General features: G+C 67.9%; 116 protein-coding genes, 3 tRNA genes and 4 pseudogenes (1 of these 123 running past the window's edge). 71 read left to right on the plus strand and 52 right to left on the minus strand.

Annotated elements, in window-relative coordinates; all coding sequences use genetic code 11:
• Nucleotides 1-151, minus strand: a pseudogene (locus GQS65_RS00005) (alcohol dehydrogenase catalytic domain-containing protein); the annotation flags it as partial.
• 187 nt (nucleotides 152-338) lie between these two features.
• Nucleotides 339-1,547, minus strand: a complete 1,209-nt coding sequence (locus tag GQS65_RS00010) for an ABC transporter permease (protein WP_158202625.1) — start codon at nucleotides 1,545-1,547, stop codon at nucleotides 339-341.
• A gap of 130 nt (nucleotides 1,548-1,677) precedes the next feature.
• On the opposite strand from GQS65_RS00010, the gene GQS65_RS00015 reads away from it, so the two are divergent.
• Together GQS65_RS00015 and GQS65_RS00020 are read left to right on the plus strand one after the other, a co-directional pair.
• Nucleotides 1,678-2,673 carry an ABC transporter permease gene (locus GQS65_RS00015; RefSeq protein ID WP_158202626.1) on the plus strand — a complete coding sequence of 332 codons (996 nt, stop codon included), beginning with the start codon at nucleotides 1,678-1,680 and terminating at the stop codon, nucleotides 2,671-2,673.
• Between the two features lie 117 nt (nucleotides 2,674-2,790).
• Complete coding sequence (locus GQS65_RS00020; RefSeq protein WP_158202627.1) at nucleotides 2,791-3,021, plus strand: hypothetical protein; 231 nt, start codon at nucleotides 2,791-2,793, stop codon at nucleotides 3,019-3,021.
• Between the two features lie 27 nt (nucleotides 3,022-3,048).
• On the opposite strand, the gene GQS65_RS00025 is transcribed toward GQS65_RS00020, so the two are convergent.
• Nucleotides 3,049-4,866, minus strand: a complete 1,818-nt coding sequence (locus tag GQS65_RS00025) for an AMP-dependent synthetase/ligase (protein ID WP_158202628.1) — start codon at nucleotides 4,864-4,866, stop codon at nucleotides 3,049-3,051.
• Nucleotides 4,867-4,982: 116 nt separating this feature from the next.
• Here GQS65_RS00025 and wecB point away from each other — a divergent pair, with 116 nt between their 5' ends.
• The 5 genes from wecB (at nucleotide 4,983) to GQS65_RS00050 (ending at nucleotide 11,217) form a co-directional block, all read left to right on the plus strand.
• Nucleotides 4,983-6,068 (plus strand): non-hydrolyzing UDP-N-acetylglucosamine 2-epimerase, encoded by a 1,086-nt coding sequence (wecB, locus tag GQS65_RS00030; protein WP_158202629.1) that lies wholly within the window; start codon nucleotides 4,983-4,985, stop codon nucleotides 6,066-6,068.
• Nucleotides 6,069-6,108: 40 nt separating this feature from the next.
• Nucleotides 6,109-7,209, plus strand: coding sequence for a glycosyltransferase family 4 protein (locus tag GQS65_RS00035; protein WP_158202630.1), 1,101 nt, complete (start codon nucleotides 6,109-6,111; stop codon nucleotides 7,207-7,209).
• Entirely contained in the window at nucleotides 7,206-8,777 is a 1,572-nt protein-coding gene (locus GQS65_RS00040) for a flippase (RefSeq protein ID WP_158202631.1), read from the plus strand. The genes GQS65_RS00035 and GQS65_RS00040 overlap by 4 nt, the downstream gene beginning before the upstream one ends.
• Nucleotides 8,778-8,875: 98 nt before the next feature.
• A complete protein-coding gene (locus tag GQS65_RS00045; RefSeq protein WP_158202632.1) occupies nucleotides 8,876-10,069 on the plus strand; it encodes a sulfatase-like hydrolase/transferase in 1,194 nt (397 codons plus the stop codon).
• Nucleotides 10,066-11,217 carry a glycosyltransferase family 4 protein gene (locus GQS65_RS00050; RefSeq protein ID WP_158202633.1) on the plus strand — a complete coding sequence of 384 codons (1,152 nt, stop codon included), beginning with the start codon at nucleotides 10,066-10,068 and terminating at the stop codon, nucleotides 11,215-11,217. Before GQS65_RS00045 ends, GQS65_RS00050 begins: the two co-directional genes overlap by 4 nt.
• 36 nt (nucleotides 11,218-11,253) lie before the next feature.
• Here GQS65_RS00050 and GQS65_RS00055 read toward each other — a convergent pair whose 3' ends face one another.
• Genes GQS65_RS00055 through GQS65_RS00065 form a run of 3 tightly spaced genes read right to left on the minus strand, consistent with a single transcriptional unit; the run spans nucleotide 11,254 to nucleotide 14,709 of the window.
• Nucleotides 11,254-11,985: a hypothetical protein gene (locus tag GQS65_RS00055; RefSeq protein ID WP_199268362.1), complete on the minus strand. Its 732-nt coding sequence runs from the start codon at nucleotides 11,983-11,985 to the stop codon at nucleotides 11,254-11,256.
• Between the two features lie 29 nt (nucleotides 11,986-12,014).
• Nucleotides 12,015-13,526, minus strand: a complete 1,512-nt coding sequence (locus GQS65_RS00060; RefSeq protein ID WP_158202635.1) for an alkaline phosphatase family protein — start codon at nucleotides 13,524-13,526, stop codon at nucleotides 12,015-12,017.
• 55 nt (nucleotides 13,527-13,581) lie between these two features.
• Complete coding sequence (locus tag GQS65_RS00065; RefSeq protein ID WP_158202636.1) at nucleotides 13,582-14,709, minus strand: glycosyltransferase; 1,128 nt, start codon at nucleotides 14,707-14,709, stop codon at nucleotides 13,582-13,584.
• 82 nt (nucleotides 14,710-14,791) lie between these two features.
• Between GQS65_RS00065 and GQS65_RS00070 the strand changes: the two genes are divergently transcribed.
• From GQS65_RS00070 to GQS65_RS00110, 9 genes are all read left to right on the plus strand, one after another.
• Nucleotides 14,792-15,139 carry a thioredoxin domain-containing protein gene (locus GQS65_RS00070; RefSeq protein WP_368279736.1) on the plus strand — a complete coding sequence of 116 codons (348 nt, stop codon included), beginning with the start codon at nucleotides 14,792-14,794 and terminating at the stop codon, nucleotides 15,137-15,139.
• Nucleotides 15,140-15,221: 82 nt separating this feature from the next.
• Nucleotides 15,222-18,485: a glucodextranase DOMON-like domain-containing protein gene (locus GQS65_RS00075; RefSeq protein ID WP_158202638.1), complete on the plus strand. Its 3,264-nt coding sequence runs from the start codon at nucleotides 15,222-15,224 to the stop codon at nucleotides 18,483-18,485.
• 69 nt (nucleotides 18,486-18,554) lie between these two features.
• Entirely contained in the window at nucleotides 18,555-21,203 is a 2,649-nt protein-coding gene (mutS, locus tag GQS65_RS00080; protein ID WP_158202639.1) for a DNA mismatch repair protein MutS, read from the plus strand.
• 46 nt (nucleotides 21,204-21,249) lie between these two features.
• Entirely contained in the window at nucleotides 21,250-21,552 is a 303-nt protein-coding gene (locus tag GQS65_RS00085; protein WP_158202640.1) for a putative quinol monooxygenase, read from the plus strand.
• A gap of 149 nt (nucleotides 21,553-21,701) precedes the next feature.
• The gene (locus GQS65_RS00090) at nucleotides 21,702-22,115 is read left to right on the plus strand and encodes an NUDIX domain-containing protein (RefSeq protein ID WP_158202641.1); all 414 of its coding nucleotides are present in this window, start codon (nucleotides 21,702-21,704) and stop codon (nucleotides 22,113-22,115) included.
• Nucleotides 22,112-24,328 (plus strand): DNA mismatch repair endonuclease MutL, encoded by a 2,217-nt coding sequence (mutL, locus tag GQS65_RS00095; protein WP_158202642.1) that lies wholly within the window; start codon nucleotides 22,112-22,114, stop codon nucleotides 24,326-24,328. The genes GQS65_RS00090 and mutL overlap by 4 nt, the downstream gene beginning before the upstream one ends.
• Before the next feature lie 153 nt (nucleotides 24,329-24,481).
• Nucleotides 24,482-25,429 (plus strand): PfkB family carbohydrate kinase, encoded by a 948-nt coding sequence (locus tag GQS65_RS00100; protein WP_158202643.1) that lies wholly within the window; start codon nucleotides 24,482-24,484, stop codon nucleotides 25,427-25,429.
• Between the two features lie 94 nt (nucleotides 25,430-25,523).
• A complete protein-coding gene (locus tag GQS65_RS00105; protein WP_158202644.1) occupies nucleotides 25,524-26,759 on the plus strand; it encodes a carboxypeptidase-like regulatory domain-containing protein in 1,236 nt (411 codons plus the stop codon).
• 135 nt (nucleotides 26,760-26,894) lie between these two features.
• Nucleotides 26,895-28,289, plus strand: coding sequence for an MFS transporter (locus tag GQS65_RS00110; protein WP_158202645.1), 1,395 nt, complete (start codon nucleotides 26,895-26,897; stop codon nucleotides 28,287-28,289).
• 16 nt (nucleotides 28,290-28,305) lie between these two features.
• On the opposite strand, the gene GQS65_RS21265 is transcribed toward GQS65_RS00110, so the two are convergent.
• Both GQS65_RS21265 and GQS65_RS00115 read right to left on the minus strand, forming a co-directional pair.
• A complete protein-coding gene (locus GQS65_RS21265) occupies nucleotides 28,306-28,464 on the minus strand; it encodes a DUF7563 family protein (RefSeq protein WP_199268363.1) in 159 nt (52 codons plus the stop codon).
• Nucleotides 28,465-28,596: 132 nt separating this feature from the next.
• On the minus strand, nucleotides 28,597-29,358 hold the full coding sequence (locus GQS65_RS00115; RefSeq protein ID WP_158202646.1) for an SDR family NAD(P)-dependent oxidoreductase: 762 nt from the start codon (nucleotides 29,356-29,358) through the stop codon (nucleotides 28,597-28,599).
• Nucleotides 29,359-29,485: 127 nt separating this feature from the next.
• Between GQS65_RS00115 and bcp the strand changes: the two genes are divergently transcribed.
• The gene (gene bcp, locus GQS65_RS00120; RefSeq protein WP_158202647.1) at nucleotides 29,486-29,932 is read left to right on the plus strand and encodes a thioredoxin-dependent thiol peroxidase; all 447 of its coding nucleotides are present in this window, start codon (nucleotides 29,486-29,488) and stop codon (nucleotides 29,930-29,932) included.
• Nucleotides 29,933-29,986: 54 nt separating this feature from the next.
• Here the strand turns inward: bcp and GQS65_RS00125 are convergent, their stop codons facing one another.
• Both GQS65_RS00125 and GQS65_RS00130 read right to left on the minus strand, forming a co-directional pair.
• Complete coding sequence (locus GQS65_RS00125) at nucleotides 29,987-30,388, minus strand: hypothetical protein (RefSeq protein WP_199268364.1); 402 nt, start codon at nucleotides 30,386-30,388, stop codon at nucleotides 29,987-29,989.
• Nucleotides 30,385-31,557: an MBL fold metallo-hydrolase gene (locus GQS65_RS00130; protein WP_158202648.1), complete on the minus strand. Its 1,173-nt coding sequence runs from the start codon at nucleotides 31,555-31,557 to the stop codon at nucleotides 30,385-30,387. Before GQS65_RS00130 ends, GQS65_RS00125 begins: the two co-directional genes overlap by 4 nt.
• A 100-nt stretch (nucleotides 31,558-31,657) precedes the next feature.
• Here GQS65_RS00130 and GQS65_RS00135 point away from each other — a divergent pair, with 100 nt between their 5' ends.
• From GQS65_RS00135 to GQS65_RS00145, 3 genes are all read left to right on the plus strand, one after another.
• Nucleotides 31,658-32,287, plus strand: a complete 630-nt coding sequence (locus tag GQS65_RS00135; protein WP_158202649.1) for a ferritin family protein — start codon at nucleotides 31,658-31,660, stop codon at nucleotides 32,285-32,287.
• A gap of 533 nt (nucleotides 32,288-32,820) precedes the next feature.
• The gene (locus tag GQS65_RS00140) at nucleotides 32,821-33,519 is read left to right on the plus strand and encodes a helix-turn-helix domain-containing protein (protein WP_158202650.1); all 699 of its coding nucleotides are present in this window, start codon (nucleotides 32,821-32,823) and stop codon (nucleotides 33,517-33,519) included.
• A gap of 98 nt (nucleotides 33,520-33,617) precedes the next feature.
• A complete protein-coding gene (locus tag GQS65_RS00145; RefSeq protein ID WP_158202651.1) occupies nucleotides 33,618-33,977 on the plus strand; it encodes a DUF7344 domain-containing protein in 360 nt (119 codons plus the stop codon).
• Nucleotides 33,978-34,758: 781 nt separating this feature from the next.
• Here GQS65_RS00145 and GQS65_RS00150 read toward each other — a convergent pair.
• The gene (locus GQS65_RS00150; RefSeq protein WP_158202652.1) at nucleotides 34,759-35,127 is read right to left on the minus strand and encodes a hypothetical protein; all 369 of its coding nucleotides are present in this window, start codon (nucleotides 35,125-35,127) and stop codon (nucleotides 34,759-34,761) included.
• A gap of 65 nt (nucleotides 35,128-35,192) precedes the next feature.
• Nucleotides 35,193-36,011: a DUF6663 family protein gene (locus GQS65_RS00155; protein WP_233264954.1), complete on the minus strand. Its 819-nt coding sequence runs from the start codon at nucleotides 36,009-36,011 to the stop codon at nucleotides 35,193-35,195.
• 418 nt (nucleotides 36,012-36,429) lie between these two features.
• On the opposite strand from GQS65_RS00155, the gene GQS65_RS00160 reads away from it, so the two are divergent.
• Nucleotides 36,430-37,362, plus strand: a complete 933-nt coding sequence (locus GQS65_RS00160; protein WP_158202653.1) for an ABC transporter substrate-binding protein — start codon at nucleotides 36,430-36,432, stop codon at nucleotides 37,360-37,362.
• Entirely contained in the window at nucleotides 37,362-37,790 is a 429-nt protein-coding gene (locus tag GQS65_RS00165; protein ID WP_158202654.1) for a desampylase, read from the plus strand. Before GQS65_RS00160 ends, GQS65_RS00165 begins: the two co-directional genes overlap by 1 nt.
• Before the next feature lie 74 nt (nucleotides 37,791-37,864).
• Here GQS65_RS00165 and ubaA read toward each other — a convergent pair whose 3' ends face one another.
• Both ubaA and GQS65_RS21270 read right to left on the minus strand, forming a co-directional pair.
• Nucleotides 37,865-38,689 (minus strand): SAMP-activating enzyme E1, encoded by an 825-nt coding sequence (gene ubaA / locus GQS65_RS00170; protein ID WP_158202655.1) that lies wholly within the window; start codon nucleotides 38,687-38,689, stop codon nucleotides 37,865-37,867.
• A 179-nt stretch (nucleotides 38,690-38,868) separates the two neighbouring features.
• A complete protein-coding gene (locus GQS65_RS21270) occupies nucleotides 38,869-39,234 on the minus strand; it encodes a hypothetical protein (RefSeq protein WP_199268365.1) in 366 nt (121 codons plus the stop codon).
• Nucleotides 39,235-39,336: 102 nt separating this feature from the next.
• On the opposite strand from GQS65_RS21270, the gene GQS65_RS00180 reads away from it, so the two are divergent.
• The 3 genes from GQS65_RS00180 to GQS65_RS00190 all read left to right on the plus strand — a co-directional run bounded on the left by GQS65_RS00180 (nucleotide 39,337) and on the right by GQS65_RS00190 (nucleotide 41,531).
• Complete coding sequence (locus tag GQS65_RS00180) at nucleotides 39,337-39,720, plus strand: EthD family reductase (RefSeq protein ID WP_158202656.1); 384 nt, start codon at nucleotides 39,337-39,339, stop codon at nucleotides 39,718-39,720.
• An 83-nt stretch (nucleotides 39,721-39,803) separates the two neighbouring features.
• Entirely contained in the window at nucleotides 39,804-41,084 is a 1,281-nt protein-coding gene (locus GQS65_RS00185; protein ID WP_158202657.1) for an MFS transporter, read from the plus strand.
• Nucleotides 41,085-41,162: 78 nt separating this feature from the next.
• Entirely contained in the window at nucleotides 41,163-41,531 is a 369-nt protein-coding gene (locus GQS65_RS00190) for a DUF7522 family protein (RefSeq protein WP_158202658.1), read from the plus strand.
• 235 nt (nucleotides 41,532-41,766) lie between these two features.
• On the opposite strand, the gene GQS65_RS00195 is transcribed toward GQS65_RS00190, so the two are convergent.
• The 4 genes from GQS65_RS00195 to GQS65_RS00210 form a co-directional block, all read right to left on the minus strand.
• On the minus strand, nucleotides 41,767-43,512 hold the full coding sequence (locus GQS65_RS00195) for a MutS-related protein (protein ID WP_158202659.1): 1,746 nt from the start codon (nucleotides 43,510-43,512) through the stop codon (nucleotides 41,767-41,769).
• Between the two features lie 70 nt (nucleotides 43,513-43,582).
• Entirely contained in the window at nucleotides 43,583-44,371 is a 789-nt protein-coding gene (queC, locus tag GQS65_RS00200; protein WP_158202660.1) for a 7-cyano-7-deazaguanine synthase QueC, read from the minus strand.
• Nucleotides 44,372-44,419: 48 nt separating this feature from the next.
• On the minus strand, nucleotides 44,420-45,301 hold the full coding sequence (locus GQS65_RS00205; RefSeq protein WP_394351416.1) for a 7-carboxy-7-deazaguanine synthase QueE: 882 nt from the start codon (nucleotides 45,299-45,301) through the stop codon (nucleotides 44,420-44,422).
• A gap of 2 nt (nucleotides 45,302-45,303) precedes the next feature.
• On the minus strand, nucleotides 45,304-45,756 hold the full coding sequence (locus GQS65_RS00210; protein WP_158202661.1) for a 6-pyruvoyl trahydropterin synthase family protein: 453 nt from the start codon (nucleotides 45,754-45,756) through the stop codon (nucleotides 45,304-45,306).
• 161 nt (nucleotides 45,757-45,917) lie between these two features.
• Between GQS65_RS00210 and GQS65_RS00215 the strand changes: the two are divergent.
• Nucleotides 45,918-46,124, plus strand: a pseudogene (locus tag GQS65_RS00215) (class I SAM-dependent methyltransferase); the annotation flags it as partial.
• A gap of 39 nt (nucleotides 46,125-46,163) precedes the next feature.
• Here the strand turns inward: GQS65_RS00215 and GQS65_RS00220 are convergent.
• Genes GQS65_RS00220 through GQS65_RS00240 form a run of 5 tightly spaced genes read right to left on the minus strand, consistent with a single transcriptional unit; the run spans nucleotide 46,164 to nucleotide 51,353 of the window.
• Nucleotides 46,164-46,922, minus strand: coding sequence for an ABC transporter ATP-binding protein (locus GQS65_RS00220; protein ID WP_158202663.1), 759 nt, complete (start codon nucleotides 46,920-46,922; stop codon nucleotides 46,164-46,166).
• A gap of 52 nt (nucleotides 46,923-46,974) precedes the next feature.
• Entirely contained in the window at nucleotides 46,975-47,835 is an 861-nt protein-coding gene (locus GQS65_RS00225; RefSeq protein WP_158202664.1) for an ABC transporter ATP-binding protein, read from the minus strand.
• Nucleotides 47,832-49,118 carry a branched-chain amino acid ABC transporter permease gene (locus tag GQS65_RS00230; protein ID WP_449271784.1) on the minus strand — a complete coding sequence of 429 codons (1,287 nt, stop codon included), beginning with the start codon at nucleotides 49,116-49,118 and terminating at the stop codon, nucleotides 47,832-47,834. Before GQS65_RS00230 ends, GQS65_RS00225 begins: the two co-directional genes overlap by 4 nt.
• Nucleotides 49,115-50,029, minus strand: coding sequence for a branched-chain amino acid ABC transporter permease (locus GQS65_RS00235; RefSeq protein ID WP_158202665.1), 915 nt, complete (start codon nucleotides 50,027-50,029; stop codon nucleotides 49,115-49,117). Before GQS65_RS00235 ends, GQS65_RS00230 begins: the two co-directional genes overlap by 4 nt.
• A gap of 4 nt (nucleotides 50,030-50,033) precedes the next feature.
• A complete protein-coding gene (locus GQS65_RS00240) occupies nucleotides 50,034-51,353 on the minus strand; it encodes an ABC transporter substrate-binding protein (RefSeq protein WP_158202666.1) in 1,320 nt (439 codons plus the stop codon).
• Nucleotides 51,354-51,454: 101 nt separating this feature from the next.
• On the opposite strand from GQS65_RS00240, the pseudogene GQS65_RS00245 reads away from it, so the two are divergent.
• Nucleotides 51,455-51,664, plus strand: a pseudogene (locus GQS65_RS00245) (proline dehydrogenase family protein); the annotation flags it as partial.
• Here GQS65_RS00245 and GQS65_RS00250 read toward each other — a convergent pair.
• The 3 genes from GQS65_RS00250 to GQS65_RS00260 all read right to left on the minus strand — a co-directional run bounded on the left by GQS65_RS00250 (nucleotide 51,661) and on the right by GQS65_RS00260 (nucleotide 54,805).
• Nucleotides 51,661-52,383, minus strand: a complete 723-nt coding sequence (locus GQS65_RS00250) for a helix-turn-helix domain-containing protein (protein ID WP_158202667.1) — start codon at nucleotides 52,381-52,383, stop codon at nucleotides 51,661-51,663. The pseudogene GQS65_RS00245 and the gene GQS65_RS00250 sit on opposite strands and share 4 nt — an antisense overlap.
• A gap of 61 nt (nucleotides 52,384-52,444) precedes the next feature.
• Nucleotides 52,445-53,752: a GTPase HflX gene (gene hflX, locus GQS65_RS00255; RefSeq protein ID WP_158202668.1), complete on the minus strand. Its 1,308-nt coding sequence runs from the start codon at nucleotides 53,750-53,752 to the stop codon at nucleotides 52,445-52,447.
• Between the two features lie 267 nt (nucleotides 53,753-54,019).
• Entirely contained in the window at nucleotides 54,020-54,805 is a 786-nt protein-coding gene (locus tag GQS65_RS00260) for a 2-phosphosulfolactate phosphatase (protein WP_158202669.1), read from the minus strand.
• Between the two features lie 136 nt (nucleotides 54,806-54,941).
• Here GQS65_RS00260 and GQS65_RS00265 point away from each other — a divergent pair, with 136 nt between their 5' ends.
• Nucleotides 54,942-56,396 carry an RtcB family protein gene (locus GQS65_RS00265; RefSeq protein WP_158202670.1) on the plus strand — a complete coding sequence of 485 codons (1,455 nt, stop codon included), beginning with the start codon at nucleotides 54,942-54,944 and terminating at the stop codon, nucleotides 56,394-56,396.
• A 30-nt stretch (nucleotides 56,397-56,426) separates the two neighbouring features.
• Here the strand turns inward: GQS65_RS00265 and GQS65_RS00270 are convergent, their stop codons facing one another.
• Complete coding sequence (locus GQS65_RS00270) at nucleotides 56,427-56,861, minus strand: hypothetical protein (RefSeq protein WP_158202671.1); 435 nt, start codon at nucleotides 56,859-56,861, stop codon at nucleotides 56,427-56,429.
• A 1,407-nt stretch (nucleotides 56,862-58,268) separates the two neighbouring features.
• Between GQS65_RS00270 and GQS65_RS00275 the strand changes: the two genes are divergently transcribed.
• Nucleotides 58,269-58,697, plus strand: a complete 429-nt coding sequence (locus GQS65_RS00275; RefSeq protein ID WP_158202672.1) for a type IV pilin — start codon at nucleotides 58,269-58,271, stop codon at nucleotides 58,695-58,697.
• Entirely contained in the window at nucleotides 58,698-59,258 is a 561-nt protein-coding gene (locus GQS65_RS00280; RefSeq protein WP_158202673.1) for a type IV pilin, read from the plus strand. It abuts the gene before it with no gap.
• 112 nt (nucleotides 59,259-59,370) lie between these two features.
• On the opposite strand, the gene GQS65_RS00285 is transcribed toward GQS65_RS00280, so the two are convergent.
• Nucleotides 59,371-60,546 carry a homing endonuclease associated repeat-containing protein gene (locus GQS65_RS00285; protein ID WP_158202674.1) on the minus strand — a complete coding sequence of 392 codons (1,176 nt, stop codon included), beginning with the start codon at nucleotides 60,544-60,546 and terminating at the stop codon, nucleotides 59,371-59,373.
• 294 nt (nucleotides 60,547-60,840) lie between these two features.
• Here GQS65_RS00285 and GQS65_RS00290 point away from each other — a divergent pair, with 294 nt between their 5' ends.
• Nucleotides 60,841-61,041 (plus strand): hypothetical protein, encoded by a 201-nt coding sequence (locus tag GQS65_RS00290; protein ID WP_233264955.1) that lies wholly within the window; start codon nucleotides 60,841-60,843, stop codon nucleotides 61,039-61,041.
• 153 nt (nucleotides 61,042-61,194) lie between these two features.
• Here the strand turns inward: GQS65_RS00290 and GQS65_RS00295 are convergent, their stop codons facing one another.
• Nucleotides 61,195-61,386, minus strand: a complete 192-nt coding sequence (locus GQS65_RS00295) for a hypothetical protein (protein WP_158202675.1) — start codon at nucleotides 61,384-61,386, stop codon at nucleotides 61,195-61,197.
• 245 nt (nucleotides 61,387-61,631) lie between these two features.
• Nucleotides 61,632-61,802: a hypothetical protein gene (locus GQS65_RS21275; RefSeq protein WP_199268366.1), complete on the minus strand. Its 171-nt coding sequence runs from the start codon at nucleotides 61,800-61,802 to the stop codon at nucleotides 61,632-61,634.
• A 266-nt stretch (nucleotides 61,803-62,068) separates the two neighbouring features.
• Between GQS65_RS21275 and GQS65_RS00300 the strand changes: the two genes are divergently transcribed.
• Nucleotides 62,069-63,094 carry a putative sulfate exporter family transporter gene (locus GQS65_RS00300; RefSeq protein ID WP_368279737.1) on the plus strand — a complete coding sequence of 342 codons (1,026 nt, stop codon included), beginning with the start codon at nucleotides 62,069-62,071 and terminating at the stop codon, nucleotides 63,092-63,094.
• A gap of 240 nt (nucleotides 63,095-63,334) precedes the next feature.
• Here the strand turns inward: GQS65_RS00300 and GQS65_RS00305 are convergent, their stop codons facing one another.
• The 4 genes from GQS65_RS00305 to GQS65_RS00320 all read right to left on the minus strand — a co-directional run bounded on the left by GQS65_RS00305 (nucleotide 63,335) and on the right by GQS65_RS00320 (nucleotide 71,683).
• A complete protein-coding gene (locus GQS65_RS00305; protein ID WP_158202676.1) occupies nucleotides 63,335-65,587 on the minus strand; it encodes a S8 family serine peptidase in 2,253 nt (750 codons plus the stop codon).
• 81 nt (nucleotides 65,588-65,668) lie between these two features.
• On the minus strand, nucleotides 65,669-68,146 hold the full coding sequence (locus tag GQS65_RS00310; RefSeq protein WP_158202677.1) for a S8 family serine peptidase: 2,478 nt from the start codon (nucleotides 68,144-68,146) through the stop codon (nucleotides 65,669-65,671).
• A gap of 89 nt (nucleotides 68,147-68,235) precedes the next feature.
• Nucleotides 68,236-70,113, minus strand: a complete 1,878-nt coding sequence (locus GQS65_RS00315) for a bacterio-opsin activator domain-containing protein (RefSeq protein ID WP_158202678.1) — start codon at nucleotides 70,111-70,113, stop codon at nucleotides 68,236-68,238.
• Nucleotides 70,114-70,420: 307 nt separating this feature from the next.
• Nucleotides 70,421-71,683, minus strand: coding sequence for a hypothetical protein (locus GQS65_RS00320; RefSeq protein ID WP_158202679.1), 1,263 nt, complete (start codon nucleotides 71,681-71,683; stop codon nucleotides 70,421-70,423).
• 76 nt (nucleotides 71,684-71,759) lie between these two features.
• Here GQS65_RS00320 and GQS65_RS00325 point away from each other — a divergent pair, with 76 nt between their 5' ends.
• Together GQS65_RS00325 and GQS65_RS21280 are read left to right on the plus strand one after the other, a co-directional pair.
• A complete protein-coding gene (locus GQS65_RS00325; RefSeq protein ID WP_158202680.1) occupies nucleotides 71,760-72,443 on the plus strand; it encodes a hypothetical protein in 684 nt (227 codons plus the stop codon).
• Nucleotides 72,444-72,873: 430 nt separating this feature from the next.
• Complete coding sequence (locus GQS65_RS21280) at nucleotides 72,874-73,425, plus strand: hypothetical protein (protein ID WP_199268367.1); 552 nt, start codon at nucleotides 72,874-72,876, stop codon at nucleotides 73,423-73,425.
• Nucleotides 73,426-73,868: 443 nt separating this feature from the next.
• Here the strand turns inward: GQS65_RS21280 and GQS65_RS00335 are convergent, their stop codons facing one another.
• Genes GQS65_RS00335 through GQS65_RS00350 form a run of 4 tightly spaced genes read right to left on the minus strand, consistent with a single transcriptional unit; the run spans nucleotide 73,869 to nucleotide 76,162 of the window.
• Nucleotides 73,869-74,903 carry a tyrosine-type recombinase/integrase gene (locus GQS65_RS00335; RefSeq protein ID WP_158202681.1) on the minus strand — a complete coding sequence of 345 codons (1,035 nt, stop codon included), beginning with the start codon at nucleotides 74,901-74,903 and terminating at the stop codon, nucleotides 73,869-73,871.
• A complete protein-coding gene (locus tag GQS65_RS00340) occupies nucleotides 74,896-75,480 on the minus strand; it encodes a J domain-containing protein (protein WP_158202682.1) in 585 nt (194 codons plus the stop codon). Before GQS65_RS00340 ends, GQS65_RS00335 begins: the two co-directional genes overlap by 8 nt.
• A complete protein-coding gene (locus GQS65_RS00345; protein ID WP_158202683.1) occupies nucleotides 75,480-75,707 on the minus strand; it encodes a hypothetical protein in 228 nt (75 codons plus the stop codon). Before GQS65_RS00345 ends, GQS65_RS00340 begins: the two co-directional genes overlap by 1 nt.
• Nucleotides 75,704-76,162, minus strand: a complete 459-nt coding sequence (locus GQS65_RS00350; RefSeq protein WP_158202684.1) for a hypothetical protein — start codon at nucleotides 76,160-76,162, stop codon at nucleotides 75,704-75,706. Before GQS65_RS00350 ends, GQS65_RS00345 begins: the two co-directional genes overlap by 4 nt.
• Nucleotides 76,163-76,576: 414 nt before the next feature.
• Between GQS65_RS00350 and GQS65_RS00355 the strand changes: the two genes are divergently transcribed.
• From GQS65_RS00355 to GQS65_RS00475, 26 genes are all read left to right on the plus strand, one after another.
• Entirely contained in the window at nucleotides 76,577-76,867 is a 291-nt protein-coding gene (locus GQS65_RS00355; protein WP_158202685.1) for a MarR family transcriptional regulator, read from the plus strand.
• 39 nt (nucleotides 76,868-76,906) lie between these two features.
• Nucleotides 76,907-77,185 carry a HalOD1 output domain-containing protein gene (locus tag GQS65_RS21505; RefSeq protein WP_199268369.1) on the plus strand — a complete coding sequence of 93 codons (279 nt, stop codon included), beginning with the start codon at nucleotides 76,907-76,909 and terminating at the stop codon, nucleotides 77,183-77,185.
• Nucleotides 77,186-77,374: 189 nt separating this feature from the next.
• Nucleotides 77,375-77,713: a helix-turn-helix transcriptional regulator gene (locus GQS65_RS00365; protein ID WP_158202686.1), complete on the plus strand. Its 339-nt coding sequence runs from the start codon at nucleotides 77,375-77,377 to the stop codon at nucleotides 77,711-77,713.
• Nucleotides 77,710-77,946 (plus strand): hypothetical protein, encoded by a 237-nt coding sequence (locus GQS65_RS00370; protein WP_158202687.1) that lies wholly within the window; start codon nucleotides 77,710-77,712, stop codon nucleotides 77,944-77,946. The genes GQS65_RS00365 and GQS65_RS00370 overlap by 4 nt, the downstream gene beginning before the upstream one ends.
• Nucleotides 77,946-78,173 carry a hypothetical protein gene (locus tag GQS65_RS00375; RefSeq protein WP_158202688.1) on the plus strand — a complete coding sequence of 76 codons (228 nt, stop codon included), beginning with the start codon at nucleotides 77,946-77,948 and terminating at the stop codon, nucleotides 78,171-78,173. The genes GQS65_RS00370 and GQS65_RS00375 overlap by 1 nt, the downstream gene beginning before the upstream one ends.
• Nucleotides 78,170-78,349 carry a hypothetical protein gene (locus GQS65_RS00380; RefSeq protein ID WP_158202689.1) on the plus strand — a complete coding sequence of 60 codons (180 nt, stop codon included), beginning with the start codon at nucleotides 78,170-78,172 and terminating at the stop codon, nucleotides 78,347-78,349. The genes GQS65_RS00375 and GQS65_RS00380 overlap by 4 nt, the downstream gene beginning before the upstream one ends.
• Nucleotides 78,346-79,587: a hypothetical protein gene (locus GQS65_RS00385; RefSeq protein WP_158202690.1), complete on the plus strand. Its 1,242-nt coding sequence runs from the start codon at nucleotides 78,346-78,348 to the stop codon at nucleotides 79,585-79,587. Before GQS65_RS00380 ends, GQS65_RS00385 begins: the two co-directional genes overlap by 4 nt.
• Nucleotides 79,588-80,370: 783 nt before the next feature.
• Nucleotides 80,371-80,619: a hypothetical protein gene (locus GQS65_RS00390; protein WP_158202691.1), complete on the plus strand. Its 249-nt coding sequence runs from the start codon at nucleotides 80,371-80,373 to the stop codon at nucleotides 80,617-80,619.
• Entirely contained in the window at nucleotides 80,616-81,215 is a 600-nt protein-coding gene (locus GQS65_RS00395) for a hypothetical protein (RefSeq protein WP_158202692.1), read from the plus strand. Before GQS65_RS00390 ends, GQS65_RS00395 begins: the two co-directional genes overlap by 4 nt.
• A 14-nt stretch (nucleotides 81,216-81,229) precedes the next feature.
• Complete coding sequence (locus GQS65_RS00400) at nucleotides 81,230-81,799, plus strand: hypothetical protein (RefSeq protein WP_158202693.1); 570 nt, start codon at nucleotides 81,230-81,232, stop codon at nucleotides 81,797-81,799.
• 121 nt (nucleotides 81,800-81,920) lie between these two features.
• On the plus strand, nucleotides 81,921-82,538 hold the full coding sequence (locus GQS65_RS00405) for a hypothetical protein (protein WP_158202694.1): 618 nt from the start codon (nucleotides 81,921-81,923) through the stop codon (nucleotides 82,536-82,538).
• Between the two features lie 53 nt (nucleotides 82,539-82,591).
• Complete coding sequence (locus GQS65_RS21795; protein WP_267902858.1) at nucleotides 82,592-82,720, plus strand: hypothetical protein; 129 nt, start codon at nucleotides 82,592-82,594, stop codon at nucleotides 82,718-82,720.
• On the plus strand, nucleotides 82,717-82,860 hold the full coding sequence (locus GQS65_RS00410; protein ID WP_158202695.1) for a hypothetical protein: 144 nt from the start codon (nucleotides 82,717-82,719) through the stop codon (nucleotides 82,858-82,860). Before GQS65_RS21795 ends, GQS65_RS00410 begins: the two co-directional genes overlap by 4 nt.
• Nucleotides 82,861-82,922: 62 nt before the next feature.
• Complete coding sequence (locus tag GQS65_RS00415; protein ID WP_158202696.1) at nucleotides 82,923-83,165, plus strand: AbrB/MazE/SpoVT family DNA-binding domain-containing protein; 243 nt, start codon at nucleotides 82,923-82,925, stop codon at nucleotides 83,163-83,165.
• Complete coding sequence (locus tag GQS65_RS00420) at nucleotides 83,165-83,593, plus strand: type II toxin-antitoxin system VapC family toxin (protein WP_368279744.1); 429 nt, start codon at nucleotides 83,165-83,167, stop codon at nucleotides 83,591-83,593. The genes GQS65_RS00415 and GQS65_RS00420 overlap by 1 nt, the downstream gene beginning before the upstream one ends.
• A gap of 119 nt (nucleotides 83,594-83,712) precedes the next feature.
• Nucleotides 83,713-84,003 (plus strand): hypothetical protein, encoded by a 291-nt coding sequence (locus GQS65_RS00425; protein WP_158202697.1) that lies wholly within the window; start codon nucleotides 83,713-83,715, stop codon nucleotides 84,001-84,003.
• Nucleotides 84,004-84,528: a hypothetical protein gene (locus tag GQS65_RS00430; protein WP_158202698.1), complete on the plus strand. Its 525-nt coding sequence runs from the start codon at nucleotides 84,004-84,006 to the stop codon at nucleotides 84,526-84,528.
• 1 nt (nucleotide 84,529) lies between these two features.
• On the plus strand, nucleotides 84,530-85,267 hold the full coding sequence (locus GQS65_RS00435; RefSeq protein WP_158202699.1) for a hypothetical protein: 738 nt from the start codon (nucleotides 84,530-84,532) through the stop codon (nucleotides 85,265-85,267).
• A 10-nt stretch (nucleotides 85,268-85,277) separates the two neighbouring features.
• Nucleotides 85,278-85,544, plus strand: a complete 267-nt coding sequence (locus tag GQS65_RS00440; RefSeq protein WP_158202700.1) for a hypothetical protein — start codon at nucleotides 85,278-85,280, stop codon at nucleotides 85,542-85,544.
• Entirely contained in the window at nucleotides 85,541-86,455 is a 915-nt protein-coding gene (locus GQS65_RS00445; protein WP_158202701.1) for a hypothetical protein, read from the plus strand. The genes GQS65_RS00440 and GQS65_RS00445 overlap by 4 nt, the downstream gene beginning before the upstream one ends.
• The gene (locus tag GQS65_RS00450) at nucleotides 86,452-87,114 is read left to right on the plus strand and encodes a hypothetical protein (RefSeq protein WP_158202702.1); all 663 of its coding nucleotides are present in this window, start codon (nucleotides 86,452-86,454) and stop codon (nucleotides 87,112-87,114) included. The genes GQS65_RS00445 and GQS65_RS00450 overlap by 4 nt, the downstream gene beginning before the upstream one ends.
• A 58-nt stretch (nucleotides 87,115-87,172) precedes the next feature.
• On the plus strand, nucleotides 87,173-87,763 hold the full coding sequence (locus GQS65_RS00455; protein ID WP_158202703.1) for a hypothetical protein: 591 nt from the start codon (nucleotides 87,173-87,175) through the stop codon (nucleotides 87,761-87,763).
• Complete coding sequence (locus GQS65_RS00460) at nucleotides 87,760-88,212, plus strand: hypothetical protein (RefSeq protein WP_158202704.1); 453 nt, start codon at nucleotides 87,760-87,762, stop codon at nucleotides 88,210-88,212. Before GQS65_RS00455 ends, GQS65_RS00460 begins: the two co-directional genes overlap by 4 nt.
• On the plus strand, nucleotides 88,206-88,490 hold the full coding sequence (locus GQS65_RS00465; RefSeq protein ID WP_158202705.1) for a hypothetical protein: 285 nt from the start codon (nucleotides 88,206-88,208) through the stop codon (nucleotides 88,488-88,490). The genes GQS65_RS00460 and GQS65_RS00465 overlap by 7 nt, the downstream gene beginning before the upstream one ends.
• Entirely contained in the window at nucleotides 88,483-89,193 is a 711-nt protein-coding gene (locus tag GQS65_RS00470) for a hypothetical protein (protein WP_158202706.1), read from the plus strand. The genes GQS65_RS00465 and GQS65_RS00470 overlap by 8 nt, the downstream gene beginning before the upstream one ends.
• Before the next feature lie 394 nt (nucleotides 89,194-89,587).
• Nucleotides 89,588-89,836, plus strand: coding sequence for a hypothetical protein (locus tag GQS65_RS00475; protein ID WP_158202707.1), 249 nt, complete (start codon nucleotides 89,588-89,590; stop codon nucleotides 89,834-89,836).
• 474 nt (nucleotides 89,837-90,310) lie between these two features.
• Here the strand turns inward: GQS65_RS00475 and GQS65_RS00480 are convergent, their stop codons facing one another.
• The 3 genes from GQS65_RS00480 to GQS65_RS00490 form a co-directional block, all read right to left on the minus strand.
• On the minus strand, nucleotides 90,311-91,711 hold the full coding sequence (locus GQS65_RS00480; RefSeq protein ID WP_158202708.1) for a hypothetical protein: 1,401 nt from the start codon (nucleotides 91,709-91,711) through the stop codon (nucleotides 90,311-90,313).
• A 171-nt stretch (nucleotides 91,712-91,882) separates the two neighbouring features.
• Nucleotides 91,883-91,957, minus strand: a tRNA-Ile gene (locus tag GQS65_RS00485).
• Between the two features lie 256 nt (nucleotides 91,958-92,213).
• Nucleotides 92,214-92,286, minus strand: a tRNA-Asn gene (locus tag GQS65_RS00490).
• Nucleotides 92,287-92,444: 158 nt separating this feature from the next.
• Between GQS65_RS00490 and cca the strand changes: the two genes are divergently transcribed.
• Nucleotides 92,445-93,833, plus strand: coding sequence for a CCA tRNA nucleotidyltransferase (gene cca, locus GQS65_RS00495; protein ID WP_199268370.1), 1,389 nt, complete (start codon nucleotides 92,445-92,447; stop codon nucleotides 93,831-93,833).
• Nucleotides 93,834-93,894: 61 nt separating this feature from the next.
• On the opposite strand, the gene GQS65_RS00500 is transcribed toward cca, so the two are convergent.
• Nucleotides 93,895-94,896, minus strand: coding sequence for a histone deacetylase family protein (locus tag GQS65_RS00500; RefSeq protein ID WP_158202710.1), 1,002 nt, complete (start codon nucleotides 94,894-94,896; stop codon nucleotides 93,895-93,897).
• A complete protein-coding gene (locus GQS65_RS00505) occupies nucleotides 94,893-95,381 on the minus strand; it encodes a histone (RefSeq protein ID WP_158202711.1) in 489 nt (162 codons plus the stop codon). Before GQS65_RS00505 ends, GQS65_RS00500 begins: the two co-directional genes overlap by 4 nt.
• Nucleotides 95,382-95,531: 150 nt before the next feature.
• On the opposite strand from GQS65_RS00505, the gene GQS65_RS00510 reads away from it, so the two are divergent.
• Nucleotides 95,532-96,485, plus strand: coding sequence for a phosphotransferase family protein (locus GQS65_RS00510; RefSeq protein WP_158202712.1), 954 nt, complete (start codon nucleotides 95,532-95,534; stop codon nucleotides 96,483-96,485).
• A 28-nt stretch (nucleotides 96,486-96,513) separates the two neighbouring features.
• Here the strand turns inward: GQS65_RS00510 and GQS65_RS00515 are convergent, their stop codons facing one another.
• On the minus strand, nucleotides 96,514-97,968 hold the full coding sequence (locus GQS65_RS00515; protein ID WP_158202713.1) for a single-stranded DNA binding protein: 1,455 nt from the start codon (nucleotides 97,966-97,968) through the stop codon (nucleotides 96,514-96,516).
• 162 nt (nucleotides 97,969-98,130) lie between these two features.
• Between GQS65_RS00515 and GQS65_RS00520 the strand changes: the two genes are divergently transcribed.
• Nucleotides 98,131-98,203 (plus strand) — tRNA-Arg (locus GQS65_RS00520).
• Nucleotides 98,204-98,530: 327 nt separating this feature from the next.
• On the opposite strand, the gene GQS65_RS21510 is transcribed toward GQS65_RS00520, so the two are convergent.
• A complete protein-coding gene (locus tag GQS65_RS21510) occupies nucleotides 98,531-98,911 on the minus strand; it encodes a MaoC family dehydratase (RefSeq protein WP_233264966.1) in 381 nt (126 codons plus the stop codon).
• Nucleotides 98,912-99,088: 177 nt separating this feature from the next.
• On the opposite strand from GQS65_RS21510, the gene GQS65_RS00530 reads away from it, so the two are divergent.
• The gene (locus GQS65_RS00530; protein ID WP_158202715.1) at nucleotides 99,089-99,742 is read left to right on the plus strand and encodes a DUF309 domain-containing protein; all 654 of its coding nucleotides are present in this window, start codon (nucleotides 99,089-99,091) and stop codon (nucleotides 99,740-99,742) included.
• A gap of 20 nt (nucleotides 99,743-99,762) precedes the next feature.
• Here the strand turns inward: GQS65_RS00530 and GQS65_RS00535 are convergent.
• Nucleotides 99,763-99,852 (minus strand): annotated as a pseudogene (locus GQS65_RS00535) (NAD(P)-dependent oxidoreductase); the annotation flags it as partial.
• A gap of 46 nt (nucleotides 99,853-99,898) precedes the next feature.
• Here GQS65_RS00535 and GQS65_RS00540 point away from each other — a divergent pair.
• From GQS65_RS00540 to GQS65_RS21285, 3 genes are all read left to right on the plus strand, one after another.
• Nucleotides 99,899-100,942: a tyrosine-type recombinase/integrase gene (locus GQS65_RS00540; RefSeq protein ID WP_158202716.1), complete on the plus strand. Its 1,044-nt coding sequence runs from the start codon at nucleotides 99,899-99,901 to the stop codon at nucleotides 100,940-100,942.
• Nucleotides 100,943-102,159: 1,217 nt separating this feature from the next.
• Entirely contained in the window at nucleotides 102,160-102,357 is a 198-nt protein-coding gene (locus GQS65_RS00545) for a hypothetical protein (protein ID WP_158202717.1), read from the plus strand.
• Nucleotides 102,358-102,366: 9 nt separating this feature from the next.
• Complete coding sequence (locus tag GQS65_RS21285; protein ID WP_199268371.1) at nucleotides 102,367-102,909, plus strand: hypothetical protein; 543 nt, start codon at nucleotides 102,367-102,369, stop codon at nucleotides 102,907-102,909.
• Nucleotides 102,910-103,075: 166 nt separating this feature from the next.
• Here GQS65_RS21285 and azf read toward each other — a convergent pair whose 3' ends face one another.
• The 3 genes from azf to GQS65_RS00565 form a co-directional block, all read right to left on the minus strand.
• Nucleotides 103,076-103,816 (minus strand): NAD-dependent glucose-6-phosphate dehydrogenase Azf, encoded by a 741-nt coding sequence (azf, locus tag GQS65_RS00555; protein ID WP_158202718.1) that lies wholly within the window; start codon nucleotides 103,814-103,816, stop codon nucleotides 103,076-103,078.
• A 90-nt stretch (nucleotides 103,817-103,906) separates the two neighbouring features.
• Nucleotides 103,907-104,563, minus strand: a complete 657-nt coding sequence (locus tag GQS65_RS00560) for an HAD family hydrolase (protein ID WP_158202719.1) — start codon at nucleotides 104,561-104,563, stop codon at nucleotides 103,907-103,909.
• 94 nt (nucleotides 104,564-104,657) lie between these two features.
• Nucleotides 104,658-105,278 carry a translation initiation factor IF-2 subunit beta gene (locus GQS65_RS00565; RefSeq protein ID WP_158202720.1) on the minus strand — a complete coding sequence of 207 codons (621 nt, stop codon included), beginning with the start codon at nucleotides 105,276-105,278 and terminating at the stop codon, nucleotides 104,658-104,660.
• Nucleotides 105,279-105,434: 156 nt separating this feature from the next.
• Between GQS65_RS00565 and GQS65_RS00570 the strand changes: the two genes are divergently transcribed.
• Together GQS65_RS00570 and GQS65_RS00575 are read left to right on the plus strand one after the other, a co-directional pair.
• The gene (locus tag GQS65_RS00570; RefSeq protein ID WP_158202721.1) at nucleotides 105,435-105,770 is read left to right on the plus strand and encodes a dihydroneopterin aldolase family protein; all 336 of its coding nucleotides are present in this window, start codon (nucleotides 105,435-105,437) and stop codon (nucleotides 105,768-105,770) included.
• A gap of 138 nt (nucleotides 105,771-105,908) precedes the next feature.
• On the plus strand, nucleotides 105,909-106,382 hold the full coding sequence (locus tag GQS65_RS00575; RefSeq protein WP_158202722.1) for a DUF5790 family protein: 474 nt from the start codon (nucleotides 105,909-105,911) through the stop codon (nucleotides 106,380-106,382).
• A 60-nt stretch (nucleotides 106,383-106,442) separates the two neighbouring features.
• On the opposite strand, the gene GQS65_RS00580 is transcribed toward GQS65_RS00575, so the two are convergent.
• A complete protein-coding gene (locus GQS65_RS00580) occupies nucleotides 106,443-107,153 on the minus strand; it encodes a creatininase family protein (protein WP_158202723.1) in 711 nt (236 codons plus the stop codon).
• 93 nt (nucleotides 107,154-107,246) lie between these two features.
• Between GQS65_RS00580 and GQS65_RS00585 the strand changes: the two genes are divergently transcribed.
• Nucleotides 107,247-107,549 carry a DUF5789 family protein gene (locus GQS65_RS00585; protein WP_158202724.1) on the plus strand — a complete coding sequence of 101 codons (303 nt, stop codon included), beginning with the start codon at nucleotides 107,247-107,249 and terminating at the stop codon, nucleotides 107,547-107,549.
• A gap of 156 nt (nucleotides 107,550-107,705) precedes the next feature.
• A complete protein-coding gene (locus GQS65_RS00590; RefSeq protein ID WP_158202725.1) occupies nucleotides 107,706-107,924 on the plus strand; it encodes a hypothetical protein in 219 nt (72 codons plus the stop codon).
• Between the two features lie 219 nt (nucleotides 107,925-108,143).
• On the opposite strand, the gene GQS65_RS00595 is transcribed toward GQS65_RS00590, so the two are convergent.
• On the minus strand, nucleotides 108,144-110,078 hold the full coding sequence (locus tag GQS65_RS00595) for an ABC transporter ATP-binding protein (RefSeq protein WP_158202726.1): 1,935 nt from the start codon (nucleotides 110,076-110,078) through the stop codon (nucleotides 108,144-108,146).
• 135 nt (nucleotides 110,079-110,213) lie between these two features.
• Nucleotides 110,214-110,273 carry the final stretch of a DUF192 domain-containing protein gene (locus tag GQS65_RS00600; RefSeq protein ID WP_158202727.1) on the minus strand. The gene runs 468 nt beyond the window's last position, so 60 of the gene's 528 nt are visible here — the last part of the coding sequence; its start codon lies off the right edge, out of view; its stop codon occupies nucleotides 110,214-110,216.

Here is a 110,273-nt window from a genome sequence, read left to right on the forward strand (position 1 = left end):
CCGCGGTTCGCCCCTCGTACATGTGCAGGTCCGACCCACAGATGCACGACGTCGTGATGTCGATGACGACGTCGTTCGGGTGCTGTAGCTCCGGTTCCTCCACTTCCTCGACGGCGACCTCCTTGGGTCCCTGATACACTACTGCGTCCATTGACATTTGTTCACACCGGTCTATCTGAATGGTACGTTTCGTCTTACCGTTTTTGCAGGGGTTCTCTGTGGTCCGGTCTCCGTGACCGACTCCAGCGTGACACCTCCACGCCGACCGGAGAGACCCCCGGTGCCCGACGTGTTGGTTTCACGGACGACTGGTCGACCAGTCGTCCGTGAGGTGGCGGTCACTCACGTCGCTCGCTCGCCCCCCGTGGGTCCAGCACGTCCCGCAACGCGTCGCCCAGTAGCCCGAACGACAGCACCGTCACCGCCAGGAACAGCGCGGGGATCGTCGCAATCCACCACGCCTCCGTGAAGTTCGTCCAGCCGAGGACACGCCCGATGGTCCCGCCGGCGATGAGGTCGCCGAACGACGGGAGCGTCGTCTCGTTGAGGCGGAGGAACGCCAGCGCGGCCTCCGCGAGGACGATGGCCGGCACCTGGAGCGTCGTCGCCGTCACGACGGTTCCAGAGACGTTCGGCAGGAGGTGGCGGCGGACGACCTGGAGGTGGCTCGCACCGGCGCTCCGGGCGGCCATCGTGTACATCTCCTCCCGGCGGCTGAGTACCTCCGAGCGAATCATCCGGGCGACGCCGCCCCACGAGAACAGGCCGAAGACGACGACGATGAGGAAGAGCGACCGGCCGTAGAGGAAGATGCCGATGATGTAGACCAGGAACGCGGGAATCGCCTGCTGGAGGTCGACGTAGCGCATCAGCACGTCGTCGACCCACCCGCCGAGGTAGCCCGCCGTCGTCCCGACGACGGTGGCGACGGGGACGATGATGGCCGCCGCGATGACCGCCACCTGGAGCGTGATGCGCATCGCCATGATGACCATCAGGAGGACGTCCTTGCCCTCGAACGTCGTCCCGAGCGGGTGGGCCATCGTCCCGGTACACCGCGAGAGGACGCGTTCGCCGAGACAGGTCGTCGGGATGGTGCTACTGATGGAGAACAGGACCGGCGGCTGGAAGGCGATACCTTTCTGGATGGTCGGCGACCCGAGGACGACCGGACCGAACAGGCCGAGGACGAAGAAGACGGCGAGGTAGACGGCCGCCGCGCTCCCGAGGCGGTCGGCCCGCAGTCGTCGCCAGTACTGTCGCGTCCGGTCGGGGTTCCGTGCGAGCGGGAATCCGACGTTGACGGCGATGAGTGCCAGCGAGACGACGAACAGCCAGTCGACGTTCGAGACGGGCCACGCGAGGTCGATGCCGTCCCCGCGCGGCGGCACGAGGTCGGTGGCCGTCAGGTGCGTCTCGTAGACGTACCCCAGCACCGAGAGAACGACGACGGCGACGTTGGCGGTCGCCTGTGTGCTCGGTCGGCGGCCGGTCGCTTCGGCGTCCCAGTCGACTGCCTCGAACCGCTCGTCGGTGTCGGTCGCCATCCGTGTCTGTCACCCACCTGTTCGCTATCGGGCTAAGGCGTGTCGGTTCACTGAAATCGTCGTTTCAGCGATACGGTGGCTATTTGTCACACGGCCGTTCGCTCTGGGATATGACGAGAGGAGTCGTCGGATGGCGCGCTGGCTGACCGCGCTCCGTCGTGTCGCGTTCGCCGTCGTCGTCGTCTGGGTCGTCGTCTCGCTGGCCTGGGCGAGCATCGCGCTCACGCCGGACCCGAACGAGGCCGTCGAACGCCGCGCTATCAACACCAACGACCAACTCAGCGACGAGGAGAAAGCGGCCGCGCTGGAGCGACTGGAGGGCGACGCCGACCAACCGGCCGTCGACCGCTATCTCGACTGGGCGGGCGACTTCGCCACGTTCGACTGGGGTCTCTCGACGACCCAGCGACGGATGGGTCCGGACGGACAACCGGAACCGATGCCGGTCACGGCGGCGCTCGTGCGGGCGATTCCCAACACGCTCCGGTACGTCCTCCCGGCGCTGGTGTTGGCCATCGGCCTGGGAACGGCTCTCGGGACGTACGCCGCGCTGGTCCCCGACTCGCGGGTCGCTCGTGGCGCGTCGGTCGCGGCGTACTTCGGCGGCGGCCTCCCGAACTTCTACCTCGCGGTGCTCGTCCCCGTGGTCGTGGCGATACCGCTCGACCTCCTCGGGTCGGGCCTCCCGAGCACGCTCGGCCCCGTTCGCGTCCACGGGACGCTCCTCCCGGTCCTCGTCCTGACGCTGGCGCTCCTCGGCAGCCAGATTCGACACGCCCGGACGGCGGCCCTGGAGTACTCGCGGTCGGACTTCGTCCGCCTCGCCCGTGCGAAAGGTGCGGGCCCGTTCCGCCTCGCCCGCCACGTCCTGCGGAACGCCGCGCTACCGCTGGTCGCGCTGTTCGTCACGGAGGTGCTGGCGGTGCTGGTCGTCGACGTCTTCGTCATCGAGTACATCTTCCCCGTCCAGGGCATCGGGGCCATCGCGTACCGGGCCATCTTCGGCCGTGACCTCGCGCTGGTCGTCGGCATCACGGCCGTCGTCGTCGCAACGGGCGTTCTCGGGACGCTACTCCAGGACCTCTCGTACACCTATCTGGACCCACGGGTCGGTGACGACGGCTGACCGGACGGCGTCGCCTCCGAACGTGTCCGACGACTGACTGAACTGTGGTTCAGTCCGCCCGTCGACAGAAATGTCTTTCAGCTTATGCTTATTGCTCGGGGAGTCCTCGCTCCGACTATGAACGGAACCACGTTCGGACCTACCACTCGTTCCGGATTCGACCGCCTCGCGTTCGCCCTCGTGGCGTTCGTCGCACTGTTCGTTGCCGGCTGGCTCGTCGCCGCCGCGCTCGCGGCCGGCGTGGGGTCGCTGCTCGCGGGCGTCCTCTCGCTGGCCGTCGGCGTCGCCGTCCTCAGCGCGATGCCGTTCGCGTTCGTCCGGGCGATGAGTGTCGTGCCCGTCGAGTGAACGCCCCGCGAACTGCCCGTGGCCGCTTCAGACGTACAGCGCCTCGATGCGGTCGTCGAAGTGCTCACTGATGGTCCCGCGTCGTTTCTTCAGCGTCGGCGTCAACTCCTCCTCGTCGACGCTCAGCGCCCGCTCGATGACCGCGATGCGTTTGACGCGCTCGTACTCCGCGAGGTCCTCGTTGGCGGCGTCGACCTCCGCCTGTACGAGGTCGCGGACCTCCTCGTGGTCGAGCAGGTCGGTCGGGACGGCGACCACGGTGCCGTCGTGGTCGCGTTCGAGTTCGTCGGCGTCGTAGGGCAGGCCGTGTTCCTCGGCGAACGAGACCAGCAGGTCGAAGTTCGGCTGGACGAGCGCGGTGACGTACTTCCGACCCTCGCCGACGACCATCGCCTCGGCGACGTAGGGACTGCGACGGAGCGCCGTCTCGATGGGGCCGGGGTAGACGTTCTTGCCCGTGTCGAGCACCTGGAGGCGCTTCTTCCGGTCGACGATTCGCAGGTACTCGCCGTCGAACTCGCCGACGTCGCCGGTGTGGTACCAGCCCTCGTCGTCGATGGCCTCGGCGGTCGCCTCGGGCCTGTTCCAGTAGCCCCGCATCACCTGTGGGCCGCGAAGCAGCACCTCGCCGTCGTCGGCCAGCGCGACTTCGATCCCCGGAACGGGTTTCCCGACGGTACCCGCCCGCATCTCGCCGGGGCGGTTGAGCGTCCCGCCTGCGGTCGTCTCGGTCGCACCGTAGCCTTCGAGGACGGGGACGCCGATACCCCACAGGAAGTGGAGCAGTTCGGGGTCGATACTCGCCGCGCCCGTGATGGCGAACGAGACGTCGCTCAGACCGAGTCGTTCCCGGAGCTGGCCGTAGACGAGGCGGTCGGCGAGACGGTGACGGGCACGGAGCCTCGCCGAGGGGGTGCCGCCGCCGTCGACGGCCCGGCCGTACTCGCGGGCGACGTCGAGCGCCCAGCGAGCGATGCGCCCGCGTGCGCCCTCCGCCTCGGCGACCTGCTTTCTGACGCCGTCGTACATCCGACGGTAGACCCGCGGGACGGTGACGAAGCCGTTCGGTTGGGTCTCCCCGAGGTCCTCTAGCAGCGACGGGACGGCCATGAACACCGTCGAGACGCCCTGGTTCCAGTCGGCGTAGTTCGAGATGCGCTGGTAGACGTGGCTCAGCGGGAGGAAACACGTCGCAGTGTCGCCCGGCTTCGACTCGATGAACGAGGCGACCGCTGCCAGTTGCGCGAGGAAGTTCCGGTGCGTGAGTTCACACCCCTTCGGGAACCCCGTCGTCCCCGAGGTGTAGATGATGGTCGCCAGGTCGTCGTCGCTCACGTCGAACCCCGGCAGGTCGTCGGGGTCGACGTCCTCAACGTGCGGCAGGTCCTCGACGTCGACGACCCACTCGACGGCCCCGGCGACTTCGAGCGGTGGGTCGCGCTCGGTGACGAGCGTCCGTACCGCCGCGTCTTCGAGGACGTACCGGGCCTGCGAGGCGCTGAACGACGGGTAGACGGGGACGAGGACGAGTCCCGCGAGGATGCTCGCGAGGTCGACGAGCGACCACTCGTAGCGCGTCTCCGCGCGGACGCCGAGTCGGTCGCCCGGTTCCATCGTCTCCAGGAACCCGCCGGCGACGGCGGCCGCCTCGGCGTAGAACTCGGAGAACGTCGTCTCGACGAACGCGCCGTCCTCGTCGCGGTGTCTCGTCGCCGGCAGGTCGCCGTAGGCTCGGACCCGGTCGCGGAACCACCGCGCCAGCGGCCCCTCGGGGACGTCGAGCGGTTCGCCGGCGTGGACGGTCCGGACGGCCGATTCCGTTGCCGTAGTGTGGTCGACTGCCATGATTCTCGGAACTATCATGGACTTTTGCGAACATATAGCTGCGTTCACGGGTGCGTGACAGTTCCACGCGCGGTTCGGGAGAAAGAAGCAAGTGGTCGTCCGTTGGCGTTAGCGGTATGCGAGAACTCGCGGTCGTGGTGGGCACCCGACCGGAAATCATCAAGATGGCTCCCGTGATTCGGGCGGCCGAAGGGCGATTCGACCTGCATCTGGTCCACACCGGCCAGCACTACGACGACGAGATGAGCGGCGCGTTCTTCGAGTCGCTGGACCTCCCGAGGCCGGACGACAACCTCGAAATCGGCTCGGGGTCACAGGCCGAACAGACCGCCTCCGGGCTCGTCGGGGTCGAGGAGATGCTCGTCGAGCGCGAACCCGCGGCGGTGCTCGCGCTGGGGGACACGAACGCCGTCCTCTCGACGGCGCTCGCGGCGTCGAAGCTGTCGACGAAGTTCGGCCACGTCGAGGCGGGTCTGCGCAGTTTCGACCGGACGATGCCCGAGGAGGTCAACCGCGTCGTCGCCGACCACGTCGCGGACTTCTCGTTCGCGCCGACGGCGAAGGCCATCGAACACCTCGAAGACGAGGGCGTCACGGCGGGTGTCTACGAGACGGGCAACACCATCGTCGACGCCTGTCGGGACCACGCGCCGCTGGCCGCCGAACGGTCGTCGGTGCTCGCCGACCTCGGTATCGCCGGCCACGACTACGTCGCCGCCACCATCCACCGCGCGAGCAACACCGACGACCCCGAACGTCTCCGGGCCATCATGGACGCGCTCGACGACGCGAGCGCTCCCGTCGTCCTCCCCGCACACCCTCGGACGACGAACGTCCTCGACGAGATGGGGTACGAGCCGTCGGGGTCGCTCGAACTGGTCGAACCGCTCGACTACCTCGACTTCCTCCAGTTGCTGAACAACGCCCGCGTCGCCGTCACCGACTCCGGCGGCATCCAGGAGGAGGCCTCGATTCTGGAGGTGCCGTGTCTGACCGTCCGGCCGAACACCGAACGCCCCGAGACGGTCGACGCGGGCGTCAACGAACTCGTCGAACCCGACGAACTCGGGCGGCGGCTAGAGACGCTGCTCACCGACGACGCCGCCCGCGAGGCGATGACGGGCCACCCCGACCTCTACGGCGACGGGTCGGCGGGCGAGCACATCGTCGACGTACTCCACACCCGGACCGGTGGCGAGTAATCCCGAAGGAAACTTGGGAGGGCTGGCGGTAGGTGGCCCAATGCGAATCCTCTACCTCACCGAGGAGGCCATCGGCTTCTCCGGGACGATGGTCCGGGGTGGAGCGATTCACGTCCGGAACGTCGTCTCGGCGCTCCGCGAACGCGGCCACGACGTCTCGCTCGTCGACTGGAACCCGGCTCCGGAGCGACTGTTCCAGCACTCGGTGACGCCCCGGTTCGGCCCGCTCGAAGGCCCCGCGCGGACGCTCGCTCGGGCCGTCGCCGTGGGTCGCCGCCGCGGCGTCGACGTCGTCGTCTCGAAGACCCGCAAGACGTACCTCCCCGGCCTGCTCGCCGCCCGCACGCTCGGCGTCCCCCACGTCGTCCACGTCGGCTCGACCCTCGGATCGGTCGAGCGGTCGGTCCGTGACCGGCTGAACGCCACGTCGGTCGAGACACGCCTCCGTGCGCCCCACGACGGCTACCTCGTCGTCTGTCGGTACATCGTCGACCAGCTCCGCGAGCGCGGGGTTCCGGCCGGCCGACTCTTCGACGTGCGAAACGCGGTCGACGTCGAGCGGTTCACGCCCGAGGGTCCGACGCTCCCCGTGGAGTACGCCGAGCGCCTCCCCGACGAGGGGTTCCGCGTCGGGTTCGTCGGCGGTCTCCACCGCTATAAGGGCGTCTACGACCTGTTGACGTCGGTCGAACGCGCCGACCACGACGTTCGCGCCGTCGTCGCCGGCGACGGCCCGGCCCGCGAGCGCGTCGAGCGCATCGCCGACGACGCGACGACGCTCCTCGGAGCCGTCCCCTACGAACACGTCCCGGCGCTCTACCGTGCCGTCGACGCGTTCGTCCTTCCCTCTCACACCGAGGGGTTACCCCGTGTGATTCTGGAAGCACAGGCGACCGAGACGCCGGTCGTCGCCACCCGCGTGGGCGGCGTCCCGGAGGTGGTCGAGGACGGCGAGACGGGCCTCCTCTGTCCTCCACGGTCGCCCACCGACCTCGCCGCGGCGATCGACCGCCTCGCGGCGAGCGAGGAGGTGCGCCAGCGACTCGGGACGAACGGCCGCCGCGCCGTCGAGTCCGGATTCACCTGGGAGGAGCTGTACGACCGGTACGAACGAGCGCTGGGTCGCGTCGTGAGCCGATGAGCGAGACGGCTACGGACGACTCGTCGGCGTCCTCGTCCGGCTCGGATGGCGACCGGAACCAGCCCATCCGTGACCTGGCGAAGGGTGCGGGCGTCGTCTACGCCGGCCTCGTCATCGAGGTGCTCATCGCCTTCCTCGCACAGGTGCTGGCCGCTCGCTACCTCTCGACGGGCGGGTTCGGCGGCATCACGACGGGGACGGCGCTGCTCAACATCGGGGCCATCGTCGGCAGCCTCGGCCTCGGCCAGGGGCTCGCCCGCTACCTGCCGCGCCTCGAGGAGTCGGAGAAACGCTCGGTCGTCAGGACGGCGTTCCTGGTCAGCCTCCCGGTCGCGCTCCTCGTCGGTGGGGCGCTCTCGCTGGGTGCGGGATTCATCGCCACGAACGTCTTCGGCGACCCGACGGTCACCGTCAGCGTCCGAATCTTCGGCGCGGTCATCCCGTTCTCGACGGCGACGGTACTCTCGGTCGGTGTCATCCGTGGGCAGAAGCAGTCTCGCTACCGGGTCTACGTCGAGAACATCCTCCAGCCGGTCGTCCGGTTCAGCCTGGTCATCGTCGCCGTCGCCTACGGCCTCGAACAGACCGGCATCGCGTTCGCGTACGCCGTCCCCTACGCCGTCGGTGCGCTCGCCGCCGTCGTCTTCGCCTTCCGTATCCTGCCGCGTGACGGCGCGAAGGTCGACCTCTCGCTGTTCGGCGAGTTCGCCCGCTACTCCGCACCGTTCGTCGTCACTGGCGCGGCGAACTTCGTCTACCGGAGCGTCGACGTCTTCCTCGTCCTCTACTTCCTCGACAGTTCCGCGGTCGGGACCTACGGCGTCGCCTACGCCGGCGCGCAGTTGATGATCACGTTCTCCGCCGCCTACAGCTTCATCGGGACGCCCGTCGCCAGCGAGGTGGAGTCGACCGGCGACTACGACGAACTGCTGCGCGTCCAGAACACCGTCCTCCGGTGGCTCGTCGTCGTCAGCATCCCGGCGCTCGCACCGCTCGTCTTCTACCCCGCCGAGTTCATCGCCATCGTCTACCGCCCGGCGTACGCCGCCGGGGCGCTGTCGATGACCGTGCTGGCGTGTGGGTTCGCGGTCCACAACATCGTCAACGCCCAGACGACCCTGCTGGAGGCGCTCGGCCGCTCCCGGGTGCTCGCGGCCAACAACGTCGTCGCGGCCGTCGTCAACGTCGTCCTGAACGTCCTGCTCATCCCCGAGTTCGGCATCTTCGGGGCCGCCGCGGCGACGGTGGTCGCGTACCTCACGCTGGACGCGCTGACCGCGCTCGAACTCTACCACTTCCTCGGGCGCTGGTCGCTCACCCGGCGGGTGTTGAGTCCCATCGCCGTCGCGGTGCCGCTGTTCGCCGCGGTGTGGCTCCTCGCCCCCGGGACCACCTCGTCGTTCCTCTACCTGTTCGGGTTCGGTCTGACGCTCACCGTCGTCTTCGTCGGCCTCGTGCTGGCGGTGTTCGGCCTGAACGAGGAGGAGGTGATGCTCGCGCGCTCCGCCGAGGAGCGACTCGGGGTCTCACACCCCGCCGTCGACCGCCTCATCGACCGTCTCTCGTGAGCGTTCGGTGGCCGCGTGCGGTGTGCTGCTCCCTCGTCGCCCGTTCCGGCGGAATCGCCCGACGTGCTTTTGTAGGCCCCCGAGGTATCCGGGGAGTAATGGCTGGTCTCTCGGAGTTCAGTAGTCACGACGAAGTCGAGAACGTCGTCGTCTTCATCGCCGACAGTCTTCGACACGACTCGCTCCCGACGCGTATCGCCGACCGCGGCGTCACCGCCCGCACCATCTCGGCGAGCACCTACACCGCGACGAGCGTCCCGTCGATGATGACCGGCGTCTACCCCGCTCGCCACCGCGTCTGGAACTTCGAGGGCGTCCTCGACGAACCGCCCGAACTGCTCGCCGGGCCGAACGCCGGGATGGACCTCCGGAACGTCTGGGTCGACATCGACGACCCGGCCCAGAAACCGCCCAACCGCGTCCTCCGGCTGAAACACGAGTGTTACTACGAGACGGCCGACGAACCGTTCACGACGATCATCCACGAGAAGGGCGCACACGCCCCCTACGACTTCTTCAACGTCCCGTGGACGAACTCCCCGGAGTACTTCGAGCACTACGCCGACAGGCGCGAGGAGATCCCCGAACAGTACGAGACGGGCGCGGAGACAGCGGCCGACCGTTTCCTCGACGTCGTCGAGGACCTCGAAGACCGCGGTCTCTTCGAGAACACGCTCGTCGTGTTCACCAGCGACCACGGCGAACTACTCGGCGAAGCGGAGCGTGGCGGGGTCTACGCCCACGGCTCGCCCATCTGTCCCGAGTTGGTCGAGGTGCCGACGGTGTTCATGGGCGCGGGCCTCCCCGAAGGTGAGGAACTCGACGGTGTCGTCTCCGGGGTCGACCTCGCGCCGACGCTGATGGGTGCGCAGGGTCGCACGCCTTCCGAACACGTCGACGGCGTCGACCTGTGGACCGAGACCCCCGACGACGACCGTATCGTCCGCGCGGACTTCTGGGCGAACGCCGGGCGGGTCCGTTACGGCGGGAGTTCGGCGTGGGACCGGAACGGTGGCGTCGTCTACCACCACGAGAGCGCGCCCGAGCGCCTCCTGTTCGCGCTCCACCGCAAGTGGTTCAAGGGCGCGCAGGCCCCGGCCAACCGCCCACGGTCGCTCGCGCCGGTGCTCGGCCTGCTGCGGACCTACGGGCCACAGGAGGTGGTCTACGGTGACCCCGACGTCGAGCGGGCACGCAACCACCTCGTGGCGAAGTTCTCCTTCGGTGGCGACGACACGGACGTCGAGGCCGTCCCGAAAGACCAGTTGCGAGCGCTCGGCTACGTCGAATGAGCGACGCTGCCGACGGCGAATCCGTGAGCGGCGCTACTGACGATGAAGGTCCGGCCGTCCTCGTGCTCAGCGGCCACCGCACGGAGAAACTCGTCGACCCGCTGGAGACGACCGGCGAAGCCATCACGACGGTGACGAACACCGCGGACGGCCTCGCCGGCCGGTTCGTCGGCGTGCTCCGGGACGGCATCCGCCACGCTCGCAGCGAGGAGGTGGACGTCGTCGTGGGCGACCACGGCGGCGTCGTCGGCTTCGCCGCGGCCATCCTCGGGACGCTGTTCGGACTCCCCGTCGTGATCCGCATCGGCGGCGAAATCTGGCAGATCAACCGCGAGAAAGCCGCGGAGTTCCGTGCCGACGGCGAGTACGGCCAGTACGCCCTCATCAGCGCCTTCCGGGCGATGAACTGGTTCACCTTCCGCCGCGCCGAGGGCTTCCTCGTCCTCACCGACCACCTCGCCGTGCTGACCGTCCAGGAGACCGGCTGTGACCCACGAGCCGTGCGCGTCGTCGGCGTCCCCATCGACGTCGACGCCTACCAGGAGGCGTCGGGCGGGGACGCACGCGAGGCGCTGAGTATCGAGGAGTCCACCGTCGTCACGACGGTCACGAACCTCCGCTTCCGCGGGAAGTACGAGGGCGTTCGGCGGACGCTCCCGGCGGTCGAACGGCTCCTCGACGCACACCCCGACACCGCGTTCGTCGTCGCCGGTGACGGCCGCTACCGCGAGCAGTTGCTCGACGACATCGACGAGCGATTCGACGCGGAGACGCGCGAGCGAATCTACGTCCCGGGGTTCGTCGACGACGTGCGGAGCCTCTACGCGGCGAGTACGGTCGTCTGCTACGTCTCGTTCATCGACGGCTTCGGCAACGTCGTCCGCGAGGGACAGGCCGCGGGCAAACCCGTCGTCACGAACGACGGCTACGGGATGCGCGAACAGGTCGAGGACGGCGTCACGGGCGTGCTCGTCGACGCGGACGCCGACGCCGTCTTCACGGCCGTCGACGACCTGCTGACCGACCCCGACCGACGCGCGGCGCTCGGCGAGGCTGGCCTGGAGTCTGTCACCGAACGTGGCGACACCGAACGAGTCGGACGGGGGCTCTACGACGCCATCGTCGACCTGGTTCGTCGCGCACGCTGAGGGTCTGCGCTCGCTGAGCGTCGAGACGTACCTGACTCAACAGTCGCCGAGGTGTCGACAGTCTTCGTCGCTCAGTCGCTCGCACAGTTCCTCGAACGCCGCGAACTCGTCGGCCAGTTCCATGCACGCGGGGTGGGCGAGCACCGTCGCCGTCTCCACGTCGTCGACGCAGTCCAGCACCCACTCGACCCACTCGTCGGCGGTGACGGATTCGGTCCCGAACGGTCCCTCGAAGCCGTCCTCGGCGACGAACTCGGGGGTCCGGAAGGCGTGGTAGACGTGCTCGTGGTCGGGCGGCGTGTTGACGGGGACGACCCGGAGGCCGTCCTCGTCGCGCGGTTCGCCCGCCGGTTCGACGGCGTCCGAGAGGTGGGTGACGCCGTACGTGGCCAGCAGCGGCGCGGTGTTCGCGTCGTGGCGGTAGGCGTGGTCGCGCCACGAGCGCACGTCGACGCCGAACTGCTCGAACGCCGAGAGCGTCCGTCGAATCTCCCACGCCTGGAACGGGCGGGGGCCGTTCCACGACCCGGTGAGACCGCGCCAGAGTTTGTGGACCGGCGTGCCGAACGCGTAGTAGTCGTGTCCGCCGAGTTCGACACCCTCTATCGCGGCGAGCGTCCGCGCGTGGTCCGGTTCCTCGCGCATCGCCTTGCCCGTCACGAACAGCGTCACTGGGACGCCGTGGTCGGCGGCGATTTCCGCGTACTCGACGGCGGCTTCCATCTCCGTCCCGTCCATGTGGGCCTGGTCGCGGGTGTCCAGGGACATGTGGTGGACGTCGCCGGTCAGGTGGACCGTCATTCGAGGTAGCCGAGGTCGGCGAGTCGGTCCTGGACCGACTGGTCGGAGGCGCTGTCGACGGCCGAGGCGGGGATGGGGTCGCGCTCTCCGGGACTCTCGCCGCCGAACAGGTCCAGCGCCCGGCCGTCCACGTCCGTCGGGACGGCGCTGCCGACGCTGTGGAGGACCGTCGGGGCCACGTCGAGGATGGAGACGGTCTCCTCCAGCGTGCCCTCCACGTCGGGGCCGGCGGCGAGGAACAGGCCGGTCCGGACGTTCTCGGCGGCCCACTTCCCCGGTCTCTCGAAGACGGGGTTGTCGCCGATGGCCCCGCTGGTGTGGACGCCCGGTCGCTGGTCGAAGACGACGGTCGGTGCCTCGTCGACGTGCGACCCGCTGTAGGCATCCTCGCGGCGCAGTACCTCGCTGGCGACCGGCCGACCCTCGTGGTCGCGGAGGTTCCGCAGGTCGCCCAGCAACTGCTCCGTGACGGCCGCGTCGTCGCCCACGACGTAGACGAGGCCCTGCCCGCTGGCGATGGCCGTCGTCTCGTCCCAGTTCACGCGTTCGAGTTTCTGCTCGCGCTTGAACCCCTCCTCGTCGTCGGGGACGGAGTTCTTCAGCCGTTCGGGGGCGTGGCGGACGACGAGGTCGTGGACACCGAAGCGGTGGGCGAGTTGCGAGGCCCGTTTCTTGTTCAGCCCCAGTTTCACGAACGCATCGGTCCCCTTGCGGTCGGTGACGAGGTAGCCCATCGACTCCAGCCACGCGTTGGCGTTGAACACCGTGTCGATGTCCGTACAGCCGTGGTCTGACATGAGCAGCAGCGTCGCGTCGGGGTGTTCCTCGCGGAGGTCGCCGAGGTGGTCGTCGATGACCTCCCACGCGCGGCGAGTGGGTTCGCCGCGCCAGAAGAAGTGCTGGAGGACGTTGACGTAGAACACCGTACAGTGGGCGACGTCGACCGGGTTCTCGTCGATGAGGTCGCGGAACGTCGCCAGTCGGTCGTCGATGAGGTCGACCATCGCGTCGGCCGCCTCCCGGTCCTCGTCGGCCGTCACCGGCACGGTCGGGTGAAGCTGGTAGCCCCGCGAATCGAGGTCGTCGCCCAGTTCCGGCGGGTGGGTGTAGGCGTCCTGTTCGCTTCCGGGGCCGCCCGAGACGAGGAAGCCGTCGAGTTCGTCGGGCGGGTAGGTCATCGGGACGTTGAGGATGCCCGCCGTCAGGTCGTCCTCGTTCAGGTAGTCCCAGTAGTTCGCACTGTCGAACGAGCGGGAGGTTGGGGTGGTGAGGGTTCGGTTCGTGGTGTCTATCTTCTCCCACCAGAACACCCCGAGTTTGCCAGGGTTCTTCCCGGTCGTGTAACAGCGCCAGTTCGGGCAGGTGACCGGTGGCAGACAGCTCTCCATGTCCGAGGACACGCCGTCGTCGCGCAACGCGGCGATGTTCGGGAGTGTTCCGTCGTCGAGCCACGGGCGCAACAGCGCCCAGTTCGCGCCGTCGAGGCCGACGACGATGGTCTCGGTCATACTGTCTCGCGGTATGTCGGTCGGCTATAAACCAGTACTGGGCCTCCTCTGCCCGTCAGCGACCGAACCGCTCGACGAACGCCGCGTAGCGACTCGTCACCGTCTCGGCCAACTGCGTCTCGAAGGCGTCCTCCGAGAACGGGTCGGCCCGCGAGCGCTCGGCGTCGAACGGGTCGGCCTCGAAGCGCTCGACGGCCTCCCGAACGCCCCGGACGCTCCCGTCGTGACGCAGGCCCACCTCCCCGTCCACGAACAGGCTCGGAAAGCCCTCGTCGCGGGCGAGACAGGCGCTCCCGGCCGCGATAGCCTCGACGGGGACGATGCCGAAGTCCTCCGCGACACCGTTGAAGACGACCGCCCGCGACTCGGCGAGCAGGCGGTGTTTCTCGTCGACGGAGACGAACCCGAGGTTGCGCATGTTCGACGCGCGGTCGATACGGTCGAGGGTGTCGTCCGAGACGTCGCCACGCGGTCCCACGAAGTCGATGGGGTGGTCGAGGTGCTCGAACGCGTCGACGACCTCGGGGACACCCTTCTCACGGTCCAGACGGCCGAGGTGGAGGTAGCGCTCGCCACGTTCGCGGTCGAGTGCGGTCAGCGCCTCGACGGCGACCGGCGGGTACAGCACCTCCGCGTCCCGGTCGTGGAACTTCCACAGGCGGCGGGCGATGACCTCGCTGTTGGCGAGGTAGCCGTCGACACGGGCGTCGACGGCCGCGTCGCGGGTCCGGAGGTAGCGCAGGACCGGGCGGGTCAGGAGGCTCGGGAGGTCGCTCGTCCGGTCGTGATAGCGGTCGTAGAGCGTCCGTGCGGGGGAGTGACAGTAGTTCAGGTGGAGCGTCTCCTCGGGCGTGATGACCGCTCGCGTCGTCGCTCCCGACGTTACCAGCACGTCGGGCGGGCCGTACTCGCGCCAGTCGACGTCCTCCCAGAGGGCGTACTCGAAGACGCGGTCCAGGTCGGCCTGTACCCGTCGCAGAGGTTCCAGCGCGACGTCCTCGAGCACGTCGTAGAACTCGACGTCGGGGTACGCCTCGCGGGTGCCCGCGTCGGGGACGCCGAGCGTGTAGACCCGGTCGCAGTCGAGGGCGTCGGCGAGCGCCACGGCGACGGCCTCGGCCCCACCCGGCGAGTCGATGCCCCAGTGTGCGACCGCCACGTCGAGGTCCGCGAGCGAAACCATACGCCCGACTGTCGGCAGGGCGTGAAAAACACACCGAGTGGTGGCCGCGTTCGCTTTGTCCCTCGGGGTCGTATCCACCACCGTGACCCTCACCGCCAAACCGCTCCGACCGGCCGACGCCGACGAACTCGACGACGTGCTCGCCAGCCACGACCCACTCCTCGTGGAGTTCTACACCGCCGGCTGTGCGATGTGCCAGGCGATGGAACCCGTCCTCGGGACCGTGCAACGAGCGGCCGACGTCACCGTGGCGATGGTCAACCCCGGCGACGATATCGGCCTCGTCGACGCCTGGAACGTACGCTCGGTCCCCACGCTCGTCCTCGTCGAGGACGGCGAGGAGGTGGCGCGGATGGCCGACGGCTTCCAGGGCGCGGAGTCGGTCGTGGCGTTCCTGAACGAACACGCCGCCACCGGCCTGACAGTCTGAACGCCGCCGGGGCGCGATCGTACCAACGTACACCCGACCGGCCCAAACGATTAAGGATGTTTGTAGTAAAATTTTTTCACAGATGAGAGAGCTCTCACGACGGGACGCACTGACGCTACTGGGTGCGGGTGCGCTCGGGACGGCGTTCGCCGACTCGGCGAGTGCGGCCCCGCTCCCGACGGGCGGTATCGACGCGACGTGGACGACCGGCGAGCAGTACGGCATCGGCACCGTCGCCGACCACCGGAGCGAGGACCCATCGCGGGTCTGGTTCACGCTCTCGGAGGGGGCGCTCACCGGCGCGCGGTTCCCGCGTATCGACCTGATGAACCTCCGGACGCTCGACTTCCTCGTGACCGACGGCGAGGGCTACGCGAAGCGAACGCACGTCGTCGACCGGACGGCCGAGACGACGCTCGACCGGACGACGGTCCAGAGCGAGGACGAGGCGCTGGTCTTCGAGCAGACGACCCGCGAGACGGCGTCGGAGCGGGACTGGACGCTCACCGTCGAGTACGTCGCCGACCCGGACCACGACGCGGTGCTCGCGGACGTGCGCTTCGAGGCCGGCGACGGCGTGGAGTACGACGTCTACGCCGTCGCGGACCTCGCGCTGTCGAACTCGGGACGAAGCGACACGGCGACGGTCCGTGGCTCCGCACCGCCGTCGAAGGGAGGCGGGAAGGGGAAAGGTGAGGGCAACGGGAAGCGCTCGGGCTACGTCCTGACGGGCCGCGATACGGACGCGAACGACGACAGCGCGGCGTTCCGCGCCCCGGACGGGTCGGCGTACGATACGGCGCTGGCGCTGGCCGCCCGCGGCGGGTTCGACTGGGCGACCGTCGACGTGGTCGGCGGCGACGCGCTCTCGTCGCTACTGGTCGACGGCACTACCGCGACCACCTACGACGAGGCGTCGGGCAACGTCGCGATGGTCGGCCGACTCGGCTCGGGCAGTTCGCTCCGCGAGACGGTCGGACTCGGCTTCGCCGAGGGTGGCGACGAGGAGGCGGCGAGCGCCGAGGTACAGAGGGCGCTGCGACGGGCGTTCTCGGCGGCCCGTGCTCGCTACACGAAGACGTGGCGCGACTACCTCGCCGACCTGGACACGCCCGACGCCGTCGCCGGCGATTCGGAACTCCGCGCCCAGTACGACACCGCCACGATGGCGCTGAAGGCCGCCGACTCCAAGCAGTTCCCCGGTGCGGGCCTCGCCAGTCTGTCGGTGCCGTGGGGAGTCGGCGTCACCGCCAACGAACCCTCCGACTACGGCTACAACTTCACGTGGGCGCGGGACCTCTACCAGGCGTTCTCGGCACTGCTCGCCGCCGGTGATACGGAGAGCGCCCGCGAGGCGCTGGCGTACATCTACGAGTACCAGCAGGACGAGACCGGGTTCGTCCCGCAGAACACCTACGTCGACGGGCGGACGCGCTGGGGTGGCGAGCAGATGGACAACATCTCGTTCCCGGCCATCATGGCCTATCGGCTTCGAGAAGCGGGCATCGGCTTCGAGGAGGGCGGCTACGGCTACGAGCACCTGAAACGCTCCTCGGACTACGTCGCCGCGAACGGCCCCGAGACGGGCCAGGAACGCTGGGAGGAGGAGTCGGGTCTCTCGCCGTCGACGACCGCCGCCGAAATCGCCGGTCTCGCCTGTGCGGCCTCCATCGCCGCCGACGAAGGCGAACGGGCCGACGCGCTCGTCTGGCTGGCACTGGCCGACCGCTGGCAGCGCAACACCGAGAACTGGATGGCAACCTCGACGGGTGACCTCGCCGACGAGCAGTACTACTTCCGCATCAACGACGACCGCGACCCCGACGACGGGGCACCGCGGGCGATGAACAACGGCGGCCCGACGCTCGACGAGCGCAACGTCGCGGACGCGGGGTTCCTCGAACTCGTCCGACTGGGCGTCAAACCCGCGGACGACCCCGTGATTCGGACCTCCGTGGACATCGTCGACGACACCATCCGAGTCGACACGCCGAACGGTCCCGGCTGGTACCGCTACAACGGCGACGGCTACGGCGAACAGGACGGGTCGGACAACCCCGCCGGCGCGCCGTGGTCGCTCGACAACACCGGGCAGGGCCGACTCTGGCCCATCTTCTCCGGTGAGCGTGCCGAGTACGAACTGCTCGCGGGCGGAGGCGGGAGCGTCGCTCCCGACGCCCTGCTCCGGTCGATGCAGCGGTTCGCCAACTCCGGGCGGATGATTCCCGAACAGGTCTGGGACCGACCCGAACCCACCGCCTACAACTGGCGGTTCGGCGAGGGGACCGGAAGCGCGACGCCGCTGTCGTGGAGCATGGCGCAGTTCGTTCGCCTCGCGCACGGTATCGACGCGGGCGAACCGGTCGAGACGCCGGCGTTCGTCCGCGAGCGCTACGCCGACGGCGACCTGCCCGAGGGACCGACGCTCGACGTCCAGTTCCCGCCGAGCGTCGTCGGGTCGAAGGCGGTCACCGTCTCGGGGACCACGAGCGGGAGCGAGGTGGTCGTCTCGACGGGCGCGGAGACGGTCGAGGCGAACGTCACGGACGGCGCGTTCAGCACCGAGGTCGCCGTCGCGGACGGGGAGACCACCGTCACCGTCGTCGCCTCGACGGGCGGCGACATCGCGGCGGCCGGTACGACGGTCGCCCGTTCGACGGTCGCGTACGTCGACGTGGGCGACCCGGTCGCGGAGTTCGGCGACCCCGAGGGCGACGACGCGGGGCCGGGAGGCTACACCTACCCCACCAACGGCGTGTTCGTCGACGGCGCGTTCGACCTCACGTCGTTCGGCGTCTACGAGGACGGCGACAGTTACCAGTTCGTCACGGGCCTCGGCACCCTGACGAACCCGTGGGGGGGCAACGGTCTCTCGCTCCAGACGATCCAGGTGTACGTCCGTGACCCGTCGGCGTCCGGTGGCACGACCACGGCACGGGCGGGCGTGAACGCGCAGTTCACCGACCCGTACCAGCGACGACTCGTCGTCGAGGGGTTCGCCCAACCCGTCGTCGAGGACGCCTCGGGCAGTGTCGTCTCCCGCGACGTCACGGTGACGGGCTACCAGTCGGTGAACGCGGTGAAGGTCGAGGTGCCCAAGGCGGCGCTCGGCGACCTCTCGGGGACCGAACTCGTCCCGCTGGTGCTCGGCCAGGACGGCTACAACACCGGTGGCATCCGTCCGGTGAACGCCGAGAACGGCGGCTACGTCTTTGGCGGTGGCCGTGACGACGACGCCAACCCGAACGTCGTCGACCTCGTGACGCCGGAGGGCGTCGACCAGGCCGACGCGCTGGCGTACACGGCGACGGAGCAGGCGACCATCCCGTACCTCCCGGTGGAGTAGTCGCGCCGTCGGCCGGGACGGACCGACGAACCCACACCGTTTTCACCCATCCCGCGACAGTCCCGTGCAATGACTGCGGAGGGTATCGTCGGGCAGTATCTCGCGCTCAAGGCGGAGACGGATGCGGACGTGCTGGCGATGCAGATGGGCGATTTCTACGAGTTCTTCCACGAGGACGCCGAACTGGTCGGCCGCGAGTTGGACCTCAAGGTCTCGGAGCGCTCCTCGGGGGGCGAAGCGTACAAGATGGCGGGCGTCCCGCTGGACGACCTGACGCCGTATCTGAGCGCGCTGGTCGAACGCGGCTACCGCGTGGCCGTCGCCGACCAGTACGAGACCGACGACGGCCACGCACGACGTATCGAGCGGGTCGTCACGCCCGGCACGCTCCTGGAGACGAGCGACGCCGACGCGCGATACCTCGCCAGCGTCGTCGCGGGCGACGGGAGCGACGAGTACGGCCTCGCGTTCGTCGACGTGACGACGGGGCGGTTCCACGTCACGGCCGTCGCGGACCGGGCGGCGGTCCTCACCGAACTGTACCGCTTCGCACCGACCGAAATCGTCCCGGGCCCCGCCGTTCGCACGGACGACGAGTTGCTCAACACGGTCCGCGAGCGGACGGAGGCGACACTGACGCTGCACGCGACGGACGCGTTCGCGCCCGGTCGCGCCCGCCACACGCTCCGCGAGCAGTTCGGCGACGTCGAGGACGCACTGGCCCTCGACTCGACGCTCGCGGTGCAGGCCGCCGGTGGCGCACTCGACTACCTCGCGGAGACCGGGACGGGAGCGCTGGCGTCGGTGACGCGTCTCGGGACGTACACGCCCGACGACCACGTCGCCGTCGACGCGACCACCCAGCGCAACCTCGAACTCACCGAGACGATGACGGGTGCGGGCCGGTCGCTGTTCGAGACGGTCGACCACACCGAGACGAGCGCGGGTCGACGCTTGCTCAAACAGTGGCTCGGCCGCCCCCGCCGAGCGAGAGGAGAACTCGAACGCCGGCAGGCCTGTGTCGGCGCGTTCTGTGAGGCGGCGCTCGCCCGCGAGGAACTGCGCGAGACGCTCGCGGACGCCTACGACCTCGAACGCCTCGCCAGCAGGACGGTGTCGGGGAGTGCCGACGCGCACGGCCTGCTTCGAGTGAAGGAGACGCTCGCGCTGCTCGACCCGCTCGGGGACCTGCTCGACTCGACGCCGCGACTCGCGGACTCGCCCGTCGCCGACGTGCTCGACGGCGTCGACCGGGAGGCGGCGGCCGACCTCCACGCGACGCTCGACGAGTCACTCGCCGAGGACCCGCCGAACACCGTCACGCAGGGTGGGCTGTTGCGACCCGCCTACGACGAGGAACTCGCGGACCTCGTCGCCCGTCACGAGGCGTGTCTGGAGTGGTTCGACACGCTCGCCGACCGCGAGAGCGAGGCGACGGGTATCGCACGGCTCTCCGTGGACCGCAACAAGACCGACGGCTACTACATCCAGGTGGCGAAGTCACAGGCCGACGCGGTGCCCGAACGCTACGAGGGCATCAAGACGCTGAAGAACTCGCAGCGATACGTCACCGACGAACTCCGCGAACGCGAACGCGAGGTCCTGCGTCTCGAAGAGCGACGCGGTGAACTGGAGTACGAACTGTTCGGCGAGTTGCGCGACGAGGTAGCCGCCCACGCCGAACTGCTCCAGGACGTGGGTCGGGTGCTCGCCGAACTCGACACGCTGGCGAGTCTCGCCACCCACGCCGTCCGGAACGACTGGACCCGTCCGGACCTGGTCGAGTCGGGTCCGCTGCACGTCGAGGCGGGCCGCCACCCCGTCGTCGAGACCGACGTGAACTTCGTCCCCAACGACCTGCATCTGGACGCCGAGCGACGCTTCCTCATCGTCACCGGCCCGAACATGAGCGGGAAGTCGACGTACATGCGGCAGGCGGCGCTCGTCACCCTGCTCGCACAGGTCGGGAGCTTCGTCCCCGCGCGGGCGGCGACGGTGGGAGTGGTCGACGGTATCTACACCCGCGTCGGGGCGCTCGACGAACTCGCACAGGGCCGCTCGACGTTCATGGTCGAGATGCAGGAGCTATCCAACATCCTCCACAGCGCCACCGACGAGTCGCTCGTGATTCTCGACGAGGTCGGTCGCGGGACGGCGACGTACGACGGTATCTCCATCGCGTGGGCCGCCACGGAGTACCTGCACAACACGGTCGGCGCGAAGACGCTGTTCGCCACCCACTACCACGAACTGACGGGGCTGGCCGAGCACCTCCCGCGTGTGGCGAACGTCCACGTGAGTGTGGACGAGTCGGACGGCGACGTGACGTTCCTGCGGACCGTCGAGGAGGGGGCGACGAACCGTTCCTACGGCGTCCACGTCGCGGACCTCGCCGGGGTTCCGGGTCCGGTCGTCGAGCGGGCGGGCGACGTACTGGACCGTCTGCGCGAGGAGAAGGCCATCGAGGCGAAGGGGGCGGAGTCGGGGGCTGGCGAGCCAGTACAGGCGGTGTTCGACCTCGGGTCTGGGTCGTTCCAGGGGCCGGCCAGCGCGGACGGCGGGAGGGAGACGGCGGAGAACGACCCAGCCCCGGCGCTCGACCCCGAGACGGAGGCCGTCCTCTCGGAACTCCGTGGGATGGACCTCACCGCCACGTCGCCCATCGACCTCGTCTCGGCCGTCCAGGAGTGGCAGCGACGGCTGGACGACCACGACTGACGTCCGGAGGGGAGGTTTTTGTCCCCGCGGGGAGACTGGTCGGCCGATGATACTCCAGTACGCCATCATCCCCATCGACCCGGACAGCCGCGAGGAAGCCATCGAGGCGCTGACCGAACTCGGCGAGCAGTCCCGCGCCGAAGAAGGGGTCGTCGACTACCGCGTCACGACCGACGTGGACGACGAGAATACGGTCAGAATCATCGAGCAGTACGAGGACGAGGCGGGCGTCGAGGCCCACATGACCAGCGAGCACTTCGAGGCGTTCCAGGGGAACGTCGGGGAGTTCGCGGGCGGACCGGTCGAACTCTACAAGTACGAGGTGTCGGACTCGACGCAGTTGATGTGAGGGCGGCCCGGCCGTCCCCGGTCGGAGGGTCACGGCGGCCGACCGCGTCAACGCCGGATTGATACGGCCTCGCACTGACGTGAGAGCATGATTTCCACGAGCCGAGGACGGACGGCCGTGCGTGCGGGCGGCCGACGGAGGGCTCGACCGTGAGCGAGACGACGGAGACGCACTTCCTGTGCAACGTCACGCAGAAGGCCGTGACCGTCGGCCCGACGGGCGACGTGCTGCTCGTCCAGCACCCCAGAGGGACGTGGGTGGTTCCCGGCGGTCGTATCAACGACGGCGAGACGGCCGAGGACGCACTTCGCCGCGAGATGCACGAGGAGACGGGTCTCGACGTACGCGTCGAGCGACCCGTTCTCACCGCGACGGATCTCTGGCGCAACGACGACGGCGACCCGATGTTCACCGTCGTCTACCGCTGCCGGGCCGACGAGCGGTCGGTGACGCTCAACGAGGAACACGAGGACTACGTCTGGCTCACGCCGGCGGCGGCGGCCGAACAGGTCCGCGGCCAGCGCCTCGGTCTCGCCATCGAACGCGCGGTGAGCGGGCGATGAGCGACGGCGGTGACGGTCCGACCGACGACGGAGCGACGGAGGACGCTCCGGACGGTTCCGACGCGCCCGAGATTCGGCAACTCGACGCGACCACCGTCGAGCGCATCGCCGCCGGCGAGGTGGTCGAACGGCCGGCCTCCGTCGTCAAGGAACTCGTCGAGAACGCCATCGACGCCGACGCCTCCCGCGTTCGTGTCAGCGTCGAGAACGGCGGCGTCGACGGTATCCACGTCGAGGACGACGGCCACGGGATGGACGAGGCCGCGGCCACCCGTGCCGTCGAGAAACACACCACCTCGAAGATCCGCGACATCGACGACCTGGAGGCGGGCGTCAGCACGCTCGGCTTCCGTGGCGAGGCGCTCTACGCCATCGGCGCGGTGTCGCGGCTGACCATCACGACGAGACCCCGGTCGGGTGATCGGGGCACCGAGGTTCGCGTCGAGGGCGGTGAGACGACCCACGTCGGCCCCGCTGGCTGTCCCACTGGGACGACCGTCGCCATCGAGGACCTGTTCTACAACGTCCCCGCCCGCCGGAAGTACCTCAAACAGCCGACCACCGAGACCGACCACGTCCAGCGGGTCGTGACGGGCTACGCCCTCGCCAACCCCGACGTCGCGGTCACCTTCGAGACCGACGGCCGCGAGCGGTTCGCCACGACCGGACTCGGTGACCTGCGCTCGGCGGTCATGGCGGTGTACGGCCGCGAGGTGGCGAGCGCGATGGAACCCGTCGAGGCCGACACCCCGGACGGTCCGCTCGACGCCGTCTCCGGTCTCGTCAGTCATCCCGAGACGACCCGCGCGAGTTCGGAGTACGTCGCCACGTTCGTCAACGGCCGGTGGGTGACCGCACGTGCGGTCCGCGAAGCGGTGGTGAACGCCTACGGCGGACAGCTCGCACCCGACCGCTACCCGTTCGCCGTCGTCTTCCTCGACGTGGACCCGTCGACCGTCGACGTCAACGTCCACCCGCGGAAACTGGAGGTTCGGTTCGCCGACGAGGCGGGCGTCCGCGAACAGGTCCGTGAGAGCGTGAAGCGGTCGTTGCTCGACGCGGGGCTGATTCGGAGTCGTGCCCCGCGGGGTCGCTCGGCCCCCGAGCAGACCGAAATCTCCCCCGAACGCGCCGACGAGGGGGACGAAACGGCCGACCGGTCGGGCTCGTCGACTCCTGACACCACGGCCCCGCCCGGCGACACCGCGCCGACCGACGCGAGGGCCGACGACGAGACACGGCGGTCGGACGGACCGCTCGGCGCGGACCCCCGTGGCGTCCCCGACACACCGACCACCCGGTCGGGTGGAGGGAGGGCCCGTCGTCGCCCCGCCGCGGGGGCCGGTCGTCGGGCGTCGTCGGACGCGTCGAACGCGTCGGGCGAGTCGCCGCCGGGTGTCGACGCCGATTCGTCCTCGTCGTCCGAGGACGGGAGCACGGCCGTCTCCGAGCGGGGCGACGACGAGCGGCGTGTCAGTCCGTCCCGAACCCCCTTCGCTTCCGGTGGAGACCGTGAGACGGGGCGCTCGTCGGACTCGGCCCGAAAGTTCCGGTCGCCGGTCGAGCAGACCCGACTCTCCGACCGTGACCCCGCCCCCGAGTACGACCGTCTCCCGCCGCTGCGCGTGCTCGGCCAGTACGACGAGACGTACCTCGTCGCCGAGTCCGACGACGGCCTCCTGCTCGTCGACCAGCACGCCGCCGACGAGCGCATCAACTACGAGCGCCTGCGTCGGGAGTTCGCCGACGGCGTGACGAGTCAGACGCTCGCCGAACCGGTCGAACTCGAACTCACGGCGCGGGAAGCGACGCTGTTCGACCCCCACCGCGAGGCGCTCGCGGAACTCGGGTTCGACGTCGAACTCGTCGACGACCGAACCGTCGCCGTCCGGTCGGTGCCCGCCCTGCTCACGGGCCACGAGGGCCTCGTCCCGGACCTGCTGACGGCGTTCGTCGCGGGCGACGGCGCGTCGACGGTGGCCGAGGCGGCCGACGAACTGCTCGCGGACCTGGCGTGTTACCCCTCGATCACGGGCAACACGTCGCTCCGGGAGGGCACCGTCGTCGAGTTGCTGTCGGCGCTCGACGACTGCGAGAACCCGTACGCCTGTCCCCACGGCCGGCCCACCGTCGTCGCGTTCGACCGCTCGGCTATCGAGGACCGCTTCGAGCGCGACTACCCCGGCCACGGCGGGCGGCGTGACGGCCTCTGACGGCGGCCGGGGTGGTCGAGCGCCGTACGGGGGGACGCTCCGTCGGTCGCCACACCGCCGCGGCGGAACGACTTTCTCCCCCCACTCCCTTGCCGCGACTATGATTCGTGTTTCCGACAGGTCGACCGACCGACCACACGAGGGGGCGGACGAGTGACGCTCGTCACGTTCGGCGAGGCGTCGCTGTGGCTCGCCCCACCGACCGGCGACCGACTGTCGAGCGCCGACCGACTCCGGGTCCGCGTCGACGGCGTCGAGAGCAACGCGGCCGTCGCCGCCGCGGCGCTCGGCACGGACGCGGTGTGGCTCTCGAAACTGCCGGACTCGTCGCTGGGCCGGCGTGTCGCCGGCGCACTCCGTGGCTACGGCGTCGACGTGGACGTGACGTGGGCCCACGAGGGGCGACAGGGTGTCCGATTCTTCGAGCGCGGGAGCGGCCCCCGTCCGGACGGAGCGGTCGACGACGCGGCCGACACCGCGGTGACGAGCGTCGACGCCGAGGACCTCGCCATCCGTCGCCTGAGCGGTGCGGCCGCGTTCTACACCTCGGCGGCGACGATGGCGCTGTCGGGTGACCTCGCCCGGACCTGCGCGACGCTGATGAAGACCGCCGCGAGCAACGACGTCCGGACGGCGTTCTCGCTGACCGACCGCGGCCGGTGGACCGAGGGGATGGCCCGCGAGGCCGCCGACCGTGTGCTGCCGGACGTCAACGTGCTCGTGGCCCGCGAGGCCGACGCGGAACGACTCGTCGAGCGCCCCGACCAGACCGTCCGGGAGATGGCGCACTCGCTGGCCTCCCGCTACGACGTCGAGCGGGTCGCCATCACGCGCGGCGAGCGTGGAGCCATCGTCTGGGAGGCGTCGACGGTCCACGAACGGCGGGCCGTGGAGACGCCCGTCACCGACCCCAGCGGGTCACACGACGCGTTCGCCGGGGCGTTCCTCTCGCGGTCGCTCGATGGAGGTAGCGTCGCGGATGCGCTCGACTACGGCGTCGCCGGGGCGACGCTCGCCCGGACCGTCGCGGGACCGACGCTCACCGCCACCGACACGGAGTACCGGTCGGTCCTCGACGCGATGGACGCCGCGGAGCGCTGAGACGGCGGCTCTCGGCCACGATAGCCGACCGACCGAGACGATGGTAATCATGTGAGACGATACTGATTAGTAACCAAACTCCCCAGCCGAAAGTATGCGAACCAAGTACGTCCTGTTGGTCGCCCTGTTGCTCCTCGTGTCGGTGGTCACTCCGGCCGCGGCTACCGCGCCACAAGAGCAGGTGACGCTGACGGTGTCCGTCGTCGACCAGCACGGCACCGGCGTCGGTGGTGCGACGCTGACCGCGAGCTGGGACGGCGGTGACGCGACGGAGACGACCCGCTCGAACGGCCAGGCACTCATCGACGTTCCGCGCGGCGCGAGCGTCGCCCTCACCATCGAGGACGACGACTACGTCCGCAACCTCCCCAAGATGGTCCCCTCCGCGGAGGGGGGTGACGTGACCGTCGACGTGGCGAAGAAAGGCTCCGCGACGGTCCGCGTCGAGTCGGCCGGGGGCGAGGCGCTCTCGGACGCTCGCGTCATCGTCAGCCAGAACGGAACGACCATCACCCACGGCGAGACCAACGAGAACGGCGGGTTCAACGCCGCATCCCTCGAACAGGGGGGCTACGACCTCCGGGTCGTCAAACCCGGCTACTACGCCACCGAACAGTCGCTGACCGTCCGGTCGTCGTTCTCGCTCCAGCCGGTCACCATCGAGCAGGGCGAGGTGACCGCCCGTTTCGGCGTCGTCGACGACCACTTCGAGGAGCCTCGTGCGCTCGAAGCGGCGACCGTCAAGGTGGGGTCGCTCGGCCAGTTCAACACCTCCGACGACGGCACGCGTGCGGTGAGCGTCCCCGTCAACACCGAGTTCGAGGTCCGGGTGTCGAAACCCGGCTACGAGACGGCCACCCGGACGGTCAGTATCGGCGAGGAGGACGAGACGACGACGCTCGCCATCCAGCGCACGCCCGCGCTGTCGGTCGTCCCGGCGAACACGCAGGTCGTGGTCGACCAGACCGTCGAGGTGCAGGTCACCGACGAGTACGGTGACGCCGTCGCGGACGCGACCCTCCGGGTCGACGGCGAGGCCGTCGGCACGACCGACTCGCAGGGAACCGCCCGTCTCCCCATCGACAGCGCCGGCGACCACGACGTCACCGCGGTCAAGGGTGAGGTGACCGCCGACGCCATCGTCGTCGAGGGCGTCTCCGGTGCCCAGCAGGCACAGGACCCTGCCACCGCGACGGCGACGGCCGAACCCACCGGTATCGACGACCCGACCACGACCACCGAGTCCTCCGGAACGGGGCCCGGCTTCGGCGTCGTCCTCGCGCTTCTCGCGCTCCTCGGGACGGTCGGTCTCCTCACCCGCCGTCGCTGACGGGGCACGGACTCCACGCCCCCCGCTCCTCCCCGTCGTGGCGCTCCACGTCGACCCCCGTGTCTCTATCTTTCACCGGACCACCGTCTGTCGAACAGAGGCGGCTTCTTGGTCCGGCCGTGTGTGTCGTGAGATATGGCAACCGGCACGGAGTCGGAGACGGACGCCGAGTCGGGCGTCCGTAGCGTGCTTCGACAGGTCGTCTCCTTCGAGCGTGACGTCCTCGTCCTCTCGCTGGCGATGTTCGCGTTCAGCCTCGCCTTCCAGATGACGAGTCGCTACGTTCCGGAGTACCTCCGTCTGTTCGGGGCGGGTCCGGTCGTCATCGGCCTGTTCGGGACGCTCGGCAACGTCGTCAGCTTCGCGTACCCGTACCCCGGCGGGGCGCTGTCGGACCGTCTCGGCTCCCGGCGGGCGCTGACGCTGTTCGGTCTCCTCTCGACGCTCGGGTTCGTCGTCTGGCTGTTCGCCGACCTGTTCGGCGTCGTCACCACCGCGCCGGTCACGCTGGGGCCGTACACGCTCGGGTCGGCCGCCCTCGGCCCCTACGCGCTCCCCGAACTGACGCTCCCCGTGGGGATCTTCCTCGGCCTCCTGCTCGCCCAGTGTTGGAAGTCGTTCGGCCTCGGGGCGACGTTCGCCGTCGTCAAACAGGCGACGACGCCCGAACGACTGGCGACGGGGTTCGCCTCCACCGAGACGGTCCGCAGGTTCGCTTTCCTGCTCGGCCCGCTCTTCGCGGCGGCCGTCCTCGCGGCGTACAGCTTCGAGGACGGGTTTCGGGTCGTCCTCGCCGTCGCAGCGACCGTCTCGCTGGTCGGGACCGTCGCCCAGCACGTCCTCTACGACGCCAGCGAGGACACGCTCGGGAAGTCGTTCGCGGGCGTGGGTGGGGTCGTCACGGACCTGCGCTCGCTCCCGTCGGAACTCCCGCCGTTGCTCGTCGGTGACACGCTGGTGCGCTTCGGGAACGGGATGGTCTACACCTTCGTCGTCGTCGTCGTCGTCGAGTTCCTCGAAGTGGGCGTGACGCTGCCCGTCGTCGGCCGTCTCGGCCCGGCGGCGTTCTTCGGCGTCCTGCTCGCCGTCGAGATGGCCGTCGCGTTGCTGACCATGGCTCCCGTCGCCGCGCTCTCCCGACGCGTCGGGCTGAAACCGGTCGTCGCGCTCGGGTTCGCCGTCTACGCCGTCTTCCCGGTGTTGCTCGTCTCGGTTCCGACCGCCGTCCCGGCGTCCGCCGAGGCCGCCGTCGTGACACTCCTGTTCGCGTTCTCGGGGTTGCGGTTCGCGGGTCTGCCCGCTCACAAGGCGCTCGTCGTCGGCCCCGCCGAGACGGACGCCGGCGGGCGCGTCACGGGGTCGTACTACCTCGTCCGGAACCTGCTGGTCGTCCCGAGTGCGGCGCTGGGGGGCGTGCTCTACGCCGTCTCGCCGGAACTGTCGTTCACCGTCGCCAGTGCGGTGGGTCTCCTCGGCGTCGTGCTGTTCCTCGTCTTCGGCGAGGAGTTCGAGGACGCCATCGCCGCGTGACGGGGTGGGCCGTCGCTCACGCCCGCCAGCGGAGGCCGGCGCGACTCCGCGAGACGTCGACGATACCGTCGTTCGCCGAGCAGTTGGGGCAGGCGAACACGCGACTGTTCGCGTCGCCGAAGACCGTAGTGAACCGCTGTGAGACGTGGCCGTCGCAGTGTGTGCAGTGTGGCATCGTTTCGTGGACCTACTGGTTCGACGTTGGGAGAGTATCCCGATAAGCCGTCCACGTAACGGGTTAGTGGTCGCTCGTTTCGGCTAGCTAACAGGCTAGCATCCCCCGCGAGCGACTCGCCAGCGGGCGGGGCTACGACGTCGAGAACCCGCCGTCGACGACGAGGCCGTGGCCGGTCACCCACGACGACTCGTCGCTGGCGAGAAAGAGGATACAGTCGGCTATCTCCTCGGCCTCGCCGAGTCGGCGCAGGTCGTAGCGCTGTTCCATCTGCTCGCGGGCGGCTTCCGGGTCCGACCGGGTGGCGAAGAACTGTTCGCCGAGGTCCGTCGTGACGAACCCCGGACAGACCGCGTTCGCGCGGACACCCATCGGCCCCGACTCCGCCGACACCGCCCGCGTGAAGTTGAGCACCGCTCCCTTCGTCAGCGAGTAGACGGCCTGTCGGGGCAGGCCGAAGTGTGCCGCCAGCGAGGCGACGTTGACGATGGCTCCCGACCCCTGTTCTTTCATGTGGGGCAACGCGGCGTGACAGCCGTTCCAGACGCCCCGCACGTTCACGTCGAGGACGTAGTCCAGCACGCTCTCGTCGGTGTCCTCGATCCACTGTGGCGGGTGGCCGATGCCGGCGTTGTTGACGACGACGTCGAGGCCCCGTTCGCTCGCCACCTCGTCGACCAACTCGTGGAACCGGTCGCCGTCGGTGACGTCGAGTTCGTGCGCCTCCGCCGAGCCACCCGCCTGTTCGATGGTCTCGGCCGTCTCGCCGACGGTCTCGGTGTTCACGTCGGTCGCCACGACGTGTGCACCCTCCTCGGCGAACCGCAGCGCCGTCGCCTCGCCGATACCCTGTCCCGCTCCGGTCACGAACGTCGTCTTACCGTCCAGTCGCATGGTCTGGGGTCGGGCGGCCCCGGCATAAAACCGGACTCCGGCGACGGGACGGTCCGGCCCGGACGGTACGTCGTCTGACGGGTGGGTGAACCGGGAGGGCTTTGCGCTCGCCGCCGAACCACGAGCTATGCTCTCAGTCGGCGACGATGCTCCGACGTTCGAACTGCGTGACCAGCACGGCGACAGCGTGGCGCTCCCCGAGGCGGGGACCGCGGTGGTCTACTTCTACCCCCGTGCGGACACGCCGGGGTGTACCACCGAGGCGTGTGGCTTCCGGGACTCCTGGGAGGCGTTCGCCGAGCGTGACGTGCCGGTGTTCGGTATCTCCGACGACCCCGTCGCGGACCTGACGGCCTTCGCCGAGAAGTACGACCTCCCGTTCACGCTCCTGTCGGACCCCGACGGTGCGGTCGCCGAGCAGTACGACTCCTACGGCGAGAAGAACATGTTCGGCAAGACGTTCGACGGCACGTTCCGGAACACGTTCGTCGTCCACGACGGCGAAGTCGTCGCGGTGTTCGACGGCGTCTCGCCGGACGGTCACGCCGAGGACGTCCTCACGGAACTGCCGTAGCGACGCGGGCGGCGGCGCGACCCGTCGACTCACGGTCGGCGTGTCGCCGGACACTCAGCGCAGTTCGACCGTCAGCGCCGCCGCCGGCGTCTCGGTGTGGCGGACCCACCTCCCGTCCCGTCGCTCGAACGCCGCGACGGTGACGACGAGTCGGCCCCGGTCGGGGAGGGTCGCCCGTGCGACCGGCCCCGCTCGCGTGACCACGACGTACGGCGGCGCGGCGACCGGTCGGGCCGGCAACCGTGTCTCCAGCGTCTCGGCCACACCGGTCAGCACGCCGGGGAGCGCGTCCACGACGCCCTGCGCTCGGAGCGCACGCTCGAAGGCGTCGGTCGTCACGGCGTCGGCTTCGGCGACGGCGTCCGCACAGTCCAGCGTCGTCTCGACGAGCGAGCGGTGCTCGCTCAGGAGGAACTCGCGGACGCGCTCGACGGCCGTGTCGTCGGGGTCGCTCATCCGGCCGCGCAGTTGTTCGGGCCGAGTTCGAGTTCGAACGCTTCCTCGTCGTCGACGTGTTCCTGTCCGAGGTTGACGGCGACGATGCGCTCGTAGTTCGCCGGTCGGTCGCCCATCCGGTCGGTGACGTACTCGACGAACTCGTCGGCGTCCATCCCGAACACCGGGAGCGTTCGGACCTGCCCGAGCGTGCTGAGGTGTCCCGGCGTCTCCTCCTCGGCGCGTTCGTGGTCGTCGGCCGTGGTGGGGTCGTAGTGTCCCGGCGCGATTCGGACCAGGTCCGGGAGGGTTCCCAGTCGCTCGGTCAGGGTCCGGTGGAGGTCACGGGCGTGCTCCGCCGCGCCCTCGTCGCCCGCTTCGAGGTCCGGTCTGGGGACCCGGTCGGCGAACACGCCGTCGCCGGTCAGGAACGTCTGGCCGACGCGGTAGGTCGTCATCTCGCTGGTGTGGCCGGGCGTGGCGACGGCTTCGAGTGCGACCGTGCCGACGCCGACGGCGTCCCCCGAGTCGAGGAAGCCGAACCGCTCCGGGTCGGCTACCCCCCGCTCGCGCGCCCCGCTCGGCAGAATCGGCTCGACGCCCCGTTCGGCGAGCGCTCGCAGTCCCGAGACGTGGTCGGCGTGGACGTGCGTGTCGATGGCGTAGCGGAGGGTCGCCCCCTCGGCTTCGGCGTCGGCGACGTAGCGGTCGGCGAACGTCCGGAGCGGGTCGACGACGGCCGCCTCGTCGCCGTCGACGACCAGGTACGCGAGACACCCCGAGGAGGGACGTTCGTACTGGACGATTCGGGGTGACTCGCCCACGACGGTCGACTCGTAGACCCGTGCCCACCCCTCCATGCCGTCGTCGAGGTTCACGGCGTCGACGCCCGCCTCGCGCAGGGAGTCGGCGACCTCCGCACTCGCTCGGCCCTCCGCACAGACGACGACCAGTTCGGTGCCGTCGTCGAGGCCGTTCTCGGCGGCGAGGTCGGCCACGGCGTCGGTCGCGCCGGCGGCGACGAACTTCATGTACGGCACCGTCACGAGGTCGTCGGCCGGGATGGACCACGCCTCGACCTCGTCGCGGTTCCGGACGTCGAGCACCCGGAGCGACTCGTCGGCGTCGAGTCGCTGGCGGAGCGCCGTCGCCGACAGCACCGGCTCGTCCGCGGCGTCGGTCTCTGTCATGCGTGCGAGGAAGATGCGGGGTCGGATAAGCCCCTCGGCGGTCGCTCCCGGAGGCCGCACCCGCCGCGAGATTGATACCCGTCGGTCGAGAGTGTCGGGCATGGACGCGTCCGAGTTCACCGACACACTCCGGACAGAGCGCGCGACGAAACTCGACCGTCTCGGGAGCGACAAGGCGCTCGTCGCCACCACGAACGCCCAGTTGGACACGACGCCGGTGCTCGCCGCCGCCGCCCGCTCGGAGGCACGTGCCGCCGAGACGTTCGAGGCGTGGGCCGCCGACACCGACGACGAGGCCGTCCGCGAGGCGTTCGAGGCCGTCGCCGAGACCGAACGCGAGCACTACGAGCGCGTCGCCGACCGACTGGACGAGGAGGTCGACGACGACGCCGACCCGCTCCACGACCACCTCCGAGGACTCGACGCTCCGGTCGAACGCGTCGCCGCCGGGATGGTCGCCCGTCCGCTGGTCGCCTCGCGGTCGCTCCTCCAGGCGGTCAACTTCTTCGTCAACGACGCCGACGAACCCACCGCGAACCTGTTCCGTGACCTCCGCTCGGAGACCGAGACGATGGCCGAGGAGGGTGCAGAACTGCTCGAAACGCTCTGTGCCTCCGAGGCGGAGTGGGACCGTGCGATGGACGCGGCGACCGAGACCGTCGACGTGGCCTACGAGGCGTACGCCGACGCCTTAGAGGAGTTGGGCGTCGACCCGAGACCCGTCTGCTGACTCCCGGTCCACTCGGGCCCACTCGGAGGACTGCTCTCCGTGAACGACGACGTCGCCGGTCGTCGGTGGGACCCCCGGTATCGTGCGGTCGCTCGCGGAGCGACCGACGGTGTGAGGCCGTGTCCGTCGCCGGCGTCGAGAGACGTCCCTCACGTGTCTCGGAACCGAACAGCGAACCCGACACCGGGGCGGTCCGGGTCAGTCGAGAACCACCCACCTGTGTGTCGTTCCGACTCGGCGTGGAACGTGCGTCGAGGGGACAGTCACGGACTGTCAGAGACCGTCTTCGGAACCGGCTGTCCCCCGTCGCGTGTCTACTTCTGGACGACGTCGGTCCCACCCTCCATCGGTCCCGATATAGACAGACCGTCATTCGTGGGGGGAGTGATAACCCGTTCCTTCGCTACCGAAACGAGTCGTCGTGTGACTGCCGGCCCGTTCGGTGGTCGGTGAGCCTCACGTCCAGGCCGTGTGAACCCGTCGGACCCGTCGCACCGGTTGATTTTAGCCTCGGGCTGGCGGACGATGCTACCATGATCGTTATCGCCGACGTCAGCGTCCCGGCGAGTCAGTTCCCACTGGGACGGGTCCTCGATGGGTTCCCCGACGTGGAGCTAGAACTCGAACGTATCGTCCCCCTGCGGGAGGCGGTCATCCCCCTGTTCTGGGTGAGAGACGGTGACACCGAGGCCGTCGAGGAGACGCTTAGAGCCGACCCGGTCACCAACTCGGTTACCCGACTGACGACGACCGGCGCTCGGGTGCTCTACCAGATCGAGTGGAGCCCCGAGGTGAACGGACTCGTCCAGTCGTTGCTCTCGTCGGACGCGAAGCTCCTCGCCGCGGCGGGGACGGCGGGGGTCTGGGACTTCCGCATCCAGTTCCAGACGCGTGCCGACCTGGGGAGGTTCCGGGAGTCCTGCGAGGAGGCCGGCATCTCGCTCACGCTTCGTCGGCTGTACAACCCGACGCTCCCCGAGCGGAGTGGGAACCTCTCGACGGAACAGTACGAGGCCCTCGTCGCCGCCTACCGGGCCGGCTACTTCGAGGTTCCCCGGGGGTCGAAGATGGGGGACCTCGCCGCCGAGTTCGACGTCAGCGACAGCGCGTTCTCCCAGCGCATCCGCCGGGGCATCTCCTCGTTCATCGCCGAGACGCTCATGCCCGAGTTCGGGCGGACCGGGGGCCGCACCGGCCCCGTCTCGTGGGACACCGACAGAGACACACAATAATACGAGTGTCGGAGAAACCTTCGCAACCGAAGTATATTCTTAGAAATGGTGCACCCTCGAAGGAAAGCTATGTACGGATCGCAACCAGAGGGACGCGTATGGAGGGAGACGGCCACTTCTCCGTCGACAGGATATTCGGGGTGTTGAGTCACGACCGCCGCCGTCTCGCCCTCCAGTACTTCAAACAGAACGGGACCCCGGTCGCCGTCGACGACCTGGCACGGCGAATCGCTCGCTGGGAGCAGACGTCGGCGGCCGTCCCGTCCGACGTCGAAGTGAAGCAGGTCCGGACGGCGCTCGAGAAGACCCATCTGCCGGAGTTCGAGGCCGTAGGCTTCGTCACGTACGACTCCGAGACCGAACTCGTCAGCTACGACGACGTGGCGATAGAAGGGGCGATGGAGAACGCCATCAACGTCATCGGCTTCCTGTTCGCCGGTTCGGTCGCCGGCGCGTAGCGACCGTCCGCGACCCGCTCGAACGGTCGCCGGAGAGCGACGACGGTGAGCGGAGTCCCGTGTACGCTCGGGAGCGGACCACTCGGCGGTCGTCTCGTGGACGAAGCCGTCGCCGAAGGTGGTAGCTTCCGCGTGACGTCACCATAGCCTCGGTCCGTCCATCCCGGCGAGCGACTCGTCGGTCCCGCTCGCGCCGGGTCGAGATAGCTCTGCTGTCCGGCTATCCGGCGTTCACGAAGACGTCTCCGTCGTTCGTCGTTCGTTTCGGGGGCCGAGAGTTATAGGGGTATCCGCGCCGGGCCCCCCACCGTGGCATGTCAGAGACACGTTTCTCACTGGTTCGCACGGCGTCCGGCGCGGTGACTCGCTCGGAGCACGTGGGAACGCACTCCCACGACCCATCCACCTTCCCAACGAGCGAGTAGACACATCGACACCTCTTCGACAGATAACCGCTGCCTTCGACACCGAGGGGCGGTTTGTACCGTCGGCTATCGAACCGAACTCCGTGACTGTCTCTCGATATTAACTATCACGATGTTCGCTCACGTACGACACTACTGTCGGTGCCTCGGATGAGACCCCTCGACGGTCCGCCTATCGGCCGATCCGAGCGGCTACCGACCGGGGCGAAGCGTTCGTTCCGCTAGCGGGGGAGGACTCTACGGCGGACCTCACTTGACTCGCCGACAGCCTCGTACGGCCGAACCGCCGCTCCTACCGAACCGGTCGGCGAATCGGACGGAGACGAATCGAGCGTCGGTCGTGTCTCGCCTGCCGCTCACCCCTCCGTCCGCGGCCCCCACGACCGGACGGCGTCGATGGCGAGCGCGGAGAACTCCTCGTCGGTCAGTTCGCCCGAGTCGAGGTCGTGGAGCCACCGTTCGTCGACGAACCACGTCCCGTGGACGACGCCGTCGGCGTTGGTCGCCGTCGCGGCGACGTCCCGTGGCTCCCAGTCGTCGAACTCCCGCAGGACGACGACGACGCTCCCGACCTGCCGGGGGTCCATCCCACCCTCGGGCATCACCGTCTCGTAGACGAGTTCGAGCGTGCCGTCGACGACGCCCGCCGCCGTGAGGTAGACGTTCCGACTCATCAGTTGGCTCTCCAGGTGGTGGTAGAGCGCCTCGTCGATGGGCCGGGGCATGGTCGTGGGGAGGGCGGGAGGGGTGAAAAGCGCCGCGGGCGGTGGCGCGTGTTCGATTGCCGTGGTCAGACTCGGCGGTAGGTGTCACGCATCGTCTCCGCGAACCGCCGGTCGGGGTCGAACGCGACGCAGACGACGACACAGCGGTGGTCTGCCGGGTCGAGGACGAACACCTCGTGTGGCGGGTCGGCGGTGACGCCGTCGAGCAGCGGGTCCAGCGGCTTCGTCCCGCCGGCGAACTCGCCGAACAGGTCGCGTGCGCCGGCCTGCTCGGCGAAGACGTAGACGACGCCGACCGGGTCCGAGTCCGTGTTCCTGAGCAGGCGACTGCCCATCGCCTCGCCGCTCGTCACCGTCTCCTGCCAGCAGTCGGCGGCGGCCTCGAACAGCGGCGTCGCGTCACGTCGGAAGTGAAACCGGGTCGCCTCGACGAGTTCGTGGTCCGTGACCCGAGGTTCGTCGCCGGTCCAGTCGAGCGTCGCTCGGATCCGGTTGCCCGGTTCGACGCCGTCGAGGGAGGCGGCGGGGACGTACGTCGGGTCGGCGGTGTCGGGGTCCAACAGCAGTCGCTCGTCGTCGGCCCGCGGACTCGTGAGGACGCGATACTCGTCCATCGGCGGCGCTACGCCGGGGAGGTGGGTAGGTCCGTCGGTTCGGCGCTCGGCCCGCCGATCAGACGGGGCCCACCCCCACGCGGCGAGGGCAGCGAGGACTCCCAGCGCGACGATAGCGAGGCCACCGACGACGGCGGCGTTCTCGCGGGCGACTGCGCGGTGCTCGGCGACCACGTCGACGGGGACGGTGCCGAGCACCGGTCGGCGGACGAGGAGGCCGAAGGTCAGGTCGTCGCCCCACCCGACACCGAGGCCGACGTCCGGGAACACGTCGACCGGTGCGAGCAGCTACGCCACGAGTCCCACGAGGAGCGCCGCGGCGCGGCGTCCGCTCGTCGAACGCGACGCGGAGGAGGGTGTACGCCTCGGGGAGGACGCCGAGGGGAGTCGAGCCATCGTAATCGGGCCTCGTAGGTACCCGGAGGGGTCGAACGCTCCGGCGAGTGAGGTGGCCGAACGGCGGATTCCGAGTGGGTGTTCAGGCGTCGTGTCGCCGGCGGCGAGCGGCGAGGTACGCCCGGACGCCGTCTTCGGCGGCGGCCCGGACTGCGGCGCGAGTTTCCGTGGTGTGGGGGGACTGCATACCCCGCCCTACTATTCACGACGATAAATACTTTCTCTCTGTGTGATACTCTCTAACCGAGACTATTCCGGACGGGTTTACGGTCGTGAAGCCCCAACCGCGGGCATGAACGTCGTCTCGTTGCTCCCGTCGGCGACGGAACTCGCCGACGCGCTCGACGTCGAACCGGTGGCCGTCTCACACGAGTGTGACTGGCCCCCGGCGGCGGCCGAGCGACCGACCGTCGTCCGTACGCGCATCGACGCCGAGGCGTCCAGCGGCGACATCGACGAGCAGGTACAGACCACCGAAGCGGCCGGCGACGGCGTCTACGCCATCGACCGGGAGGCGCTCGCCGCGGCAGACCCGGATCTCGTCGTCACCCAGGGGTTGTGTGACGTCTGTGCGGTCGACGAGGTGGTCGTCCACGACGCGCTCGACGACCTGGGGCTGGACTGCGAGGTGCTGACGGTCGACCCCCACTCGCTCGCGGACGTGTTCGAGGACCTCCGGCGCCTCGGCGAGGCGACGGGCCGCGAAGCGCGTGCCGAGGCGGTGGTCGCCGACCGCCGGGCACGGGTCGACGCGGTCCGCGAGCGCACTCGGGACGTTCCGGACGACGAACGCCCCCGGACCGCCGTCCTCGACTGGCTGAACCCGGTGATGACGGCGGGGCACTGGATGCCCGAACTGGTCGAGTACGCCGGCGGGGCGGTCCTGCTCGCCGCCGAGGCGTCGACGCCCCGCGAGTGGAAGACCGTCCGGGAGGCCGACCCGGACGTGCTCGTCGCCGCGCCCTGCGGCTTCGAACTGGACCAGACCCGCGAGAACCTCGCGGACCTCACCGACCGCGAGGGGTTCGACGGCCTCACCGCCGTCCGCGAGGGGCACGCGTTCGTGATGGACGGACACCACTACGTCAACCGTCCCGGTCCGCGACTCGTCGACACGCTCGAACATCTCGCGGGCCTGCTCCACCCCGAACGTTTCGAGTCACCGCCGGCGGACGTCGCTCGCCCGCTCGCCGAGTTACGACCGGAACGGGTCACCGGCGACTGATGGCGGAACTCGTCGTCGACACCGACGCTCGTGACGCGCTGGTCGCACACGCCCGCGAGGGCGCACCCGAGGAGGTCTGTGGCGTCCTCGGGGGACGCGAGGGAGGTGACGGCGGAGGACGACCGGGCCGTGTCACGCGCCACGAGCGCGTCCCGAACGTCGCCGAGACGCCCGAGACACGCTACGAACTCGACCCCGAGGCACAGTTCGCCGCGCTCCGGGCCATCGAGGACGCTGGCGACGACGTGGTGGGGTTCTACCACTCACATCCCGCTGGCCCCGACGACCCCAGCGCGACAGACGAGGCGCAGGCGACGTGGCCCGACGCGGTCTACTGTATCGTCTCGCTGGCCGCGACCGAACCGCGACTCGGCGCGTGGCGCTGGACGGGCGAGACGTTCGAGGAACTGAGCGTCCGCGTCGATTGACGTCCGCTCAGGGCTCGCTTCACTCGCCGGTCGCGTCTCCCGCGGTTCTCACTCACTGCGTTCGTCCCCTTCGCTCACTCGCTTCCAATCGCGCACGTATCGACGTACTCCACGTCGTGAACCGACGTGATGTCGGGGGCCTCGCCACAGACCGGGCAGTCCGGGTTCCTGGCGATTTCGGCGGTGTCGAACGTCATGTCGCCTGCGTCGTAGAGGATCAGTCGACCGTCGAGCGTCTCGCCGTAGTCCATGGCGAGTTTCACCGCCTCGGTGGCCTGGATACAGCCGACGGTGCCGGGGAGAACGCCGAGGACGCCCGCCTCCGCACACGACGGGACGCTCCCGGCGGGCGGCGCTTCGGGGAAGATACACCGATAGCACGGCGAGTCCGCCTCGGCGGCGAACGTCGTCACCTGGCCCTCGAACTTCAGAATCGCGCCGTGGGAGAACGGGACGCCTGCGAGCGTACAGGCGTCGTTGACGAGGTAGCGCGTCTCGAAGTTGTCCGAGCCGTCGACGACGACGTCGTAGCCCCCGACGAGCGATTCGACGTTCTCGGCGGTGAGTCGCGTCTCGTGGCGTTCGACGGTGACGTCGGGGTTCTGCTCGGCGACGAAGTCGGCAGCGGAGTCGACCTTCGGTCGTCCGACGTCGCTCTCGCCGTGGACGACCTGCCGCTGGAGGTTCGAGCGCTCGACCACGTCGTCGTCGACGATACCGAGCGTGCCGACGCCCGCCGCGGCGAGATACTGGATGACCGGCGAGCCGAGGCCGCCAGCGCCGATACAGAGGACACGCGAGTCGAGCAGTCGTCGCTGGCCGTCCGGGCCCACCTCGTCCATGATGATGTGCCGGGAGTACCGGTCTAACTGCTCGGTGTCGAGCGAGAGGCCGCTCATACTCCCGAGTGGGTGGCTGTGGGGTTAACTTCGTGGGTAGCGAGGTTCGGAGGGACCGAGGAGCGAACGGGCGAGAGCCACGCCGTAGCGACCGGTGGACGAAGTCAGCCGTGAGCCGCGAGATGGGTGGCTCTCGACGACTGCGGTGAGCGACGACGGGAGACGGGGACGAATCCGAGCTACGACCCGTCGTAGCGTCTGCCGCCGCTCCGGGTCGTCTCGTCGCCGTCCTGGGACCCGCCACGGCCACGGGCGAGCAACAGGAGGCCGAACACGACGGGGGAGAGGGCGGCCATGACGGCCGCGCCGAAGATGACGAGCAGGCCCTGCGTGTCGACGGTCGGTCCCTCGCCGGCACCGCCGCCGCCACCACCCCCGCCGCTGGCGTTCCCCCCGCCGGACTGGTTGCCCGTCCCGCCGCTCTCGCCGCCGGACTGGTTGCCGCTGCCGTTCTCCTGTGCCGCAGCGACGCCCGTCCCCGCCGTTCCGACGGCGGCGACGCCCGCGGCGCTGGCACGCACGAACGTCCGTCTGTCGCACTCCATTGTCGCCGCGTTCTCGGTGCGGGCATATCAATTCGCTGGACCTCGTCTCGTGGCCTGTCGGTGGCCCGAACAGTTACGTCCGCTCGTCGCCCACCGAACCGCATGCACAAGCTCGTGTTCGGCCTCTCGCGTGCGGAGGGGATGTCCGTCCAGGAGTTCCGGGAGTACTGGCTCGACGAACACGCGCCCGTCGCCAGCGAACTGCCGGGGCTGCGACGGTACACCGTCTCGTTCCCGACCGACCCCGACCGCTCGCAGTACGACGGGTTCGCACAGCTCTACTTCGACGACGAGGTGGCGCTCCAGGCGGCGATGGACTCCACCGAGGGTGGCGAGACGGCCCGCGACTTAGCGAACTTCACCGGCGACAGTATGCTCCAGATGGTCGTCGAGGAACACGTCGTGGTCGGTGAGAGCGAGGGCGACCGCGGGGAGCCCTCGAAAGGTCCGAACGGTGACCGGAGGGAACCGCGCGGGCCGACGTAGTTCGGGACGCCGGCGACCACCCTGTCGCTTGCCGGGAAATCCCGGTTCGCAAGCCCTTTTCGCACGCTGTTCGGAGCGGGTCTATGGACGAGGGGTCGGGTGTCGCCGGACGAGCACAGTTCGGAGCGCTGTATCTCACACGCTTCGCGGCCGGGTTCGGCTTCGCCACGCTGGCGACGCTCCTGCCGACGTACATCAACCTCTACGACCCCTCCGGACTCGTCCTCGGCCTGTTCTACACCGGTTTCACCGTCGCGCAGACCGCCGCCGTCGTTCCCGTGGCGTGGGCGGGCGACCGCTACGACAAACGCACCGTCCTCCTCGTGGGACTCGGCCTCTCGGTGCTGGCGTACGCGTCGTTCTCGCTGGCGGCGGGGAGTCTCGGTGTCGTCCTCGCTCGTGGCTTGCAGGGACTCGGGGCGACGACGACGGGTATCCTCTCGCTGGCGATGGTCGGCGAACTCGCACCCGACGACGAGCGTGCGAACCGCATCGGGAGAGCGAACGCCTTCCGTCTCGCGGCGGGCGTCGGTGGGGCGCTCTCGGCGGGGTATCTCTACCAGCAGTACAGCTTCGACGTGGTGTACGGCGTCCTCGTCGTCCTCCTGCTCGTCGCCATCGTCGGCGTCGCCGCGTTCGTCGAGCGTGATAGCACCCGCGTCCGTGGCAACCCGTTCGCCGGACTCGCACTCAACGAGCGACTGTTGACGCTCACCTCCTTTCGCGCGCAGTACTCGGTGGCGGTGACGCTCGTCCGTAGTTGGGTGCTGGTCTACGCCGGACTGGACGCACTCGACGGCGGGTTGGGCTACGCCGCGTTCGTCGTCGCCGTCCTCTACACCGCCGAACGGCTGACGAACATGCTCTGTCAGCCCTACAGCGGAGCGCTGTCCGACCGATACGGTCGGGCGCTGTTCGTCTTCCTCGGCGGCGGTGCGTACGGACTGGTCGCGCTCCTCGTCCCGTTCACACCCGCTATCGGGGCCACGGTCGGTGCGCCGACGGCGATTCCCTCGCTCGCCGGCGTCTCGTCGGCGTTCCTCGACCTCTCGCCGGCGTTCGTCCCGCTGGTCGTCTGTAACGGCCTGTTGGGTGTCGCAGACTCCGTCCGCGAACCGGCGAGCATGGCGCTGTTCGCCGACGAGGGCACCGACGACGGCGGCGTCGCCTCCAGTTTCGGCATCCGGGAACTCGTCTGGCGGCCGGGGAGCGTCCTCGCACCCATCGCGGCCGGTCTGCTCACTACCGGTCCCGGTATCGAGTACGTGTTCTACCTCGGCGGCGGGGCGGCGCTCACTGCCGTCGTCACGTTCCTCGGCGTCCTCTCGTGGAACCACGGCCGGGGGGCGCTCACCGAGTGGTGAGCGGTCGGTCCGGTCGACGGACGTTCTCGTGTGCTAGCAGACGGCACGGCTATCGTCACGGCTGACCTACCGCCGGCCATGACCGTTCACGAGGAGTTACGAGAGCCACTGGTCAGTGCCGCACGGGCGGCTATCGGTGACGACCTGCGGAGTCTCGTCTCGTTCACGCCCGACGACTACGAGCAGTTGTACCTCCGGTCGGACCTCGATTCGGGGGCCGACGTCCGGCGGTTCGTCGAGTACGAACGGCTCTGGTTCGGTGCCGCCGGCGAGTACGGGCCGTCGGAACTCGGTGACTACGCGTTCACGGTCCGGGCGTTCACCGACGGCTACGTCGTCCGTGTCGTCGAGGCCGACCGCGGCGCGTTCGCCACCACCGACCGCATGCCCATCGCGCAGTTCAGCGAGGTGGCGACGGCGATGCGTGGTGTCCTCCGCGAGAACTGACCGCGACGCGTCGGCCGGGTGTGGGCGCTTGCGTCCGCTCTGCGTAGGGGCGACCGATGGAGTACACCGCACTGGTCGCCGTCTCCCGGCGACTGGAGGCGACCGGTGACCTGGGTGACGCTGCGGATACACCCAGCACGGCTTCGCCGACGAGTTCGCGGACCGCTGCGTCTCGCTTGGCTCCGAGGCGCAGGCGCTGAGGCGGAATCAGACCTCGCTCGGCGACTTTTAGCGTTCAGTCGGACTCCTCCGCCGACCACCGCACGTCCGCGAGCGTCCGCTGGACCACCTCCTGCCCCACCGACGCCGCGAGCGTCTCGAAGCCCATCCGCTCGTTCGTGTCGCTGGCTTCCGCCACCAGCCGCGAGACGATGAACTCCGGCGTGGAGCGCCCGACGGTGCCGAACCGTGGCTGGTAGTCGACTTCGAGTTCGAGGTCCGGCGTCAGCCCTTCGGCGAAGATGCCGTCCACCCGAGCGACCTCGGGTAGCGGTTCGAGGTCCTCGGCGAGGTGGGTGACGTACGCCCCCAGCGCGTCGCGTTCGACCGTGAGCGTGACGAGACCGTGGAGGAGGTCCGCCGCAGACCCCGGTTCGGTGATGGCCTCGAACTCGTCGACGAGCATCAGCGTCCGGCCCTCCGTCGTCAGCGGCGGCACGACCGAGCGCAGCGTCGATTCGAGTACCCCTGCGTTGAACGAGGCGTGCCGTCGGTGGAAGACGAGCGAGTCGACGAGTCCCACCTCGCACTCCTCGGCGGGGACGGGCAGCCCCATGTGGGCGAGCAGTGCGACCTGAGAGAGCGTTTCGAGCAACGTGGTCTTCCCACCGGAGTTCGCCCCGGTGAGGACCGCGACGCGGTCGCCCGAGGGGGCCTCGCCGCCCAGCGAGTGGTCGCCGACGGCGTAGTCGACGGGTTGGACCGAGACGTCCGCCGCCACGAGGTCGAGGTTCCGTGCGCCGCGCATCGCCAGCGCGTCGCCCTCGACCAGCGTCGGCGGGTGGAGGTCGAACGCGACGGCGAACCGTGCGAGCGACACCTGCAACGCCACGTCGTCGACCGTCTCGACGGCGGCGTCGACGGCCTCCCGGCCCGCCTCGACGTCCGCTTCGAGGGACTCTCGGACCGCTCGCTCCCGGTCGTGGACCTGTTCGCGGAGGTCCGCCGACAGCGTCCGCAGGGTCTCGGTGACGAACGCGGTGGTGTCGATGGCCTCGTCGGGCATCGCGTCGCGGACGGCCTCGCGCTCGACGCTCGTGCCGGTCACCTCGCGCAACAGCGCGTCGCGGAAGTCGCTGGCGTCGCGGGCCGACGACTGGACGAACTCGGCGACGCTGCCCGCGTCGGCGGTCATGTCCTCGACCTCGCCGAGCGCCTCGCGGAGCCGGTCTAACTCCTCGTCGGCCCCCTCGCCGACGCCCTCCGCTTCCAGTGCACGGAGGGCGACCGCGGACTCGCGCAGGGTGTCCGCGTCGAGGTCCGCGAGCGGGGCGAAGACACCCGCTGCGACGCCCGTCTCGCGGAGCGCGAGTGCCGTCTCGACGGCCGCCGCCGTGCCCGCTCGGTCGTCGTGGGCCTCGAAGGCGGCGACGACGGCCTCGCGGGTCTCGTCGTCCAGCGCCTGCCACGAGTCGACCGCTTCGGTCACCTCCGAAAGACGCTCCTCGATGGCGTCGCGGTCACGGAGCGGTGTCAGGACGCGAATCCGGTCGGCGGCGTAGCCCGTCACCGCGTAGGACTTGGCCAGCGAGACGAGGTCACGATACACCGAGCGTGCGTCGCGCGTGGCGAGCAGGTCCATCCCGTCGCCGCCCTGGACGCGCCGGAGGATGCGCGTCGCGCGGCCGCTCGGGAGGCCCGCGGCGACGAGCGTCCGACCGTCCGCGGCTTCGATGGCCTCGATGGCCCGCTCTTCGCCCAGTTCCTCGCGTAGCAACGCGGCGGTCTTCGGTCCGACGCCCCAGTAGTCCTCCAGTCGCATTGTCGGGGATGGCGGGCGGCGTGGCTTAACGTCACGGACTTCGATTCGGTGTCAGGTCCGGATCCGCAGTTCAGTCCACGTAGTTCGGCCGCTCGGCGTACTCGATAGGGTCGTGTTCGCCCGCCCGCTGGAACGCCTGGAGTCGGTAGGCACAGGAGTCACACGTCCCGCAGGCCGGTTGCTCGTCGCGGTAACACGACCAGGTGTGCTCGAACGGGACGCCCAGTTCCGTCCCACGTTCGACGATGTCCGTCTTCGACCACTCGACGAACGGCGCTTCTATCGAGATGGTCGTCCCCGGGCGCGTCCCCACGTCGACGACCCGCTCGAACGCCTCGAAGAACTCGGGACGGCAGTCGGGGTAGCCGGCGTAGTCCTCGGAGTGTGCGCCGACGAACACGGCCTCGGCCTCCCGGGCCTCGGCGTAGGAGACGGCCATCGACAGCAGGTTCGCGTTCCGGAACGGGACGTAGGTGTTCGGGACCTCCTCCTCGCCGTCGCTCTCCCCGCCTCCGTCCTCCGCGCTCATCTCCGCGTCCGCTACGGCCATCGCGTCGTCGGTGAGCGACGACGCCCCGATGCGTGCGAGGTGGTCCGTCTCGACGTGGAGTGTGTCGAGGGTGTCGAAGGCCTCGGCGAGCACCGCGGCGCACTCGGCCTCTCGGGTCTCGGTCCGCTGGCCGTAGGAGGTGTGGAAGAACAGCGGGTCGTAGCCCCGGTCGATGGCTTCGGCGACGGCCGTGGCCGAGTCCATCCCGCCGGAGACGAGGACGACGGCACGGGGTCGCTCGCATCCATCCGTAGTGGTCTCTCGGTCGTTCGTCTCGGTGCGGTCGGTCGAATCGTGGTCGTCGGTCATCGGGTGTGTCGGTGGTCCGTGGTGGAGTCGTGCGGTGCTGTGGTCGGTTCAGGTGCCCGGCGCGTCGTTCCAGAGGTCGACGTGCAGTCGTGGCGTGTAGCGGTAGCCGTGTTCGAGCGCGAGGTCCGCCACCGTGTTGCGGGTCTCGTCGACCTGTTCGCGGGTGACGCCTTCGGGCATCAGCAACACGCGGTCGTTCGGAATCGGGACGCTGGCACGCTCACGTAGCTCCTCGACCAGCGCCTCGATTTCGGGCACGTCGTCGGGGCCGGTGACGACGAACTTCAGTTGCGTCTCGTAGTCCTCGACGAGACGAGTCAACGCGTCGTGGTCGATGCGACGGTCCTCGTGGCGCTGTTCCCAGACTCCCGGGTCGACCCCTTCGGGTGCGTTCTCCGGTGTGGGCGTGCTGGAGGCGAGTTTCGGGCTGACGCTGGCGAGGTCGATAGCGGCGTCGCGGTGAATCGTGCCGTTGGTCTCGACGGTGGTGTGGTAGCCCCGGTCGGCGAGGCGGTCGAGCAGGTCGACGCTCGCCTCGTGGACGAGCGGTTCGCCGCCCGTCAGGACGACGTGTCCGGCAGCGCCAGACCGCTCCGCGCTCTGGCTGGCTCCCGCGCCCCCGGTGGTCTCGGGAACGCCGAACTCTTCGACTCGCTCGACGACGTCGTCGACCGAGAGCCACGCTCCGGTGGGTTCCCACGAGGTGTGGTAGGAGTCACAGAACCAACAGCGGAGGTTACAGCCACTCGTACGAACGAAGACGCTCGGCGTGCCGACGAGCGTCCCCTCGCCCTGCAACGAGCAGAACAGTTCGTTGACGGGGAGGGCTTCGTCGGCGTCGACGTCCTCGGGAACCGTCTCGCCGGGCGTGTCTCCCTCGTTCGACTCGCCGGTCGGGTCGACCAGCGTGGCGTCGTCGTTGACGGGCACGGTCAGAACTCCGCGCGGAGTTCGCCCGTCTCGGCGACGGCCACCGAGACGTCGGTGACGGTGTCGGGCAGGCGGTCGGTCAGTTCGCGTTCGAGGACGACGGCCATCACCTCCGCGGTGGGTGGGTGGTCGAGCACGACCAGCGCGTCGGCGTCGCCGGAGGCCTCGAACGCTGCTTCGAGCGGGTCGCCCGCTTCGACGAGGAAACGGTGGTCCCACTCGTCGACGATGCTCGTCACGTCGCCCTTGTCGACCACCCAGCCCTCGTCGGTGAGCGTCCCGCGAACCTCGACGCGAACCTGGTAGTTGTGGCCGTGTGGGCGCGAACACTTCCCGTCGTGGTGGCGGATGCGGTGACCCGCGCTGATGCGGATGGGTCGGTCACCACCGACCGTCAACACCCGCTCGCCCGCCTCGGCGAGCGTGTCGGGTTCTCCCAGTGTTATCTCAGTCATACCTTGGTGTTCCTCTGGGACTACTTATCTACTCGGGTTCGGAACCGAGTGCACGGGGACCGGGCTGTAGTCGGTCGGTTCGCCCCCGGTGACCGTTCCGAGCACAACGGCGATCGCCGTAGCGACCGTACCGTTCGCGTACGACGAACGGACGGGTCGCCATGCGGCGGGCGTGGGACATCGTCGCCGCCGCTGCCAACCGCCGGGCCGACGGGGAGGATTCACGACTCGTCGACGAGTCGCTCGACGCGCTCGGTGCGGACCCGAAAGTGCTCGACGTGGAGTGTGGCGACGGCGCACGGACGCTCGTGAACCTCCCGCCCGGGGCGGTGGGGCTGGACTTCTCGCGTCGGCAACTCGAACTCGCCGCCGCCCCGACAACCGCGGTGTGGTGGTGAGGAGCCGTCTCACCCGCCGAGGTAGAGCCGCGACACCTCGGGGTTGTCGAGCAGGGCATCCGCGTCGTCCTCGAACCGGACCGTCCCCTGGTCGAGGACGTAGCCGCGGTCGGAGATGGCGAGGCCTTTCTTCGCGTTCTGTTCGACCATCAGGATGGCCGTCCCGAGGTCGTTGACCGCGAGCACGTCCTCGAACACCTCGTCTGCGGTGTTGGGTGCGAGTCCCGCCGACGGTTCGTCGATGAGTAACACGTCCGGTTCCATCACCAGCGCACGGGCGAACGCGAGGACCTGCCGCTGGCCCCCCGAGAGCGTGTTCGCGTTCGCCCGACGTTTCTCCGCCAGGATGGGAAAGCGGTCGTAGAGGTCGTCGATGACCGGCGTGAGGTCGTCGTCGCGGGCGACGCCGCCCATCCGGAGGTTCTCCTCGATGGTGAGCGACCCGAACACGTTCTCGGTCTGCGGGACGTAGCCGATGCCCTCCCTGACGATGTCCTCGGGGGCCATCCCGCCGATGTCCGCACCCCGAAAGCGGACGTGGCCGGTCCAGGGCTGGAGCATCCCGAACACCGTCTTGAGGACCGTCGACTTCCCCGCACCGTTGGGCCCGATGAGGCAGGCGACCTCGCCGTCGGCGAGCGCCAGCGACAGGTCGTCGAGGACTTGGGCGTCGCCGTAGCCGCTATCGACGTGCTCGACGGTGAGTACCGCGTCGTCGACTCCGTCGTTCGCCTCGGCCGACGACGTGGTGGTCGTCTCGTCGCTCATCGCACGCCCTCCGTGGGGTGGGTAGCTCCGTCGGACGTACACGCGAGCGACCTCACGCGCCACCACCGCCGAGGTAGGCGTCGATGACACGCTCGTCGGAGCGGACGCTCTCGGGTGTCCCCTCGGTGAGGACGTGGCCCTGGTCGAGGACGATGATGGGGTCGGCGAGGTTCATGATGAACTCCATGTCGTGTTCGATGACGAGGAACGTCGTCCCCGCCTCGTTGAGCCGTTCGATGTGCTCGGCGAGCGTGTTCGCCAGCGTCGGGTTGACGCCCGCGACCGGTTCGTCGAGCAGCAGAATCTCGGGGTCGGCGAGCATCGCTCGTGCCAACTCGACGAGCTTCATCTGCCCGCCCGAGAGGTCTGTCGCGGGTTGTCGAGCGAGGTCACCGATACCGAACTCTTCGAGCATCCGGTGGGCGTCTTCGAGGTTCGTTCGCTCTTCGCTGGTCACAGCGTCCGTCGCGGTGAACAGCGCGAAGAACGACTCGCCGGCCTGTCGCTGTGGGCCGACGAGCATCGCTTCGCGGACGGTCATCCCCTCCAGTTTACGCGGGGTCTGGAACGTCCGGACGAGGCCGTGCTCGGCCACCTCGTGGGGGGCCGCGCCGGTCACGTCCGTCCCGTTGACCTCGACGCGACCGGCCTCCGGTTCGTAGAAGCCGCTGACGAGGTTGAACAGCGTCGACTTCCCTGCGCCGTTCGGGCCGATGAGGCCCGTGATGGTCCCGCGTTCGACCTCGAAGCTGGCGTCGTCGGTGGCGACGAGGCCGCCGAACGTCTTGCGAAGCTCGTCGACCCGGAGGACGACGTCCTCTTTCGAGCGGTTCGCTCCGTCGAGGTCGCGGGTCGTCTCGTCGGTTGGGCTGCCCGACTCGCTGGCTCGCTCGTCGGAGTCGGTCTCGCTCATCGGTCCGCACCCCTGTCGCCGCCGTCGGCGGTGACCGTCGGTCCGTCTCCCGAGGTCGGCCCTTCGGTGGCCTCCTCGGTCGCACGCGGCCAGATGAGCTCCCGCTGAGGTGGCAACACACCTTCGGGGCGGAACCGCATCACGAGGATGATGATGAGGCCGACGGCGAGCAGTCGGGTCGAGGCGATGTTCGAGACGACCGTCGCGTAGGTCGTCTCCACGAGCGACAGTGCGTTCGGCAGTGCGACGGGGAACGACTCGGGGAGGACGTCGCCGAGGAACCGGGTCCCCTCGCGGATGGCGATGACGACGAACCCGCCGAACATCGCCCCCCGGTTCGACCCGCTCCCGCCGAGGATGACCGCGATCCAGACGTAGAACGTGTTGATGGGTTCGAGGTCGCCGGGGCTGACGAACAGGTTGAGGTGTGCGTAGAAGACGCCCGCCAGCGCCATGATGAGGCTGCCGAGGACGAACGACTGCATCTTGAACGCGTAGGTGTTCTTCCCGAGCGCCTCCGCGAGGTCCTCGTCCGACCGGACCGTCCGGAGGACGCGCCCCCACGGCGAGCGATGCACCCGTCGCAACAGCAGGTACGTCACCCCGACGAAGACGAGCACGAGGCCGACGTTGAGCACTCCCTGCCAGAACGAGGTGCCGAGCCTGATGCCGAGGAGTTCGAACTGGGTCACGAACGGGATCGTGACGAGAATCCGGTCGACGACAAGCGTCGGCATCTGCTCGGGGAACGACCCGAGCACGGGCCAGCCCTCGAAGAACGTCGGGATGGCTCTCAGACCGGCGCTGCCGTTCGTCCAGCCGTTCTGGTTCAGGACGACGAGCCTGACGACTTCGGCCAGGCCGAGCGAGGCGATGGCGAGGTAGTCCGCTCGCAGACGCAACGTCGGGATACCGATGACGACGGCGAGGACCCCCGCGAGCGCGAGTCCGGCGAACAGCCCGAGCAGTGGCGGCAAGCCGCCCGCGAGCGGCGAGTTGCCGGCCGACAGCAGTGCGGTTCCGTAGGCGCCGAGGCCGAAGAACGCGGCGACGCTGAAGTTGATGAGCCCGGCGTACCCCCACTGGACGTTGAGACCGAACGACAGCAGGACGTACATCCCGACCAGTCCGAGCAGGTAGAGGAAGTACGCGGGGCCGAGGCCGCCCGAGAGCAGGCCCCAGACCAGGAGCGCCGAGAGGACGACGACGACCCCGAGAACGCCCTGCTCGGCCCGCGAGCGGTTCGCCACCCACCGCGCCGGTGAACGGGTGGTCACGCTCACGACCCCACCTCGCTGGCGATGCCGTTCGGGCGGACGAGCAACACGGCCACCATGATGACGAACGCGATGGCGTAGGAGTACTCCGTCCCGATGGGAATGCCCACGTCGGTCAACAGCGGCGTCAACTGGTCGATCATACCGATGAGGAACCCGCCGAGCATCGCTCCGTAGATGGAGCCGATACCGCCGAGGATGACGGCGGCGAAGACGACCAGCAGGATGTTGAACCCCATCCGCGGGGAGACGGAGCTGTAGAGGCCGAGGAACCCCCCGCCAGCCCCCGCGAGACCGGCACCGATGAGCCAGGTCCAGAGCTTGATACGGTCGGTCCGGATGCCGCTGACCCGAGCGAGGTCGGGGTTGTCGGCGGTCGCCCGCATCTTCCGGCCGAGGTCGGTGTACTGCAACAGGACGTGGAGTGCCGTGACCAGCACCACCGCCGAGACGAGGATGGCCACGTCGTGGAGCGTCATCCGAACTCCCAGCGGGAGGAGCGCGTCGATGGGTCTGAGCACCTGGATGTCGAACTCCGTCACCTGCGCGCCGAAGCCGAGTTGGATGACCGCCCGGTAGACGAACGCCACCCCGATAGAGGTGATGAGCAGGCCGATGGAGTCGATATCGAGCGGTTCGTAGACGAGTTTGTGCGTGAGGATGGCGACGACGGCGGCGACGACGATGCCGACCGCGAGCGCGACGAAGAACCCGAGCGGCAAGCCCAGTATCTCCGCACCGAGGCCACCGATGACGCCGAACGCGACGAGTGCGGCGTAGGCCCCGACGGTCATCGTGTCGCCGTGGGCGAAGTTGGCGAAGTCGGCGATGCTGTAGACCAGCGAGAGGCCGACGCTCGCCAGCACGATGATGCTACTGAACACCAGTCCGTTGGCGATGTATTCGAGGAGTGCCATCGACCTACGACTCGACGAACCCGGTCGAGGTGTACTCGTGGTTCTCGACGGTGAATATCTGGAGGTAGCCGACCGGGTCACCGTTCTCGTCGAAGTCGATGGGGCCGCTGACCCCCTGGTAGTCGATGTCCGACGCCGACCCGTCCTCGCCGAGCGCCTCCATCGCCTGCTGGAACGTCGTCACCTGCTCGCCGTCCGGTCGCGTCACCTCCCGGACGGTCTCTTGGAGCGCCGCGCCGGTGAACTCCGCGGCGGTGGCGACGGCGAGTGCGGCGGTGATGACACAGTCGTACGCGTACGCCGACCACGCGGTCGGTGACTCGCCGTACTCCTCCTCGAAGGTCGAGGCGAACTCCTTGTAGTTGTCCTGGTCGACGGCGGCCGAGGGGGTGACGAGCTTCATCCCGTCGAGACTCCCCTCGGGCGTGTTCGAGAGCACGTCCGGGCCCTGGACGGAGTCCGCACCGTAGAACTGCGCCTCGTAGCCACTGGAGTACGCCTCCTGAGCCATCGTCGTGAACTCCGGCTGGTAGGTGATGAACAGCCAGGCGTCGGCCCCGGAGTTGGCCAGCTGGGAGACGGTGCTGGAGTACGAGGACTGGCCCTGGTCGTGGGAGTTGTTGAACGCCACCTCACCCTCCCACGCGTTGGTGAACGCGTCGGTGATACCCTGCCCGTAGTCGTTGTTGATCCAGGTGACCGCGACGGAGTCGTGGCCGTCCTCCGCGATGATGTCCGCCAGCGCCGCGGACTGGGTCTCGCCGGTCGGCGACATCCGGAGCAGTCCGGGGTAGTCGGTGAGGTCCGGACTCGTCGAGTTCTGACTCAACTGCACGACGTCGGTCCCTTCGACGACCGACTGGTAGATGGCCAGCGAGACGCCCGACCCGACCGCGCCGATGACGAACGGGACGCCGTCCTGGTTGACGAGTTTCTGGGCGGCCGAGACGCCCGCCTGCGACTGGCTCTCGGAGTCCTCGACGATAATTTCGAGATCACTGCCACCGATGCCGACCTCGTTGACCCGTGCCAGCGCGAGGTCCTTCCCCCGCTGATTGCGCTGGCCGAACGCCGAGAGCGACCCGGTCGAGGAGTCGACCATCCCGATGGTGTACGGTCCCGACCCGCTGCCACCGTTCCCGCCGCCGCTCTCGCTGTCGTTCCCCTCGCCACCGCCACTGTCGTTCCCGCTCCCGTCGCCACCGCTGCCGTTCTCGCCGTCCTCGGGAGTGCTGATACAGCCGGCAGTCAGTGCGACGCCCGCGATTCCCGCCCCCTTCAGCACCGCCCGTCGATTCGGACGGTTCGTGTCATCAGATACCATACGTAATCACCCGACTGTCTCGGCAGAACCGTGCTAAACCCCTTCCCGACCATGGTCGGGTCGGCACCGACTACCCCCGACGAGTCGGCGTCTTTTCTCGCCGAGCCACCGAACTCCACGAGGAGTACGGGACGGACTTCGAGATCCAGATGCTGATGGGGGTTCGGGAGGACGCGCAGGTCGACCTCGCACGGGAGTACGAGGTGTACCAGTACGTCCCCTACGGCGACCGGTGGGCGTCGTACTTCTACCGGCGGGTGCTCGAACGCAAGGAGAACGCGCTGTTCGCGCTTCGAGCGATTCTCTCTTAGGGGTCGAGCAGTTTCGACTCGGCGGTCCGCAGGTGTTCGAGGAGCGTCGTCTTCGAGATGTCGAGGTCGGCGGCGAGGGCCCGCGTCGACGTGCCGCGTGGCCACTGGTAGTAGCCCTTCTCGCGGGCGAACCGGAACACCTCCCGCTGGGTCGGTGTGAGCGTGTCGAGGCGACGCTGGCGTTCGTCGCCACCCGTCGTGGGCCCCGTCCTCGTGATGCTCTCGACGGTCACCTCCGCGGGGCCGTCCTCGCGGACTCGCTCCAAGTTCGGTTCGATGGCGTCGTCTTCGCCGGTGAAGACGACCTGCCACGTCTCCCGGCCCGCTTCGATACGAACGGGGGCGCTGTGGACGAACCCGTGTTCGAGGAGCGTGGGACAGATCATGTCTCTCGGGTGGTACTCCAGGAAGAACTCACGGACGACCCGGCCGGGAGTGTTGCCGTCACGCTGGCCGAACCGGGTCTGCAGCTCCAGCAGTGCCCCGGCGTGTGGCGAGGCCTCGATGGTGTCGAGGAGTCGCTCGACCTCCTCGGTGGTCTCGCCGTAGGCGGTGAACAGGCCGTTGACGTCCGAGTGAGCCTCGGTCGTCGGCGAGTCGTAGATGGCGTGTGCGAGGACGCCGCCACCGGCCTGTTCGGTCGACTCGATGGCCCAGCAGTTGGGGTGCCACAGGTCGAGCGTCAGTCGCGTGCCCACCCTGCTGGGCTGGTCTCTCATCACTGTAGGTGTCGACCCGAAACCCATGTACGTTACCATTCCCCACACCACCGTTGCGGTCTCACGACGACCGGTCTGCCGTTCCCTCTCGAAGGTCGTCGACGCGCGACCGGGCACGCTCGACGACCCCCGGCCGGGCCTCGAAGCCGAACCGAATCGTCTCGCCGGTGTACTCCCGGTCGGTCACGGTGCCGTGGTCGTGTGCCCACGCCAGGAACGACTCCGTCTCGCCGCCGTTCGGGAGTTCGGCCCGGAGCGTCTCGCCGGGGAGTGCGTCGCCGATACGGTCGCGCAACGTCTCGACGCCGGTCCCCTCGACGGCACTCACCGCGAGGACGTCGTCGACGCGGTCCAGTTCGGCGACGTCCTCGCGTCGTGCGGCCAGTTCCTCCTCCGTGAGCAGGTCGCACTTGTTGAGGACGACCAGCAGTTCGCAACGGGGGTCGTCCAGTTCCGCCAGCGAGACGCGGCGTTTCTCCCGCACCTCGTCGAGCGTGTCGCTCGCGTCGACGACGAGCAGGCCCACGTCGGCGTCCGCGACGGCGTCGAGCGTCGCGCTGAACGACGCCACGAGGTCGTGGGGCAGCGCGTCGACCAGGCCGACGGTGTCGGTCAGCAGGACGCGCCGACCGCCGATGGTCGCCCTGCGGGTGGTCGTCTCCAGCGTCTCGAACAGGCGGTCCTCGACGGCGGCGGTCTCGTCGAGGTCGGGGTGGCCCTCGTCGAGCGCCCCGACCGAGAGGTCGTCCGCGAGTCGGTGCAACAGGGTCGACTTCCCGGCGTTGGTGTAGCCCGCGATGGCGACGGGGTCGAACCCCCGTTCGCGGCGTTCCACACGGCGGCGTTCCGCGCGGTCGCTCACCGCCCGCAACTCGTCGTGGAGGCGGTCGATACGGTCCTCGACGTCGAGGACGACCGACCCCTTCTCGGTCGCCCGGTTCAACAGCGACTCTTCGGTGACCTGCCGGAGTCGTGGCAGGCGATACCGCAGCGTCGCCAACTCGACCTGCAACTGCGCGGCGCGGTCGGCCGCGCCCTCGGCGAAGATACCGAGGACGAGGCGGTAACGGTCGAGCAGGTCGGTCCCCGGCGGGAGGAGTTCCACCCAGTTGCTGTACTGACCGGGCGTCAGTCCGCCGTCGTAGACGACGGCGTCGGCGTCGTGGTCGGCAGCGGTCGCGGCGACCCGTTCGACCTTGCCCCGTCCCATCGCGTAGCCCGCGTCCTCGGGGGTTCGCTGGGTGTGCTCGGCGACCACTTCGTAGCCCGCCGCGTCGGCGAGGCGGCGAATCTCGGTCGTGTCCGGTTCGTCCGTGTGGCGGGCCGCGACGACCGCGGTTCCGCCCTGTGGTGAGTGTCTTGACTGCATCCGTCGTGTCGTGGGTCACCGGCCACGACCGGCCGCCCGCGGGGGCGGCGAGTCGGACCGTCGAACCCTGCGCACGCTCTGAACCCGATACCCGCCGACGGGACGGCCCGCGACGCCAGGCGGCGTCACCGCTCGTCGGCGGTCGGTGCTGTCCGGGACGCGCCCGCGCGTCGTCCCCTCAGCGGGACGAGGAAGAGGTCTCCATTCGTCTACGACGAGTGAGCAGTGACACTTCAGTGTTGCTCGTGGCTGGTGCGTGGTACCACGTCAGCGTGCGGCGTCGACGAGTCGGCCCTCGGCGTCGCGCCACGGGACCACGTCCAGCGAGTCGAACGCCCGGATGACCCGCTGGTCGGGGTGGAGGTCCGGCGGGTTGTTCAGGTGGGTCGCGGTGGCGTAGACGTGGTCGAGCAGGCGGAGGTGGAGCGCGTCGGTGACCGAGGAGGGGGAGTCGAGCAGGTGGTGGACGACGCGATAGACGCCGAAGGTGTCCTCGAACGCCTGCTCGCCGCGGGTCCCGGCGGCGACGAAGTGGATGGCCTCGTCGCGCCCGTCGAGCCACCGGGCGACCGCACCGGCGTTGACCGGCGAGGCGACCAGACAGTCGGCGTCCTCGCGGACCGCCCGGACCGCGTTCGCGCCGTTGATGGACTGGAGGCCGACGGCGGCGTCGAGCCAGGCGTGGTCGGACTCGGCGCAGTCGGTCGGCGAGTTCCGGACGAGGTGGTCGCCGCCGTCGAAGGCGTAGTCGCCGCCGACGAGTGCGTCGGGGTGCGCCTCGGCGTAGCCGTCGGCGGCCGTCTGGTCGCGCAGGGGGGTCACCGACGCGACGCCCCGGTCGAGCAGCCACGCGACGGTCGTCGAGAAGTTGATGGCGTCGACGACGACGTACGCGCCGTCGGCCTGCTCGCCGGGGTCGGGGAGCGCCTGATAGGTCTCGTAGAACGTCCAGTCGGCGGCGCGGCCGGCGTCCGTCGCCGGCAGCGAGACGACACCGGGGTCGAGCGGCTCGGTCGCCGTCCGATGGGTGATGGGCGGGTCGCGCTGTTGCACACTCGCTGTCGGGGTGCGGGGCGGTTAAGCGCCACTACGAATGTGACCGTCTCTCACGGTGGTTCTCGGCGGCCGTCACGGCCCCTCGGGGCACCGGCACGCTCTTGGCTCCGTCGCCCGGAGGAGTCGCCAAGCGATGGCGATAGAGCTCTCCGGCGAATACACGGACGCCCGCGTGCTGGTCGACGACGAGTCACTCGTCGAGGAGAGCGCGCTCGAACAGATCCGGGAACTCCTCGACCACCCGGCGTTCACCGAACCCGTCCGCGTCATGCCCGACACGCACTGGGGGGCGGGCGCACCTATCGGGTTCACGATGCCGCTGCCCGACCGCGTCGTCCCCAACGTCGTCGGCGTGGACGTCGGCTGTGGGATGTGCGCGACGAACCTCGGCGACACGCTCCCGCTGGCGGACGCCGACCGCGAGCGTGCGGTCCGCGAGGTGGTCCCGATGGGTCGGAACACCCACGACCACGACGATTCCGTCCACCTCGTCGACGAGTTCCCGTTCGAGCGGGCCAACGAGACGTTCGAGGCGTTCGACGCCGCCTACAAGGAGCGGTTCGGCCGTCCCATCGACCCGCTGGAGTTCGACTTCGACGGCTACGACGCCGCGTCCTTCGAGTCGCTGTGCGCGCGCGTGCTCGCGGGACGGAACCCCGGCATGGGGCACGTCATCCGCTCGGCGGGGACGCTCGGCGGCGGCAACCACTTCGTCGAGTTCGCCCGCGGACGCGAGTCGGGGGACTACTGGCTCGTCGTCCACAGCGGGTCGCGCTACCTGGGGCTGGCGACCGCACAGTTCTGGCAGAAGCGTGCCAGCGAGCGCCGGAACACGCAGGCGATTCGGGACGCCGTCCCGAGCGAGTACCGCGAGTACCTGCGGTTCGACCCCGACACCGTCTCCGACGAGAACCTCTACGCGTGGGTCACCGGCGGGATGGGCGAGTCCCACATCGACAAGGAGCGCCTGCGCAGCGAGTTGGACGGGAAGGACATCGAGCACGCGTTCGACGCGCTGGGTGCGCTCGCGCCCGAGGGCGACGTCGACGGGCGGAACACCGACCTCGACTGGCTGGACGGACGCGAGGCCCACGGCTACTACGTCGACATGCTGTTCGCCCAGCAGTACGCCCGCTGGAACCGCGAGTTGATGAGCGACGCCGTCTGTGACGTGCTCGGTGTCGACCCCGTAGACCGGTTCCAGTCGACGCACAACTACATCGACTTCAGGGACCTGACGGTTCGGAAGGGGGCGACGCCCGCCCGCGAGGGCCAGCGTCTCGTCATCCCGTTCAACATGGCCGACGGGTCGGTCATCGCACGCGGGAAGGGCAACGCAGAGTGGAACCGGACGGCTCCGCACGGCGCGGGCCGGACGATGAGCCGTCGGCAGGCCCACCGCGACGGGTCGCTCGAAGCGTTCGCCGCCGCGATGGACGGGATTTACTCCGAATCCGTCGTCGAGTCGGTGCTGGACGAAGCGCCGATGGCGTACAAGCCCGCCGCCGCCATCACGGCGGCTATCGGTCCGACGGCGACCGTCGAAGAACACCTCGACGTGGTCCACAACCTGAAGGCGACGGAGTAGTCACCCTCCCGTCGGCTCCGGCCCCGTCGCTCACTCCTCGCTGTCTTCGACGTCGACCGACTCGATACCCACTCCCTCCGTCGTCTCGTGTCCCGGAGCGTCGTGGTCCAACTCGGGGTGTCGACCGTCGCCGTAGCCGACGATGGTCGGTGACTGCCACTCCCCGCCGTGGCGCTCCATCCTGATTCGCCAGCCCTCGACGGTCCCCGCCTCGTCCACCTCCTCGGCGTCGTGATAGCCCGTGACTGTGGCGCGCACGTCGTGGTCCGAGGCCGGGTTCCTGACGGACTCGGGGTCGTGGACCGACGTGACGGTGAACGTCGCGTCCGTGTGGGTCGTCCCGTCGTACTCGATGGACTCGTCGAACGTGACGCGCAGTCGGTCGCCCTCCGCGACGCCGAGCAGTGTCTCGTGGAGTTCGTGGTCGCCCTCGCGTTCGTCACTGGCGCGTCTCGACTCGTCCATGGCGACCGAACGTCTCCCGCCGGGGTAAGGACGGGCGTTGCACGAGCGGGGTGGGGTCGCTCGGTCCGGCTCCACTCCCGTGCTACCGTGACGACTCCGCCGTCGGCACCCGCATCGTCGCCGTCGCCGCTGGAACGGGCACCGACTTGCCGCCGCTCCCGCCGCCGCTGGCCGACGAACTGGACGTCGACGCGCTCGGGCCCTCGGTGCGACCACGGGGACGATGGCCGTCTCGTTCACCGTTCGGGGCCACCGAACCACGGTCCGTCACGGTCGCGTCTCCGGCGCGCTCGGCTCACTCTCACCCCCAGCGGTAGTTTCTTCACACTCGGTGGAGTCCCCTGGCACAGGCTCGCCGGTGCATCGTGCACGTCGACACGTCGAGCACACTGACTCATCACGGTCAGTCGTCGGGATTTCCGACGGACACTCGGACGCGTGGGAATGTCGACCGAACTCCACGGACGAAAGGGCTTCACGTAAAACCGTCCGCGAACGGAGCGCATGCGGTATGTCGCGTCCGAGTGTCGGCTGCGGTCGGTCGGTGCGCGTCGACGGGACGCGATACTGACTGGGCCGCTTTCTCGACGACGCTCCGTGAGGAGCGCGACGTTCGTCCCAGAAGTACCCTCTCGGAGAGAGGGTGGGCTTCACGTGGGGCGATGACCGCCCCGGCGAGTGTCGAGGATTGCGACGATATGAAGCTACCGCGTTCTCGTCGCCCTGTCCCCTGTTCACACACTCGACTGTCGACCACCGTCCTCGTCGTCGGCCACCGCCGTCGTCTCGACCCCTCGACCGCTTCGAGCGCGGTTCGTAGCCGCTGGCTCCCGCGAATCGTCCGCTGACGACGGCGCTCGCCACGTCGACCTGAGCGGGCGTCCGCCGACCGGCGACCCGCGTCCCCCCGCGTTCCCGCCTCGCCACCCTGTCACCGGCCGCACCCCACACGCCACGACGCATCTGCCGAACGACACGTGTAGGGTTCACAGACGAACGTCCCGTCGACGCGCCCGAGCGGTAGGCCCCTCGAAACGGCACCAAAAACCACCGCCTAGCCGCTACGTTTATCCACTCCTGCCAACACGTTCTCGAACTCAGAGGTGTCTCAGAAGCCCCGTAACGGCAGATAACGTCGTATTAAGCGCCTCTCCCCGCTGTTTAACCTCGTGATATTCTCGTGGCAGTGAAAGTTTGGAATTTAGGATAGACTTATATTCCCCCAGTCGTGTAGGTGTAACTGAAGCGAACCCGACGCTCAGGACGAAAGTGAAAGGAAGGGGTCGTGGGTCACACCACGACGCCCGTAATCGCCGCGCTTTCGCGCACTATCAGGCCATTCTGTGCCTCGCGCCATAAGCGTAGCGGCTGGACTCCTGTCACGCGGGTCGCTACAGGAACGAAACAATGATTCAGCAACTCAAGACACGGTTCGACGCGGACGACAGAGCGGTCAGTCCTGTCATTGGTGTGATACTTATGGTGGCCATCACGGTCATCCTCGCGGCAGTTATCGCCTCGCTGACACTCGGTCTGGGCGACTCCGCACAGACCGCACCGACGGCGAAGTTCGACTTCGAGCAGACTGGTACTCTGTCTGATGGCACTGCTGAGGTTACGGTATCTCACGCAAGCGGTGCGACAATCGCAAATGAACGCGTTGACGTTGTCTACGGCACCGATGACGAAAAATTCGGTGAAGAAGTTAGTGCAGGAACCTCCACGGTCGTGGACTCGGGTGAAATATCCAGCGGAAGTGCTGAGGAGATTAAGGTCGTCTGGACGAGCGAAGACGGCTCCACCAGTACCGTGCTCGCCACCTACCAGATTCAGTAAATGATTCAGCAACTCAAGACACGGTTCGACGCGGACGACAGGGCGGTCAGTCCTGTCATTGGTGTGATACTTATGGTGGCCATCACGGTCATCCTCGCGGCAGTTATCGCCTCGCTGACGCTCGGTCTGGGCGACTCCGCACAGACTGCACCAACGGCGAAGTTCGACTTCGAGCAGGAAACTGTCTCGTACGACGATGGTTCGAATAGTTACGATCTCAAGACTGTATCTATTTCGCATCAGTCCGGTGCATCTATCGATGAAGGTCGGCTCAAGCTCGTCGTCAACGGTGACACGGCATACGATATCGACAGTAGCGGCAACGTTGCAGGCCTCTTGACCAACAGCGGTCAGGATGCCACTGCTGGTTCGTCGTACGAAATCCAGCTTAGCTCGTCTTCGAGTATCAGCGGTGCAGTTAGCGTCACTACGGACGGGAGCGGCGATCCGAACGGTGTTGACAAAGGCACTCCACTCTCATCGGACGACACAATCAAGCTTGTCTGGACGTCCGAGGACGGAGGTACGTCTTCGACGCTCGCCACCTACACGGTCCAGTAAACCAACCGAATCTTCACGATTCGTCTCGCAGTTCCACCCACGCGGGCAACCCCCCCACGATGCTGCCCTACCGTGGCTGTCTTCTTTCGAGCGCTCGACCGGCGAGCGCTCGCTACGCCCTGCGCTCCCGGTCGGAGTGACACGACCGACAGAGCGTGACGAGGTTCTCCAGCCGGTTCGCTCGCCTCGCCGAGTCGAACGCCCGGCGCTTCGTGACGTGGTGGACGTGTAGGCCACCGGAGTCCACGCGTCGGTGTTCCTCGTCGCTCGTCCCACAGTCCTGGCAGGCGTAGCCGTCGCGCTGTAGTGCCTTCTCGCGCTGTTCGGGCCAGTTCGGGCCGTACTCGACTGGTCCCTGTGCTTCCTCGGGACTCCGATACGGCGTGAACCCGGCCGCTTCGAGCGCCGCGCTCCACGACCCGAAGCGCTGGACGAACGGTTCGTGAGAGTACTGGCCCACCTCGTTCACGTCGTCGCGGGTCGGCGCTCGCTCGACCACCGCCGCGACACGTTCGAGTTCGGGCAGCAGGTCCTCACGCGAGAGTCGTCCGGCGAGCAGTCCGTCCCGTCGGTCCAACCCCGCTGCTTCCCACGCCCCCGTCCACGACCCGAACGCGCGGATGTAGGGGTCCGACCAGAACTCCCCACGCTCGTCCATCTGCTCGCGCGTCGGCGCGTAGCCCAGTTCCTCGGCCAACTCCTGGAGTGCTGCTACCAGTCGCTCCTCGTCGTAGTCGTTCTCGTGGTTCGGGTCGTATCCGGCCGCACGAAGCGCGTCGTTCCACGAGTTCCACACCCGGTAGTACGGGCGGTGTGAGTACGCGCCGAACTCCTTCATCTCCTCCTGTGTCGGGGCGTGGCCGAGTTCGTCGCTCGCGTCGTGTAGCGCCATTGCGAGCGCTTCGGCGTCGATTCGCTGCGTCGTCTCGGTCCGTTCCTGCAACCCTGCGGCCGCCCGTGCGTCCGGCCACGAGCCGAATCGGCGGTGGTACGCCGACGCGGAGAACGCACCGTGCTCGTCCATGTCGGCCATCCGTGGGACGCGCTCTACCGCCTCGGCCACTCGACGCAACTCGTCGCACAGTTCTCGCTCGCTCACCTCGTTCCGGTGGTTCGGACCCATCCCCGCCGCGGCGAGTGCGTCGTTCCAACTCCCGAACTCGGTGTAGTACGGCTGTGAGGAGTAGCGCCCCTGTTCGTCCATCTGCGTCCGAGTGGGCGTTCCGTCGACCGCTTCCGAGAGGTCGCGCAGTGCGTCGAGGAGGTCGTCGCGGGAGATACCGCCCATCAGTGGCCCTCCTCCCGTGTCGATACCTCGTCGCTCGGGCCGAGGCCGGCCCGACTCCCGTTTCGTGACCGATGCGAAACCGTTTGGTCGCTGGCTACGGTGGTGAGCATTGCTTTGGGTTGGCCAACGCGCGGTCGGGTGTCCGACCCCCGGCCACTTCTCTTCGGCCCCGTGGCAGACCGCGCTCCGTACTCGTCCGTACGAGTGCTAGCACCTCGTTACTTGCTCGACGAGACGACGTGTTCGACCGGCCGGACCGGACCACTCTTCGTCCGTGTGTCACACGCGCTGGTCGTGACGACTGGGCGCACACTCCCGACCGAGAGCGACCGCGAGTATCTCGAGGGAGAACACGGCGACCAGCGCGAGTACGAGGCTCGGTCGCGGGTGAAGGCGCGAATCACGGGGCCGTTGGCCGAGGAGGTGGCGTATCTCGCGGCCGAACGTCCGGACCTGCTCGAAGAGGTTCGGGACGTCGTCCGTGCAGTGGGGTAGCGACGGTCCCCTGGGGCGTTGGTTGGCTGCCGGTCGGCTACCCTGTCGGATGCCCGGTGAGCGCACGCCCTGTCGTGCCCGACGATAGACGAGGGGACGCGTCGACGCTGAGTCGGTGACTGGGCGGTCGGTCAGGTCACGGTGGGCGTGCGGTCACGCTCGGTCACTGAGCCACTTCGCCAGTCCGATAGCCGTCGACGCGCCGACGGCCCCGACGACGACGCCACGCCGCCACGCACGGGCGGCGGCCCGGTTCCGAGCGTCGATGGCGCTCTCCGTGTCGACGAACCGACTCTGTGGCCCGCCGTCTTCGTCGAGGAGTTCGATCGTGACTTTCTCTGTCATGGTTAGGCGGTGGACGCTGTCCGTGTACGTCTACCGACTATACTGATATACGTGTCGTCGGCCGTCCGGCGCCGTTCACCGCGACCAGCAGGTACGAGAACGCGCCAGGCGAGTCCACGACGGCAGTCGTGGGTGTCGTCACGGGTGTGACGCTCGGGAACTCGTCGGTGGCGTGGGTCACGCCGATGGCTCCTCTCGCACCCGAACGACGGGTGTCGAGGTGCGCGGGGTGGTCGCTCCCCGGTTCAGTTGGCGATGAACCGTGCGATCCAGACGATCGGGAGCACCGGGATGGCCAGGCCGGTGACGACGAGTGCGATGGCGATGATTATCTTCTCGGTACGACTCGACTCGTGCCAGATCGAGTGCCACATGTCGTCGATGGACTGTGCCGTTCGCTGAATCAAGCCTGCCATGGTCGGTGACGAGGGCGTAGAGACAGGTAATCGCAGTGCCTGCACTGCCTGTCGTCTCTCGCCGACGGACAAACCAACTCTTTACGGGCCGACCGAGTCACGTATCGATGTATGAGCGAGCGGAGAGCGACTGACGGCGCAGATGGACATCGCTCCATCCGACGGCCCGTGACACCCCCGTGGCGGCATCCCCGCCGTGGGTGGCCGGCAGTCGATGCCCGACCGAGCGTCGTCGGTGGTGTCGCGGCCGGCCTCCCGACCCCGTCGTGAACCGAATCGCGGCGGCGTCCCGGTTCCTGCCCGGAATCTGCGTCCTCGTCGTGATGGGCGTGCTCGCCAGGGGTGTCACCGCGCTCGTTCCGCTCGGTAGCGAACTCATCGTCGCCGTCGTGCTCGGGATGGTCGTCGGGAACACCGTCGGCGTCCCGTCGTGGGCCGCCCCCGGCGTCGAGACGAACACACGCTGGCTGGAGGCGGGTATCGTCCTCATGGGGGCGTCGGTCGCAGTCGACCAGGTAATCGCGGCCGGGCCGACCGTCGTCGTCCTCATCGTCGCCGCCGTCACGACGACGGTCCTCACGGTGGAACTCGTCGCACGAGTCTTCGTTCGCATCCCGGAGAAGGTCGGGTCGTTGCTCGCCGCGGGGTCCGGCATCTGCGGGGTCTCGGCGGTCGCTGCCGTCGCGGCGGGCATCCGTCCGACCGACCAGCAGGTCGCGTACGCGGCCGCGACGATTCTGCTGTTCGACGCGGTGACGCTGCTCGTCTACCCCGCCGTCGGGGCCGCGCTCGGCCTCTCTGACGTCGTCTTCGGCGTCTGGGCGGGGACGACGATGTTCAGCACGGGCCCCGTCACCGCCGCGGGGTTCGCCTACTCGGGGGCCGCCGGCCAGTGGGCCGTGCTGGTGAAACTGGCGCGGAACGCGCTCATCGGGGTCGTCGCCGTCGGCTACGCGCTGTTCTACAGTCGGCGCGAGTCGGGCGACACCGCGACGCTGCCGGACGGTGTGACGGCACAGAGCCTTCGGTTCTTCTGGTCGAACTTCCCGACGTTCGTCGTCGGGTTCGTCGTCGTGACGGCGCTGTCGAGTGCCGGAGCGTTCTCGGCGGCGCAGTTGGCGGCGCTCGACGACGCCTCGAACTGGCTGTTCCTGTTCGCGTTCGTCGGACTCGGTCTGACCGTCGAACTCGCCGAACTCCGTGAGACGGGCTTTCGACCGGTCCTCGTGGTACTGCTCGGCCTGCTCACGGTCAGTAGCGTGATGCTCGCCGTCCTCTCGGTCGTCTTCTGACCGGTCGCCCGTCGGAACTCGCTGGCGACCGACTCCGCCGATTCCCCCTTCGTCGACCACATCCGGAGTGAAGTCCCGGACGAGGGGTCTCCGGACGACAGTTCCGGGCCGTGACCGGCCCGGCCGGCCCGGTCGCGCTGACGGGTTGCTCCGCGACGTCGTCACTGTCCGCACGCGTGCCGACTCGCCGCCGAGAACACCGCGGTTCTATCGGCCCGCCCGTGGACGGGTCGTCCTCGCTCAGACGTCCGTGTCCTCGCCGACGACCTCGTCGGTCTCGCTCTCGGTGAACGGGACGAACGCGCCCGCGCCGTCGACCGGCCGGGCCGCGGCGGGACCGAACTCGTAGCTCCCGGTCGCCTCCGCGCCCGAGGGCGCTTCGAGGAAGTAGGTCAGCGAGTCGCCGCTGGTCGCGCTGGCGTCGAACTCGACGTATCTCGCACCGTCGTCGGTGTAGACCGTCGCGCTATCGCCACCGACGAGGGTCCAGTCGAACGGAATCCGGTCGCGGACGGTCGCCTCTTTCGTCGCCTCGCTGACGCCGATGGTGACCTGGTTGGTCTGGCCGCCGGTGAAGACGCTCCCGTCGTCGCTGCGGCTGCCCGAGACCGAGAACAGCGGGTCGGTCACCTCGCCGTCGACGGCGAGTTCGGCGTCCTTGAACTTCGGCTTCCCGTTCGATAAGGCCATCTCGATGGCGTCGTCGGCGTCGGCGAACCCGGAACCGACGTTCCAGGTGTTGTGTCCTTCTCGGGCGTCGTGGGCCGTCGCCTCGACGATCTTGATGACGTCGATGGGGTCGGGGAACTCGCCTTCTTCCTGTCTGATGGCGTCGTAGACGAGCGCACAGATGCCGGTGAGGACGGGACCGGACATCGACGTCCCCGAGAGCCGACCGTAGTAGATTTCGGTACCCTGCTCCTCGGGTGCGCCCGCGAACGCGGTCGTATACGCCTGGTGGCCGTCGTCGGGCGCGAGCGTGCTCATCACCAGTTCCCCGGGCGTCCCGGCCGACGGACGGTAGATGCCGTACGGTCCCGAGGGCTGCTGGCCCTTCGGGAGCGCCTCGTACATCGTCAGCTCCGCCGAGTACGTCGCCACGAGGTTGACGAACGGTCGAACCTCGACGAAGTACGTCTCCCCGCCCGTGAGACCGCCGCTCAGCTCTTCGGGGTTCTGCAGGGTCGCCCCGCTGGCGACGACCGGACCGTCTTTCGTCCCTTCGTGGACGTAGATATCGAGGTCCTCGCCGGGGGGCGTCCACGAGACGGTGAGGTCGAACGTCCCCGCGTCCTTCGGCGCGGTGAACTGCTCGTAAGCGCTCTCGCCCACCCCGGCGTCGCTCGACCCCGGTCCGACCGTCCCCGAGAACGACTGCTCGGCGACGACCGGTTGGTCGCCCCGGTCCGTGTCGAAGAAGTCGCTGAGGTTCCGGAACGCCTCACGGCGGTCGTAGTGTGCGCCCTCGCCGCCGCCCGAGTAACTCGGTTTCCGCCCCCGCGAGGAGAAGTCGGTGACGTTCATGTCGTCGTCCGTGGCGGCACTCGCCAGGACGTGTGGCCCCTTCGCGTAGTTGCCGAGCGTCTGCGTGCCCGGTCCGGAGTTGCCCGCCGAGAAGATCGGGAGGATTCCCTCCTCGACGGCGTACCACGTCGCCGTCTCCAGCGCACCGTTGGGATTGTAGTCGTCCCCGCCGCCCGCACCGTAGGAGTTGTTGACGACCTGCACGTCGTGTTTCCCCGCACGCTGGCGGTCGAGCAGGTCGTCGTACGCGCCGACGATGTTCAGCAGCGCGGCCGCGGCGTCCGTCGAATACACCGTCAGGTCGGCGTCCGGGGCCATCCCTCGGTACGTACCGTCTGACTCGGTGCCGTCGCCCGCGACGGTCCCCGAGACGTGGGTTCCGTGGCCGAGGCTCGCGGTGTCTACCGGCCCGGCGTCGACCCACATCGTCTCCTCGTCGAGCGGGTCGACGAACCGGAAGTTGTGCTGCAGGTTGCCCTTCAGGTCCGGGTGGTCGCCGTCGACGCCGGAGTCGATGACGACCGCGTGGACCGTCTCTCCCGTGTAGTGCCGTTTCTCCTGGACGGTCTTGACGCCCGTCACCTCGCGGGCGTCGTCGTTGTGGAACTCGACTTCGTGGTTCGCCTCGACGTAGCGCACGTCCGACCACGAGGCCACCTCCTCGACCTGTGTTCCCGTCAACAGCGTGTAACCCACGGGCAGCACGCTGAACGTGAAGTACCCCTCCGCGAGGTCGAGATGCCGGAGGTGGTCGACGTCGGCGTTCGAGTCGAACACCACGAGTACCTCCTGGAGCGTGTCGGTCGCGGTGTCGAGTGCGTCGTCGACGGTCGGCAGGTCGGTGCTCGTCGCTCCCGCCGTCCCGGCGAACGGGAGGACGGTCGCCGCGCCGAGCGCGCCCGCTCCCTTGAGTACGGTGCGTCGGTCGATGGTTCGTCCGTCGGTGTGTCGTGTGTCGTCGTCTGTCATTGGTCGGTGATGGATGTGGCCGGTGAAGTGTGGGTGTGGAAAACAAGGGTCGACGGGGGTCTGCGCCCGTCGACCGTTCGATTAGACGTTCGTGTTCTGTCCTTCGACGACGTTCGTGTCGCTGGTGCCCGCGACGCCGACCCAGCCGCTGCCGGGGTCGACCTCGGCGGGACCGAACGTGTACGCCCCGGAGAACGTGAGGCCGTCCGGTGCCTCCACGAAGTAGCTGTAGGTCGTGTCGGTATCGGCCTTCGCCTTCTTCCGGAAGTAGACGTACTGGACGCCGTCGGCCTCCTCGACGCGCTTGACGTCGTCGGACTGCTCGGCGAGGACGGTCCACTCCGAGGGGACGACGTCACGCGTGCGGCACTTCTCCGAGGGGTCGACGGTGATGTCGACCTGGTTGGTCTGCCCGCCGGTGAAGACGCTCCCGTCGTCCTCGCGTGTCCCGTCGACGAAGAAGCCGTCCTCGACGCTCGTCGTGAGGTCGAGTCGCGCCTGGACGTCCGTCCCGTTGACCGCGCCGGGGACGTTGACGAGTTTGGCGACGACGTAGAGCGTCTTCGTCTCGCTCTCACGACCGAGCGACACCTCGACGGTCGCGTTGCCGTCGAGACCCTGGGCGCGACCGAGGATGTTCGGTTCCCCGAACTGCGCCGGGGTCTCGGCGTCGTAGACGAACAGGTCGACGTGCGGGTTCTCGACGGCCTGTCCCTTCTCGCCGCCCGAATAGCCCGCAAAGGACACCTCGGCGGTGACCGTGCCGGGGCCGGCCTGGACGTAGCCCGCGACCGCACGCTCGTCCTCTGGCAGGTTCAGCCCGACCGTCTCCTCCGACGTCCCGGAGAGTTCGCGGGTCGTCGCGTCGACGGCGGCCGACGGATTGACGCGGCCGAAGCCCTCGTAGGGGTCACGGCCGCCGAAGTCGTACGTCGGCGCTTTCACGCGGTGGTACGGCGCGGCCGTGAACACCGTCTCGCTGGCCGTCGCCAGGATGGCCTGCTTCAGCCGGTAGACGTCTTCGAGACCGGCGTCGGCGGGTGCGGGCAGTGAGAGGCTCGACGGCGCGTCCTCCTCCATCGCCTGGGCGACGAGGCCGGCGACGCCCGTCGTGAACGGCGCGGCCATGGAGGTGCCTGCCTTCCGGGTGTACTCGCGGATGGGTGGCTGCTCGCTCTCGGGGGTGTCGGGCTGACCGGTCAGCGCCGCGATGATGGAGTCGGTGACGTAGCCCCCCGGCGCGGTGACGTCGGGTTTCATGTACGCGTCGTCGGGTTCCGGCGAGCGGAAGTCGGCGTCCTCGTCGAGACCACCGATACCCCCCGAGGAGTACGCCGAGATACCGTCGAGCGGGCCCGTCGCTACCACCGAGAGACACTCGTCGGCGATACCCGGTGCACCGTTCCCGTTCGCGGGCGTCGCGGCGTTGCCGGCCGCCGCACACGTCAGAACCCCTGCCTGTGCGATCTCCTTGATGCTCGCGGGGATGTCGCCGAGCGTCCCGCCGGCCGCACCGAGCGGGAGGCCGCCGACGTAGCCCCACGACATGTTGACCGCACGCATGTTGAATATCCGGGCGAACTCCTCGGCGTTCGCGCCGAGATCGTTCGTCGGAGTGCTCAGTCCCTGCAGACACACGAGACTGTGGTCGGGAGCGACGCCCGTGTGGAGTCCGGAGGCTTCGCCCGTCCGGTCGGCCGCGGTCGAGTCCGGGTCGAGGAACGCACCGACGGCGATGCGCTCCAGGAACGCCGCCGAGAGCGCGGTGTTGCCCGCGGCCTGCGCGTAGACGGTGTAGGTGCCGGTCTGCTCGGCGGGAGCCTCGACGACGACGTTGTCGGTCGTGCTGGCGTCGCTGTCGATGGCGGTGCTGTCGAGGGTCTCGCCGTCCGGCCCCTCGATGCGGAGTTCGATGGCCTCGCCGTACGCCGAGGCGAACACACCCGTCCCGGCCTCGGCCTCGACCTCGTAGCCGAGGACGTTCCCGACGACCGCGGCGAGCGCGGTCCGTGGCCGTTCTTGCTGGACGGTCGACTCGTCGACGGCGCTCGCACGACCGCTCCCGCCCATGATGGACGTACAGTGTGTGCCGTGGCCGTTGGGGTCGCGCGGCCGGTCGTAGTCGCCGTAGCGCGTGCCGGGGTCGTACCAGCCGACGGTCTTGGGGGTGTCGGCGGTCGGCGTCCCCTCGACGTCTGCGAACACCTCGCTCTCGTCGGCCGCCGTCCCCTCGTCGGGTCGGCGAAGCGTCACCTCGCCGTTCTCGACGAGCGCTTGGATACCGTTCCACGGGCCGAGGTCGGGGTGGCGCGCTTCGAGTCCCGAGTCCGTCAGCGCGATGGTCCGGTCGGTCCGCCCACGGTAGCCCCGGTCCCACACCTTCTGTGCTTCCTGGGCGCGGAAGTTCAGGAAGTCGTCGTCGAGCGCCGTCGTAGCGGCCCCCCGTCCGCTCGCTCCCGCCCCTAACACTCCAGCGCCCGCGAGGAGTCCGGTGGTTCGAACGAACGTTCGCCGTGTCAGTTCCGTCTGCGAGGAGTCCTCGTCCCTCCGAGTCATCATCTTTCCTGCAGGATGGAGCCGTATTCAGCTCGTCCCCTCAACACTCAGGTGTGGTACGTCTGTTCGTACCACGAGTCTACCGCACCCGATCAGAACCGACGACCAGCGGGGGTCCCCGAGAGATACGCCGCGACGAGCTTTCGCTCGGCGATGCGCAGGTGCTCGTGGAACGTCGCTGGTGCGATGTCGAGTTCGGCGGCCACGTCCGTCCCCGTGCTCACCCGAGGGGTCTCGAAGAATCCGAGGTGGTAGGCGGTCGCCAGGACGCTCCGCTGTCGGTCGGTCAGGGACTCCGCAGGGTCCGGCCCCTCGACGTCAGAGCGGGCGCGCTCGCGCCGGGCGAGCAGTTCGACGGAGGGGGCGTGCTCGTCGAGGGTGTCGAGCACCTGTCGGACGTCGACGTCGCGGGGGAACGTTGCGACGAGGCGTGCGCCGTCCTCGCCGACGTCGATACGACGGACGGTCCCCCCGAAGTCCGCGATGAGGGCGCTGACGCCGACCTCGTCGGTGACGCGGATGACGACACCCCCCTCGTCGCGCTTGACGACCGAGAACGTCGCCCCGCGGTCCCGGACCGTCGTGAGGACGTCCTCGACGTCCCCTTCGAGTCGGTAGAACTGGGCGGGACCGTCCTCGGTCACGACCGCCCCGCGGAAGGCGACGGTCGACGCGGCGGTCTCGAGGCCGGCGGCCGGGGCCGCCTCCCCGAGGGTGAACTCCAGTTCGACGAGCGTGTCGGCGAGCAGTGCCCGCCGACGCTCGGTCGCCCCGATGGCGTACGCGACAGTCTCGCCGAGTTCCGCGAGCACCGCCCGCTCGGTCTCGCCGAACGCCTCCTCCCGGTCGGCGTAGACACAGAGAACCCCGTAGGTCGCCTCGCGGTGGGCCAGCGGGACTGCGGCCGCGGAGGCGAAGCCGTACTCCCGTGCCGTCTTGCCCCACGACCCGAGCGGTTCGTCCGTGACGTGCTGTGCGACCCGCATCTCCCCGCTGCGAGCGACCGTCGTCGCCGTCACGTCGTCGGGCGCGAACTCGACGGCCTCGCGGTCCTCCAGGTAGCCGGCCCCCTCGCCCGCCCACGCCGTCGGGACGACACGGTCCTCGGTCGTCTCGTAGCGGCCGACCCACGCGAAGCGATACGTGTCCTCCGCGACGAGTCGCTCGACGACCGCCTCCTCGACGGCCTCGCGGGTGTCGGCGCGTACGAGGTCACCGTTGACGTTCCGGATGACCTCGTTGATGCGATTGAGCGTACCGAGCCACTCCGCCTGCTGTTCGAGTGCTCGCTCGCGGTGCTGCTGGTCGGTGATGTCACGACCGACGCCACAGATGCCGACGACCTCCCCCGCGTCGTCGGTGAGTGCCGCACCGGTGAACTCGTACGGGATGCGCTCGCCATCGTTCGTCAGGAAGTGCGCCCGCTTCGTCGCCCGGCCCTCCTCGGTGGCGTCCGCGATGGCAGCCGCGATGGCGCCGGCTTCGTCTTCGGGGACGAACTCGAGCGGGCTCATCCCCCGAACCGCTGCGTGGTCGTAGCCGGTCACTTCGACGAACCGCTCGTTCCACGAGAGGAACTGCAGGTCCGTATCGAAGACGAAGAACACGTCGGTCAGTTCGTCGATGGCCTTCCGGAGAAGCGCGTTCGACAGCGGGGGGCGGGCGTCCGTCCCCGCTCCGTCGAACGCCCCGTCGTCGCCCGACTGGCCCGGTCGCTCGGCGCGGACGGCCCGCACCGCGGCCGTGATGTTCGCGGCGTCGATGTCCCGGTCCCCGACGAGGTGGACCGTTCGGTCGACGCCGTGGTCGAGGAGGGTGGACGCTTCGGCGGGGTCCTCGTAGACGCCGACAGTCGGCTCTGTGCGGTCCCCCAGCCGTCTCGGCGTGACGAGCGTACAGTCGGCCGCGTCGTCCCCGCGGACGACGCGAACGTTCCGGTCCGCGAGTACGCCAGCGAGGTCGTCCCCCACGACTCCGTGAGGGACTCGAAGGGCGGCAGTGTGGGTCACGTTCACACAGTACCGCCGGTTACAGTCATGCTTTCCGTTCCGACGAGGACGGGACGCTCAGACCTCACCTCCGAGCGGACTCCGTATCGGTGGCGTCGGACGCTCGCGTGCGGTGAGACGGCCTGGCCGACCTCACCACGGACGAACGGAGACCCGTTCACGCCGGCGCAGGTCGGTGTTGGGCAATCCACGTCTACTGTCCTTCGCTGTCGACCGGTCGGCCGTGCAGGCGAGTGAGGACGTTCGTCGGTCGGCCTCCGGGTCGTCGCTACTCCGTTGCGACCGGCAGGAGCGTCAGTCGCGCGCCCAGTCGGTCGACGGTCTCGTCCTCGACAGTCGCCGGGTACGCGAGCACCGGAACGGTCCCGGCGTCGGCCGCCGCGAGCGCCCGACCGGCGGCCGCCGGGGCCGCCTCGGCCGTCGAGGCGAGAGCGACCACCATCGGAACCGGCCCCGCGACCCGGAACGCCACGTCCGACGCCGGACTCACGGTTCCAACACCGTAGGCGTCGACGAGTCGGCGTTCTACCGCCGCGCGAAGCGACGCGTCGCCGTCGCTCCCGTCGTCTCCAGCAGGGTCGTCGCCGCCCCCGCTCCCAGCACCGTCGTCGCCCCCACCGACCGGGGTGAGTTCGCCGTGTTCGGCCTCGACGGCGTCCATCGGCGCGGCGATGGTGGCGCGGTCGCTCCCGGCGAACAGGAGGTGTGTCGCGCGAAAGCCGCCGTCGACGACACCGATGAGACTGCCGCTGTCGCCCCCCGCGCTCATCGGGCCGAACAGGTCGACGCCGGTGAACAGCGTCGGTTCGTCGTGGTAGCCGTTGACGCGGATGCGAACGTCTCGGCCCCGGAGGTCGCCGGTCGTGACGCCCGTCGTCCGGCCGCTCTTCGTGTACGTCGCGTCCGTCCCGGCGTCGGTGAACCCGGCGAACGGCCCGACCCCGAGTACCGTGTCGCGTACGTCACCTGGGTCGACCTCGACCAGAGCGCTGTCGGTCGTGTTCGGTTCGTCGGAGCTGATCTCCGAGAACGCCGCGAGCGTACCGAGAGCGTCGTCCTCCCTGCCACCGTCGGCCGGTCCGGGCTGGAGGATGTCGTCACCCGTCTCGGCGACGCCGACGGGTGCGGCGACGTGGGCGTTCGTCAACACGACCGTCCGTCCGTCCTCGGTCTCCAGCGCAGGGCTGCCGAGCGTCCCGGCCGTGATCTCGGGATGGCCGAGCGAGACACCCGCCGGTGCGGGTCTGAACCGCCCCTTCCGGTCGGGGGCGGCCGGTCGACTCGCCGTCGCCTGGGTGCGCACGTCCCCGACCTCCTGCACGTCGGTCCTGACCCGCTGGCCGTCGATCTCTATCTCGGCGGGGATGCGGTCGGTCTCGGCCAGGTGGCTCTCGGGGAGCTTCCGCGAGACCAACACGACGATGACCTCTTCGCCGGTCGCCTGTCCGCGAACGCGCTTGGGACCCCGACACGTCCCAACGACGTTCGCCCGCGATTCGAGGTCGTCACGGATCTCTTCGGGGATGTCCATGCGTCTCGTTCGCACTGTCGTCTGTTAACGTTTAGTCCGGTCCAGACTTTTAGCTGAACGACACCAGACCGCACGCATGGACGACCGTCCGGACGACGACCCGCCGCTCGAACTCGCCCGCGAAGAGGCCCGCCTGACGCTCGACGCCCAGCTATCGACGCTGGACGACATCGACGCCAAGGCGCTGTCGGTGTTCCGGTTGAACGTGGCGCTCGCAACACTGCTGGTGTCGGCGTCGACGCTCGCCGCGACGAGCGACGTCACGACCGTGGCCACACTGGTCTCGCCGGTCGTCGTCGGCAGCGTCGGACTGTTCGCGCTCTCGGCGGCGACGGCTGGACTCACCTACACCGCCGCCGGCCGGTACGTCGGCGTCGGTCCGGCGACGCTCGACGCGGCCACGGACCGGTCGCGGACGGCGTTCCTGTCGTCGCTCGTCGGAGGCTACGCCGACTGGATACGCGCCAACGAGCGAACGAACGACCGCAAGGCGCTGCTCGTCACGCTGTCGGTGGTCGGAACGGTGGCCGGCACGCTCGCGCTCGGCGTCGGCGTCGTCGCCGCTGCGACCGGGGCGCTCGTCGTCCCAGGACTGAGTGCGCTCGTGGTGCTGGCAGTTCTGACGGCACTGAGCGGGCTACCTGACCAGGTCGGTCGGCTTCGTGACGACGACGATGGACTCGGAACCGTCGCTCCCGAATCACTCGACGGGCCGGCATCCGGCCAGCGAACGTTCACCGGACGCGACCGTGAGACGTGAACTGTCGGGCGGAGCGTATCTGGCCGACTCTCGGCGAATCCGACGTCACTCGGGAGAACTCGGGTGGAGTCCCCACGTGTCGCCTCTCGTGTGCGCGAGAGGGCCGTATCACGTCGAGTGCGTGTGAGGGTGGTCTGGACTCCCGATACTCACCACTCCTCCTTTCGCACTGACTCGGAGTGACGCGGGCGTTAGACGCGTGCCGCGAGTATATCGCGTCGAGAGACGTCCGGCAAAGAAGATATCACTCCTGTGGGAACGAAGGGTGGCTATGGATCTCGACCAGTTTCGATACTATACCACGTGGCATCACCACGTGAATCAGCGTTCTTACGACGCTCCGCCCTCCCCATGGAAACTTCTCTCTGTGAGTCCATCTGCAGTGAAATGGTACCATCCGAATATCCGGCTCAGCTGGGGCCTCAGCCGAGTGGAAGGCGGCGAGTGGGACGACACAAGCAACTGCTCACGTATTCGAGAGTCCGTCACCTATCGAGGGCTCAGAGAGCGTTTCGAAGAGGGGTACGCGTGGGAGGACACAGCGCTCTTCCGATACGTCGTCGAGCAGTTCGATGACCGTGGCGCAGTCCGTGGGTACGAATCCCCTGCGGAGTATCTAAAGATTCGCTGTACATATCTCGACGACCTCTTCGACTCGATTCGTGAGGATGGCTATCGACCCAATGCGGCCGCCTCTCACGAGAAAGCGACCGAGGATAACGCATTCGAGGACGCATATGCGAACCATCTGGATCCACTTGTCGCTATCTCTCGAACTGGCGATGTGTACTGGGCAGAGGGGTACCATCGGTTCGCTATTGCCTCGGTTCTCGGGGTGGAGACGATACCTGTGTTAGCCTTGTGCCGCCATCAAGCGTGGCAACAGGCACGTGACGACCTCTGTACTGAATTGTCCTTCTCTCGCCCCTCTGGGTTGGAGGAGCATTCTAACCATCCCGACATGCAGGATATCGGTCAGTGAGGCTCGTAGGTCGATGGCAACCGGCGTGCGTTACAGACACTCGTCGCTCCTACCGTTGGTTGTTGGACCCACGCTCTGTATCTATCATCCCCGGCAAGCGACGAAGTGGATACTCTCGTACGTCGAGTCGAACGTTGCCTCGTCGACTGCCACGGTCCATTCCTGACGGTTCTGCCGTTGCTACCGAGAACACCCGACTGGCGATTGATTGCCTCTCCGACGTGTTTCGCCCATCTACGAAGGCAACAGAACGACGGCCTGCAACCATACGACGAATCAGCCCTAATTGCCCCTCACTACTCGCGTGAGGGACGAGATGAGAATTCGGCCGTCAGAAGGCCGGTGGCTACTGAATCAATCGGCTCAGAAGCGCGCACGTTCTGGATGGGCCCTGCCGGCCCCCGACTCCAAGCTTCCCGCTCGGCGGGTGGGTCCGTGCAGGCTCATCGGTCACCCGCGAGGTAGTGGCGGCGCTGTTCGGCCTTCTGGCGCTCGTTGCGCCGGTCGTAGTGCTTGTCGAGGATTTCCTCCGAGGCGTTGAGACGGTCGCTGACGATGGGCCGTGGGACGTCGTCGAGTCGGTAGGCGGTCACCCGTCCGCTCCGGACGTCGTGGGGTGACCGTGACGACGGACACGAACTCGCGCTCGCGTAGTAGGTCGCGTCGCACTCGTCGAGGTCGCGGTCGTGCGGGCACGCCTCGCCGCGCCAGCATGGGCGGGTCACGCAGTAGAGCGTGTCTCTCAACGTCGACGTCACCGGTCGGCCGCTGCTCGTCGTGACGAGTGGGGCGCGGCCATGCTTGTCGAGGACGTCCTCGCGAGGGCCGTCGATGTAGTCCCGGAGGACGTCGGCCACGTGGGGCGAGATACCGTTCCACCGCTCGCTTTTCTCCTTGTTCTTCAGGGGCGTCCCCGTCGACGGTCGATGGACGAAGTGGACGGCTGGCTCGCTGCCCTCCAGGTCGCAGTCGTCGACGTCCAGCGCTCGGAGTGCTCCGGCCCGACACCCAGTGTGCCAGAGGAGCAGCAAGGTGACGTGTCGGCGTGAGGCCCACTCGTACCGTTCGAGGTAGTCGAGGATGGCGTCGGCCCGCCCGACTTCGAGCGTCGAGTCGGAGACGTCCTCACCTGCCGAGACGGTCGGCAGTGGGACCTGTTCGAACAACTCTGACGGGACGGCGTCGACGCTCCCACAGAATCGGAGGAACGCACGAAGGGTCGAGAGGTTCCCGCGCAGCGTGACGGGTGCGATTTCGGTGCCATCGTAGCCACCTTCGCGACGCCAGACACGGAACGCGTAGAGGTCGCGACCGCCGAGGTCGTTGAGGTTCGTGTGGTCGTGTTCCTCACACCACGCGACGAACGTCCGAAGGCGGTACTTCTGGCCCTTCAGTGTCTCGCTGGTGAGTTCGTCGCGACGGGCGTCGAGATAGAGGTCGACGCCGTCGGCAGGCGCGAGCGGTTCGAGGTCACTCATCCAGCATCGCCTCCCGAGCGTCGTTGACGCGCTGGAACGCATCGGGGTCGCCGCCACGGTCGGGGTGGACGTCCTTGGCGAGTTCCCGATACGCGCGCCGGACCTCGCGGTCGGTGGCGTCGGCGTCGACGCCGAGCACTTGGTGTGGTGGGGCCGCACCCGCGACGACGTCGTCGGCGCTCGGGAGTCGCGCCGTCGCGAACTCCGACTCCGCCGTGGCGACGCCGTACCGTTCCAGCGCGCGCTTCGCGTCGAGATAGAGTGCCGTCGCCTGCGCGTTGTCACGGATGTTGTTCCAGGCGTCACAGGCGGCTGCGAACTGCTCACCGTCGACGGTCCACCGAGCGACGACGCCAGGGTCGTCGGGTTTGTTCGGCGCACCTGCGTAGGGGATGTGCGGTTCATCGCTCCGGTGGTCGGTGCCGGAGTCGACGCGCCACTCGTCGACGTCCATCCGCTGGAGTTGCGTCACGATGTTCTCGAAGGCGGTGTGCATGTCGACGCGGAAGCCGTGGGGGTAGGCTCGGCGCTCGTCGACGGGCGTTCGCTCGAAACCGGGCGGCCAGTCGAGACTCATCAGTCGTAGCCTCGCTGGTCCATGTCGCGCTTTCCGAGAGCGATACGTGCGTCCATGACCGTCTCCCAGCCTATCTGGCAGTCGTCGTCACAGAACCGCTCGCTGGGGTCGTCGGTCGGCGCGTCGAGGCGGTCGTTACAGAAGCGACACTGGTCGGCAGCGACGTCGCGCGTCGCCCACGCTTCCATCAGCGACCCGAGCACCTGGTCGAGTTTCTGCTGGTTCATCGGAAGTCCCTCCCGAACCCGCCCAGTCCCGTCTCGTCGGCCTTCTCCTGGCGGGTGAAATCGTGGTCGTCCAGCGCCGTCTGGAGCGCCCTGTATGACCGACTCCCGCTGCGTGGTTCCTCGACGCCGATGTTCGCAAGACCGACGTGTTCGACCGTGGCGATGAGTTCGCACAGCGCGGCGTTCTGATAGCGCAGCTGCGCCTCGATGCCTTCGAGCGCGTCGACGCGGCGCTCCTCCAGGTCGCGCCCGCCGTCGGTCGCGACGTTCCGTGGTTCGTAGGTGACGAACGAGTGGCCGCACACCGACTTGCGAGTCGCGGTGCCGTTCAGACGGTCGGTCGCGAGGTCAAGCGACGGTTGGTCGTCGCTTTCGACGTGCATCCCGCAGGTCTCGCAGCGGGCGACGTACTTGGTGGGTGATACTGGCGTCTCGTCGGTGGTGTCTCGGGTCATGGTGAGTCCTCGTCGAGAATGGTGAGCAGGTTCCGGGCGACGGCACAGCCACAGGGACCGACGCGGTGGTCGGTCGGGCCGCGCGTCGTGAGGAACGCAATCGGGGTCGAGCAGCGCGGGCAGCGCGGCTCTGTGGTCTGGGACCGGTCCTCGAACAGTCGTACGCCGGAAGACCTAATTTCCGGCTTCTCGTTGGTCCGCATGGGTTACGCGCCCACTCGCGGCCCGGACTATGCCTCCGGGTCGCTTTTCCGAACGACCCTGACCGCGTAGCGGAGCGGCCGTGCCGCGAGTGGGTTGCTCGGCTAGAACTTTTGAACTAAGATATATCTTTGGTTGCAGGAGAGCGACCGCCAAATAAGACATATCCCATTTCCGACGGGTGGATTGCTCTCGTGAAGTATAGTGTGCCTAATGCGCTATTCCGGACGCTGGATGTCGATAGTCGACGACCGCGTTCTGGAGTACATCCGCGAAAACGGGTCTGGTTCGCCAACGAAGATGAAAACAGAAGCGCGAATCCGGTATACTCCAGAGTACGTCGCAGAGCGGTGTCGAAAACTTGCGAGTAGAGGTCTCCTCCAGCATCTCGGAAATGGCGTCTACGTCATCACTGAGGATGGAGAGCGGTATCTCGACGGTGAACTCGACACGGGAGAGACGGAGGACGATGAGGGGGGCGGTGAGCGACGAGCGTCAGCGTGACGCCGGGAGATTTATTGCTAGTCTATCCAACACGACGACGTGAGCGTCGAGCGACCAGCCGACGGCGGGCAGGTGTGTAGTCAGAGGACCACCGAGAGTTCGGGCAGAGTTCATGCAGGGGCGAGCGTACGGATCGTCGAGGCGGTCGCTCGGCGCGAGTCCTGCGACCCGCTCGACCTGCCCCCGCTCTACGACGTGATCGACCCGGACGCACTGAACCAGTTCTGTGCGACCGCGACCGGGTCCATCACGTTCCAGTGGGCGGGGTGCCGGGTGCGCGTCGACGTCGACGACCGACTCCTGGTGAGCGTCGAGTAGCGGCCGAAACACCGACAAGGACCGAGCAACAGGCTCCCGGTGGCGGGCCTGCCCATTGACAGCAGTTCGGCCCCTTCCCGCCGGGCCGATTTCCCCCGAAACGGCCCGCTTTCTTGCCGTTGTTAGTCTACTTTGGTTGCATAGAAGACAGGTTTATTTGTCTAGCATTTTGAGAATGTTTTGGCACACATGGCACGCGACGAACCGGGGGCTGACACCCCTGAGACCGACGATGAGCCGTCCCGACTCCAGTACGACCTGCTGGTTGCGGCGGCGGAGCTCGACCGACTGAACCAGTCGCTGACCGCTCGGGCCGTCTGGGACCGGGCACGGCGCTACGGCGTTCGCATCTCGCACGCGGCGCTGTACAACAACCTCTCGGCGCTCGTCGAGACGGGGCTGCTATCGAAGCGGACGAACCCGGCGGACGCACGCTCCTCGCTCTACGAACCGACTGAGACGGGCATCGAGACGCTTCGGAACCGGTCGACACGACTCTCTTCGGCACTTTCGGGGGCATTGGCATGAGCTACGTCCCGACGCCCGAGGAGTTCGAGGACGAGAAGTTCTACACCGGGGACCTCGGTGCTGAAACGAGCATCGAGGAGTGGTACGCCTACCAGCAGGCATCGGCAGCGGCCCAACAGACCCGTCACCTCCGACGGCAGGCCGACGCGGCTGAACAGAACGCGCGGCTGAACTCGCTCGCGACGGCGGTCATGGTGGGCGGGGCGGCCTACGCGGCGCTCCGGGCACTCTGATGCTCGCCCGCGTGAACGAGCTTCCGCTTCGGATGGGGCTGTATCCACAGTCCGACGCCGACGTGCGAGCGCTCGAACGACTCCGCGAGACGCTGGACCACCCGAGCGAGTGGACCACCGACGCCGACCGACTCGGCGTGCCCGCCGACGTCGTCGACGACATCCCCGGACTGGTGGTGCCGCTGCGATTCGACTGGACGGGGTTCGTCGACGGGGTGGCGTCGTGAGCACCACCGAGTCCGGGCTGTGGATACCGGGGTGTTTTCTCATGGGTATCGCCGTTGGTGTCGGACCCTTCAGCGTCCTCGACGGCTTCATCGTGCTCGGTATCGCTTGTTTCGTCCTGAGTTCTGCCGAGTTCGTCGGGTTGGTTGCGAACAGACTCGGTGGTGAGGGACCGTGAGCAAGACCCACGAGTTCGCGACGAAAGAGGCGGCCGACGCGGCCCGCGAGACCTTTTCAGACGTGGTCTGTCCCGTCGACGACGACCGGCGACTGAAGACCGTCGCGTTCGTCGAGGACGTCGGCGGGCGGACGTGGGCGGAAATCATCGACGAGGCGGCCGACGGCCACGCCGAGCGAGACCGCCAGACGGGTCAGGAACCACTCACGAGGGGCGAGCGGGACCGCTTCGACTTCTCGAACCCCGGTCTCAACGTCCCGAAACTGCGCTCTATCAAGGGAATAGCGGCTGCCGAGGGCGTCGACGACTGGACGTCGTTCATCGACCGACGACTCACCGTCGACGAACACCGCGAGGTGATGGCTCGCGCCGCTCGCGACGAATCGGGTGGCGCGGACCGTCGCGAGGAGACGGCCGTCGAGAAGCAAGCACGGGCAGCGCACACCGCCCGAGGGTCCGAGTGCGACCACGCCCGGGGCCACTGTGAGAACGGCAATGCGTCAGCCTGTGAGTTCCTTCAGGAGACGTGCGACGTTGAACAGTCGACGGTGGCGGGGTTCATCGTCGACGGTGGGGGCGCGGTCCCGTTTGAGGACCTCCCTGGGGAGGTGAAGGGCGCACTGTCGAGAAGTTGGACAGGCTACAAGACGGCCGTCCGGCGACTAAACCGGTTGCTGGCCGATGTCGACGACGAGTTGGCGAACGCCGAGCAGTCCGCGTCGGCCATCGTCGCCATCGAGGAGTCGGTGAGCGACGTCGAGACCTCCGAGTTCCGAGCACTGGCGGGTCACCACGGGCAACTCGCTGACCTCGCGGCCGACCACACTGGGAGACTCCACGGCCAGCCCGGCGCGGCGCTCGCTCGTCGAGAACCGACCCGACCGTCGGGGGACGTGGCGACCGACCAGGAGGTGCGCGAGCACGTCCGAGCGGTCGACCCACCGGAGGAGGCGAGCGACGCGGCGGTGGCGACCGCCGTCGACGGCGTCGACGCCGGCCACGAGTGGACTGACACACGCGAGGACCCGGAGACGGCGGGCACGCTGTTCGAGCACGCCGAGAACGACCCAGAACGAGCGACCGGTCCGAGTGAGGACCACCGTCGGGCACAGAACAGCGGATACCTCCGGAGCGGCACGCGCGGCCGGGCTGAGGGTGTGAGTAGCCGGGACGCGCTGGGACAGTTCACCGCCACGGGCGGTGAGCGAACGTTAGCGAATTTTGAGACTGATGAGTGAGCACATCAACTGCGACGTCGACGGGTGCGACTACGCCGGAACCCCGGCGGGTCTGCGCTCACACGTCGTCGCCAAGACGGATGCGGAGCACCGAGCAGCAGCCAACCAGCGGGCCTGGGAGCACTGGCACCCCGAGACCTACGAGGTCGGTAGCGAGAAAGACGGGTCCAACGACCTAACAAAGGGGTCTGAGGGGGACGAAACCCCTCAGAATAGCGAAATTGAGGGGGCAGACGACCCCCATTCGCCGTCGGTCAACGACGAAGACGGCCCGGACGACCCACCGGCAGGGGGGGTTTCGACATCCCCTTCCGGTGGGTCTGAGGGGGTTGAGCGTACAGAACCAGACGGCACCATGCGACCGACCGCGAAAGGGGATAGGGTCCCCCCTTCGGACCCCCCTCAAGCGGCCCCTGACGGAGGCTCGGAGTACGATGACCAATGGACGGCCGCAACGAGCGGTTCGACGGCACCCCCTTCCGAGGGGTCTGAGGGGGTTGAACGTACAGAATCAGACGACACTACACGACCGACGAACGAGGGGGGTCAGACCCCCCCTTCGACCTCCTCTGAAGGGGGGTCGTCGTCGCTCGGTACGTGGCTAGCAGTCGGCGGTGCCCTGCTCGGGGGGGTCGTCGCGCTGGGTCGGGCTGGGTCTCGACCGACCGTCGACGAGTCGACCGGAACCGGGGAGACCGCGACGGACCCGACCACGACCGGGACCGAGGCGGAGAACGATCTCGATGCGGCAATGGGTGGTGCGGTCGACGGAGGTGAGTGGGCGTGAGCGTGCTTCGCGTGTTCCGATTGCTTCGGACCAACCCGCACGACATCAAACTCCACGGTGCGGTGCTCGGCTGGGGCATCGAGTTCCCGAACTCGGGCTGTTACGTCGACTGGCGACTGACGGCCTTCCCGAAAGACGACCGGTTGGGCGGCCCCCACGTCAGTATCTACGACACCGTCGACGACGTGGTACAGGCGACCGGTGCGACGCTACGGACGCTGTTCGAGCGTGAGGTGGGTCGATGAGCGACGCCGAGGACGTCGACCAGAAGGTGACTCCCGAGGAGGGGGTCGACGTTGACGACGACGTCACTGACGACGCCGAGGACGAGACGCCCGAACTTGACGCCGACGAACGCGCGGAGATGGACGTCTCGGACCTCGCGGCGATGGCGAACGAGGAAGACGAAAGCGACGACGACACCGAAGAGACGGCCGGTGTCGACGCCGAGGGCGATGAGTCAGCCGACGCGGAAGCGACCGAGACGCCCGCCAGTGGATGCGAAGCGGCGTTCACGTACGGCGATATGTACGTGACGGCACTGTCGACGGTGTTGGCGGCCATCGTCCAGCAGCATGCCGATGACGCCGACGACGCCCCCACAAGCAACGACCTCGCCGAGCGGGCCCGGAGCGAACACGTGCGACTCGACGAAGCGACAAACCGACTCGCCGAGAAGCGACTCGGGGGAACGGCCGTCATGACGCCCGAACAGGCGTTCATCAGTGGAAACGTGATGTTCGCGGCCGGGGTGCTGATGGAGGAAACGAGCATCGTCGACGATGGGCTGGCCGAGGCCCTGGACGGCGTCGGCGCGGCCGACGGGGGTGCCGCTGCATGAGGGGTGGCGCGAAAGTGATAGCGAAGAAAATCATCGAGACACCGCTGTTCGACGACGTGATGGGCGTTGTTGGCGCAATCCTGTCCGAGCTTGAGCGGGACAACCGGGTGGCCGTCCGCGAGCACGTCGACGCGCTTGCCATGGAGGGCATCGATGTCGACGCGGAACTGTCTCCACTGCCCGAAGAAGACGAACGGGTGGCGACGATTCGAGAAACGGTCCGGGCACTCGTCGACGGCGAGGCGGCGGTCTGGGGGCTGTGGTGTGCAGCCGGTCCCGAGGAGTTCGACGGGGAGAAAGCGAGCGACTTCGTCGGTCTCGACACCGAGGAGTGGGAGGCGAAACAGACCCAGTGGGGCGACCTCTACCGCGAGAACGGCGGGGAGACGTTCTCGGGAGCGACCGACCGCGAGATTGCGGACGTCCACCTGCAGGAGACGTTCGGGATGGACGTCGACGAGTTCGAAGAGCGAGTCATCGGGTGGACGAAGGCTGACGCCCTGGACGATCTCGTGGCCGGCCCCTCCCGACAGACGACGGCCGTGCTCGAGCAGGCGACTGAGGAGGTGCGCCGTGGGGCGTAGAGTGGGCACCGGCCAGTCGTGGAACACCTACGCCCGACTCGGTCGGGACCAACCCGGATTCGACGAGGATGCCGACGTACCGCCTGCAGTTCGGGTGCTGGGGGTGTCGGAGTAGATGCACATGGCGGTGCTGGCGGCCTCGGGGCACGGTAAATCGTGGGTGACACAGGCGCTCATCGAAAAGAACCGCCCGAATTACGAGTACGGGCTGATTCTGGACTTCAAAGACGAGTTCCGAGGACTTGTGTCGAAGCAACACGGGCCGGGTCTCGCCAAGCACTGGATAGCTGGCGAGCGGGAGTTAGAGCACTTCACGCCGGACCACTACGACGAGTTGCTTCGACGCAACAAGTGGGTCGTGCTGGCGAAACACTCCCGTATCGACGACAACGAGGACTGGCGGAGCATCGCGGCGGACGCCATCACCGCTGCCCGTCGACGCGGGGACGTCCTGGTGGTCCTCGACGAGGCCCACCGACTCGCCCCTCAAGACTGTGGCTATCCTGACGCGATATCGGGTTTGGCAACGACTGGACGCGGCGAAGTCGTCTCGTCAATCTCGGCGACACAGCGCCCGGCGAGCTTCGATAACGACTTTCTGGGCAACCAGACCGCTCGATTCATCGGCGGGTTCACCTACCCTGCCGACATCAACGCCTTCAAACAGGCAGTTGAGTACCCTGTTGACGTCCACAAGGTCGTGGCCACCGACTCGACTACCTGCCCGACGACCTGCTGACGGCCGAGGGCGAGGCGCTGAGCGTCCGGAAGTTCAAAGACGCCGAGGACAACGTGACGTCGTCCGAATGGGTCTACAGTGACGACTCGGGCGATCTGGCACGCATCGACAGCGCCGACCACTTCTCTCCGGTCTGTGAGCACGTCAGTCCGCAGGGCAAATCCATCGACGTAGGGCTATGAGCGAGGCACACGTCACGCTGTACGGGTCGCACGCCGAACGGTTCGAGGAGATTCGAGAAGAGCTCGAACAACAGCGCGGGTTCGAGGTCGGCCACGCCGACACCGTCCGCGAGTTGATGGCCGCGTGGCCCGGTGAGTAGTCCGGAGAATCGGCTGCACATGTGGAGTAACATGTATCCATATGCGGCCAGTGTGTCCGTATATGGCGACTCACGAGTCTGAAGAGACGACGGTTAGTGATAGTGGGATGATTACGATTCCTGCGGATATCCGCCGCCGTCTCGATATCGGAGCGGGTGACAAGCTCCGGTGGGACGTCGACGAGAGTGGCCGACTCACCGTTGAGGTCGTTCATCAGCGGGAAGGCGTCTTCGACGACTTCGAACCCGTTGACGCGGGTGAGACGAACGCAGTTGAGGCCGAACGAGAGTTCGGGAGCGAGTAATCGTGGTCGCCCTGCTCGATACGAACGTCCTGTTCGCCGCCGCCAGCGCCCGTGACCAGTACCATGATCAGGCGCGGGCAATCGTCGGGGCGGTCGACCACGGCGAGCTTCCGACGGGAGTGGTGACAAACTACATCGTCGCGGAAGCGCTGAACCTCACCCGCGAGAAGCTCGGCTCAGAGGCGGCGAACGGACTGCTGGACCGACTCATCGAGGGTGCACACTTCGACGTGGCCCACGCCCCGCACACCGATTTCAACGCCGCGCAGGGGTTGTTCCGACGCTACCCGGCGCTGTCGTTCGTCGACGCCACTATCGCCGCGTTCATGCAGCGCGAGGGTATCGAGTATCTCTATTCGTTCGACGATGATTTCGACGCCGTAGAGGGGGTTGCGCGTATGGCGACGGCCGACAACCCCTATCGCTGACGTCAACAGGGGACCACGCGAGTCCCGCGGGGTATCCGCGTGACACCCCGGATGCAGAGTGATTCTTTGTCGGTTCTTGACGGTCTCGGACCTTTTGATGGGGTAGTGCAATGTCTGCAATGGACGCTTTTGAAACGCTGGCGGACCCCGATTTCGCAAAGCGCGTCGGGACCGTGTTCGGCGCGTTCTTCGCGCCGACCATCGCCAGTGGTCTCGTCAACGACTACTCACCCGTGGAGATGCTCAAGGAGATTCCCCAGGAGGGCTACGGCGTCGCCGAAATCGTCGCCGCGCAGTACGCCCTGTCGGGCGACCTCCGGACGGACGTTCAGATGGGTGGCGGTCTCTACACCGCCGACAAGCTTGCCGAACGCGCTGGCGTGAAGAGCACGATTCAGGGGGCACTGTAGATGACCGATCTGTTCATCATCAACGGCGAGTCTGCCGAGGGTGTCGAAGCCCTGCAGAACGTCCCGACGTCGCCGGACGCGACGGCCATCGCGGAGTTCTCTCCTGAGCGCGGCATGGCGTTCTTCTTCCGCAACCGGGTCGAGCGCGGCGAGCAGACGCTGGGTCTACCCATCTTTGGGTCGTTCGTCGACGCGAACGGTGACCCGCTGCCGGTCAACACCTCGCTGTACCTGGCGCTCAAACTCAAAGGCCGCGCACAGGCCGTGAAGGTCTCCGACCGCAAGGGGAACATCTCGTTCTACCAGAACTCCGTCGACACCCAGCAGGACGTCGACAACATCGACGGCGCGAAATTCGTCCTCCGACAGACGGAGGAACAGGGTGGTGCGCCGGTCGAACACATCCGTGTCCGCGACATCGACTCGTTCCGGCTGATGTGCGACTCGTCGGCCCAGATCGACTGGTCGCAGTCCGAGATGTACGTCGACGCGCAGGCCGTGACCGAGCGCGAACTGGGGAACTGAGATGGCCGGAGAGCCAGTGCAGCAGGCGCTCGCGGAGATGCCCCGGACGCCCGACGAACTCTCGCCGAGCGCGTTCGACAGCTTCGAGACGGGCATCCCGAACACGATGGCTGCCATCGCCAATCTCACCGCTGACGCGGTCCTCTCGCTGCGCGACGGTGCGGTGAAGGTGGCCGTCCCTGCCTACCAGCAGTACACGTCCAACGCGACCCAGAACGACACGGAGACTATCGACCTGGACCACTCCATCGCGGAGTGCCCGGATTCTCAGGACGTCGTCGTGTGGCGCTCGTCGAACAACGGCGTGGCCTACTACGGGTCGCCCGATGCAGTCGACTACCAGAACGGGACCGTCGACGTCACCGACCCCGGAGCGACCAATGACATTCACGTCTTCTACCTGAGCCGCGCGCCGGCGACGGTCGAACTCGTGAAGGTGTCGACGGACGGCCGGACGACGTCGCGGCCGCTCTACGAGTCGAACGTCGGTCTCCTGCACCGCCGGAACCAGAACGAGCAGCCCGACAGCATCGCGCTGGGGGACTCCTGGCGGCGGTTCGTCGCCACGGACATGGAGTTGCAGGTTCGCATCGACGCGCCGTACACGGCCGCGCTGGCGGTCACCGACGAAGCGAGCGGCGAGCAGGTCACGGCGACCAACGCGCTGCTGCAGTTCGACGTGACGAACGGCAGCGGCACGGTGCCCGGTCTGGCACAGGTCGTCAAAGACTCGATGTGAGGTAGCTCCGATGACTTCTTTCACACCAACGCAGACGACGGGGAGCGGCGCGTTCGGACCGACGGTGACGGCCGGCCGACAGCCGGCCACGCCGTCGATGTCGTCGACGACCGACCGCGCGCCCACAGCATCGACCGACAACGAGTCGCCACTCACGGCCTGGATTGAGGCATCGCGGTGGACGCGCGAAGACCTCGAACTCGTCTTAGAGGTGCTCTATACGCTCGCTCTCGTCGGGTCGACGGGACTGGCACTCTACCTCGGGGTGGCGGCGTGAGCGTCAACGACGTGCTCGCCGACTGGACCGGCTGGGACGACCTCGCTGACCACGAACAGGCGACACTCGAAGCCGCCCAGGCGAGTGTCGCACTCCAGAAGGCACTCCTCGCCGAACTCGGTGGCGACCCCGATGCACTCGGTATCGACCTCGAATCGACCGCGACGGTGACGCTTCCCGGCGACGGCGGGGCCGCACCGGACCCCCTTCCGCACGAAGTGGTTGACGTCCCCGCCGACGCCGACGCGTTGGCCCTGCCGGCCGGCGAGACGACGCTCGTCACCCGCACCGGAATGGTTCAGCATGATTCGGGTGTGCTCGGGTCGTTCACCGGCACGCAGACTCTCACCGAGGCCTCCTCGCGGACGTTCGAGGGGTTCCGATCGGTGGCCGTCTCGCCCGACGACGTGGTGACGGTTCAGGCCGGCGACCGAGAGCCGGTGCGGGTCCGGCCGGGCGACACGGTGACGCTCGCCGGGTGGGACATGGAGCGGGTCCGCATCGACGCCGAGCGGCCCTGCCGCGCCGTCGTGGCGCTGGGGACGCGGGCGGACTCCATCGACGGAGCGCTCGGGACGCTGTCGCTCGCTCGCTCGGGGACTGGCGGCGGGGCCGGCACGTACGGCGCGGTCTTGCTCGGTCCGGGCGACGTCGACGGTGCTCAGACGGTGCGCACGGCTGACTGTGAGCGCGTGAGCATCATCGCCAACAACGACAGTGGGTCGGCCGCCGACGTCCGCGTGACGGCGTGCGACGACGTCAACGGGGCCGGCACGTTCTACCCCATCGTGGAGGTGACGGGTCTCGCAGACGGCGACCACCATGTGTTTGAGTTGGCGACGGCGCACCGCTTCCTCAAGGTCGACGCCACGCAGGACGTCGACGTGACGCTCTCGGGGGTGACACGGTGAGCCTCAACGGCGTGACGAAGGTGCCCGACAGCGGGGGCGGCGGTGGTGAGCATCCAATCCCGTTTGGCGAGATGGCGGATGAAACGAACATCGCTCTCGGCCCGTCTTCGACGGCGACAGGGACGCAGGCGCTCGCTCAGGGGTACTTCTCCCAGTCGTCGGGCAACTACGGTGTCGCATACGGCGCTCGAAGCCGTGTCGACGGGCAGGACGGGACGGCGCTGGGCCGGCAGGCCAAGGTGTTCTCCGACTCGGGGACCGCGGTCGGCGGTGGCGCGTTCGTCAACGACCAGTGGGGCGTCGGTCTCGGGTTCGATACGAGCGTGTACGGCCGGCAGTCGATAGCTATCGGGGCGTTCGCCGAGACGAACAACACGACCCGAGCGACCGCAATCGGGACGGGAGCGACCGCGAACCTCTCGGACGTGCTGACGCTCGGAGACGGCGTCAACTACGTTCAGCAGGCCCAGATAGCGGCTCCGGCGGCGGCTGACTCGAAGACGGCGAACGGCGCGAACATGCAGAACGGCATGGTGACGTTTGAGATCACCGACGACGGTTCGGCCCTGAACGTCTACGTCAAACAGAACGACGGCGACGGGTTTAGCTCAGATGATGGCACCCTTCTGGCGGGTAGTATCGCGTTGACTCAACCATGAAATCAAACAAAACTACGCAGATGACGACGAGAGACACCAACGACGGAGGTAACGGCAGATGAGCACGTTCGAGAAGGACCTGAACGCGAACCGCGCAGACCTCGGAAGCCCACCTATCGACGCCGACGGTGACGGCACCGTCGAGACGTGGGGAGCGACCGACGAAGACACGCAAGCGGCCGTCCGTGAGGGCTACTACACTGCCGACGACGATGACGAGTCGTCGGGCACGTCGACAACGGCGACCTCGACGACGTCGACGACCCCCGACAGCCCGTACTCGGTCGAGAACGACCCTCGGCAGGACGTCCGCAACTGGGACGGTGACTCGTCGAACGCCGTCGACGAAGACCGCGAGGAGACGTACACGTTCGACGAGACCGCGCCAGGCTTCGGTGCGTTCGGCAACGGCTACGTCCCCGGCAACGGGACACACGAGAACTACAACGGCGAAGACGGTTACTGGTACGGGACCGACCCCGAAAACCAGCCAGCGGCGAATGCGCCGGTCTCGGCGGACTGGATCGAGGCGAACACCCACGCACCCGGTGAGGGTACCGGACAGTCGAACGGTGGTCTCGACGCCAGGACCGTCGCCATCGGCGCGGCAGCGCTCGGAATCGCTGCACTCGTCGGGGGGTCGAAGTGAGCCAGTCGAGCGCGTCGGTGCCGGGTGTCGGGTCGGCATCGATTTCTGATGACATCGTGAAAGTCGCGCTGGTGCTGCTGTTCGCACTGCTGGCGTACATCCTGTGGACCTCGGCGGACCTGCTGAACGATGCTACCGACGCCGCCGGAACCGCCTACGACGATGCGAGCGGCGCGGCGGGTGGATTCGCCGACTTCACGGGGGGCGTGGCCGACGGTGTGGCCGACGAAACGCAGGAGACGTATGACGGCTTTCAGTCGGCCGGGGACGACCTGTTCAATGGCACTCAGGATGTCGCTCGCGGAACGGGCGACGTCGTGAGTGACGGCCTGGACTGGTGGTTCGGTGGTGGAGCCGACCACCTCGAACGCGCAGCCGACGACGCGGGCAACGTCGCTCGGGGGACGGTCGACTGGTTCGACGGGCTTCAGGAGGGGCCGATATGGTGACCGCCCTGTTCCTCGAGAGCATCGGCGTGCAGGCCGCAGGTGCGGCGCTGGGGGCGCTTATCGTCGCCACGCTGACGATGGCCGGGACGACCGCGTGGCGGGTCCGCCAGCACGACGACACGCTTTACGGTCTCGGTCGGGACGAGGGCGACGACGGTCTCGCCGGCCGGGTCCGCGAGAACGCCGACCGGAGCGAGCGCAACGAGGACGTTCTCCGCTCGGAGGGAATGCTCGCCGTTCGGACGGACGGCGGCGAGGAGGTGAGTCGCCGTGAGTGACGGCTACGACGTGCTCGAGCGGTCGGGCAGTCGGGACGGGAACACGGCGATTCATCCGCGGCGGGTGGGGAGTGATGCCCGGCCGGTGCGCTCGCTGGCATTCGAGGACGATGCGGGCGACGTCGTGGACTTGGCGACGGCGCTCGCCTCGGCGGGCATCGACCTGACGCTTGGCGAGACGTCGGGGACCGACTCCCTCGCGCTCGGGCCATTCTCGCAGGCTCAGGGCAACCATGCGGTCGCTCTCGGTGAGAGCGCGTCGGCAACGGAGGTCGACGCGACGGCGCTCGGCGGCAGTTCGCAGGCGCTTGCTTCCGACACGACGGCGGTGGGCTTCGGGGCCTACGTGGACGGCATCGAGAGCGTGGCAGTCGGGCGAGGGAGCTACGCGCCGGGGTCGTCGGTCGCGGTCGGGAAGGACGCTTTCGGTTACGTTGATGGGACGGTCGCGCTCGGCCACAACGCCGAGGCGCAAGAAGCGGGGAGTCTCGCCCTCGGGACGGGGACGGTCGTCGCCACGGTGGGACTGGCCCGAATCGGAACCGACGCGCTGGCGTTCGGCGCGACCTCGGGGACGGTGCCCGACGCGGCCCTCTCGAACGGCGAGATGACCGTAGAGATGAACGAGACGGCCGGTGCGTTCGTGCTCCGGGGGAAGGACTCCACCGGCACGGTTCGCACCGCACAGGTGGCATGGCAGTGAGCGTCTCTGAGCGCGGTTCTGAGCGAGACTTTTTGGTGGTCGACGACCGCCCCGGCCTCTCGGCTTCGAGGCCGGACGGGGACCTCCTGCTCCACGAGGAGGGCGAGGCGGCCGCGTGGCTGATGGCCGGGAACCCGGTGGACGTCTATCATTGAGGATGACTCTTTTCGCGTTTCATCTCGGGGTTACGCCAGGAGATTTTCGCAACTCTGGTTCCGGCCGGTTTCGTCGACCGGTGGGCGTTCGACCCGCCCGATTGTCACTCCGGACACGGGGGGTGCCGCCACGATCTCGCCCGTCGACGATGACGGCTTTATATACTCACCATCACTCAGCGACTCGCGAGCGACAGCTACTCACCCCACCGGCCGGAATCGACCGACCGGGTATAAAAATGACAAGCTCGATGACGCTCGAACTCCCCGACGACCGGCATGACCGACTCCGCCGACTCGTCGAGGCGACTGGCGAGCGGACGAAGGCCGGCGCACTCGACGTCGCGGTCAAACACTACCTCGCGGACCTCCGGAACAAGGAGGCGGTCGTCGACGACCTCCCGGCCGACGTCGTCGACGACCTCTCGACACCGTTCCTCCCACTGGAGCGAGAAACGTCGGTCGGGCGGTCTCGACCCGAAAAGTAGGGTAAGCCGGTGCCGTGCTGCGGTTTCACACCTCTTGCTTCAGATTTCAGGTGGAATACAAACGCGGGGGTGGGGTACTCGACGGAGGGACTTCGATTCTACCTTGCTCTCTCAGGCCTTCTAACGCCATTCTTGCTTGTATTCTCTCCGTATGGGTATGAATATAATGCGGCAGTGAAAATCTCGATACCGGGTTTTTCGCACTAACCGTTATTCGATAAGAGAACGCCAGTAGAGCGGCTGATACGCCAAAATTTTCGCGCGCCGCGGGGCGGGAGGCCCGTCAGGGCCGTCCCCTTATTCTCTATCCTGCCGGGACCGCGCCGCCCCCACCCCCCAGAGACCCCCGCTCTGGCCCGGTCGAGGCCGGCGGCTCATGGCGCCACAAATCATACACGCTGGAGTTGGTAGAAAAGAAGGATGGAGGGGAGAGCAGTCGCTGGGAACCGGGCGAGCGTCGAGAGGCGAGGGCGGTCAGCCGCCGCGTCTATCTTCCCTGCCGGGGTCATCGAGGAGCCACTCCTCGTAGGCGTCGCGAAGGTCGTCCGCAAACTCGCCGTCCCACTCGGGGTCGTCGAGAACGCGATGGGCCGTCGAGATACGGCTCATGGTCCCGGTACACTCCCGGAGTTCGAACGCGGTGTCGTCCTGGTCGCTCCCCTCGAGGACGTCGTCGACGCCTACCTCCTGGTCGGCCGTCGACGTCGACGCAGCGGCGTCGAGATCGCGGTCGTCGTCACCCTTGCTCGCGAAGCCGGGGAGCGAGTCCATGTCGATGACTCGCGGACCGACTTCGCGCTCGACGCGGCAGTCGAAGTCGTTGTACGAGAGGCCGAGCGTGTCGACGCTGGCCCGGCGAACGAGCTTCGTGACGTAGGGGTCGTATTTGTCGAGAATCTGCGCCTCGCGGAGCGTGTCACCGATGTACTGGTACTCGTTGGAGTTGCGACCGTTGTCGTGATAGCCCATCCGAACGCCCGTGTGTGAGAGGCAGTAGGAGACGGCGCGAGCGAGCGCGTAGTCGTCCGGGATAGAGATGCTGGAGTTGTCGCGATGGATGCGGTGGAGAATCCAGTCAGTCTCCTCGTAGACCCGCTTTGTGACGTCGCTACCCTCGATGTGGTGGCCGACAACGATGACGTGAAAGTGGGGCGCGTACTCAAGTCGGTCTTTGACATCGTCCCAGTCGAGGCCCTTCCCGAGAATCTGCTTCCAGAACCCACGGTCGTCGAGTTCGCGCTCGGAGTCGTCGCCACGATACGGATGGTAGAACCAGACACCCTCGACGCCGTAGGCGCTGAGGATTTGCTTGATGACCTTCACGGTCCGCTTGAGGGGGTCGCTGTTTTCGAGCGTCCAATCGGCCGACGGCGAGAACATCAAATGATGGAACCGCTGGTGGGTCTCGCGACGGGCATCGAGCATCGAGCGGAGCGCGATGAGCTTCCCGGTGATGGTCTTCGCGGTGTTGCGCGCCCAGGCTGGAGCGCAGCGCGGACACTCCGACCGGCGGCACGTTCGCCCGAACGCGGAGGTGTGCCCACAGTCCTCGCAGAAGTGGACCATGTCGTCGCCACAGTCAGGATAGGCGTCGCCGAACCCAGGGAGGTCGCAGACCGGGAGGTAGCCCTTCGAGAACGACGGGGCCTGCTTCGGCCGCTCGATGGCTTCGATAATCTCCTCTGAGAGCTCGCGGTCGTCGTCGTCCATCGCGTCGACGTCGACGTCGTCGACGTCCTCTGGGAGCCACTCCTCGCTCGCGCCCGCTGGTTGCTGCTGGCCGAGGCCAGTGGTCCGGTGGAGGTTCGGCGACTCGGTTGCAGGGTCGGTGACGTTCCGGAGCGCCCGGCGCTCCTCGGCGCTGTAGTCGCTCACCGCGACCACCCGTCGGCCACGGTAACCGGCCGACGTCGAGGCAGTGCGCGTGCCCGGCGCTCGGACTCATTCTGACGATATTCGAGACGACACGAGGAACGGGCGTGACAGGTGCCAAGTCGCCGAGTATCGCGCGTTCGGCTTTCGGCCGAGAAACGGTAAGCTTCGCGATGGGCCCTGCCGGAGTTGAACCAGCGCTCACCCGGTTATGAGCCGGGCGCTTTAACCAGACTAAGCTAAGGGCCCTCTGTCGTATGGTTTTCCGCGTCGCTCTTTAGCCTACCGGGATTGCCCACAACTCCGGGCGTCGACGGGCCGAACAGCACGGAGAGGCCGACCAGCACCGCCAGCGGTCCCCGACTCGTCGGTGCGTCGGGGTGTGTGCCCGACGACGGCCGTCGGAGCTATCTCGACTCCTCGGTCGGTGACGCCGCCGTTCCGAACGGGGTGACCGACCCGCGAACGCGTAGCGACCGCTCTCGAAGGAGGCGTCGGGAGGAAGCGCCGTCACCAGGGCTCGAACCTGGGACAACCTGGGTAACAACCAGGTGCTCTACCAGCTGAGCTATGACGGCTCTACCACCGAGTAACGCGATTCCGACAATAGGGCTTTCGCTTCGCTCGCGCCACGGCGTGTGGATACATGCCACGTCACCGTGGGTCGTGGCTGGTGGCCGAGGCGTCGGAACGCGTGGACCGACACGCTTTCCGCTGGCGGCCGAAACGGGCGGGTATGAACGAGTTCGAGCGGGTCGTCGCGGCGGTCGACGAGCGTATCACGCCCGAGACCGCCGAACGCGAGCGTCTGGCCGAGGTCGCCGCGCTCGTCACCGAACGGGCCGAGACGGCCATCGACGCCCTCCCGGTCGACGCGGACGTGGTGCAGGTCGGGTCGACGGCCCGCGGGACGTGGCTCGCGGGTGACCGCGACATCGACCTCTTCGTCCGGTTTCCGCCGGCCCTCCCACGCGACGACCTCGAAGCGTACGGCCTGGAGGTGGGCCGTGCGGCCGTCCCCGAGGGCCGCGAGGAGTACGCCGAACACCCCTACATCAAAGGGGTGGTCGAGGGGTTCGACGTCGACTGCGTCCCCTGCTATCGCGTGCCGACCGCACCGGACATCCAGTCGGCGGTCGACCGGACGCCGTTCCACAACGCCTACCTCATCGAGCGTCTCGACGCGGCCCTCGCCCGCGAGGTTCGCCTCGCCAAGGCGTTCCTGAAGGGTATCGGTGCGTACGGTAGCGACCTGCGCACCGAGGGGTTCTCCGGGTATCTCACCGAACTCCTGGTCGTCGAGTCCGGGAGCTTTCGTGGGTTGCTCGACGCGGCCGCCGACTGGCACCCTCCCGTCGACCTCGACCCGGAGGACCACGGCACCCGCGAGCACGACGACCCGCTGGTCGTCGTCGACCCCACCGACCCCACACGCAACGTCGCCGCCGTCTGCTCGGCGACCAACGTCGCTCGGCTCACCCACTACGCTCGGCGGTTCCTCGCCGCCCCGGACGAGTCGTTCTTCGACCCGCACGACCCCGACCCGCTGGACGAGGCCGCGGTCCGCGAGCACGTCGAGCGTCGTGGGACTCGTCCGGTCGCGGTCCGCTTCGACCCGCCGGACGTGGTCGAGGACCAGCTCTACCCACAGCTAGCGAAGTCACTGACGGGCGTCGTCGGGGCGCTCGACCGGAACGGCTTCGACGTCCTCAGAGCCGACGCGTGGGCGGTGCCCGACGACACCCCCGAGACCGCCGGCGACGCGACGTGGCGTGACGCCGTGCTGTTCTGTGAGTGCGAGGTGGTCGAGCGTCCGCACGTCGAACGCCACGACGGGCCACCGGTCCACGTCGGGGAGCACGCCACCGGGTTCTACGACGCCTACGCCGACGACGGGGAGAGCTACGGCCCCTTCGTCGACGGCGGCCGGTACGTCGTCGAACGCGAGCGCCCACACCGAACCGCCCGCGGCCTGCTCGAATCGGCGCTGTTCGAGGTGTCGCTGGGTGTGCAGGTCGAACGGGCACTCCGGGAGGGCTACGACGTGCTGGTCGGCGAGGAGTGCGTGACGCTGGCCGACGCGTTCGGCGAGCAGTTGGCACGGTACTTCGACCCCCGACCCTGATTCGGGGCGACCGTCGCTCGGTCACGGCTGTGGCCGTTGTCCGTCGTCGTCGGTCGGCGGTTCAGAACTCGTAGCGGTCGCACAGGTCGTCGACGACCGACCGGGCGTCGTCGTTCGCGTCGCCGTCCGGTTTCACCGGTTCCTTTCCCATGTACACCTCCTGAATCGTGCCGATGGACTCGGCGAGACACTCCAGGCCGTAGCCACCCTCCAGCACGTAGCCCAGTGCGACGTCGTGGTCGTCGGCGAACGCCCGACAGCGCTGGGCGAGCAGGCCGTAGCCCTCCGTCGAGACGCGCATCCGCGAGATGGGGTCGCGCTCGTGGGCGTCGAAGCCCGCACTGACGAGGAAGAGGTCGGGGTCCTGCCGCTCGATGGCGGGGAAGACGGCCCGTTCGAGCGCGTCGACGTACTCGGCGTCGCCGCTCCCGGCAGGGTACGGCAGGTTCATCGTCGCCAGTTCGCCGTCGCCCTCGCCGGTCTCGTCGACTGCGCCGGTGCCCGGATAGAGGCCGTCTTCGTGGATGGAGGCGTAGAACACGTCGCCGCGGTCGTAGAAGATGTCCTGCGTGCCGTTGCCGTGGTGGACGTCCCAGTCGAGGATGGCGACGCCGTCCGCCCCGGCGTCGAGGGCGGCCTGGGCTGCGACGGCGACGTTGTTGAAGAAACAAAAGCCCATCGCGTCGTCGTAGACGGCGTGGTGGCCCGGCGGTCGGCCGAGCGAGAACGGCGCGTCGTTGCCGTCCGCCCCGTCGAGCGCTTCCTCGGCGACCCACTGGGCCGCACCCGCGCTTGCCAGGGCGGCGTCCCACGTCGCCTCGACGGCGACTGTGTCGGCGTCCCACGAGCCGCCACCGTCGGCACAGAACTCCTCGACAGAGGCGACGTAGTCGGCGTCGTGGACGGCTTCGACGGCCGCGACGCTGGCGTCGTCGGAGTCCGCGTACTCGACGCCGTGGAGGCGTGCCAGCGCGCGTCGAATCGCACGAAGGCGGTCCGGCCGCTCGGGGTGGCGCGGCCCGGTGTCGTGGTCCAGACAGACCTCCCGGTAGGCGAACCTCATCCGGGTGGGAAGTACGCGTCGAGTTCGAAGTACGCCTCGATGTCCTCGGCGATGACCGTCCGCCGGTCGGCGTGGCGTGCGAGCACCGCGGCGGCCGCCGCGACGTCCTCGGCGTAGGTTTCGAGGACGCCAGCCAGCGCGATTCGGGCGTCCATCGACACGCGATAGCGGTCGTCGATGTCGAGACGGGCGATACGGTCGATGGGGGCGATGGGCAGGTCCGGTCCGTCGGCCGCCGGGTCGACCGTCGCGTCCCCGTCGTCGTCGACGCTCCCGCCGTCGGCGCTCGGGCCCGCGAAGTCCTCGGCCATCAGCGTCTTGCGACCGTCGGCGGTCGCTCGCTGGGCGGCCTCGGTTGCGAGCGCTGCCCCGCGCTCCTGGATTCGTCGTGCGAGCGTTTCGGCAGCGTCCGCGCTCACCCGGAGTTCCCCCGCGTTCCGCCGGATTATCGCGTCCACCGGCGCGAACGGAAGCTCGACGCTCATACCGTGTGACGGGAGTGTTGCGGGCATAAGCGTTCCGCGTGCGTAGACGACGACCGCCACCCCCGTCGGCGACAGCGACCGTCGCCCTCGCCGCGTGAGTCGTTCACGAACCACCACAAGAGGCTTGAGCGACCGGCGGAACCCCCGTACATGGACGACCGTGTCGAGACGGCACTCTCCCGTGCCTTCCCCGACCGGGCGGTCACCGACGTCGGGACGACCGGCCCGTCGTGGAACCACCTGAACGAGACGGTCCGTGTCACGTTCGCCGCCGCCGACCCGGTCTACCTGAAGGTCACCAGCGACGACGCCGCTCGGATCGCCCGCGAACGAGCGGTCGTCGAGTACGTCGGTGCGAACCGTGCCCTCCCGGTTCCGACCGTCCTCGCCTGCGACACCGACGGGACGGTTCCGTACCTCGTCACCGAACCCGTCGACGGCCCGACGCTGGTCGAGCCGTGGTCCGAAGCGACCGACGACGAGCGTGCGACGCTCGCTCGACAGGTCGGGACCTCGCTCGCACGACTCCACGAGGGGCGCTTCGGGCAGGCGGGCCACGTCCTCGGTGGCGACGCCGACGGTCTCGACCTCGACACCGCGCCGTGGAGCGACGTGCTGACCGACTGGGTCGCGTGGTATCGCGGCTACAGCCCCTCCGAGCGCTTCGACCACCACTTCGACGCGGTGCTCGACGCCGTCGAAGCGACCCGCGAGGCGCTCGACGCCGCGCCCGCCGCGCTCCTCCACACGGACACCGCCACGCCGAACTGTTTCGTCGGCGCGGAGGGGGTCGGCTTCCTCGACTGGGAGATCGCCCTCGTCGGCGATCCCGCCTGGGACCTCACCCGTGGTCGTCACTACCTCGTCGGCGTCCGCGACGACGCCCCCGAGCGTGTCGTCGAAGCGTTCTTCGACGGGTACCGCGAGACGGCCGACGGGCTTCCGACGGGCTATCACGAGCGCGTCCCCGTCTACCGCGCGGTCTGGCTGCTCAGCTGGTCGGGGTTCTTCGAGAACTACCTCGACTTCGTCGAGGAGTCGCCGGCGGAACTCGCCAGGTGGGTCGAGACGACGATGGAGCACCGTCTGGCCGACCTCGCGTAGGGTCGCGTCGGGACCCCGTCGCCACCGCTCAGAAGACCTCGTCGGCGTCCAGTCTCCCGTCGACGAGTCGGCCGCGAACCGTTACCTCCTGCCCGAGTCGGACGTCCGCGTCCGTCTCGACGGTGAGCGTCTCCGAGCCGTCGTCGAGCATCACGGGGTCGCCCGTCTGGACGACCGTCCCGGTGAACTCCGTGGGGCCGTCGGTGGCGTCGGCCTCGGTCGCTGGTGTCTCACTCGCCTCCGCCGTCGCCCCCGTCTCGGCGTCCTCGGCCGCGTCCGACGTGTCCGACGCGAACGCCGAGAGGCCGGTCGACTGCTGGTCGCTGGCGCTACTCCCCGTTCCGTTGGTCGTCGCGCCGTCCGTGGCGTCGCCGGCGTCGGTCGCCCCGGCGTCGAGGACCGACACCGTCGACCGCCACCCGGCCGAGGCTTCGAGGTCGTCCTGCCAGCCGTCTTTGACCTCGACGTCGGCGAACAGCACCTCGTCGCCCGGCCCGATGTCGACGTCGGCCTTCTCGCCCCACATCGCCACCCGAATATCGCCGGTCTTGTCCTGGACGCGGACGTTCCGGACCTGCCCCTCGGAGCCGTCGTCACGGTCGAACGTCCGCTTGGGGTCCGCAGACCGGATGACGCCCGCGATGTCGACGGTGTCGCCCAGCTCCAGGTCGGCGACGTTCGTCGTCTCCGGGACGTAGCTGACCTCGTCGTTCGTCTCCTTGATGGCCCCGCGCTCCCCGACGTGGAGTTCGAGCGTCCCGTCGCGGTCACGGACGTAGCCGTCGACGATTTCGACCGAGATACCCTCCGAGAGCGCCTCGACGGTGTCGGCCTGTTCGTCCCACATCGTCACGCGGACGCGGCCCGTCTCGTCGCCCAACACGAGGTTCGACACCCTCCCCTCGGAGCCGTCGTTGCGGTCGAACGTCCGGACGGGTTCGACGCCGAGGACCTTCCCCCGGACGCTCACGTCGCTCTGCCCCAGTGAGAGCGACTCGATGGTCCCCTCCTCGGCGAGGTCGACGTCGATGTCGGCGTCCTGGTCGCCCTCGACGCGACTCGCCGACACCTCCAGTCCGCTGTAGCCCTCCTTCGGCCGGCCCTTGATGCGCAGGACGTCGCCCGCGTGGAGTTCCTCCTCGGCCGCGGCGGCGTCCTGGTCCCAGAGGGCGACCCGGACGCGACCGGTCTCGTCGGCGACCTCCAGGTTCAGCACCTGTCCCTCGCCGTCGTCACGCTCGAACGTCCGGATGTCGCCGACGCTGACGACCTTGGCGAGGAACTTCACCTCCTCCATCCCGGCGTCGATGTCGGCGATACCGTTGATCTCGTCCTCGCTCAGTTCGTGGGCGATGAGCATCGCCGCGGTCTCCTCGTCGGCCAGTCCGTCCATCTGTTCGACCTTCTCCAGCACCGCCTCGCGGAACTCCTCCTCCGAGACGTCGGTTTCGAGGTCGGCGTAGACATCCTCGATTGCTCCCATTGGTTCGGTCATGGCAAGTGGGCTGTTAATCGTTGTCGGTCCGTCGGACATGGCGGGGCTGGTCGCGGCTTCGGTCTTGAATCTACGTGCGCCGTGCGAACGCCGAGCACCCGCCGGACGAACCGTAACCGTCTTACGTACCTCGCCGGTAGCTGAAGATGAGTCCTGGTAGGGTAGTGGACTATCCTCTTGGCTTGCGGAGCCAGGGACCGGAGTTCAAATCTCCGTCAGGACGTTTCTGCGAGGCGCTACGTGACGAGCGAAGCGAGGAGCCAGCGCCTCGTGAAACGCCACCGAGGAGACTCTGAACAGCGAGCGACCAGCGGGAGCGAGTGAGTTCAAATCTCCGTCAGGGCGCGAACGATGAGGCGAGTCGCTCACCTCATCGTTCGCGCCCTGACGTGCCTCACGCTCGTTGTGTCACCGGAACGCGGAGCGTTCCGGTTTCCAGCGGGAGCGAAGCTCCCGCGCGGCTCGCGTGAGACTCCGTCAGGACGTACCGACAGTCGGAACGTCGCTACTGGGGTTCTCTCGTTCGCACACGCCGAGCGGTGAGCGTTCGCTACTCGCCGGTCATCGGGTAGAGCACCCGACCGACGTACGACTGGGCGACTTCGCCGTCGGTTTTGACGGTGTCGATACGGGTCCGGACGACGCCGATGCCTTCGCGCCACGGCTCCTTGCTCAGGATTTCGACGTCGATGGAGAGCACGTCGCCGGGGCGGACGGGGTTCGGCCAGCGCAGTTCGTCGACGCCGACCGCACCCATCGCGCCGGAGTCCTCGAGGATGCCGTCGACGACCAGTCGCATCGTGGCGCTCGCGGTGTGCCACCCGCTGGCGACGAGGCCGCCGAACAGCGAGCTTTCGGCCGCTTCCTCGTCGGTGTGGAACGGCTGTGGGTCGTACTGCTCGGCGAACGTCAGTATCTCCTCGCGGGTCATCTCGTACTCGCCGTGGGTCGTCGTCGCGCCGACTTCGACCGCCTCGTAGGTTGAGAACACACCTGTCTCTCCGGGCGGGCCACCGTAAGCGTTCGTGGGAGCACGCTCCCGGCCGCTCTCGTCGCTTCCGGTCGGGGGTGACGGGATACCTTTCCGTCTGGCTCCCCATGGCGGCGTATGGACCGCACCGAGCGCTACCTCCGTGCGGGACTCGCACTCTACACCGCGGGCGAGTACCACGCGGCCCACGACCCGTGGGAACATCGCTGGCTCGAACTCGGGGCGGACGACGCCGAGACGGGTGGGGCGGACTCCCCGGACCGTCGCCTGCTCCAGGGGCTCATCCAGACGGCGGCGGCCATCCACCACGCCCGAACGGGCAACTGGGAGGGGGCGAGCGGACTCGCCGAGAGCGCTCGGGGGTATCTCGGTGGTCTCGGCGCGACCCACCGCGACGTGTCGCTCGACCCCGTCCGGACGTTCCTCGCAACCGTCGCCGTCACGCCCGAGGCCGCCGAACGTGACGACCCGGTCGCCATCGACTTCGACGGGACGCCCGTCGACGCGGCCACCGAGGGGTTCGAGACGGTCGCACTCTGTGTCGAGGCACTCGTCGAGGAGTACGATCTCGACGAGGCGACGGTCGGGCGAGCCATCGAGTACGGGCGGGCGGACCTCGACGACGGGCGTGCGAGCAGTCCGTTCGTCTCGTTGCTCGTCGACCTGGTCGGTGGTGGGAACCGGGCGCTCGTCGTGAAACGCCTCGGTGACCACGTCGACCGACGCGAGCACCGCGAGTCGGGCGTCGAGGGTCTGTTCGACGTGGAGTGACGACAGGGCCCTGGACAGTCTCAGTCGTGCTCGGCGGAGTCGTCCTGTGGCTGGTAGCCGAGGATGTCGCGCGCCCGCTCGATGGAGTAGTACTTCCGGTCGTTGTCTGCCTCCGGGGGTGCCCCCTCCGGCAGACGGGTCGGTTCGGACCAATCAATGACGGACGCCACACCGAACCAGACTGCACCGACCCACCACCCAACCCTCGAACCCCTGTCCCCTGCAGAGGGGAGGTCACTCTACCTCGAATCCCGGAGCGACGAACTGGCCGACCGTTCTCTCGAACTCCACGAGAAACACATCACGTCGTTCGTCACATGGTGTCGGGAGAACGGTATCGAGAACATGAACGAGGTGACCGCCCGGAGTGTCCACGAGTACCGGCTCTCCATCCGGGAGGGGTTCGCACAATCCACCCTGAGCATCTACCTCAGTACTGTCCGCCAGTTCGTGCGATTCTGTGAGAGTATCGACGGGGTGGGGGGTGGGGTAGCGGAGAAAATCGTCCTCCCCGACCGGGACCGGACTGCCCGTTCAGAGACCCTCGAAGCGGACGACGCTACTGCCATCCTCTCGTACCTCCGGAAGTACCACTACGGGAGTCGCACACACGCTCTCATGGCCCTGTTATGGCATACAGGGATTCGGACGGGAACCGTCCAAGCCCTCGATGTGAGCGACCACCAGCACGAACGTGAACGTCTTCGGGTTCGACACCGACCCGAGACAGACACCCCCCTGAAGAATGGCGAGAACGCCGAACGGTACATCGCTCTCTCCGCAGAGGTGAGTGAGATACTCGCGGACTACGTGAGCGAGGTCCGTCACAGTGTGACCGACGAATATGACCGGGAACCCCTGTTCACGAGCAAGGGGGGTCGGCCCTCAAAGAACACCATCCGACGGAACATCTACGCGGCCACCCGTCCCTGTTCGACAGGTCGGGGGTGTCCTCACAACAGAGACCCCGATACGTGTGAAGCGGCGGGTCGGACGAACGCGGCCTCGAAGTGCCTCTCTACGGTATCCGGTCACCCTGTCCGCCGGGGGGCCATCACCCACCACCTCCGGCAAGACGTGCCTGAGAAGGTCGTGAGCGACCGGATGAACGTATCTCAGTCGATTCTCGAACGGCACTACGACCAACGCACGGAGGACGAGAAAACAGAACAGCGCCGTCAGTTCCTTTCCAACATTTGACCAAGAGGGGGCCTGACCCTCCGAGGGACCTGAAACGTGGGAACGCCGCCGCCACCCCTGGGGGTACCCTGGTGGTACCTGTGGGCCATATGGTCTGGTCTTTCTCTCATGTCGGGGATTGGTGGGGTGGGGGGTCAGACCATTTAGCAATTTCTTGGTGGTGGATTTCCCACTGGGCTTGAGAATTTGTCAGGGGGTACCCACCCAACACCCAACGAAAGGTCAAATTCTGTGGTAGTTGTTGGCCAACCTTGGCATTCCGCTAAAGGTGGTTTAGAGAGGCCGCACTTTCTACGAGGGTCATTGGTCAGCCACGCTAGATAAATCGATTTGCGGCGCTCTCAGATACTTTAGAGAGGATGCCAAGTTCCTCCAACACTCTCGCAATTCTCGTTTCGCACACTTCTGGCCCAACTCCAGGGGGTGCCCCCACCAGTCGGGGTCCGGTGGGTCCCCACCTGTCCGGGGAGCGTGGGAAGCGCCCCCGTCCCTCCGAGGGACGGTATGGGGGTACCCCCATCCAGTAAGATGGATTGTAATAGTACCACAATAGAGGACCTGAAGCGCCTTCTCACGTGTAAGGATTAGTTGTACGGTTAGCGGTTAGAATACCAACCCATCAATATAGCGCCCGCCCCCACACGCGCGAGGCCTTGCCTTGGATTGGGTGGGTGGGTAGGGGGAGGGGTGTCTGCCTACCACTCCCCCCACCCTACTGGTCCTTCATTCACTGTCGCTGGTGTCTGTAGCCCGACCAAGACGCCATCTAAAGTGTCTGAGTGCCTCGTAGAGCCATCGCCCACATCGTTCCGAAGAGACCCTCTGACACATGAGGGTGACGCTCAAAACGCCGCTCACGGAAACCCATCAACGGGGGGTCAAATCCAGAATAATAGCGCCGGGGGTAACTTTCCCTGCACCCCCTTGTGGTGGGTTTGGTCTCAAAACCGGGGGTAGGTGGGGATGAGGTTCTGTCTCAGAGATACCCCCCGATTGAAGATGGTGGGCAGTACTGAATTATCAATCAAATGTAATATTTCTAGGTCCTCACCCCTCGACTCACTCCGATACCAAAACCCACCGACTGCGCGGCACTCCTCGTATCCCGACCCCCCGACTTGGGGTATCGCGAGTGAACCCACCGTACCCGAAGTGGCCGACCACCGATAGAACAATAGTCACCGAATAATACAGGTCAAGATATCTGACCAAACGCCATGTCAGGTGAATTCGGAGAAGCAGTGGAAGCGATTGTAGCCATCGGGTTCGGCGGCCTCATCTTGGTGATGTTGGCCCCACACCTGGGGGGGTACGTGTCCGTGGACTTGGCGGCGTGGGGGGTACTCTACCTGCTCGCCGCCTTGTTCGGTGGTATCGCGTTCATCATGGTGGCGTTTCGTGCGCTGGTCGGGTGACCTGAGACCATGCAAAACACGCTAAGTTCGCTGTTCGACGCGACCGCCAGTAGCGACGACGGGGTTCCCGACGAGTCGATTCTCAACGTCTTGCGAAGGAGTGACGAAAAGGTCCTCAAAACGAGTGAGATTGCCGACCCCCTCCCAATCAAGCAGGGTTGGACCAGTGACCGACTGAAGACGCTGGAGGGGGAGGGGCGGGTTCATTCAAAGAAGGCCGGTTCGGGGAGAGTGTGGTGGTTGGATGATTCGGAGCCCACCCACCCTGTCGCTGAAGGCTTTGAGGACGTCCGTTGGTGGGTCTCGTTGCTGAGTAACGTGGGTACCAACGTCGCCAAGATGGGGGTGGGGGTATTGGTCCTCAGTGGGATGCTTCTGATTCCCATCTTCGCACTATTTGCCGCCCCCACCTGGGAATTCGGGATGCTCACCACTGAGAACCTTGTGACTGTCGCGTTGGTTGGCGCGATTGATGGGGGGTTGTTCCTGGTGGTGGGGGGTGGTTTCAAGCTCGGGGGTGCCCTCCTCCAGCGAAAGTTCTTGATAGAGTAGCTGGCCGCCTTCTCACCCGAAAGAACTAGGTTCTCGGGGCTACCACTACGAGTGAACCGACCGAAGACGGCGACTTCCCTACACGGTATGTAGGACTACGAAACACGACCATCGAAGACCAGGGTTGAATACGCTGACACGATTATCGTAAAATGGCCGTAACAGGTCAGTCGTGCTCGGCGGAGTCGTCCTGTGGCTGGTATCCGAGGACGTCGCGCGCCCGCTCGATGGAGTAGTACTTCCGGTCGTTGTCGGAGATGCCGTAGACGATCTCGTAGCGGTAGTCGGCGCGGATACAGCGGTCGAACAGGTGGGCACAGTCGCGGTAGGAGAGCCACATCGCCTGTCCGCGCTCGTAGTCGACGGGCGGGTGGCCTTTCGTCAGGTTGCCGATGCGGACGTTGACCACGGAGAGGCCGTGCATGTCGTGGTAGTAGCGGCCCAGCGTCTCGCCGGCGGCCTTCGAGACGCCGTAGACGTTCTTGGGGCGGGGGAGTTCGGAGCCGTCGAGGCGGTAGTCGCTCTCGGTGCGGTAGATGTGGGGTTTGCGGTCGGTCTCGTAGGCCCCGACGGCGTGGTTCGAGGAGGCGAACGCCACCTTCTCGACGCCCTGCTCGACGGCGGCCTCGTAGACGGCGTGGGTGCCGTCGATGTTGTTGGCGAGTACGGAGTCCCAGGGGGCTTCGGGTCGGGGGTCGCCCGCGAGGTGGACGACGACGTCGATGTCCTCCATCGCGGACTGGAGGGCTTCTTCGTCGGTGATGTCGGCGACGTAGTACTCGTAGTCGGCGAGGTCGCCCGTCGGTGGTTCGCGGTCGAGCAGTCGCCAGTCGTGGTCCGCGCCGATACCGCCGAGGATGGCAGTCCCGACCCGACCGGCCGCCCCCGTGAGTAAGACCCGCGCCATGTACTGGGAGAGTAGTGAGTGGGTGTGATGAAAGAAGCGATTCCCACGAGGGGGCGACCGCGAGTGAGCGAGTTCACCCGTCTCCCCCGCTCACTTCCCGTCGAGCAGTTCGAGGACCGTCTCCCGAAGCGCGTCCGAATCCTCGGCGACGGCGTCGGCACCGTCGATGGCCGTCGTCGCCTCGTCGCGCTGGAACCGGACGACGGTCGCTCCCGCGGCGTCGGCGGCCCGCACACCGCTGACCGAGTCCTCGACGACGACACACGCCTCGGGGGCGACGCCGACCTGCGCGGCCGCGTGTTCGTAGATGCCAGGTGCGGGCTTGCCGGGGCCGTCGATATCCTCGGCGCTGACGACGGTGTCGAGCGGTTCGAGGCCGAAGCGGTCGACGACGGTCCGAATCCAGTCGTGTGGGGCCGACGAGACGATACCCACCCGCAGGGCTCGGCGACGGCCCTCGGCGAACAGTTCGCCGACGCCGGGGGTCAGACTCACTCGTTCGCCGTAGACGCCGACGGCGTGCTCGTCGAACCGGGCAGCGTAGTGACCGACGCCGTTCGGGAGGTCGTAGGCCTCGACCAACTCGCCGAGACTCTCGTGGTAGTTTCGGCCCGTCACGTCGTCGAGCGTGGGCGTCCCGCGCCGGGCGTCGGCGAACACCTCCTCGCGCCAGAAGCGGTTCCAGTGGCGCTCGGAGTCGACGAGCACGCCGTCCATGTCGAACAGCACCGCACGAAATCGGCTCACTGGGGAGTGCTCGTCTCGAGAACGCAAGGTCGTTCCGGCGGCGGTGACCGGTGTGGAGAACCGTATCGAGCGGTCGGCGAGAGCGGCGACCGGTCTACTGCTTGGATTCGAGGCGGGCGAACGCGAGCGACCCGGAGACGTTGTCGATGTACGCCTCGACGATGTCGCCCTCCTGTGCGCCGGGAACGAAGACGGTGTACTCGCCGCGTTCGGCGACGCCGTCGCCCTTCCGGCCCGTCGAGGTGATCTCGAGCGTGTAGGTCTTCCCCTCCTCGATGGCGTCGTGTTGCTGTTGCTGCTGGCTGGAGCGACGCTGTTTGGAGACGGGGCGGAACGCACCGCAGGCGTCACAGCGGAGCATCGGCGTGCGGTCCTCGGTGACGAGGCGGGTGTCGGGGAGGCCACACTCGCCACAGATGACGTACGTCTCGACGTAGGACTCGATGGTGGCGTCGAAGTCAGACCCGCTGAAACTGCCGTTGTAGCGGCCGACACCCTCTTCGAGCTTCCCGTTGGTGCCGAGTTCGCGCTGGACGAACCGGTGGACGTGGTCGGTCTCACGCGAGAGCGTGTCGGCGACGTCGTCGAGGTTGGTCAGTCGGGTGAACGCGCCGTCTTTCTGCGCCTCGGCGTCGGGGACGGAGAGTCGCTCGCCGCTAGAATCGATGTCCGGAACGTTCTCTATCGCCCGGTCGAGGGATGATTCGTAGTCCATAGGGGCCGAAGGTGACTCGGCCGTAAACCGATTGCGTGTTGGACGTTGGCGTATCGACAGGTGTCTCGGGGCGTCTCGCGGCCGAATCGCTCCCGCCCGCCACGCTGGGGGACGTGACTCGTCGGTCTTTTAGGCGGAGCGACGAAACCGCCGAGTATGGACCCCACGGACGCCGAAGCCGCCTGCTTCGAGGCGGGTATCAAGTTCGGCACCCTGTACCACCAGTTCGCCGGCACCCCCGTCAGTCCCGGGAGCGCGGCGAGCCTCGAACGTGCGATGGCCGAAGCCATCGAGAACCAGCCGTTCTGTGCGGACTGTTCGGTCGACATCCTCGACGACGAACTCGATACGACCCACGACTACACCGAACTGACGGGCGAGTACATGGAGGTCAGCATGCGTATCGAGTACGGAGAGGAGGTCGTCCACACCGAGATGGCGATGGAAGACGGCTACCCGCTGATGCGCGTCGTCGACGTGGTCTCGCGGTAGCCGTCCCACCGCCGGCGTCACCGGCCGGCGTCGGCCGCTGTGGGTCTCCCGCGAACAGCCACGAGCGAGTTCGAGACACGACCGTTCACTTTCACTTTCGGGCGGGTACTTATACTCACAGCTAGCAAACCCCGTGCCATGAGCCAGTCCGCTCTCGACGACGACGAACTGTTCGGCGAGGCCGCCAGCGAGATGCGTGCCGACGTCGAGAAACACCTCGACGCCGCCCGCGAAGAACTCCCCGAACCGGCCGCCATCTGGGAGGTCGAGGCCGAGAACACGCTCGGCGTGCTCAACGCTCTCCGCGGGGCACTCGACGTGGGGGACGCCGAACAGCACCTCCGGGACGCTCGCAAGTGGTACACGATGGGCCAGCGGGCGGACGCGTTCGAGGACGCCGACGACCTCGAAGCGGAACTGGAGACGCTCAGCGAGACGATGGAGGACATCGTCGCCGCCCGCGAGCAGGTCGGCGAACTCGCCAGCACCGTCCCACAGCTCCGTGGACTGCTTGACGACCTCCACGAGGCCGAGGCGGCCGAGGCGGACGACGCCGAGGAGGAAGCGGCGGACGAAGGCGACGAGGACGAGGACGAGGAAACCGAGGAGTAGAACTGCCTCGCGGTCCTCGCCGCGGTTCGTCCACGGTCCCCGACTCGCGTCGTGTCCCGGTCAGCGTTCTTCGACGACGGTCACCAGTTCACGGAGCGCTGTCGCCGCCCCCGCCAGCAGCGCCTCGCCCGCCTCGGCGTCGCCGGCCGTTGGGTCGCCCACCACACCGTTCTCGGCGAACTCGTCGCTGTCGTACGCGAGGTCGACGCCCGCGACCCACTCCCCCCACCGCTCGGCGGCGTGCTCGCGGGCCTCCTCGAGTCGGCCCTCACGCACGAGGTCCGGAGCGACGTGGCGCAACAGCGCGGTCTCTCTCGCCCCGGCGTGGCCCATCGGGAGGTCGCTCGCCACGCTGTCGAACCACGTGAACGGGAGCGTGTAGGCCACCTCGTCGCGGCTGAGTCGCCCACAGACCTCCCGGAGGGCGGCGACGTTCCCGCCGTGGCCGTTGACCACGACCACCCGGTCGACGCCGTGGTGGGCGAGACTCGTCACGACGTCGTGGACGTACGCCCGGAAGGTGTCCTCGCGGACCCACAGCGTCCCGGCGAACGCGCGGTGCTCCTCGGAGACGCCGACCGGTATCGTCGGTGCGACGAGCACCTCACCGTCGTACGCCTCGGCGGCGGCGTCCGCGACGGCCGCCGCGGCGAGGTGGTCGGTCCCGAGCGGTGCGTGCGGGCCGTGCTGTTCGGTGCTGCCGACCGGGAGGAGCGCGACGTCCGCGTCGTACGCCTCGACGTCCGTCCAGGTGTGTGCGGCGAGGTCCATACGAACCGCTCCGTGCGCGCCGTCTTCAATCGGGCGGCCGGCCGTGACGGGCAGGCCACAGCGCTTTGTCGCGGCCGCGTCTCGGGGGCGACCATGAGCGACGACGACCGTACCCACGGCGTGACGTTCGAGGACTTCGACCCGGAGGACGTCGATTACCCCATCTCGACCGCCGACCTCCGCGAGGAACACGGCGACGTGACCCTCGACATGCAGGGCGAGGAGACGACCCTCGGCGAGGTGCTGGCGGGCTACGACGACGAGTTGCAGGACGTCGAAGCGCTCCGCGAAGCCGTGATGACGATGCTCCCCGACGACGCCGTCGGCCGCGAGGACTACTCCGACCGCGGCACCGAGGAGGGAAGCGGGCAGGAAGCGGACGAGGAGTCGCTGTAGGGCGTCCTCGACGCTCCACTCGGTGACAATCGGACGTCGTGTCTACGTGCGTCTCTCGGCCGCTAGCACGGCTTGCCGGTTTTGTTAGACCCGTGGCACGGGTCTAACGATTCGTCTCATTGAATCTATTCAAACAGTCCGGCTGCCAGAATGCATATGTTTGAGGAATCGATGGCTGATATAATGGGTAGAGAATCGATTATTTTGACGGTCATCGGGTTCCTTTTGAGCGTCATCGCCCTCGAACCAGCGACCAGTGTGGGCGGTGTTTTGGGCGCGTATGTGGCTTTTATGGTATTCACACTGACTATCGTACTCCCTCTGTACGTAGGCTATCAGATTTACGAGGCGCTCGAAGAAGGACGGTCTGAGTAGTAGGCAGTCAACGATTCCTGATGTGGTCGTTAGACTCACGCTCTCTGTCTAACGGCTGATTCGAGGATGTGAATCTCGACAATAACCACCATAGCGTCCGCGTGAGCGAAGCGAGCGCGGTTCACCGCGAGACGCGCGAAGCGCGTCGAGTGGCCTTTTTCGTCGAGGGTTTTGCGCCGAGCGGTGACGCGGAGCGTCACCCGAGGCGTAAAACGGTCGTTAGTCGTCGTCGCTACTCGTCCGTGCCTGCCGTTGCTGGGCACGTTCGATGAACTCCTCGGGCAGTTCGTCGATTTCGCCGGCCTGCACGCCCCAGAGGTGGGCGTAGAGGTCGTCGTTGCCGAGCAGTTCCTCGTGGCTGCCGCGTTCGGCGATCTTCCCGTCTTCGAGGACGACGATCTGGTCGGCGTCCTTGATGGTCGAGAGGCGGTGGGCGATGGAGAAGGTGGTGCGCTCTTCGGTCAGTTGGTCGAGCGAGCGCTGGATGAGCATCTCCGTCTCGGTGTCGACGTCGCTCGTGGCCTCGTCCAGCACGAGGATTTCGGGGTCTTTGAGGATGGCCCGTGCGATGGAGAGGCGCTGACGCTGGCCGCCCGAGAGTTTCACGCCGCGTTCGCCGACTTCGGTGTCGTAGCCCTCGGGCAGGTTCTCGATGAAGTCGTGGGCCTCGGCGGCCTTGGCGGCTTCGACGACCTCCTCGCGGGAGGCGTCGAACGTCCCGTAGGAGACGTTCTCCTCGACGGTGCCGTAGAAGAGGAACGTGTCCTGAGAGACGTAGCCGATGTTCTGCCGGAGACTCGGGATGGTGACGTCCCGCAGGTCCTGGCCGTCGATGGTGATGGCCCCCTCGTCGACGTCGTACATCCGGAGCAGGAGTTTGAGGACGGTCGACTTCCCCGCTCCCGTCGGGCCGACGAGTGCGAGCGTCTCGCCGCCGTCGACGTGGAACGAGACGTCCTCGACGATGGTCTCTTCCTCGTCGTAGCCGAACGTGACGTCGTCGTAGACGACTTCGCCGTCACCGACGACGAGTCCGTCGGCGTCGGGGTCCTCGACGATGCGCGAGGGTTCGTCCATCAGTCCGAAGATGCGTGAACTGGAGGCGTACGCCCGCTGGTACATGTTGATGATCTGCCCGAACTGCGCCATCGGCCAGATGAACCGCTGGGTGAACAGCACGAAGCCGACGAACTCACCGGAGCTGAGGGACCCGGTGAATATCCACGGGGCGGCACCGGTCTCCGCGTAGACGAGGACCCACCAGCCACCGACGAGAAACGTGCTGACGAAGCCGACGCCGGCCATCACACGCAGGCTGGGGAAGAACTTGATACGGGTGCCGATGGCGTCCCAGTTGGCGTCGAAGTAGTCCTGTGAGACGTCGTCGACGCGGTCGGACTCGAAGTTCTCGGTGTTCGACGTCTTGATGACCTGGACCCCACCGAGGTTGTTCTCCAGACGGGAGTTCATGTTCCCGACCGACGACCGGACGTCGGCGTACTTCGGCTGAATCGCCTGGATGAACTTGTAGGTGAAAAAGCCGATGAGCGGCACGACCGAGAGCGTGATGACGGCGAGCTGCCAGTTCCAGTAGAGCAGGATGCCGGCGATGCCGACGACCATCACACCCAGCCGAAAGGCCGAGTTCATCCCGTCGTTGAGGAACCGTTCGAGGCGGTTGACGTCGTTCGAGAGGATGGACATCATCTCGCCGGTCTGTTTCTCGGCGAAGAAGTCCATGTTCAACCGCTGCATCTTGTCGTAGGTGTCGGTCCGGATGTCGTGTTGGATGTTCTGTGCGAAGGAGTTCCACCCCCAGTTTCGGGTCCAGTGGAACGCCGCCCCGCCGAAGAAGGCGAGCGCGATGAGCCCGACCGAAAGTATCAGTTGATTGACTGGTTCGGTCGGGAGCCAGCTATCGGGGACGAACAGCAGCGAGAACGGCCGCTCATTCCTGAAGATGGCGTCGATAGCGACGGTCAGCAGGACGATGGGGAGCAGGTCGAGGACGCGGGCCGTGATACTGGAGAGGAGGCCCACGAGGAACGCGAAGCGGTTCTCCGCGCCGTACTCCGCGAACAGCCGGCGCATCGGGTTCTCCGCGTTCTCCCGTTGTTCCTCGAACGGGTCGTCGTCGTCAGCGGTGATGCCCATTAGAGACTGAATACTTGTTCAGGACTCAAAAGGGTTGGCAAACCGACTCACGGCACCGCTACTGAGGGGCGTCAACACGGCTCACACTGTCGGCTCGACGGTCGGTGTGTTCGCGTCCCGGTCGGGCCTCGCGGTTCAGGCCGCGCAGGTCGTCTCGTAGCCCGTCGCGTCCAGACAGTCGCCGACAGAGACGTC

Source organism: Halomarina oriensis (assembly GCF_009791395.1).
Classification (GTDB): Archaea; Halobacteriota; Halobacteria; order Halobacteriales; family Haloarculaceae; genus Halomarina; species Halomarina oriensis.

Bases quoted from the DNA above. Each gene is read 5' to 3' on its own strand.
- GQS65_RS00010 (WP_158202625.1), bottom strand. From the start codon at position 1,547: ATGGCGACCGACACCGACGAGCGGTTCGAGGCAGTCGACTGGGACGCC.
- GQS65_RS00015 (WP_158202626.1), top strand. From the start codon at position 1,678: ATGGCGCGCTGGCTGACCGCGCTCCGTCGTGTCGCGTTCGCCGTCGTC.
- GQS65_RS00020 (WP_158202627.1), top strand. From the start codon at position 2,791: ATGAACGGAACCACGTTCGGACCTACCACTCGTTCCGGATTCGACCGC.
- GQS65_RS00025 (WP_158202628.1), bottom strand. From the start codon at position 4,866: ATGGCAGTCGACCACACTACGGCAACGGAATCGGCCGTCCGGACCGTC.
- wecB (WP_158202629.1), top strand. From the start codon at position 4,983: ATGCGAGAACTCGCGGTCGTGGTGGGCACCCGACCGGAAATCATCAAG.
- GQS65_RS00035 (WP_158202630.1), top strand. From the start codon at position 6,109: ATGCGAATCCTCTACCTCACCGAGGAGGCCATCGGCTTCTCCGGGACG.
- GQS65_RS00040 (WP_158202631.1), top strand. From the start codon at position 7,206: ATGAGCGAGACGGCTACGGACGACTCGTCGGCGTCCTCGTCCGGCTCG.
- GQS65_RS00045 (WP_158202632.1), top strand. From the start codon at position 8,876: ATGGCTGGTCTCTCGGAGTTCAGTAGTCACGACGAAGTCGAGAACGTC.
- GQS65_RS00050 (WP_158202633.1), top strand. From the start codon at position 10,066: ATGAGCGACGCTGCCGACGGCGAATCCGTGAGCGGCGCTACTGACGAT.
- GQS65_RS00055 (WP_199268362.1), bottom strand. From the start codon at position 11,985: ATGTCCCTGGACACCCGCGACCAGGCCCACATGGACGGGACGGAGATG.
- GQS65_RS00060 (WP_158202635.1), bottom strand. From the start codon at position 13,526: ATGACCGAGACCATCGTCGTCGGCCTCGACGGCGCGAACTGGGCGCTG.
- GQS65_RS00065 (WP_158202636.1), bottom strand. From the start codon at position 14,709: ATGGTTTCGCTCGCGGACCTCGACGTGGCGGTCGCACACTGGGGCATC.
- GQS65_RS00075 (WP_158202638.1), top strand. From the start codon at position 15,222: ATGAGAGAGCTCTCACGACGGGACGCACTGACGCTACTGGGTGCGGGT.
- mutS (WP_158202639.1), top strand. From the start codon at position 18,555: ATGACTGCGGAGGGTATCGTCGGGCAGTATCTCGCGCTCAAGGCGGAG.
- GQS65_RS00085 (WP_158202640.1), top strand. From the start codon at position 21,250: ATGATACTCCAGTACGCCATCATCCCCATCGACCCGGACAGCCGCGAG.
- mutL (WP_158202642.1), top strand. From the start codon at position 22,112: ATGAGCGACGGCGGTGACGGTCCGACCGACGACGGAGCGACGGAGGAC.
- GQS65_RS00105 (WP_158202644.1), top strand. From the start codon at position 25,524: ATGCGAACCAAGTACGTCCTGTTGGTCGCCCTGTTGCTCCTCGTGTCG.
- GQS65_RS00110 (WP_158202645.1), top strand. From the start codon at position 26,895: ATGGCAACCGGCACGGAGTCGGAGACGGACGCCGAGTCGGGCGTCCGT.
- GQS65_RS21265 (WP_199268363.1), bottom strand. From the start codon at position 28,464: ATGCCACACTGCACACACTGCGACGGCCACGTCTCACAGCGGTTCACT.
- GQS65_RS00115 (WP_158202646.1), bottom strand. From the start codon at position 29,358: ATGCGACTGGACGGTAAGACGACGTTCGTGACCGGAGCGGGACAGGGT.
- bcp (WP_158202647.1), top strand. From the start codon at position 29,486: ATGCTCTCAGTCGGCGACGATGCTCCGACGTTCGAACTGCGTGACCAG.
- GQS65_RS00125 (WP_199268364.1), bottom strand. From the start codon at position 30,388: ATGAGCGACCCCGACGACACGGCCGTCGAGCGCGTCCGCGAGTTCCTC.
- GQS65_RS00130 (WP_158202648.1), bottom strand. From the start codon at position 31,557: ATGACAGAGACCGACGCCGCGGACGAGCCGGTGCTGTCGGCGACGGCG.
- GQS65_RS00135 (WP_158202649.1), top strand. From the start codon at position 31,658: ATGGACGCGTCCGAGTTCACCGACACACTCCGGACAGAGCGCGCGACG.
- GQS65_RS00140 (WP_158202650.1), top strand. From the start codon at position 32,821: ATGATCGTTATCGCCGACGTCAGCGTCCCGGCGAGTCAGTTCCCACTG.
- GQS65_RS00145 (WP_158202651.1), top strand. From the start codon at position 33,618: ATGGAGGGAGACGGCCACTTCTCCGTCGACAGGATATTCGGGGTGTTG.
- GQS65_RS00150 (WP_158202652.1), bottom strand. From the start codon at position 35,127: ATGCCCCGGCCCATCGACGAGGCGCTCTACCACCACCTGGAGAGCCAA.
- GQS65_RS00160 (WP_158202653.1), top strand. From the start codon at position 36,430: ATGAACGTCGTCTCGTTGCTCCCGTCGGCGACGGAACTCGCCGACGCG.
- GQS65_RS00165 (WP_158202654.1), top strand. From the start codon at position 37,362: ATGGCGGAACTCGTCGTCGACACCGACGCTCGTGACGCGCTGGTCGCA.
- ubaA (WP_158202655.1), bottom strand. From the start codon at position 38,689: ATGAGCGGCCTCTCGCTCGACACCGAGCAGTTAGACCGGTACTCCCGG.
- GQS65_RS21270 (WP_199268365.1), bottom strand. From the start codon at position 39,234: ATGGAGTGCGACAGACGGACGTTCGTGCGTGCCAGCGCCGCGGGCGTC.
- GQS65_RS00180 (WP_158202656.1), top strand. From the start codon at position 39,337: ATGCACAAGCTCGTGTTCGGCCTCTCGCGTGCGGAGGGGATGTCCGTC.
- GQS65_RS00185 (WP_158202657.1), top strand. From the start codon at position 39,804: ATGGACGAGGGGTCGGGTGTCGCCGGACGAGCACAGTTCGGAGCGCTG.
- GQS65_RS00190 (WP_158202658.1), top strand. From the start codon at position 41,163: ATGACCGTTCACGAGGAGTTACGAGAGCCACTGGTCAGTGCCGCACGG.
- GQS65_RS00195 (WP_158202659.1), bottom strand. From the start codon at position 43,512: ATGCGACTGGAGGACTACTGGGGCGTCGGACCGAAGACCGCCGCGTTG.
- queC (WP_158202660.1), bottom strand. From the start codon at position 44,371: ATGACCGACGACCACGATTCGACCGACCGCACCGAGACGAACGACCGA.
- GQS65_RS00210 (WP_158202661.1), bottom strand. From the start codon at position 45,756: ATGACTGAGATAACACTGGGAGAACCCGACACGCTCGCCGAGGCGGGC.
- GQS65_RS00220 (WP_158202663.1), bottom strand. From the start codon at position 46,922: ATGAGCGACGAGACGACCACCACGTCGTCGGCCGAGGCGAACGACGGA.
- GQS65_RS00225 (WP_158202664.1), bottom strand. From the start codon at position 47,835: ATGAGCGAGACCGACTCCGACGAGCGAGCCAGCGAGTCGGGCAGCCCA.
- GQS65_RS00235 (WP_158202665.1), bottom strand. From the start codon at position 50,029: ATGGCACTCCTCGAATACATCGCCAACGGACTGGTGTTCAGTAGCATC.
- GQS65_RS00240 (WP_158202666.1), bottom strand. From the start codon at position 51,353: ATGGTATCTGATGACACGAACCGTCCGAATCGACGGGCGGTGCTGAAG.
- GQS65_RS00250 (WP_158202667.1), bottom strand. From the start codon at position 52,383: ATGAGAGACCAGCCCAGCAGGGTGGGCACGCGACTGACGCTCGACCTG.
- hflX (WP_158202668.1), bottom strand. From the start codon at position 53,752: ATGCAGTCAAGACACTCACCACAGGGCGGAACCGCGGTCGTCGCGGCC.
- GQS65_RS00265 (WP_158202670.1), top strand. From the start codon at position 54,942: ATGGCGATAGAGCTCTCCGGCGAATACACGGACGCCCGCGTGCTGGTC.
- GQS65_RS00270 (WP_158202671.1), bottom strand. From the start codon at position 56,861: ATGGACGAGTCGAGACGCGCCAGTGACGAACGCGAGGGCGACCACGAA.
- GQS65_RS00275 (WP_158202672.1), top strand. From the start codon at position 58,269: ATGATTCAGCAACTCAAGACACGGTTCGACGCGGACGACAGAGCGGTC.
- GQS65_RS00280 (WP_158202673.1), top strand. From the start codon at position 58,698: ATGATTCAGCAACTCAAGACACGGTTCGACGCGGACGACAGGGCGGTC.
- GQS65_RS00285 (WP_158202674.1), bottom strand. From the start codon at position 60,546: ATGGGCGGTATCTCCCGCGACGACCTCCTCGACGCACTGCGCGACCTC.
- GQS65_RS00295 (WP_158202675.1), bottom strand. From the start codon at position 61,386: ATGACAGAGAAAGTCACGATCGAACTCCTCGACGAAGACGGCGGGCCA.
- GQS65_RS21275 (WP_199268366.1), bottom strand. From the start codon at position 61,802: ATGGCAGGCTTGATTCAGCGAACGGCACAGTCCATCGACGACATGTGG.
- GQS65_RS00305 (WP_158202676.1), bottom strand. From the start codon at position 65,587: ATGACAGACGACGACACACGACACACCGACGGACGAACCATCGACCGA.
- GQS65_RS00310 (WP_158202677.1), bottom strand. From the start codon at position 68,146: ATGATGACTCGGAGGGACGAGGACTCCTCGCAGACGGAACTGACACGG.
- GQS65_RS00320 (WP_158202679.1), bottom strand. From the start codon at position 71,683: ATGGACATCCCCGAAGAGATCCGTGACGACCTCGAATCGCGGGCGAAC.
- GQS65_RS00325 (WP_158202680.1), top strand. From the start codon at position 71,760: ATGGACGACCGTCCGGACGACGACCCGCCGCTCGAACTCGCCCGCGAA.
- GQS65_RS00335 (WP_158202681.1), bottom strand. From the start codon at position 74,903: ATGAGTGACCTCGAACCGCTCGCGCCTGCCGACGGCGTCGACCTCTAT.
- GQS65_RS00340 (WP_158202682.1), bottom strand. From the start codon at position 75,480: ATGAGTCTCGACTGGCCGCCCGGTTTCGAGCGAACGCCCGTCGACGAG.
- GQS65_RS00345 (WP_158202683.1), bottom strand. From the start codon at position 75,707: ATGAACCAGCAGAAACTCGACCAGGTGCTCGGGTCGCTGATGGAAGCG.
- GQS65_RS00350 (WP_158202684.1), bottom strand. From the start codon at position 76,162: ATGACCCGAGACACCACCGACGAGACGCCAGTATCACCCACCAAGTAC.
- GQS65_RS00355 (WP_158202685.1), top strand. From the start codon at position 76,577: ATGCGCTATTCCGGACGCTGGATGTCGATAGTCGACGACCGCGTTCTG.
- GQS65_RS00365 (WP_158202686.1), top strand. From the start codon at position 77,375: ATGGCACGCGACGAACCGGGGGCTGACACCCCTGAGACCGACGATGAG.
- GQS65_RS00370 (WP_158202687.1), top strand. From the start codon at position 77,710: ATGAGCTACGTCCCGACGCCCGAGGAGTTCGAGGACGAGAAGTTCTAC.
- GQS65_RS00375 (WP_158202688.1), top strand. From the start codon at position 77,946: ATGCTCGCCCGCGTGAACGAGCTTCCGCTTCGGATGGGGCTGTATCCA.
- GQS65_RS00395 (WP_158202692.1), top strand. From the start codon at position 80,616: ATGAGCGACGCCGAGGACGTCGACCAGAAGGTGACTCCCGAGGAGGGG.
- GQS65_RS00405 (WP_158202694.1), top strand. From the start codon at position 81,921: ATGGCGGTGCTGGCGGCCTCGGGGCACGGTAAATCGTGGGTGACACAG.
- GQS65_RS00410 (WP_158202695.1), top strand. From the start codon at position 82,717: ATGAGCGAGGCACACGTCACGCTGTACGGGTCGCACGCCGAACGGTTC.
- GQS65_RS00415 (WP_158202696.1), top strand. From the start codon at position 82,923: ATGGCGACTCACGAGTCTGAAGAGACGACGGTTAGTGATAGTGGGATG.
- GQS65_RS00425 (WP_158202697.1), top strand. From the start codon at position 83,713: ATGGACGCTTTTGAAACGCTGGCGGACCCCGATTTCGCAAAGCGCGTC.
- GQS65_RS00430 (WP_158202698.1), top strand. From the start codon at position 84,004: ATGACCGATCTGTTCATCATCAACGGCGAGTCTGCCGAGGGTGTCGAA.
- GQS65_RS00435 (WP_158202699.1), top strand. From the start codon at position 84,530: ATGGCCGGAGAGCCAGTGCAGCAGGCGCTCGCGGAGATGCCCCGGACG.
- GQS65_RS00440 (WP_158202700.1), top strand. From the start codon at position 85,278: ATGACTTCTTTCACACCAACGCAGACGACGGGGAGCGGCGCGTTCGGA.
- GQS65_RS00455 (WP_158202703.1), top strand. From the start codon at position 87,173: ATGAGCACGTTCGAGAAGGACCTGAACGCGAACCGCGCAGACCTCGGA.
- GQS65_RS00465 (WP_158202705.1), top strand. From the start codon at position 88,206: ATGGTGACCGCCCTGTTCCTCGAGAGCATCGGCGTGCAGGCCGCAGGT.
- GQS65_RS00475 (WP_158202707.1), top strand. From the start codon at position 89,588: ATGACAAGCTCGATGACGCTCGAACTCCCCGACGACCGGCATGACCGA.
- cca (WP_199268370.1), top strand. From the start codon at position 92,445: ATGAACGAGTTCGAGCGGGTCGTCGCGGCGGTCGACGAGCGTATCACG.
- GQS65_RS00500 (WP_158202710.1), bottom strand. From the start codon at position 94,896: ATGAGGTTCGCCTACCGGGAGGTCTGTCTGGACCACGACACCGGGCCG.
- GQS65_RS00505 (WP_158202711.1), bottom strand. From the start codon at position 95,381: ATGAGCGTCGAGCTTCCGTTCGCGCCGGTGGACGCGATAATCCGGCGG.
- GQS65_RS00510 (WP_158202712.1), top strand. From the start codon at position 95,532: ATGGACGACCGTGTCGAGACGGCACTCTCCCGTGCCTTCCCCGACCGG.
- GQS65_RS00515 (WP_158202713.1), bottom strand. From the start codon at position 97,968: ATGGGAGCAATCGAGGATGTCTACGCCGACCTCGAAACCGACGTCTCG.
- GQS65_RS21510 (WP_233264966.1), bottom strand. From the start codon at position 98,911: ATGACCCGCGAGGAGATACTGACGTTCGCCGAGCAGTACGACCCACAG.
- GQS65_RS00530 (WP_158202715.1), top strand. From the start codon at position 99,089: ATGGACCGCACCGAGCGCTACCTCCGTGCGGGACTCGCACTCTACACC.
- GQS65_RS00540 (WP_158202716.1), top strand. From the start codon at position 99,899: ATGACGGACGCCACACCGAACCAGACTGCACCGACCCACCACCCAACC.
- GQS65_RS00545 (WP_158202717.1), top strand. From the start codon at position 102,160: ATGTCAGGTGAATTCGGAGAAGCAGTGGAAGCGATTGTAGCCATCGGG.
- GQS65_RS21285 (WP_199268371.1), top strand. From the start codon at position 102,367: ATGCAAAACACGCTAAGTTCGCTGTTCGACGCGACCGCCAGTAGCGAC.
- azf (WP_158202718.1), bottom strand. From the start codon at position 103,816: ATGGCGCGGGTCTTACTCACGGGGGCGGCCGGTCGGGTCGGGACTGCC.
- GQS65_RS00565 (WP_158202720.1), bottom strand. From the start codon at position 105,278: ATGGACTACGAATCATCCCTCGACCGGGCGATAGAGAACGTTCCGGAC.
- GQS65_RS00570 (WP_158202721.1), top strand. From the start codon at position 105,435: ATGGACCCCACGGACGCCGAAGCCGCCTGCTTCGAGGCGGGTATCAAG.
- GQS65_RS00575 (WP_158202722.1), top strand. From the start codon at position 105,909: ATGAGCCAGTCCGCTCTCGACGACGACGAACTGTTCGGCGAGGCCGCC.
- GQS65_RS00580 (WP_158202723.1), bottom strand. From the start codon at position 107,153: ATGGACCTCGCCGCACACACCTGGACGGACGTCGAGGCGTACGACGCG.
- GQS65_RS00585 (WP_158202724.1), top strand. From the start codon at position 107,247: ATGAGCGACGACGACCGTACCCACGGCGTGACGTTCGAGGACTTCGAC.
- GQS65_RS00590 (WP_158202725.1), top strand. From the start codon at position 107,706: ATGTTTGAGGAATCGATGGCTGATATAATGGGTAGAGAATCGATTATT.
- GQS65_RS00595 (WP_158202726.1), bottom strand. From the start codon at position 110,078: ATGGGCATCACCGCTGACGACGACGACCCGTTCGAGGAACAACGGGAG.